Origin of the sequence: Collinsella sp. AF02-46-1 (assembly GCF_003465825.1) — a bacterium.
In the GTDB taxonomy this organism is placed as follows: domain Bacteria; phylum Actinomycetota; class Coriobacteriia; order Coriobacteriales; family Coriobacteriaceae; genus Collinsella.
The window spans coordinates 1-115,343 of sequence record NZ_QSBV01000005.1 but is presented as its reverse complement, the minus strand read 5'-3'; the positions used below and the strand labels follow the sequence as shown (position 1 = coordinate 115,343).

86 protein-coding genes, 2 tRNA genes and 1 pseudogene (1 of these 89 running past the window's edge) are annotated in these 115,343 nt (G+C 61.1%); 24 read left to right on the top strand and 65 right to left on the bottom strand.

Features of this window, described 5'->3' with window-relative positions; genetic code table 11:
* On the top strand, positions 1–470 hold the 3' end of the coding sequence (locus tag DWV20_RS03375; protein ID WP_118256392.1) for a hypothetical protein. The gene continues 1,312 nt to the left of window position 1, outside the view; only the last 470 of its 1,782 coding nucleotides appear in the window; its start codon lies beyond the left edge, outside the window; its stop codon occupies positions 468–470.
* Between the two features lie 306 nt (positions 471–776).
* On the opposite strand, the gene queA is transcribed toward DWV20_RS03375, so the two are convergent.
* The 3 genes from queA to DWV20_RS03360 all read right to left on the bottom strand — a co-directional run bounded on the left by queA (position 777) and on the right by DWV20_RS03360 (position 3,211).
* Entirely contained in the window at positions 777–1,988 is a 1,212-nt protein-coding gene (gene queA / locus DWV20_RS03370) for a tRNA preQ1(34) S-adenosylmethionine ribosyltransferase-isomerase QueA (RefSeq protein ID WP_118256391.1), read from the bottom strand.
* 70 nt (positions 1,989–2,058) lie between these two features.
* Positions 2,059–2,634: an epoxyqueuosine reductase QueH gene (locus tag DWV20_RS03365; RefSeq protein WP_118256390.1), complete on the bottom strand. Its 576-nt coding sequence runs from the start codon at positions 2,632–2,634 to the stop codon at positions 2,059–2,061.
* Between the two features lie 10 nt (positions 2,635–2,644).
* Complete coding sequence (locus tag DWV20_RS03360; protein WP_118256389.1) at positions 2,645–3,211, bottom strand: DUF3267 domain-containing protein; 567 nt, start codon at positions 3,209–3,211, stop codon at positions 2,645–2,647.
* Between the two features lie 132 nt (positions 3,212–3,343).
* Here DWV20_RS03360 and DWV20_RS03355 point away from each other — a divergent pair, with 132 nt between their 5' ends.
* Together DWV20_RS03355 and DWV20_RS03350 are read left to right on the top strand one after the other, a co-directional pair.
* Complete coding sequence (locus tag DWV20_RS03355; RefSeq protein WP_117758768.1) at positions 3,344–5,494, top strand: methionine--tRNA ligase; 2,151 nt, start codon at positions 3,344–3,346, stop codon at positions 5,492–5,494.
* A gap of 36 nt (positions 5,495–5,530) precedes the next feature.
* Positions 5,531–6,634 carry an RsmB/NOP family class I SAM-dependent RNA methyltransferase gene (locus DWV20_RS03350; protein WP_118256388.1) on the top strand — a complete coding sequence of 368 codons (1,104 nt, stop codon included), beginning with the start codon at positions 5,531–5,533 and terminating at the stop codon, positions 6,632–6,634.
* Positions 6,635–6,658: 24 nt separating this feature from the next.
* Here the strand turns inward: DWV20_RS03350 and DWV20_RS09885 are convergent, their stop codons facing one another.
* Positions 6,659–6,829 (bottom strand): hypothetical protein, encoded by a 171-nt coding sequence (locus DWV20_RS09885; protein ID WP_158557554.1) that lies wholly within the window; start codon positions 6,827–6,829, stop codon positions 6,659–6,661.
* Between the two features lie 190 nt (positions 6,830–7,019).
* On the opposite strand from DWV20_RS09885, the gene DWV20_RS03345 reads away from it, so the two are divergent.
* Positions 7,020–8,111: a hypothetical protein gene (locus DWV20_RS03345; RefSeq protein WP_117758766.1), complete on the top strand. Its 1,092-nt coding sequence runs from the start codon at positions 7,020–7,022 to the stop codon at positions 8,109–8,111.
* Positions 8,112–8,193: 82 nt separating this feature from the next.
* On the opposite strand, the gene DWV20_RS03340 is transcribed toward DWV20_RS03345, so the two are convergent.
* Positions 8,194–9,084 (bottom strand): DegV family protein, encoded by an 891-nt coding sequence (locus DWV20_RS03340; RefSeq protein WP_117758765.1) that lies wholly within the window; start codon positions 9,082–9,084, stop codon positions 8,194–8,196.
* A 319-nt stretch (positions 9,085–9,403) separates the two neighbouring features.
* Between DWV20_RS03340 and DWV20_RS03335 the strand changes: the two genes are divergently transcribed.
* The 3 genes from DWV20_RS03335 to DWV20_RS03325 all read left to right on the top strand — a co-directional run bounded on the left by DWV20_RS03335 (position 9,404) and on the right by DWV20_RS03325 (position 12,420).
* Positions 9,404–11,320 carry a fructose-1,6-bisphosphatase gene (locus tag DWV20_RS03335; RefSeq protein ID WP_117758764.1) on the top strand — a complete coding sequence of 639 codons (1,917 nt, stop codon included), beginning with the start codon at positions 9,404–9,406 and terminating at the stop codon, positions 11,318–11,320.
* Positions 11,321–11,398: 78 nt separating this feature from the next.
* Complete coding sequence (locus DWV20_RS03330) at positions 11,399–11,794, top strand: GtrA family protein (RefSeq protein ID WP_117758763.1); 396 nt, start codon at positions 11,399–11,401, stop codon at positions 11,792–11,794.
* A gap of 218 nt (positions 11,795–12,012) precedes the next feature.
* The gene (locus DWV20_RS03325; protein WP_022095123.1) at positions 12,013–12,420 is read left to right on the top strand and encodes a GtrA family protein; all 408 of its coding nucleotides are present in this window, start codon (positions 12,013–12,015) and stop codon (positions 12,418–12,420) included.
* Between the two features lie 159 nt (positions 12,421–12,579).
* Here the strand turns inward: DWV20_RS03325 and DWV20_RS03320 are convergent, their stop codons facing one another.
* From DWV20_RS03320 to DWV20_RS03290, 7 genes are all read right to left on the bottom strand, one after another.
* Positions 12,580–13,464: a DUF4430 domain-containing protein gene (locus DWV20_RS03320; protein WP_233508891.1), complete on the bottom strand. Its 885-nt coding sequence runs from the start codon at positions 13,462–13,464 to the stop codon at positions 12,580–12,582.
* Positions 13,465–13,473: 9 nt separating this feature from the next.
* Positions 13,474–17,256, bottom strand: a complete 3,783-nt coding sequence (locus tag DWV20_RS03315; protein ID WP_158566302.1) for a DUF4430 domain-containing protein — start codon at positions 17,254–17,256, stop codon at positions 13,474–13,476.
* Positions 17,257–17,687: 431 nt separating this feature from the next.
* Positions 17,688–19,451 carry an AarF/ABC1/UbiB kinase family protein gene (locus DWV20_RS03310; protein ID WP_118256386.1) on the bottom strand — a complete coding sequence of 588 codons (1,764 nt, stop codon included), beginning with the start codon at positions 19,449–19,451 and terminating at the stop codon, positions 17,688–17,690.
* Between the two features lie 8 nt (positions 19,452–19,459).
* Positions 19,460–19,876: a hypothetical protein gene (locus tag DWV20_RS03305; RefSeq protein WP_118256385.1), complete on the bottom strand. Its 417-nt coding sequence runs from the start codon at positions 19,874–19,876 to the stop codon at positions 19,460–19,462.
* Positions 19,877–20,024: 148 nt separating this feature from the next.
* Positions 20,025–21,548, bottom strand: a complete 1,524-nt coding sequence (locus tag DWV20_RS03300) for a C69 family dipeptidase (RefSeq protein WP_118256384.1) — start codon at positions 21,546–21,548, stop codon at positions 20,025–20,027.
* Between the two features lie 101 nt (positions 21,549–21,649).
* Positions 21,650–22,504 (bottom strand): bifunctional 5,10-methylenetetrahydrofolate dehydrogenase/5,10-methenyltetrahydrofolate cyclohydrolase, encoded by an 855-nt coding sequence (locus tag DWV20_RS03295; protein WP_118256383.1) that lies wholly within the window; start codon positions 22,502–22,504, stop codon positions 21,650–21,652.
* 2 nt (positions 22,505–22,506) lie between these two features.
* Positions 22,507–23,139 (bottom strand): cyclodeaminase/cyclohydrolase family protein, encoded by a 633-nt coding sequence (locus DWV20_RS03290; RefSeq protein WP_158566300.1) that lies wholly within the window; start codon positions 23,137–23,139, stop codon positions 22,507–22,509.
* Positions 23,140–23,601: 462 nt separating this feature from the next.
* Here DWV20_RS03290 and DWV20_RS03285 point away from each other — a divergent pair, with 462 nt between their 5' ends.
* Positions 23,602–24,195, top strand: coding sequence for a hypothetical protein (locus DWV20_RS03285; protein WP_118256381.1), 594 nt, complete (start codon positions 23,602–23,604; stop codon positions 24,193–24,195).
* Positions 24,196–24,502: 307 nt separating this feature from the next.
* A complete protein-coding gene (locus DWV20_RS03280; protein ID WP_118256380.1) occupies positions 24,503–26,986 on the top strand; it encodes a phosphatidylinositol-specific phospholipase C in 2,484 nt (827 codons plus the stop codon).
* 94 nt (positions 26,987–27,080) lie between these two features.
* Here the strand turns inward: DWV20_RS03280 and DWV20_RS03275 are convergent, their stop codons facing one another.
* Positions 27,081–27,350: a hypothetical protein gene (locus tag DWV20_RS03275; protein ID WP_118226338.1), complete on the bottom strand. Its 270-nt coding sequence runs from the start codon at positions 27,348–27,350 to the stop codon at positions 27,081–27,083.
* Positions 27,351–27,518: 168 nt separating this feature from the next.
* On the opposite strand from DWV20_RS03275, the gene DWV20_RS03270 reads away from it, so the two are divergent.
* The 3 genes from DWV20_RS03270 to DWV20_RS03260 all read left to right on the top strand — a co-directional run bounded on the left by DWV20_RS03270 (position 27,519) and on the right by DWV20_RS03260 (position 29,674).
* On the top strand, positions 27,519–28,568 hold the full coding sequence (locus DWV20_RS03270; RefSeq protein WP_118256379.1) for a YhcG family protein: 1,050 nt from the start codon (positions 27,519–27,521) through the stop codon (positions 28,566–28,568).
* A 63-nt stretch (positions 28,569–28,631) separates the two neighbouring features.
* Positions 28,632–29,420 carry an ADP-ribosylglycohydrolase family protein gene (locus DWV20_RS03265; protein WP_118256378.1) on the top strand — a complete coding sequence of 263 codons (789 nt, stop codon included), beginning with the start codon at positions 28,632–28,634 and terminating at the stop codon, positions 29,418–29,420.
* Positions 29,421–29,452: 32 nt separating this feature from the next.
* Entirely contained in the window at positions 29,453–29,674 is a 222-nt protein-coding gene (locus tag DWV20_RS03260) for a hypothetical protein (RefSeq protein WP_118256377.1), read from the top strand.
* Between the two features lie 508 nt (positions 29,675–30,182).
* On the opposite strand, the gene DWV20_RS10185 is transcribed toward DWV20_RS03260, so the two are convergent.
* The 3 genes from DWV20_RS10185 to DWV20_RS03245 all read right to left on the bottom strand — a co-directional run bounded on the left by DWV20_RS10185 (position 30,183) and on the right by DWV20_RS03245 (position 32,105).
* A complete protein-coding gene (locus tag DWV20_RS10185) occupies positions 30,183–30,353 on the bottom strand; it encodes an SHOCT domain-containing protein (protein WP_117764911.1) in 171 nt (56 codons plus the stop codon).
* Positions 30,280–30,651, bottom strand: coding sequence for a DUF1499 domain-containing protein (locus DWV20_RS03250; protein WP_118256376.1), 372 nt, complete (start codon positions 30,649–30,651; stop codon positions 30,280–30,282). Before DWV20_RS03250 ends, DWV20_RS10185 begins: the two co-directional genes overlap by 74 nt.
* A 116-nt stretch (positions 30,652–30,767) precedes the next feature.
* Complete coding sequence (locus DWV20_RS03245) at positions 30,768–32,105, bottom strand: hypothetical protein (RefSeq protein WP_118256375.1); 1,338 nt, start codon at positions 32,103–32,105, stop codon at positions 30,768–30,770.
* A gap of 262 nt (positions 32,106–32,367) precedes the next feature.
* Here DWV20_RS03245 and DWV20_RS03240 point away from each other — a divergent pair, with 262 nt between their 5' ends.
* Positions 32,368–33,549, top strand: coding sequence for a cation diffusion facilitator family transporter (locus DWV20_RS03240; protein WP_118256374.1), 1,182 nt, complete (start codon positions 32,368–32,370; stop codon positions 33,547–33,549).
* Positions 33,550–33,659: 110 nt separating this feature from the next.
* On the opposite strand, the gene DWV20_RS03235 is transcribed toward DWV20_RS03240, so the two are convergent.
* The 12 genes from DWV20_RS03235 to DWV20_RS03180 all read right to left on the bottom strand — a co-directional run bounded on the left by DWV20_RS03235 (position 33,660) and on the right by DWV20_RS03180 (position 56,590).
* Positions 33,660–34,646, bottom strand: a complete 987-nt coding sequence (locus DWV20_RS03235) for a hypothetical protein (protein WP_118256373.1) — start codon at positions 34,644–34,646, stop codon at positions 33,660–33,662.
* Between the two features lie 180 nt (positions 34,647–34,826).
* Positions 34,827–36,494 (bottom strand): formate--tetrahydrofolate ligase, encoded by a 1,668-nt coding sequence (locus DWV20_RS03230; protein ID WP_118256372.1) that lies wholly within the window; start codon positions 36,492–36,494, stop codon positions 34,827–34,829.
* A 146-nt stretch (positions 36,495–36,640) separates the two neighbouring features.
* Positions 36,641–37,708 (bottom strand): Holliday junction branch migration DNA helicase RuvB, encoded by a 1,068-nt coding sequence (ruvB, locus tag DWV20_RS03225; protein WP_118256371.1) that lies wholly within the window; start codon positions 37,706–37,708, stop codon positions 36,641–36,643.
* A complete protein-coding gene (gene ruvA / locus DWV20_RS03220; RefSeq protein WP_118256370.1) occupies positions 37,708–38,328 on the bottom strand; it encodes a Holliday junction branch migration protein RuvA in 621 nt (206 codons plus the stop codon). The genes ruvB and ruvA overlap by 1 nt, the downstream gene beginning before the upstream one ends.
* Complete coding sequence (gene ruvC / locus DWV20_RS03215; RefSeq protein WP_035137351.1) at positions 38,328–38,849, bottom strand: crossover junction endodeoxyribonuclease RuvC; 522 nt, start codon at positions 38,847–38,849, stop codon at positions 38,328–38,330. The genes ruvA and ruvC overlap by 1 nt, the downstream gene beginning before the upstream one ends.
* Before the next feature lie 164 nt (positions 38,850–39,013).
* Positions 39,014–40,999 (bottom strand): hypothetical protein, encoded by a 1,986-nt coding sequence (locus DWV20_RS03210; RefSeq protein WP_118256369.1) that lies wholly within the window; start codon positions 40,997–40,999, stop codon positions 39,014–39,016.
* Positions 41,000–41,116: 117 nt separating this feature from the next.
* The gene (locus tag DWV20_RS03205; protein ID WP_118256368.1) at positions 41,117–41,479 is read right to left on the bottom strand and encodes a desulfoferrodoxin family protein; all 363 of its coding nucleotides are present in this window, start codon (positions 41,477–41,479) and stop codon (positions 41,117–41,119) included.
* Between the two features lie 165 nt (positions 41,480–41,644).
* Positions 41,645–45,118 (bottom strand): SNF2-related protein, encoded by a 3,474-nt coding sequence (locus DWV20_RS03200; protein ID WP_158566298.1) that lies wholly within the window; start codon positions 45,116–45,118, stop codon positions 41,645–41,647.
* Between the two features lie 134 nt (positions 45,119–45,252).
* On the bottom strand, positions 45,253–49,056 hold the full coding sequence (dnaE, locus tag DWV20_RS03195) for a DNA polymerase III subunit alpha (protein ID WP_118256366.1): 3,804 nt from the start codon (positions 49,054–49,056) through the stop codon (positions 45,253–45,255).
* Between the two features lie 178 nt (positions 49,057–49,234).
* Positions 49,235–52,861, bottom strand: a complete 3,627-nt coding sequence (locus DWV20_RS03190; protein WP_118256365.1) for a UvrD-helicase domain-containing protein — start codon at positions 52,859–52,861, stop codon at positions 49,235–49,237.
* 3 nt (positions 52,862–52,864) lie between these two features.
* The gene (locus tag DWV20_RS03185; RefSeq protein ID WP_118256364.1) at positions 52,865–56,071 is read right to left on the bottom strand and encodes a PD-(D/E)XK nuclease family protein; all 3,207 of its coding nucleotides are present in this window, start codon (positions 56,069–56,071) and stop codon (positions 52,865–52,867) included.
* Positions 56,072–56,290: 219 nt separating this feature from the next.
* A complete protein-coding gene (locus tag DWV20_RS03180) occupies positions 56,291–56,590 on the bottom strand; it encodes a YerC/YecD family TrpR-related protein (RefSeq protein WP_022094855.1) in 300 nt (99 codons plus the stop codon).
* A gap of 322 nt (positions 56,591–56,912) precedes the next feature.
* Here DWV20_RS03180 and DWV20_RS03175 point away from each other — a divergent pair, with 322 nt between their 5' ends.
* The gene (locus DWV20_RS03175; protein ID WP_118256363.1) at positions 56,913–57,278 is read left to right on the top strand and encodes a phage holin family protein; all 366 of its coding nucleotides are present in this window, start codon (positions 56,913–56,915) and stop codon (positions 57,276–57,278) included.
* A 137-nt stretch (positions 57,279–57,415) separates the two neighbouring features.
* On the opposite strand, the gene DWV20_RS03170 is transcribed toward DWV20_RS03175, so the two are convergent.
* The gene (locus DWV20_RS03170) at positions 57,416–57,844 is read right to left on the bottom strand and encodes an Rrf2 family transcriptional regulator (RefSeq protein ID WP_117583966.1); all 429 of its coding nucleotides are present in this window, start codon (positions 57,842–57,844) and stop codon (positions 57,416–57,418) included.
* 253 nt (positions 57,845–58,097) lie between these two features.
* Between DWV20_RS03170 and cysK the strand changes: the two genes are divergently transcribed.
* A complete protein-coding gene (gene cysK, locus DWV20_RS03165; protein WP_118256362.1) occupies positions 58,098–59,036 on the top strand; it encodes a cysteine synthase A in 939 nt (312 codons plus the stop codon).
* On the top strand, positions 58,925–60,316 hold the full coding sequence (gene mnmA, locus DWV20_RS03160; RefSeq protein WP_255413315.1) for a tRNA 2-thiouridine(34) synthase MnmA: 1,392 nt from the start codon (positions 58,925–58,927) through the stop codon (positions 60,314–60,316). The genes cysK and mnmA overlap by 112 nt, the downstream gene beginning before the upstream one ends.
* 8 nt (positions 60,317–60,324) lie before the next feature.
* Here mnmA and DWV20_RS03155 read toward each other — a convergent pair whose 3' ends face one another.
* The 3 genes and pseudogenes from DWV20_RS03155 to fucO all read right to left on the bottom strand — a co-directional run bounded on the left by DWV20_RS03155 (position 60,325) and on the right by fucO (position 64,650).
* Complete coding sequence (locus tag DWV20_RS03155) at positions 60,325–61,698, bottom strand: DNA-binding protein (protein ID WP_147346306.1); 1,374 nt, start codon at positions 61,696–61,698, stop codon at positions 60,325–60,327.
* 138 nt (positions 61,699–61,836) lie between these two features.
* On the bottom strand, positions 61,837–62,880 hold the full coding sequence (locus tag DWV20_RS03150; protein ID WP_118256359.1) for a M42 family metallopeptidase: 1,044 nt from the start codon (positions 62,878–62,880) through the stop codon (positions 61,837–61,839).
* Positions 62,881–63,484: 604 nt separating this feature from the next.
* Positions 63,485–64,650: pseudogene (gene fucO / locus DWV20_RS03145) on the bottom strand (lactaldehyde reductase).
* 415 nt (positions 64,651–65,065) lie between these two features.
* Between fucO and DWV20_RS03140 the strand changes: the two are divergent.
* Positions 65,066–65,602, top strand: a complete 537-nt coding sequence (locus DWV20_RS03140) for a hypothetical protein (RefSeq protein ID WP_117757906.1) — start codon at positions 65,066–65,068, stop codon at positions 65,600–65,602.
* Positions 65,603–65,681: 79 nt separating this feature from the next.
* Here DWV20_RS03140 and DWV20_RS03135 read toward each other — a convergent pair whose 3' ends face one another.
* On the bottom strand, positions 65,682–66,401 hold the full coding sequence (locus DWV20_RS03135; protein WP_118094498.1) for a YoaK family protein: 720 nt from the start codon (positions 66,399–66,401) through the stop codon (positions 65,682–65,684).
* A gap of 256 nt (positions 66,402–66,657) precedes the next feature.
* Here DWV20_RS03135 and DWV20_RS03130 point away from each other — a divergent pair, with 256 nt between their 5' ends.
* Entirely contained in the window at positions 66,658–68,790 is a 2,133-nt protein-coding gene (locus DWV20_RS03130) for a YgiQ family radical SAM protein (RefSeq protein ID WP_233539764.1), read from the top strand.
* Here the strand turns inward: DWV20_RS03130 and DWV20_RS03125 are convergent.
* From DWV20_RS03125 to DWV20_RS03070, 12 genes are all read right to left on the bottom strand, one after another.
* Entirely contained in the window at positions 68,787–69,698 is a 912-nt protein-coding gene (locus tag DWV20_RS03125; protein WP_158566296.1) for a CPBP family intramembrane glutamic endopeptidase, read from the bottom strand. The genes DWV20_RS03130 and DWV20_RS03125 overlap by 4 nt on opposite strands.
* Positions 69,699–69,748: 50 nt before the next feature.
* Positions 69,749–69,970, bottom strand: coding sequence for a hypothetical protein (locus tag DWV20_RS03120; RefSeq protein ID WP_117757910.1), 222 nt, complete (start codon positions 69,968–69,970; stop codon positions 69,749–69,751).
* Between the two features lie 215 nt (positions 69,971–70,185).
* Positions 70,186–71,562 carry an ATP-binding cassette domain-containing protein gene (locus tag DWV20_RS03115; RefSeq protein ID WP_147346305.1) on the bottom strand — a complete coding sequence of 459 codons (1,377 nt, stop codon included), beginning with the start codon at positions 71,560–71,562 and terminating at the stop codon, positions 70,186–70,188.
* A 3-nt stretch (positions 71,563–71,565) separates the two neighbouring features.
* Positions 71,566–72,624 (bottom strand): ABC transporter substrate-binding protein, encoded by a 1,059-nt coding sequence (locus DWV20_RS03110; RefSeq protein WP_117855796.1) that lies wholly within the window; start codon positions 72,622–72,624, stop codon positions 71,566–71,568.
* Between the two features lie 2 nt (positions 72,625–72,626).
* The gene (locus DWV20_RS03105; protein ID WP_233539763.1) at positions 72,627–74,438 is read right to left on the bottom strand and encodes a [FeFe] hydrogenase, group A; all 1,812 of its coding nucleotides are present in this window, start codon (positions 74,436–74,438) and stop codon (positions 72,627–72,629) included.
* Positions 74,432–76,264 carry an NAD(P)-binding protein gene (locus DWV20_RS03100; protein ID WP_118256355.1) on the bottom strand — a complete coding sequence of 611 codons (1,833 nt, stop codon included), beginning with the start codon at positions 76,262–76,264 and terminating at the stop codon, positions 74,432–74,434. The genes DWV20_RS03105 and DWV20_RS03100 overlap by 7 nt, the downstream gene beginning before the upstream one ends.
* A gap of 256 nt (positions 76,265–76,520) precedes the next feature.
* Positions 76,521–77,903: a 6-phospho-alpha-glucosidase gene (locus DWV20_RS03095; RefSeq protein WP_118256354.1), complete on the bottom strand. Its 1,383-nt coding sequence runs from the start codon at positions 77,901–77,903 to the stop codon at positions 76,521–76,523.
* Between the two features lie 3 nt (positions 77,904–77,906).
* Positions 77,907–79,523, bottom strand: a complete 1,617-nt coding sequence (locus DWV20_RS03090) for a PTS transporter subunit EIIC (RefSeq protein WP_118256353.1) — start codon at positions 79,521–79,523, stop codon at positions 77,907–77,909.
* A 99-nt stretch (positions 79,524–79,622) separates the two neighbouring features.
* Positions 79,623–80,477 (bottom strand): PRD domain-containing protein, encoded by an 855-nt coding sequence (locus DWV20_RS03085; RefSeq protein WP_233539762.1) that lies wholly within the window; start codon positions 80,475–80,477, stop codon positions 79,623–79,625.
* Between the two features lie 18 nt (positions 80,478–80,495).
* Complete coding sequence (locus tag DWV20_RS03080) at positions 80,496–81,008, bottom strand: PTS glucose transporter subunit IIA (protein WP_158563755.1); 513 nt, start codon at positions 81,006–81,008, stop codon at positions 80,496–80,498.
* Positions 81,009–81,288: 280 nt separating this feature from the next.
* A complete protein-coding gene (locus tag DWV20_RS03075; RefSeq protein ID WP_118094491.1) occupies positions 81,289–82,050 on the bottom strand; it encodes a 4Fe-4S dicluster domain-containing protein in 762 nt (253 codons plus the stop codon).
* A gap of 627 nt (positions 82,051–82,677) precedes the next feature.
* Entirely contained in the window at positions 82,678–84,948 is a 2,271-nt protein-coding gene (locus DWV20_RS03070) for a DEAD/DEAH box helicase (protein ID WP_199581774.1), read from the bottom strand.
* Between the two features lie 551 nt (positions 84,949–85,499).
* Between DWV20_RS03070 and DWV20_RS03065 the strand changes: the two genes are divergently transcribed.
* From DWV20_RS03065 to DWV20_RS03050, 4 genes are all read left to right on the top strand, one after another.
* On the top strand, positions 85,500–87,842 hold the full coding sequence (locus DWV20_RS03065; protein ID WP_117759898.1) for a cation-translocating P-type ATPase: 2,343 nt from the start codon (positions 85,500–85,502) through the stop codon (positions 87,840–87,842).
* 147 nt (positions 87,843–87,989) lie between these two features.
* Entirely contained in the window at positions 87,990–88,211 is a 222-nt protein-coding gene (locus DWV20_RS03060; RefSeq protein ID WP_006235338.1) for a heavy-metal-associated domain-containing protein, read from the top strand.
* Between the two features lie 38 nt (positions 88,212–88,249).
* On the top strand, positions 88,250–88,522 hold the full coding sequence (locus DWV20_RS03055) for a metal-sensing transcriptional repressor (protein ID WP_006235337.1): 273 nt from the start codon (positions 88,250–88,252) through the stop codon (positions 88,520–88,522).
* Between the two features lie 146 nt (positions 88,523–88,668).
* A complete protein-coding gene (locus DWV20_RS03050) occupies positions 88,669–89,142 on the top strand; it encodes a hypothetical protein (protein ID WP_117759490.1) in 474 nt (157 codons plus the stop codon).
* A 133-nt stretch (positions 89,143–89,275) separates the two neighbouring features.
* Here the strand turns inward: DWV20_RS03050 and DWV20_RS03045 are convergent, their stop codons facing one another.
* The 5 genes from DWV20_RS03045 to gltB form a co-directional block, all read right to left on the bottom strand.
* Complete coding sequence (locus DWV20_RS03045) at positions 89,276–90,646, bottom strand: amidohydrolase family protein (RefSeq protein WP_233508922.1); 1,371 nt, start codon at positions 90,644–90,646, stop codon at positions 89,276–89,278.
* A gap of 408 nt (positions 90,647–91,054) precedes the next feature.
* Complete coding sequence (locus DWV20_RS03040; protein WP_147336390.1) at positions 91,055–92,131, bottom strand: hypothetical protein; 1,077 nt, start codon at positions 92,129–92,131, stop codon at positions 91,055–91,057.
* A 197-nt stretch (positions 92,132–92,328) separates the two neighbouring features.
* Entirely contained in the window at positions 92,329–93,036 is a 708-nt protein-coding gene (locus DWV20_RS03035; RefSeq protein WP_117843055.1) for a hypothetical protein, read from the bottom strand.
* Between the two features lie 424 nt (positions 93,037–93,460).
* Complete coding sequence (locus tag DWV20_RS03030; RefSeq protein WP_118256352.1) at positions 93,461–94,942, bottom strand: glutamate synthase subunit beta; 1,482 nt, start codon at positions 94,940–94,942, stop codon at positions 93,461–93,463.
* Between the two features lie 5 nt (positions 94,943–94,947).
* Entirely contained in the window at positions 94,948–99,645 is a 4,698-nt protein-coding gene (gene gltB, locus DWV20_RS03025; protein WP_118236887.1) for a glutamate synthase large subunit, read from the bottom strand.
* 326 nt (positions 99,646–99,971) lie between these two features.
* On the opposite strand from gltB, the gene DWV20_RS03020 reads away from it, so the two are divergent.
* Positions 99,972–101,228 (top strand): Nramp family divalent metal transporter, encoded by a 1,257-nt coding sequence (locus DWV20_RS03020; RefSeq protein ID WP_118256351.1) that lies wholly within the window; start codon positions 99,972–99,974, stop codon positions 101,226–101,228.
* 307 nt (positions 101,229–101,535) lie between these two features.
* On the opposite strand, the gene DWV20_RS03015 is transcribed toward DWV20_RS03020, so the two are convergent.
* From DWV20_RS03015 to DWV20_RS02990, 6 genes are all read right to left on the bottom strand, one after another.
* A complete protein-coding gene (locus DWV20_RS03015; protein ID WP_055251878.1) occupies positions 101,536–101,679 on the bottom strand; it encodes a rubredoxin-like domain-containing protein in 144 nt (47 codons plus the stop codon).
* 89 nt (positions 101,680–101,768) lie between these two features.
* Entirely contained in the window at positions 101,769–102,272 is a 504-nt protein-coding gene (locus tag DWV20_RS03010; RefSeq protein ID WP_055251877.1) for a flavin reductase family protein, read from the bottom strand.
* Between the two features lie 208 nt (positions 102,273–102,480).
* Complete coding sequence (gene smpB, locus DWV20_RS03005) at positions 102,481–102,951, bottom strand: SsrA-binding protein SmpB (protein ID WP_006235325.1); 471 nt, start codon at positions 102,949–102,951, stop codon at positions 102,481–102,483.
* Entirely contained in the window at positions 102,941–103,858 is a 918-nt protein-coding gene (locus tag DWV20_RS03000; RefSeq protein WP_118256350.1) for a hypothetical protein, read from the bottom strand. Before DWV20_RS03000 ends, smpB begins: the two co-directional genes overlap by 11 nt.
* A gap of 97 nt (positions 103,859–103,955) precedes the next feature.
* A tRNA-Glu gene (locus DWV20_RS02995) sits at positions 103,956–104,032 on the bottom strand.
* Between the two features lie 17 nt (positions 104,033–104,049).
* Positions 104,050–104,123 (bottom strand) — tRNA-Gln (locus DWV20_RS02990).
* A gap of 266 nt (positions 104,124–104,389) precedes the next feature.
* Here DWV20_RS02990 and DWV20_RS02985 point away from each other — a divergent pair.
* Positions 104,390–104,800: a hypothetical protein gene (locus DWV20_RS02985; protein WP_118256349.1), complete on the top strand. Its 411-nt coding sequence runs from the start codon at positions 104,390–104,392 to the stop codon at positions 104,798–104,800.
* A gap of 72 nt (positions 104,801–104,872) precedes the next feature.
* Here DWV20_RS02985 and DWV20_RS02980 read toward each other — a convergent pair whose 3' ends face one another.
* From DWV20_RS02980 to ftsE, 9 genes are all read right to left on the bottom strand, one after another.
* Positions 104,873–105,232, bottom strand: a complete 360-nt coding sequence (locus DWV20_RS02980) for an arsenate reductase family protein (protein WP_117583016.1) — start codon at positions 105,230–105,232, stop codon at positions 104,873–104,875.
* Between the two features lie 92 nt (positions 105,233–105,324).
* Positions 105,325–106,377, bottom strand: coding sequence for a MupG family TIM beta-alpha barrel fold protein (locus DWV20_RS02975; RefSeq protein WP_118256348.1), 1,053 nt, complete (start codon positions 106,375–106,377; stop codon positions 105,325–105,327).
* Between the two features lie 117 nt (positions 106,378–106,494).
* Entirely contained in the window at positions 106,495–107,925 is a 1,431-nt protein-coding gene (locus DWV20_RS02970) for a PTS transporter subunit EIIC (protein WP_118256347.1), read from the bottom strand.
* A gap of 57 nt (positions 107,926–107,982) precedes the next feature.
* Complete coding sequence (gene murQ, locus DWV20_RS02965) at positions 107,983–108,906, bottom strand: N-acetylmuramic acid 6-phosphate etherase (RefSeq protein ID WP_118256346.1); 924 nt, start codon at positions 108,904–108,906, stop codon at positions 107,983–107,985.
* A 10-nt stretch (positions 108,907–108,916) separates the two neighbouring features.
* Complete coding sequence (locus tag DWV20_RS02960) at positions 108,917–109,768, bottom strand: MurR/RpiR family transcriptional regulator (RefSeq protein ID WP_118256345.1); 852 nt, start codon at positions 109,766–109,768, stop codon at positions 108,917–108,919.
* 245 nt (positions 109,769–110,013) lie between these two features.
* Complete coding sequence (locus tag DWV20_RS02955) at positions 110,014–110,619, bottom strand: recombinase family protein (protein ID WP_117629497.1); 606 nt, start codon at positions 110,617–110,619, stop codon at positions 110,014–110,016.
* 177 nt (positions 110,620–110,796) lie between these two features.
* Positions 110,797–112,932, bottom strand: a complete 2,136-nt coding sequence (locus tag DWV20_RS02950) for a ribonuclease R family protein (protein WP_118256344.1) — start codon at positions 112,930–112,932, stop codon at positions 110,797–110,799.
* 135 nt (positions 112,933–113,067) lie between these two features.
* Complete coding sequence (gene ftsX / locus DWV20_RS02945) at positions 113,068–113,988, bottom strand: permease-like cell division protein FtsX (RefSeq protein WP_089572231.1); 921 nt, start codon at positions 113,986–113,988, stop codon at positions 113,068–113,070.
* Positions 113,975–115,195, bottom strand: a complete 1,221-nt coding sequence (ftsE, locus tag DWV20_RS02940) for a cell division ATP-binding protein FtsE (protein WP_117583023.1) — start codon at positions 115,193–115,195, stop codon at positions 113,975–113,977. The genes ftsX and ftsE overlap by 14 nt, the downstream gene beginning before the upstream one ends.
* Between the last annotated feature and the right edge of the window lie 148 nt (positions 115,196–115,343).

Here is a 115,343-nt window from a genome sequence, read left to right as displayed (position 1 = left end):
AGCAGGCCGTCGAGCAGGCTCAAGCCCCTATCGCCGACGCAAAACGCGCGCACCAAGCCGTGACGACCGAAGCCGATGCCGCGCGCGACGAGCTGCAGACGGCGAAGACCGCCGCCGCGACTCGTCAGCGCGAACTGCGCGAGAAGATCGCTGCCGAGGACAAGGCACGCCGCGACCAGGAGCAGACCATCGCCAACGCCCAAACAGATGCCGCACATGCGCAGTCGATCATCGAACAGGCGACCGAGGTGCACGACCACCCAGAGATCACTGAGTCGCTTGCAGGATCCTTGGCCCGAGACAAAGTCGAACACACCGAGACCGAGCGAGAAGTCGCCCAGCTCGAGGCCACCGAGGACGCGGTGCGCGAGCGTACCCGCGACTCACGCATCAAATTCACCGGCGCCATCGTCTGCATCGTTGCCGTAGTTCTCGTGATCATCTTGATCTGGCTGTTCGCGAGCAAGTAACCACTCCCCAACGATTACAAGGACTGTCCCCAGGTGCCGGCACATAAGGAACGTCCCCAAGTGCCAACAAAGGCGACGCCGATGTTTTGGCGCGGACAGCGAAAACCCGCTAGAGCGGCATCCTCTTGACAACCAAAGAAATGCCGGTGTTTTGGCAACGACAGCGAGCGGGTCGCATTTGAGACAAGGTGACGTGAAACGAAAGGGCGCTGACCTTCTGGTCGCGCCCTTGAAGTTGAACGTCAGATTGTCCAAATGCGGCCCGCGCAGCGTCGGCCGGTTACGGCGTTTGGAAAACGCCGTAACCTACAAAATGAGCATCGCGTCGCCAAAGCTGAAGAAGCGGTAGCGCTCCTCGATGGCGGCGGCGTAGGCATCCATGATCTGGTCGCGGGTGGCAAGCGCGCTCACGAGCATCATGAGCGTAGAGCGCGGCACGTGGAAGTTCGTGATCAGCGCGTCGACCACGTGATAGGTCGAGCCAGGCATGAGGTAGAGCTGCGTCGTCGCGTTCTCGCGCACCACGATGTCACCGCGGCCGAGCGTGTCGGCGCCGTCCTCACGGCCTTCAAAATAACGCGCTGTCACGGCCGGATCGGACACCGGGGCATCCGTGTCAAAGGCGCTCTCGAGCGAGCGCACTGCAGTGGTGCCGACGGCGATCACGCGATGCCCCTCGGCCTTAGCCTTATGCACGGCGTCGACAACCTCCTGCGACACGTGGTAGCGCTCGGTGTGCATCACATGCTGCGTGGGATCGTCCTCCTCCACCAAACGGAAGGTATCGATGCCCACCTCGAGCTCGACGGCGGCAAACTTCGCGCCCTTGGCCTCGATAGCCGCCATGAGCTCGGGCGTAAAGTGCAGACCCGCCGTGGGAGCGGCAGCCGAGTGCTCCTCCTTCATGGCATAGACGGTCTGGTACTTCTCGGGATCGCCTTCGTAATCGGTAATGTAGGGCGGCAGCGGCACGTGACCGGCGGCGTGAATGGCCTCGTCGAGCGTGCGCGGCTCGCCGGCGGCATTGCAACCGGCCGGCTCAAAGCGCACCAGACGGCCGCCGCGGCTATCGGTGACAAAGTCGACGACCTCGGCCGTCAGCACCACGGGCGCGCCCTCGGGCGCATGGGCGCCACCGGCGCGATACTCAATCTGAGCACCGGGCTTCAGGCGCTTACCCGGCTTGACCAGGCACTCCCAAACGTGGCCCAGCGGGTCAACGTCCTCGCGGCGCTTGAGTAGCAGCGTCTCGACCACGCCGCCCGAGCCTGCCTTGCGACCGATCAGGCGGGCCGGCATCACGCGTGTCTTGTTGATGACGAGCACATCGCCCGGCTCGATATAGTCGATGATGTCGCGGAAGATGCGGTGCTCGACGGTGCCGCCATGCTCCAGCGGCGTTCCTGCCTGGGAGCCTTTGCGATCCACCACCAGCAGGCGGCAGGAGTCACGCGGCTCGGCAGGAGCCTGGGCAATCAGTTCCTCAGGAAGGTTATAGTCAAAATCATCGGTACGCATAGACACGTCGGATTCTCCTTATATAGCTAAAGTCCGCTCTACATCCTAGCAGGCTAACGTCCCAAATGAACTACTTTTTGGCGGCTTTACGCTCATCGCGGATGCGGGCGCGGTCCATGGCCGCCTCGACGGCCGAGAAGCGGCAACCACAGTAGTTCTGCCGATACATGCCAAGCTCGCGCGAACGACGCGTGGCCTCGGGGTAATACGGGCGAAAATCGCGAATGACCGGGGTGAGCCCATGTGCCGCTGCCAAGCGCTCAAGCGCGTCATTACAGGTATCGAACAGCTGATACGGCGAGACGGCGAGCGTCGTGCCCACAAACTCAAACCCGTGCTCCTGGGCCACGCGGCACGCCTCGGCCAGACGCAGGGCATAGCACGCGCGACAGCGACGGGGCCGATCGGCACCCAGCGGGGCCACGCCGGCCTCCCAGCGCTCGCGATCCTCGCTTGCCTCAATGAGCTCGATGCCGCCGTCGGCACACCACCGGCGCAGCTCGTCCAAGCGGCGCTGCCATTCATCGCGCGGTTGAATATTGGGGTTGGTCCAGCAAATCGTGGGCTCAAACCCCTCCTCGCGCAGCAGGCGAACCGGCTCAAGCGAGCATGGTGCACAGCACGCATGCAGCAACAACGGCCTCATCAACATCTCCTCACCCAAAAAAGCGCACGCCAAAGGACGTATCCTCGCAGGCGACAATGCGGCGGTCGCGCAGGATGGTCCGCACGTAATACCAATCGCCCACGCAGCCCGACAAGTGCAGACCAGCCGCCAGGTAGCACAGCAGCGGATAGCCCGAGAACGCAAACCCCAGGGCAAACGCCACCGTCAAAACAACCGTGGGCGCCAGGCAAATGGCCATGTACCGCCGACGCGAATACACAACGCCCTCGGCGCAGGCATAGATCATCGCCGTCTCACGATTCGCGCCAAAGGTCACATGCGCGCCCGCAGGCGCCAGCAGCTTAAAAAACACCGCATGCACCAGCTCGTGCACGGCAAACGACGCTGCAGAAACCGCAGCCACACCGACCATCCAGCCCACGACGGTGGTCCAGCCGCCCGCCTCAGCCGCATCCAAGTCCGCAGGCCCGCCCAGCAGCATAAACATCGGCACCAGGCACACGGCAAACACCGCGATCACGGCCATCCCCCACACGAAGCAAGCGTGTAGAAAATCCTCGTCCTCAAACGCATGTATGTTGGAAATCTCATTCATAGCATCTTAGGATAGCGCCCCTGCCACGTACCCGTCCGCATGTGCGATAATGTCGAACGATATGCACGAATTGACCACCGCATCGCCAGGCCTTGCGCCCGGCCGCGCTCTTACCATATGCGAAGGAGTCCCATGGCATCCAAATACTCCATGAACGACCGTCCCAGCTGGCCTCGCCGCGCCATCGTTACCGCCGGCGAGCCCTACGGCAACAAGGGCCTTCACTTTGGCCACGTTGGCGGCGTCTTTGTCCCGGCCGACTTCTTCGCCCGCTTCCTGCGCGACCGCCTGGGCCGCGAGAACGTCATCTTCACCTCGGGCACCGACTGCTACGGCTCGCCCATCATGGAGAGCTACCGCAAGCTCAAGGAGAACGAGGGCTACGACAAGTCCATCGGCGAGTATGTCGAGTCCAATCACTCCCGCCAGGCCGCGACCCTCAACAACTACAACATCAGCTGCGACATCTACGGCGGCTCGGGCCTTGAGCCGGCGGCCCAGATCCACAACGAGGTGACTGCCGAGATTATCGAGCGCCTGCACGAGCAGGGCACCATCTCCAAGCGCTCCACGCTGCAGTTCTACGATGCCAAGGCCGGCACGTTCCTCAACGGCCGCCAGGTCATCGGCCGCTGCCCCATCCAGGGCTGCAAGTCCGAGAAGGCTTATGCCGACGAGTGCGATCTGGGCCACCAGTTTGAGCCCGAGGAGCTCATCGCGCCCAAGAGCCAGCTCACCGGCGAGGTGCCCGAGCTGCGCCCGGTCGACAATCTCTACTTTGACCTGCCGGCCTACCTCGACTTTATGAAGACCTACACCGCCAAGCTCGCCCAGAACCCGCAGGTTCGCTCCGTGGTCTCCAAGACCATGGAGGAGTGGCTGCTGCCGGCTCAGCTCTACATCCAGAACAAGTTCCGCGAGGCCTTCGATGCCGTCGAGGACCAGCTCCCCGAGCACACCGTGCTGGAGCCCGAGGGCAACAAGAGCAGCTTTACCGTCACCTTCCCCAGCTGGAAGGAGCGCGACGACGCCCACGCGGTGCTCGCCAACGGTGGCGTGCGCTTCCGCAGCGGCAAGGCACTCGTGCCCTTCCGCATCACCGGCAACATCGACTGGGGCGTTCCGGTGCCCGAGGTCGATGGCGTCTCCGACGTCACCTGCTGGTGCTGGCCCGAGAGCCTGTGGGCGCCCATCAGCTATACGCGTACCGTGCTCGCGCGCGATGCCAAGGCCGCCGGCGTGACCGAGGGCGTCGCCGCCCAGGATGCCGCCCTCATGGGCGAGCCCGCCGCCGACTCCACGCAGGTGCCCGCACCCACCTACCAGCACAGCTCGCTCGACTGGCGCGACTGGTGGTGCTCTGACGACGCTCAGATTTACCAGTTCATCGGTCAGGACAACATCTATTTCTACTGCATCGCGCAGACCGCCATGTGGGAGGCCCTGGGCTGGGACCTCACGCAGAGCACCGTCAGCGCCTGCTACCACCTGCTCTACATGGGCAAAAAGGCCAGCTCGTCCTCGCAGACGCCTCCCCCGCCGGCAGACGACCTGCTCAACCACTACACCTGCGAGCAGATGCGCGCGCACTGGCTGTCGCTCGGCCTATCCGAAAAGCCGGTGAGCTTTAGCCCCAAGGCATACGACACGCGTGTGACCGGCAAGGACAAGGACGGCAACGAGGTACGCGCCTGCGACGACAAGCGCGTTATCGACCCGGCCCTTAAGGAGAGCGCGCTGCTGACCGGCGTGTTCAACCGTCTGGCCCGCAGCTGCTTCTACGGCGTCGCCGTCAAGGAAGGCGACGAGAGCCCCTACCGCAACGGCTGCATCCCCGCCGGTGCCGCTTCTGACACCGTGGTCGAAGCCGCCCAGCAGGCAGCCCTCGCCTTTGAGCAGGCCATGTACAAGTTCGAGACGCACCGCGCGCTTGCCGTGTGCGACGACTACCTGCGCGCCGCCAACAAGCGCTGGAGCGACGCTTCCAAGGCCGCCAACAAGCTCGAAGGCAAGCCAGCAAACGCCGCGATGACGCAGGCCCTCGTCGACGCCTTTACCGAGCTGCGCGTGGCGACCGTCCTGATGCACGGTATTGTGCCGGCCGGCTGCGAGCTCATCTGCGAGTACTTTGACTTCGACCCGGTCGCTTTCTTTAGCTGGGATAACATCTTTGCCTCCACGGATGAGTTTGTGGAGAGCCTGGGCGAGAAGCCCGGCGAGCACCGCGTAAAGCCGCTGCCCCCGCGCTTCGACTTCTTTAGCAAGCACGAGAGCCAGTACTAAACACTCGACATGTAATGGAATGGGAAGGAAAGACGGATGTCCAAGCCGCGTCGTCGTAAGCAGAAAAAGCAGGTCAAGGCCGAGCTCAAGCTCAGGCAGTTTGCCGCCACCGAGCTTTCCGACCAGCTTGCCGCCCTTCCTTGCGCCGCCGACCTGCCGCGCTTTATGGTCGACACGGTCGCCGGCGCCTATGCGCCCGCCGATGCCGAGCTCATGATCGAGGGCTTCGGCGCCGCGGCCACACGCCCGGTCACGCTGCGCGCTAACACGCTCAAGGCAACCGCCGAGGACATCGCTGCGGCGCTCGATGCCGCCGGCATCGCCCACAACCCCGTCACCTGGTACCCAGACGCCTTCGTCCTGCCCGAGGCACAGGTTTCCGACCTGTGGGACCTCGACATCTACCGCGACGGCAAGATCTACTTGCAAAGTCTGTCGTCCATGATGCCGCCGTTGGTCCTGGGCGCCCAGGCAGGCGAGGACATCCTGGACATGTGCGCAGCCCCTGGCGGCAAGACGACGCAGATCGCCGCCCTCACGCAGGGGCAGGCGCACCTTACCGCCTGCGAGATGAGCATTCCCCGCGCCGAGAAGCTCGAAGCCAACCTCCACCGCCAAGGCGCAAAAAACGTGCCCGTCATGCGCACCGACGCACGCGAGCTCGACGAGTTCTTCCGCTTTGACCGCATCCTGCTCGACGCTCCCTGCACCGGCACGGGCACCGTCATCAGCGGCAACGAGAAAAGCCTGCGCGGCCTGACCGAGCAGTTGCTCGGCAAGTGCGCCCGCTCGCAGCGAGCACTTCTGGACCGCGCCATGGGAGCCCTCAAACCGGGCGGCACGCTCGTCTATTCGACTTGTTCGATCTTGCCGCAGGAAAACGAGGACGCCCTGCAAGAGGCCCTCGACAAGCATATGGACTGCGAGCTCATTCCCCTCGACGGCACGCCGAGCGAAAGCGAAGCGCGTCGCGCCCAGGATGCCGGTGAAGAGCCGCGCATCGAGTCCAACGCTCTCACCGAGGCAATCGCCGCGGGTCAGGTATCGGCCATCGCCAACGGCCTGCCCGGCACGCTCACCATTCCGCCCAGCCGCGAATTTGAAGGCTTCTACATTGCCCTGATCCGAAAACGCAGCTAGCGCACGGATCCAAAACTCAACAAGCTATCTCCGTGCGCGTTTGCCCTGCTGGTCGCGATGCTGTTTAAGCATCGCGCGCTCCTTGCGTTCGGCCCTTTTGCCTTTAATGGCCGTAACCACAAAGTAGATGACCGCGGCGGCTACGATTGCGCCCACGCATAGGCCAATCGAGCCCAACATTGCCGAAAATTCCATACCGCGTCACCTCTCTTTTAAACGGGACTTTCAAGATAGCACCTCGATCCCCGCCACCACAGCTCCTTCACGTTCGCCGCCCTTCGGTCTAACGGAGGACGCGGCGGGGAAAAATCAACTCGTCAAACGATTTAGCATTCGCAATTCCGGCTGCATCGCGCCGGCCGTCATCACATAGAATCGAGCTTCCATGGATACCCTCAACGATCTAAATGAGCGCGTCGACGCCTTCGTCGGCACCAGCTCCTTCGACACGCCTGCCGCGGCAAGCGACCAAGCCCCCATCGATGTGCCCGCCGAGGTTCACGAGGACATCGTCGCCTCGGTCGATTTCTCCGAGGTCGAGCTCGCAGACGAGTTCACCGAGCCCCAGGTAGCCGTGACCCCCAACGGACTGCTCCCCATGGAGCCGCTGCCCATCGACGGGCGTTTGCGCAAGGCGGCCCTTCGCATGCCTGACGAGATTGAGGAGGCCAGCGGCTTCACGCTCTTTGGCCGCCGCATCAAGTCGCTCATTTACACCACCGATGTCGCGGTTATCCGCAACTCCAACGCCGATGCCGTCTTTGCGGTCTACCCTTTCACGCCGCAGCCCGCCATTACGCAAGCGCTGCTGACCGTCGCCGAGTGCCCGGTCTTTGTAGGTGTGGGCGGTGGCACCACCACTGGTAAGCGCTCCGTGCAGATGGCAGCCGTCTCCGAGATGCAGGGCGCGGCGGGATGCGTGGTCAACTCCCCCGCCACCGCCGAGATGGTCGAGCACATCACCAACATCGCCGACATCCCCGTCATCGCTACGGTCGTTCGCTGCGACGACGATGTCCACGCCAAGGTGCGCGCTGGAGCCAAGATTCTCAACATCGCCGCCGGCAAGAACACGCCCCAGGTCCTACGCGAGCTGCGCAAGCACTATCCCAACCTGCCGCTCATCGCGCCGGGCGGCAAGACGCCAGAGAGCATCCGTGAAACCATCGCCGCCGGCGCCAACGCCATCATCTGGACGCCGCCTTCGGCCCAGCAGCTACAGACCGACATGATGCAGCGTTATCGCAAGATGAAGGAAGACGCCACACCTGTCATCTCGCACGACGATGTGCCCATTATCGACCAGGTCTCCGCCGCCGAGGTCAGCCAGGTCGAGAACATGAATCCCGACGTGCCGATTCCCGACGAAGTCATCGAGCGCGTCGCTTCGATCCACGAGCGCGTCGAGGAGCATCGCGCCAACCGCGGCCTCAAGCCGTCACTGCACGGCTTCTTCTTCCGCGGAAAGAAACGCTAACCCCCAACAGCAAGGCCCGCCCCACAAACGTGAGGCGGGCCGTTTTCGTTTGAGCAATCATGCAGCGATGTGATGGGGCAAACTAATCCACGCGCTTGTCGCCCATAAAGAAGAGCGCCACCGTACCAGGTCCGGTATGCGAGCCAATCAGAGTACCGATGTTATTGATCTCAATCTTGCCTTTAAGCTGCGGAATCTGTTCCTCGATCAGCGCCGCAACTGCTTCGGCATCCTCGCGGCACGCCGAGTGCGACATGATGCACTTACCCGAATAATCCGCACCGTCCTGCACGTGTGCCATCATGGTCTTAGCCATCTCGGAAATCGCGCGCTTCTTAGTGCGAATCTTCTCACGTGGCGACAGCCCACCTTCGCAATCGACCGTCATAAGCGGGCAAATCTTAAGCGCCGTGCCGATGATCGCGCTCGCAGCCGAAATGCGACCGCCGCGCAGGTAGCTCGACAGATCGGTCGAGAAGAACCAGTGGTGTAGGTTGAGCTTGTGCTCCTCAACCCAGGCAGCCGTCTCGTCGAGCGAAGCACCGCTATCGCGCACGTCGGCGGCATATTCCAGCAACAGGCCAAAGCCCGAAGACGCCGCCAGCGAATCGATGACGCGCACCTTGCCGCCCTGGGGATAGCGGTCCGCGAGCATCTGCGCCGCAACGCAGGCCGATCCATACGTGCCCGAAATACCCGACGACAAGGTCAGGTGCAGCACGTCTTTACCCCCGGCAACGAACGGTTCCCAAAACTCCTCGTACTCACCCACGCTCACCTGAGACGTCTTGGGCATGGCGCCCGCGGCAATCTGGGCAAAAAACTCGTCCGGCGCAATCGACTGATACAGATCGTCCGTATAGACAACATCGTCGATCTCGTAATGAAAACACACGACAGGGATATTGCGCGATTCAAAGAACTCGCGGGTTCGATCGGCGGCGGATTCACAGGTCAGGACAAAATCACTCATATGAGGCTCCTTACTCATTGCTGCGCAAATTATCGCACAGCAAATGTGAATACGGTACAAATGTCCACTATTTACCAAATTGAACCAAAGGTAGTGAACATCTTTACCGTCATCATCTCTATCGATCCCGGAGGCATGCGCCTGCAAAACGACCCCGCGTCTCCATTCAACCGCCATATCCACCTCGACTAAATCGATTTACCAAACCGTTCGGCCAACAATTCGACCTCCCATCTCCAATCGAAACAAAAGCGGCGCATACTGATAAACGTTTGACGCTGTTTTTATCAGTTTTAGCAACCACATCGGAAGGTGCCTCATGGTCGCATTCGATCGCAATCCGCAAGACTTCAAGTATCTGCGCCTGCTATCGAGACAGTTCCCTACCGAGCAATCCGCATTCACCGAGATCATCAACCTCTCGGCCATCCTCAACCTGCCCAAGGGCACCGAGCATTTTATGAGCGATGTGCATGGCGAGTACGAAGCCTTTATGCACATCCTCAACAACTGCTCGGGCGTCGTGCGCGAACATGTCGACGAAATCTTTGGCGACACGCTCTCCTTTGACGAAAAGGGCGAGCTGTGCACGCTCATCTACTATCCGCGCGAGAAGATCGATCTTGTCCGCAGCCGGCGTGAGGACTCGCCCACCTGGTACAAGACCATGCTCGACCGACTCATTGTGGTCGCCCGCTCGCTTTCGAGCCGCTATACCCGCTCCAAAGTGCGTAAGGCCATCCCGCGCGATTACGCCTACATCATCGACGAGTTGCTGCACACGCATCCGGATGAGAACAACTACCGCGTGCGTTATCACGAGCGCATTATCGAATCCATCTTGGAGACCGCCAGCGCCGACGACTTTATCGAGTCGCTCGCCTCACTCATCAAGCGCCTCGCCGTCGACCACCTGCACCTGGTGGGCGACATCTTCGACCGCGGTGGCGGCGCGGCCAAGATTATGGACCGCCTGCTTACCTATCATTCGCTCGACATTCAGTGGGGCAACCACGACCTGCTGTGGATGGGCGCCGCTGCCGGCGAGCCCGCCTGCATCGCCACGGTGCTGCGCAACAACCTGCGCTACGACAACTATGAGATTCTTGAGAACGACTATGGCATCTCGCTGCGCGAGCTTGTCGCCTTCGCCGACGCCACCTATACCGCCGGCGAGTCCATCAGCCCGCTCATCAAAGCCATTAACGTCCTGCTTTTTAAGCTCGAGGGCCAGATTATCCAGCGCCACCCCGAGTTCGACATGGCAGATCGCCTGCTGCTCGACAAGATCGATCACGACGCCAGCACGGTCACGCTTGCCGACGGCAGCGTATGGCCGCTCACGACCAACGACTTCCCCACCGTCGATCCGGCGGACCCCTACACGCTCATGCCCGAGGAGCAGCACATCATCGACAAGCTCGTGTCCGAGTTTGTCACCGCCGATCACCTGCATCGCCACATCGATTTCCTCTATACCCACGGCTCCCTGTATAAGGTCGCCAACGGCAACCTGCTCTTCCACGGCTGCGCGCCGCTCAACGAAGACGGCACCTTTAGCAGCATGAACTGCCTGGGCACCTGGCACGCCGGCCGCGATTATTTTGATTTCTGCGACCATATCGCCCGCCGCGCGTGGCGCGTTGGCGACCGCGATGCCCTCGACTGGATGTGGTACCTGTGGATCGGCTTTAACTCACCCGCCAGCGGACGCGTGGTGCGCACGTTCGAGCGCGCCTACCTCGCCGACAAGAGCACGTGGGTCGAGCCGATGGACCCGTACTATACGCTCACCACATCCTCGTCCGTTTGCGACGACATCATGCGCGAGTTTGGCGTCGCCCCCATGGCTTGCTCGCCGACGGGCCACATCATCAACGGCCATACGCCCGTTAAAACCACCAAGGGTGAGCAGCCCATCCGCGCCGAGGGCAAACTGCTGGTCATCGATGGCGGCTTCTGCCGCGCTTACCATCCCAAGACGGGTATCGCCGGCTATACGCTCATCTCGAGCTCGCGCGGCTGCCGCCTCAAGTCGCACCGGGCCTTTACGACGGTTGCCGAGGCACTCACGCGCAACGTGGACATCGAAAGCGAGACCAACCGTTTTGACCAAGCAGACCGTCGCCGCATGGTGAGCGACACCGATTCCGGAGCCAAGATCCGCAGCCAGATCCAAGACCTGCGCCAGCTGCTCGATGCATATAGAAACGGTGCTATCGAGGAGCGCGCCTAGCACCACCCGTGGGGATTGGCTAAACTTGCTGAGTTTGTCATCCCCGCGGCGCCCCGGCGCCACCATAAGGCAGGTACCATGCAAAAGCTCCTTGCGCAGATCATGAAATTTGGCGTCGTCGGTGTCATTGCCACGGTTATCGACTTTGGCATTATGAATCTGCTCCACTACGGTCTGGGCCTCAACATCCTAATCGCCAATACCAGCGGCTTTATCGTCTCACTCATCTTTAACTACCTCGCAAGCATGAAGTACGTGTTTGCGCACAAGGAAGGCATGAGCCGCCGCCGCGAGTTCATTATCTTTGTCGTGCTGTCCGTGATCGGCCTGGCACTCAACGACGGCATCGTGTTGACACTCAACGCCGGCCTGGGGCTCGAGGCCAATATCGCCAAGATTTGCGCCACCGCGCTTGTCATGGTCTACAACTTTGTGACCCGAAAGATCTTCCTGGAAGGCGATGAGACCAAGTAACTCGCAACCTTACAGCTTTACAATGCCCACGGATGACGCGCGTCGTGCGCTGTGTTGTTCGTGGGCATTGCTCGTTTACGGGCAAATTTTCAACGTTTGCGGATTAGCACTTGATAATTTGGCGAGTTCGTATAGTTCTTGGCAAAGACCTTACGTTTCCCTTGCAAAAGCTCTAAAGTATCCTCTGCTCGATTCATCAACGCATTGGATGTGATTACGTGCGCAAGGCACTGGCACAACCTCATACTAAGCAGTTCCTCAAGTTCGCTGTCGTGGGCCTTATCTCCTTTGGCATCGACTGGGGTATGCTCATTGCGCTCGTCGAGCTGTTCCACCTCGACTTTTTGATGAGCACCACGGTCTCGTTCATCACGTCCGTCGTGGTCAACTACTGGCTCAGCATGAAGTACGTGTTCGACCATCGCGAGGGCATGAGCCGCAAGCGCGAGTTCACGATCTTCACCATCCTGTCGGTGATCGGCCTGGGCCTCAACGACCTGTACATGTTTGTGGGCGTCACGTTTTTGAGCATCGGCTACCAGGCCATGAAAGCGATCGCTACGTTCCTCGTCACCTGGTACAACTACTTCAGCCGCCGCTTCTTCCTCGAGGGCGCACGGTCGTAGTCGATTCACTATTTGCTTGAATGTATAACCGGTTGGAATTCCCGTTCCAACCGGTTTTTTGTTTGCCGAGAGACCCGGCGACCCAGTCCTCTACGCATGAAAAACGGGTGGCCCGGATGCTTATCCGAACCGCCCGTTTGGTGCGATATGTCGAGGCCTCTAGCCTGTAACGTAATACCAGACCACGTTGTCGCCGTTGGAGAGAACGTAGTTGCTGCACGCCGTCATGGGCGTTGTGCCGTTGACGGAGTACATCCAGCCACTCGTGCCGCCGTACTGTTTCTCGGCCAAACCACCAATCGCGGAGACATACGTGCCGTACGACGAGCCACGTGCGTTGACAGAAAGGCCCAGCGCGTACAGGGCATCGTAGACGGTAGCGCCTTCGTTAAAGGTAAAGGTGCCACCAGAGGACACAGGATTGCCCACGGCGCTCGATGTAACCGAAACCGTCACTGTTACGTAGCTGGACTCCTGCGAGCCGCTCTGGCCGCCCGAGGGAGCGCTTCCGCCATTAGAGCTGGAGGCTCCATCAGACGACTGGCCGCCGCCCGAAGAAGCACCGCCAGACACATTGGAAGTATCGCCGGTTCCCGTATTCTGGGCAGCGGATTTATCTCCAGACTTCTTGCCGTCCTGACCATCGGACTTCTTGCTATCCGAGCTTTTATCCGATTCCTTGTTTGAAGACTCGGAATCGTCCTTGGACTCATCCTTTGCGTCATTCGATGACTTGGAATCCTTGGAACTGGCCTCGCCCGAAGTCGTAGTCGAGCCAGACGCCTTGGTGTCCTTGGTGACGACGCTCTCCCCCGTCACGGTCTGAATGATCCAGTCGATGGACCAGGCACCGCTTGTGGAAGGATGGACGAAGCCCAGCGAGACGACGATCAGAATGGTGCACGCGGCAGCCAGAACGCCAAGGAGCGCCTTGCGACGAGGGGCGGACGCCGCCGAAGCGGCGCCCTTTTGCTTTGCATCGTCGAACTGAATGAACGAGGAATCTGGTTGCTTGGGATCAGCGTCCTTGGATTTATTGGACACAGCCCTCACCTACCGACGTTTGGTGAACACGAACACGCCGACGATGGCGAGACCGATGACGCCGGCGGCAACGCCAACAATGGCGAGCGGGTTGATGCCAGTCTCCTGCTCGGAAGCGCTAGAGGACTTCTTAGCAGCGGTCGTGGAAACAGCACCCGTATCGGACTTGGAATCGGACTTCTTGTCGGACTTGCTGTCCTTCTTGCCAGACTTCTTGTCAGACTTCTTCTCGTCCTTCTTATCGGACTTATCGGAGTCTTTCTTGTCGGACTTGTTGTCCTTGGTCTCGGTCTTGGTCGACACCGTCGTCTTGGTCACCGGCTTCTTGCCCGGGGCAATAGCGCCGCCCTTCGAGCCGGAGCCAGAACCCGCGCCAGCGCCAGCACCGGAACCGTTGCCAGCGCCGCCGTTGCCACCATTAGTGCCAGAACCGCCATTACCGCCAGGGTTAACAGCATTCTTGGTCCACTTGGCATACAGCGTCAGATCGGCCGTCACCGGCGTGCTAAAGTCATACGCCTGCGTGCAAGCCTCATCGGTATACCAGCCAGCGAAGGTGTAGCCATCGCGCGTCGGATCGGCCGGCTTGACCAACTTGCCGTCGGCCGTAGCAACAAACTTAGTGTCGCAAGCAGACCCGCCGTTGGAATTAAAGGCGACCGTCCAAGACTCAACAGCCCCGAGTTTGAACAGCGTGCCCGAGTCATTGATGTAGTACAGGTTGCCAGATGCATCGGCAATGACCGGAGAGTCACAGTACTGGTAATGGCCAGCCGCATCATAAATCTGCGTCGCCTCTGCATCGCCGAGCGTATAGCGATACACGCCACCACCAGCAGAGTAGTTGACGTAATCCTTGCTATCCGCGCTGTTAACGGTGAAGTACACATAGGTCTTGCCGCCCTGAACACTCACCAGCGGAGTAGCAGCAATACCGTTGAGGCCAGCCGGCAGCGCCTTGCCGTCGGCAGCAGCGACCATCGTGGTCTTACCCGTCTTCAGGTTATAGAGAACCAGAGCAGAGCCAGTACCCGTCTGTCCGCCGACAATCAGATTGTCACCAGACACCGCAGGGGCGCTCAGATTATTCGTAAGGCCCAGATCAACCGTCTTCTGTTCACTCAACACGCCCGTCGCCGAAAGCAAAATCACATGGAGCTTTCCATCGTGCGTCATCTGATAAAAGGTCGAACCATTGGACGGATCGGCAATGCAATCGGCATTTGCGACAGCGCCGAGCTTCATGGTCGAAACGACATCGCCCGTCGTCTTATCAATGCACTTAAGCGTACCCGCGCTCGTAGGAACGATGGCATACTTATCCGTCAAAGCCGCACCAGTCCAGTAATAGCCCTCGGCAGGGTCGATGTTCTGCCAAGAAACTTCGCCCGTGGCAATCTTAATGCGCGCAAAGGAGCCGTTGCCGTAGGTCGCGTTGTAATTCTCGTCATACGAAATATCGACCGAGCCTACATAGACGTACTCGCCGTCCGAAACGACGGTGCAGGAGCTCTGCGTCAAGTCCGTCAAACCAGGCGTCAGCCACTTGCAGATCAGCTTGTCTGCAGTAATCGCCTGGACCGCACCGCCGTTGAGCGGAACGATGATAAGGCCATTGGTATAGATCGGACGAGAGGTATAGCTCACCTTGGAGGCAAGCGGCGCAGAGGCAACCTTTTTGCCCGTGGACGAATCGATCTTAATGAGCTCGTTCTCGGTCGCGATGTACACAAAGCCGTTGGCGATGACAGGTTCGCTGCAGTTGGCATACTGCTGACCAGACTCGGCCTTCCAATCGAAGGCCCACTTAAGACCGGCAGCCTGCGCAGGCGTCTTGGCATCCGTTACGGTCGAACCGTTGCCACTGTTGCCGTAGCCGGCCCACTCGGCATCCCAATCAGGAGCCGTCGCGCTCGGGTCCACGACAATCTTGTCGGGGTCGGGCATGGGCGAATTATCGGTGGTGTAGGCAAACGTAACCTTGTCGCCGCTCTTGAGCGTGACCTGGTTGGCGCAGAGAGATGTGAGCTCTCCGTTGATATACAGATGCCAATATCTATTGGTCGCACCATCCCAGCCATACGGCTTGTGATCGAACGGCGAAGTAATGGAATTAAGGAGCCAGTACTCACCACTCTGGGAGCCGTTATACGCAACGCTCTTGGCCTTCAGAAATGCCTCAATAAGGTTCTGGGCCGTGGAGCCTTCGGGCAAAGAAACATTGCTTGCCGAGCCCCAGCGAGTATTGTTGCCGTTGACATCGGGACCGATAACATCGACAGACCCAAGAACCCGGCCAGGAAGGGCATCGCTGTCGCCAGCATACATAAAGGTGACGGCGTCACCCTCTTGGAGCTCGTAGGCACCAGCGCCAACGTTCTTGAACTCGCCATTTACGTAGAAGCGCCAATAGCTATTGGTTGCAGCATCCCCGACATAGGGCTTACCGTCGACGTCGAACGGCGAATAAATGCCGTTGAGGAACCAGCCCCAAGACGATTCGCTAGAATCGAGCCTAAGACCAGTCTGCTCCAGCAAATCCTTGGCAGTAGAGCCCGCCTTGAGACCCGTCTGGCCCGTCGAGGCCCACACCTGCTGTTTGCCGTCCTTGTCCTTGCCAAGCACCTGAACGGAAGCATGGACGGAATCAGAGGGCAACTGGTCGCCCCAGCCACCGTAGAACCACGTAACGGTATCGCCGGCATGAATGGTGACATTGTCCGCCGTGTAGTCGCTCGACTTGCCGTTGATGAACAGCTGCCAAGAGGTCGAATAATCGAGCGGCGTACCCAGCTCAACGCCGTTGTACTTAAGGCTCAGAATGAAGGAGCCCGCAACAACGGCGTCAATATCATTCGCCTCGAGCGCGACCTTCGTAAGGTCAAGTGCGTTCGAGCCGGACGTCACCACATACTGCGCGTTATCGACCCAAGTCTGAGTCTTGCCCTGGGCATCGCGACCAATGACGGTCACATTTGCGGCAACCTGGTCCTTAACGACAGGGGACGAGCTACCAGCCGTATAGGCAAACTCAATCTTCTGCCCCTGGGTGAGCTTGACGCCGCTCGCGCCAACCGAGGAAGACGCGCCGTCGACAAACAGCTGCCAGTAGGCATAAGTCGCCGGATCGAAGGCAAGCGTGCGGCCATCGCTCGGGGACGTAATGCTTTCGAGGTAGAAACCGTATGCCGTGTTCGGATCGTATTTCGCCTTGAAGCCCACCTTCTGCTGCAGCTTAACGAAGGCGTCCGCAGCCGTCGAGCCCTCGTCGAGCTTAAGCTGCGTAGGTGCCACCCAGGTCTGAGCCTTGCCGTCGGCATCGGTGCCGATAATCGAGAACGAGACCTCGACTTGCTTCTTGGCGACATCGCCAGTTTCTGTCGGGCTCTCCGTCTGAACGGCAGCCGCGGCGGCAGATCCTGCTTGGCCAGTGGGCGCCGTCGAAGACTGCTCGCTCGTGGCAGGGCTCTCCCCCGTCGCCGAGCCTTCGTCGCCAGTTGCTGCCTCTGTTGTGGCGGCACTAGCCGCAGGCACGCCCTCGGAATCCGAAACCTCGGTGCCGCTCTGCTCAGTGGTACCGCCCGCAAGCGCTGCGTCCTCGCCCGGCGTCGCAGCCTGAGCCACGGCCTCGGCAATGCCCTCGGCGCCCTCGGCCCACAGCTGAGCCGGCGTGGTGCCAAAGGCCATCGCGAAGGCCAGGAATGCCACCAGGCCGCGCTTGGCTACGCCGCGTGCAATCGCGCCACGGCGATGCAGCGAGGCGCGCTCGCGCTCGTCCTCAAACATATCCATTTGTCCCCCATTGTCTGTACTTGGAGCATTGCCCAGCGGCTGCCCCACGTCATCGCGCATGTTACGCTCGAGTTCCCCCATCGGGGTCCCCCTTCCCTCCAGAGCCCTATGCACACCGGCGGCATACGCCGCAGCCGCATGCAAGATGGGAGGCGATCCGACTTAACCTTAACGGCTCAGGCGCGTCGTCCGATCTGCGACGCGAACATCCCGAGCCAAGAGGAATTACGGTTACTGGTACAGCCGGGGACTTGCACCCCGATTCTCCCAAACGCGCAGGAAAACCGCGCGTTCGTGCGTCTCCGCACCACCATCTAGGCCATCGATTATTATCGTCAAAATGGTATCACGCAAAAGGGCCCCGCACACAGGCGAAGCCCAAGGTAAAAGCTATTGTTTGCGATAGGAAAAAGCGGTGACGGTCGCAGCCTCTAGTGTTTGCCGCCGTGGCTGTTGAGCCAGATATTGCGGCCCAGCATAAGCGCCAGCACCAGCGCGCTCACGTAGCCCATAAAGCCAATGACCGGGATACCAAACACAACCGGCTCGATGCGTGCGTAGTACACCACCGACGAACCGATAAACAGGCCGGCGATAACGATAGCCATCGACATGCGGTCGATAATTCCGCCCAGCTGTCGCAGTGCCTTATCGCTGCTCATGATCTGCGTGTTCACCTTAAGCTGGCCGCGCGTAAGCATGCGCGAAGCCAGCCCCAGGTACTCAGCCGCCTCGAGTGAGCCCTTCGCCGCGCGATAGCTGCTCGCGGCAAGATCGCGCCCCATATCGCGCACACGCGCATAGGTGCTTTTCTCGTTTTTAATGTGCGTTTGGATGATCTGGATCATGTTGACGTTGGGCATGTACTCGGTCAGCAAACCCTCGAGCGTCACCATGCCGCGCGCGAACATCGTCACCACGCTCGGCAGCTCAACATCGTTTTTGCGCGCCAGGTTTAACAGCGAGGTCAAAAACTCGCCGATATCAAGATCCTTCAGGTCAAGGCCCGCAAAGTCAGCCACGATAAAGTCAAGGTCGGACAAAAACGCTGAATGATCGAGCTCGGCCGAATCGCCACGCGTCACGGCGAAGCGCATGAGCGAATCCTTGAGCTTGGGAACGTCACCCTCGGCCACGGCGAAAATCATGTCCTTTACGATACCGCGATCGTGACTCGACATGCGTCCGACCATGCCCAAGTCGATAAAGTAAACGATACCGTCCTTGAGAATGATGTTTCCCGCATGCGGGTCGGCATGGAAAAAGCCGTCGTCGAGCACCTGCGTCGAGTAGTCCTCGACGATCGCGGCACCGATCTTTTCCAAGTCATAGCCCTCGGCCACCAAGCGTTCAGGATCGGCGATCGAAATGCCGTCGACGTAATCCATGACCACCACGTGCTCGGTGCATAGGTCCAGATAGGATTTAGGGCACGTCACGCCATGAACGCTCTTATGGAACTCGTAGAAGTCGTTGAGGTTTTTGGCCTCGGCCAAAAAGTTGGTCTCCTCGCGAAACGAGGTCCACAACTCCTCGACTACGCCGTGCAGGTCAACGAATTGATCGGTGTTGACGAACTTGGAAACGATACGCACCACCGAGCGGATGATATCGATGTCCTGTGCCATAACCTGCTGCGCACCGGGGCGCTGCACCTTGACGGCCACGTCCTCGCCCGTCACCAGACGAGCGCGGTGCACCTGCGCGAGCGATGCGCTACCAAGCGGATTGGGGTCGATCGCATCGAACATCTCCCCCAGGCGCAGGCCGTATTCTTCTTCCAGACAACTGAGTACGACCTCGTACGGCACCGGCTCCACGTCGGAGCGCAGACGACGCAGCTCGTCGCAAAAGCGTTGCGGCAGAATCTCGGACCGGTTGGCCAGAATCTGCCCCATCTTGACGAACATGGGGCCGAGTTCCTCGAGCAGGCGGCGCAAACGAACCGGCGTGAGGTTATCCCACACGCGGTACTTTTTGACCAGACGAACAATCTGCCCGATGCGTTCGCGACGACCCGCCGGCGTGAGCTGGTATTCCTCGTCCGGCGCCATCGCGTCGGGCTCCTCGGGCACCATATCGACAGCACGCGGCTTCTTGCGAGCGCCCGAGACGGCGGCATCGACCTCATCGACAACCGCCGCCTCGTCACCCAGAGGATCTTGATTGTTGTAATCGGTGGTGGAATCTGCCATCTGCGCTGCTACTCGGCCTCTTCGGTGTCCCCTGCATCGTCGGGCTCAACGGACTCAACGGGCACCGAAGTCACGTTGTCCTCGACCGAATCGACGATATCGCGCACATGGGCCAAAAAGGCCGTGCGCTCGGGGGCGGTCATAACGCGGACGCGGGCCAGGATGAGCTCGTCGAGCACGCGCTGCGCCGCAGTCTCGCCCTGCATGCCCAGGCGCTCGGTCAGGTCGGAGATGGTGCCACCCGCCTGCTCGAACATGTCGGACACGCTGCGGGCGATATCGGGAGTGCCGGCATCCTTGCGCACCTGCTCGCCCTTGGTATTGAGGTCGTCGAGGACCTTCTTGCCGCCCTCAACGGCAACGGCGGCGGCGCCGAAGCCCACGTTGATGGCACCGTTAACAAGCTGATCGAGTTTCATAACCATGGTTGGCTCCAATCATGAACAACTGCATTGGCCTTCTTGTACCCAAGATTGGGTGAACGACACAAAATCGTTTTATCGCCGGGATAGAAATCGAGCGGGGCAAAGCCTTCGACGGCGTTTGCCCCGCTCACTCGTTGCAAGGTTGTCTTTACCTTACGTTATCGTTCATCGCGAAGGAGTTCTTCATGGCACAGCTCGTGGTGTAGAGCACCTTGCCCAACAGAGCATCGGTCTCCACGCGCACGAGCTCGGCAAAGGCCTCGTTGGCGCGGGCGAGCTCGGCGGGCACCTCGGCCTCGGGCAGTGTGGCTACGGCAGCGTCAACGTCGTGAATCTGCTTGTGACCCATGCCGCCGACCTTCTCCTGATAATCCTCGACTGCACGACCGCACTCATGGAAGCGAACATCGGCCAAGGCACCGATCAGGCGATTTGCCCAATAGAAATTCTCGGACGTCACGCGAGCCTGCGTGTCGGCATAGTACTCGGGCATGGTCTCGACATTGGCGTACAGCGGCACGAGCGCGTTAAACGAGTTGGAGCCAAACGCCATCCACTGCACGGCGCGATACGCCGGCTGCGCATGGGGGCGCAGCTGCAGCACGGCGAGCTGGCTGTTGCGGTTGATGCCGATGGGACGATAGGCACCGCGCGTGGCGGGCGTGCCCTTGCTGCCGTAGCAGTCGTACTCCGTGCCCTGGTAGTGGCTCGAAAGCACGTACTTGATGTCCTCGATGGTCACCTTGCGCTCGGGCACGCGGCTCCAGGGGATGTCATCGCTCTCGGGCGTGTAGTCGGCCTCGGGACCGTCCCACACATCGCTGGGGTTGAGACAGCGCTGCATGTACCAGGCGCGCGGCGTGTTGTAGACGTGGTCGCTGTCGCTGTGCGAGCCAAAGGCCTCGCGCGGGTTGAAGACCGTCGCCGGACCGTCGCCCTTAACGCCCAACGTCAGGTCCAGATGCCACTCGGCCATCCAGGAGCGCAAGTCGGCGGAGCACATGTGGTCGACCTGGGCGCCCTCGGCGTCGTCCAGGTCAAAGCTATCGATACCCAGCTGGTTGGGCATGGTCACATAGGCGTCATCGGGCACGCGCTTGGCGATCCAATGGTGGCCGCCGATGGTCTCGAGCCACCAGATCTCGTCAACGTCGCTAAAGGCGATGCCGTTGTTCTCGTAGGTACCGTAGCGCTCGAGCAGGTCGCCCAGGATACGCACGCCGTCGCGGGCAGACTTGGCGTACGGCAGCACCAGGGTCACCATATCCTCCTCGCCCAGGCCACCGGGCTGCGCCGGCACATAGCCGTCCTCGCCCTCGTTGCCCTTGGCGGGCACATAGTCCACGAGCGGATCGGCGCCGCGGACGCGCTCGTTGGTGGTGAGCGTCTCGGTTGCGGACATGCCAACATTGAGCTCGTTGAAACCGGCCTCGGCCCAAATACCATGACCAGGAACAACGTCGGGGACGCTTGTGTAACGTATGGGATTGTCGGGCAGCTCAACGGTCAGGTGGCTCAGGACACTCGTGTAGACACGCGGCTGCTCGTCGGGGTGCACCACGCGCATGCGTTTGGGCTCAAACACCCCGTTGGACGAATCCTCGTTGCGGGCAACCAGCGTCGACCCGTCGTAGCTCGCGTTCTTACCAACCAAAATCGTTGTGCACGGCATGCGCATCCTCCTTGAGCGAAGAAATCAAACGGCAACAGTGTATCGCTTCGGCGAAAAAAGGGCGAAACAGCCGCCCCGGCAACCCCTGTGGGCAAAAATGCCTATTTCGATGCGCGCTCCGCCGCCTCGATCACGTGCTTGGCGAGAATCGCCGTGGTCACAGCCCCCACGCCGCCCGGCACAGGGGTAATTGCGCCAACGATCGGCTCCGCAGCATCAAAATCGACATCGCCGACCAGCTTGCCGGCGGCCTCGTCCCAGTTAATGCCCACATCGATGATCGTCTGGCCATCGCGAACCGCATCCGCGCCAATCGTGCGCGCACGTCCAACGGCCGCAACCACGATATCAGCCGCACGACACTCGGCAGCCAAGTCGCGCGTATGCGTATGGCACGTCGTCACCGTGGCATTGCGAGCCGTAAGCATGGCGGCAACGGGACGGCCAATCACCAGCGACCGACCGACGACCGCGACCTTGGCCCCATCCAGCTCAACGCCGTAATGGTCCAGCAGCGCCAGCACGGCCTCGGCCGTGCAAGGGGCAAAGCCCTCGCCGCGACCCGAAAGCGTGGTAAGCAGCGAGGCCGGCGTCATGGAGTCAACATCTTTGGCGGGATCGAGCGCCGCGGCAACTGCATCCTCGTAAAGCCCAGCGGGCAACGGGCGAAACATCAGGCAGCCGTGAACAGCAGGGTCGGCATTGATGTCCTTAATAGCCGCCAGCAGCTCATCCTGTGAAACATCGGCGGGAAGCAAAACGCGGCGAGCCTCAATGCCAATCTTCTCGCAGCGCTTGAGGGCGCCGCGCTCGTAGGACAGGTCGTCCTCGCGCTCGCCCACACGAACGATGGCCAGTGTCGGCACGATGCCCTGTTCGCGCAGGGCGGCGCAACGAGCGGCAAGTTCCTCGGTCAAAGCGCGGGCAACGGGAGCACCCTTGAGCAGTTCGGCCATGGCTATCCCCTCTTCCTTGCGGCGTCGGCAGCACGGCGCGCCAGCGCATCGGCGCGCGGCAGCCACGTATCCAGCAGCTCATCGCACGCCGCCTCGAGTTCCTCAGCGCGCGCCCGATCTTTCATAGATGTGGTGTTGGCAAAGAGCGTCAGGCTCGCTCCCTGCATGGCGGCGCGGCAGAACACGGCACCGCACGCCACATCGGACAGCAGCTGGCGCGAGCCCTTGTCTGCCATGTCCTCGAGCAGCGCCAGCGCGCGTCCACAGGCATCCATGATCCGATACGGCGGCATGGCCGCCACGCGCAACGCGTCCTGAATCGCGGTCGCTCGAGCCGGATCGTCACGCGGAATACCGTACGCCGCGGACACCTGCCCGTACGCACGAACGTCCTCGGCAACCAGGCCCACTAGCTCCTGCGCCAACTCGTCTGCCTGGGCAAATGCACGCGTCAGATCGTCCGCTCGATCGCTAAGCGCGGGATTGGTTGCCCCGTAGCGTGCGACCATCCCGCACAGCGAGGCGCCCAGCGCGCCCACAAAGGCGCTCGCGCTACCGCCGCCGGGAACCGGCTCGCGCGCGGCCAGCGCCTCGGCAAACCCACGGCAGGTCTTGTCCATCATCTCTTGGCTCATACGCATGCACCTTCAAGTCATATAGATCAGTCGGGCGGCAACCGCCGACCAACCGCATCAAACACGTAATGATGCTTAGTCTAGCCCATAAGCACATGAGCGTCAGCACACCTGGCCATCGCGGATTTCTATGGCGAACGATAGGCGTCGGCGCAGCAAGCATGGGACATATGGCCTAGCTTTCGAGACTTCCGGACGTCACAAACTGGGGCATATCTATAAACAAGGAACCTGTTGGGGCAACGCCTCCGCGTACACGCGCCCCATTAAAACAACGGGCACCTCATCCCGGGGAGAGCCGGCAGCACCGGCCCTCCCCTCTTTTGCGCCCGCGCATATTGCCACTTAACGGCGCAAATCCGGCACCCAGAATGGGACACATGGCCCACCCTAGCGAGCCGTCCGCGCGTACAGTAAAGGCAGGTAATCCATGGGCGGTTACAGATCGAGGAGGACACGACCATGAAAAAGAAGGCCTTTGCGATTCTCACCCTCTGCATCAGTCTCTTTGCCGCGGTTACCCTGGTGGGCTGCGGCGGCAGCGGCGGCGCTACCGGCAGTGGCGGTGGCGGCGGAGCAGAAAAGCCAGCCGTGGATATGAGGACCGACTTCATTTGGTTTAAGGTCGAGGTCCCCGAGGGCGTCGAGATCACCGACGTCGCAGGCGACACCGCCGACAGGGCCCAGTTTAAGTTCACCGAGAGCGAGCACGCCAGCGACCGCTTCATCCCCGTCTTCGACCCTGACAAGAACGCCGACGAGCTGTTCGACTATGAGGCAAAGTGGAAGACCGACTTTGAGTGGACCGAGAATGACCCCGTCAAGTACAACGGCAAGACTTGGCGTAACGCTTCCTACACGCACACTGGCGGCGTAACGACCGAGTATTTCACCGACGTTGACGGCGGCAGCGTGTACGTGCGCATCGACAACGTCGAAGAGCACAAGGACGCCGTCGAGACCATGATGAAGTCCCTGGAGTTTGCCGACGACATCGCCGAGGCCAAGACCGAAGCCATGGACGTCAAGCTCGAGGATATCGAGATCAAGCGCTAAGCGACTCGCGAGCGCAGCGGGAAAAACGAGCGCAGCGCAAACAAGCGACGGTACCCCAGCGCTTCGTACTAAGGGAGGGCCGGTAAACCGGCCCTCCCTTTCTTATGCCGGCAACTGACGAACGCGAAGATGCCGGGCGGCAAAACCGCCCCCCCAGCGCGGTAACGGCACAACATGAACAAGCACCCCAGCACGTCCGCTCGCCGATTTATAGCGCCGCGCAGACAATTGAGCCGACACCTTTAAACATCCGGGCAGTAAAGTGACCAAAATAAGTGCATAACCGCACCCTGCGAATGGAGGAGTTATGACCGAACACCACGCCATCAGTCGCCGAGCATTTACGCTGGGCCTAGGACTTGCGGCATTGTCGCCGCTTGCAAGCCTGCCCGAAACCGCGGGATTGGGCCTTCCCGTGCGCGCGGCATTTGCAGAAGACGCACCCACAAAGGCGGCCACCCTCGACAAGTTCGTCATTCGCCTTCGTCCCGCAGGCTATTTTCGCACCGCGAGCGTCAACGAAGACGGCAACGTCATCGGCAACGTCTGCCACCTGTTTAATGACGGCACGTCCAGCAAGCTCATCCTTGAGAACGTAACGACCAAGAATGACGATACAAACTGGTATGCTATCCGCACCTTGCTCAATTTCGAAGAGCACAGGAAGACGGGCTACAGCATTTGGTCGGTCGATGGCGACTCGGACAAAGATGGAAAGGTCATCCACGTATGGAGTGGCGAGCATGACGGCAAGGCCAGTCGCTCTTTTGCGTTCAAGCGTCAATCAAACGGTACCTATATCATCCGAGACCGCACGGTCGAGAAAGAAACCGAGAAAAAAGACATTAAGTACCTGGCCATAGAAAAGGACGGCAAAGACCAGGACAACAATAAGATCTGCCATAAGAGTAAGAGCATTCCGTGGGAGCTCGAGCTTGTCGGCTACAGCATGGACAAGACCAATGCCACAGTTAGCAGCATCGACTGGACCACGTATAGCAGCTACGTCGATGGGCCATGTTGGATGAAATACGTCGACGACAACAAGTTCCTCGACGAGCTGAGCATCCCGGGTACGCATGATTCGGGCAGCTGCAGCGTCGACAACGACACCGAGCCCCAAACCTCGCTTGCAAAGTGCCAGCAGGATTACATCCCCACGCAGTTGCTCGAAGGCGTTCGCTACTTTGATATTCGACTCGGAAAGGGTGAGAACCCCGGCATCGACCACGGAGATTGCTACCTGCTCAAAAAAGACGGGAACTTTATGCATCTCTCCGATGTCATCGGGTACTTCAATACGTTTTTGAGCGAAAACCCGAAAGAAGCGCTCATCATGCTCGTGTCGCGGGGCAACGACGAGGCTACCGACGAAAGCCTCACGACGGCTTTTGCCAATGTTATGGACAAGAACCCCAATCTGTTCTACACATCGAGCCGCATCCCCACGCTGGGCGAGGTGCGCGGGAAAATCGTCTTGCTGCGTCGATTTAGGCTCGCCGGCAGCAGCGTAAGCGGCCACACGTGGGGCCTCGACCTCACCGAATGGGACGACAAAATCGCAGCGCACACCGACAGCGCCTCTATGTGTCTCGTTCGAGACGAGCGGGGCTTTGAAGCCGTGGGGAAAACGAGTGACGAAAAGCCCTATTGCACCAAGGTATATGCCCAGGACCATTACGAATGCACCGGAACCGACAAGATCAGCTGGGTCGATATGGCCCTGCAGGAGACGGCTAAGCTCACCCGCAACGAGGTAGATGTCGAGGACGATAACGGGGCCAAGGAGCAAGTCCTGGAGCGCTGCTGGTCTATCAACTACACCAGCTGCACGAATCACAAGCAAGGAAGCAACCCATTTACCGCAGCGCGAGTAGTCAACGAGCATCTGTACAAGAGCCCGTACATCAACCCCAGCGACAACGAGGAAACAAAGTCAGATTACCTCAAGCACATTGGCATCATCGCATCCGACTTTGTTGATGCGGCGCTGGCCCGGAGCATCTACCAGCGCAATTACGATTACGATACACAGCACAAGCAGACAGCTTCGTACTACCTCCCGACCCGCATGCGCATGACATACGGCGACTCGCTGAGCGATGCCTCGCTCCAGGATGGCAAGACCGTTGGCGAGGGCCATTTCCGCCTTGTCGACAGCAGCAACGTACTCAACGTAGCAGCCTCGGGACATGCGTTTGCCATCGAATATGTGGATGTCGACGCCCTGGGCAACGAGACCGTTACGGGGCTGCAGGGCCCTGTGCCCATCGATATCGATCCGCGCGTGCTGACGCCTCATTTTGAGGGACTCGAAGGCCTTAAGGCCGGCGAGGACGTGCGCGCCAAGGTCACGGCGCCGCTCGACGGCAAGCTCGAAAACGATGCCTGCACGGCCCAACTCGAGTTTATGCACGATGCAAACGGTGCTCCAGGAACGGTGATGGCCGAGGGCGAGGCATTTGCCGCGGGGACGTATTGGGTGCGTGCGAAAGACCTGTTGGGCGACGCGGCACAGAACTACATGCTCGCCAGCAATGGAGCCGTAAGCTTTACCGTAGCGGCCTCGGGCAGTGCAGGCGGCACCGGCAGCGGCACGGGTTCCAACGCAGACGGCGCTGATAAGAATGGTAAGGGCAACAAGGGTAAGGGCTCGGGCGGAAAACTCGCCGACACGGGCGACGGCTCCGGCATTGCCGCCGGGCTCGCCGCTGCCGCCGTAGCGACGACGGTCGCCGGCGCAGCAATGCTTGCCAGTGACCGCGAAAACGCTGGGGACGACAGCGAATAGACAAGCCTGCCTTTTAGACACATCGACTCAATCGGGGGCGCAGGACACCGTTCTGTGCCCCCGATTTTTACCTTGGCCCGAACGCCGCAATGGGCTACATCACCATGTTCAGCGCGTTAACAAACTCCTGGGCCTTCGCACGACTGCTCAGACTAAAGACGCAAGCGGTTAACAGTCGATTGCGCAGGAAAACGTCGCGACCCTTGATTCTGTTAACGCCCGTGATGTCCTTAAGGTAGACAATCTCGATATGCTTGCCGCCGAAAGTACCCTTCTTGAGCACCTCGATGCGGTTAGGGTAGATCTTGACGTCTTTAAACCTGCCCGAACCTTTGTCCTGGAACAGCAAGGTGTTGTTGTCCATGCGTGTCACTCCCATGGGGTTCGCTAAAACTGCCTCTATGGTCACATTTTAGTCACTTCGGGAATCCTGCACGAAGGCGCTAGGCGGCATTGAAATTCGAGTCCACGCGAGGCTTTAAACTAAATGCAATAAAGATGCATTCCACAAGAGGAAAGTGGGGCGACAGTGATGGGCGAACTGGTAAACCGTGGAGAATCGGCAATCGTGCCAGAAGTTTTTTACAAGCAGGTTTCCTCGATTCTCAACGCCGCTCGCGACAAGGCCTATACCGCCGTTAACTTTGCGATGGTTGAGGCGTATTGGGAGATCGGCAAGAGCATTGTTGATGAGCAGGGCGGAGAGGAGCGCGCCAGGTATGGAGAGGCGCTGCTCAAGGCCCTCGCAATCAGACTTACCAAGAATTTTGGTAAAGGTTTTGAAGCAAGAGAGCTGCGTAAAATGCGTCAGTTCTATCTTGCATTTCCAATTCGGGACTCACTGCGTCCCGAATTGAGTTGGACACATTATCGCAGGTTAATACGCATTCCTGACCCCGAAGCTCGCACCTGGTACATGAACGAATGCGCCGATTCTCGCTGGAGCACGCGTCAGCTCGAGCGCCAGATCAACACCATGTTCCGCGAGCGCCTGCTTGCCAGCAAGGACAAGGAGGCCGTCACCCAGGAAATCCAAAAGAGCGCCCCGGCTCGTCGCCCCGAGGATATCATCCGCGACCCATATGTGCTGGAGTTTTTAGGTTTCTCGGACGATACTGCGTTTCGCGAGAGCGATCTAGAGCAGGCGCTCATCACGCATCTTCAGAAGTTCCTGCTGGAGCTTGGCCGTGGTTTCGCTTTCGAGGCGCGCCAAAAGCGCATCACCTTTGATGGGCGCCATTTCTATATTGACCTTGTGTTTTACAACTATCTGATGCGCTGCTTCGTGCTCATCGACCTTAAGACCGATGACCTTACGCATCAGGACCTGGGCCAGATGCAAATGTACGTGAACTACTACACGCGCGAGCTCATGAACGAAGGCGACAATCCGCCTATAGGCATCGTGCTCTGCGCGGACAAAAGCGACTCGATTGTCGAGTACACGCTGCCCGAAGACAACGACCAAGTGTTTGCCGCCAAATACTTGCCGTATCTTCCAAGCAAGGAAGAGCTGGCGCGCGAGCTGAGTGCCGAGTACCGCGCCATCAACGAAGCGACTAATGGCGAAGCGCAAGGGTAGCAGCACGTTGCGACCGATACCCCCGACGGCGTTTCATATCCCCCGACATAAGAGGAGCGCTCCATGACAGACAGACCGAAAACGACACTGCGCGACTGCATCTATGGGCTTGCCGTCGGCGACGCGCTGGGCGTTCCCTACGAGTTCAGGCCCCGCGGCACGTTCGAATGCACCGACATGATCGGCTACGGCACGCATGGGCAGCCCGCCGGCACCTGGAGCGACGACACATCTATGACGCTTGCTACCTGCGACTCGATTAGGGAGCTCGGGCATATCGACACCGCAGACATGCGCGACAAGTTCGTAAGCTGGATTGCCCGTGGCGAGTATACGATCGACGGCGTTTTCGATTATGGCGGCACGACCGCCCGCGCCCTGCACACCGGCAAAGGAGGCTCCGGCGAGCGCGACAACGGCAACGGCTCGCTCATGCGCATCGCGCCCCTGGCGTTCACCGATGCAACAGACGAAGAGATCAGCGAGGTCTCCGCGATTACGCACGCCCACAGAACGTCAACAGATGCATGCATCATATTTGTCGAGCTGATGAGGGATGTGATGAACGATGCGCTCCCCTCGTGGGCGCTCCACCTGAAAGGCGTGCCTGAGCACGAAATCGGGTCAGGTGGCTTCGTGCGCGACACCCTTAAGGCAGCCGTCTGGTGCTTCGTCAACACCAACAGCTACGAAGATTGCGTGCTTGCCGCCGTCAACCTAGGCGACGACACCGACACCACCGCAGCCGTCGCAGGCGCCCTCGCCGGCACGGCATACGGCATCGAGGCCATCCCGCAGGAGTGGGTCGATACCCTGCGCGGAAAAGAGCTGATTGAGAGCTGCTTGTTTTAGGGCGCCATTCAAGAAATAAGGTAGGAGGCATCGTGGAGAGGGAGATCGCGAATATCGATGAGTTCAAAATGGACGAAAACGAGACCCCGATACTCCCAACGGGACTGAGGGAGGAAGAAAACCTCTATGTCCTCCCCGACGGGCGTCACCTCCCCTGCGGGGTCTACCGGACCGAAGATGGCGGCTCGCTCATTTATGAGCCATCCGAACTAAGCTTCTTCGGGCAGATGCTTGCCCAATTCAAAGAGAACTAGAGGCTTGATTGCCCGTTAGATCGACACTGCTCAAAACCAGGGGGCAGGCTATCCTCCACCGCGGCCCGTGAGGTAGAATTATGTCTGCCGCGGAATCCGCCTGCGGGCAACGCTCTAATCTCTGATTGGGGTGAAGCCTATGAACTTGTTTCTTGAAATCCTGCGCCTCTCGATGTATGTAACCGGCATCGTCCGGAACCTCTACTCGATCTGGCGGGAATATAAGCAGTAACGGATAGCGAAGGGAGTCATGCAAAGGGCCGGTTGCACCCGGCCCTTTAGACGATAATACCTGCGTTGCCCGCGCTTCCAAAGTTGACCGACTGAGGAGCGGGTTCCGCGGCATCCCTTATTTTACCCAGTGGCAAGGCTCTTTTACAGCCGTTCCACCGTTTATTTACATCTGCCAATCAAGACGAGACTACTACGCACCTTTATTACACACGATGTTTTCAGCCTGGTATAAACAAGTTCAATAATAGAATGCAAATCCAACCATCATGTCTGATTACGAAAGGATTTTTGCCTTTTCTGCAGCAAACTCTTCCTCGGTAAGTACTCCACTCTCACGCAGTGCTGCAAGCCTCTCAAGCCTTGCAACTACATCAACCACTATCCGCCAGCGTCTCAATAGTCTGTGAAACCTGCGGATACCGCTCGAGCTCCTTCGATAGGGCATCGACTATCTCGGCAATATTCTTTGCATTTTTGCCCCCGTTTAATACGTTTGCCCTGACCTTAGATGACGACTTGACAGTAACGCCAGATCCGCCTTCAACTGGAACAACCGAAATACTGATATTTTCGCCCCAAGACCAAAGGCTCATACCAATCTCAGCTGCAATTGTTCTTGTTGTGGGCGATGCACTATCAACTTTTACTTTAGGCAGCTTTTCCATAGCTGTCTTCAAGGCATTAAACGTGTCGTCAGGAGAATACGGTACCTGAAGCTGAAGCTGCTGATCCGCAAAACCCATAATCTGGCCTCCGCTTCTTACAAGATTAAGGCTATCGGCAATGGTAGCACGTTCCCAGCAGTCTTAAATTCGTCTCATGACCTTGCGATGCAGCCCGACGCCCCGGCACCACTCCCCTACTTACCAAAAATCGCAGCGAGCAATCCCTTGCGTTTGGGCTTCTCCTCTCGGTAGGAACCCTTGACGGCGGCTGCAACCTGGCGCGGCTGCTCGCCGCCTCCACGGCGCACGATCTGGTATAGGAAGGGCGATTTAACGTATTTGACCTCGATGGGCGTGGCGTGCACGGTGCTTTCGCTCGACAGCATCACGTTGGGATTGAGCGGCGCCACCACATGCGTCTCACGCTTGTCGCTAAACACTACCGCGGCCGCACGACCCGTCTGGCCGTTTACGGCAATGCGCACCTGCTCGCCATCGCGGCTGTCCGACGCGGGACGATCGACAAAGTAGACCGGCACCATCACCAGACCGTCCTTGTGCTTGCGGGCCTTGTGCGCCCAGGCGCGGATGCTCTTTTTATTGAGCCCCAGCACCGCCTCGGCATCGTTGCCTGCAATGTCGAGCGCCAGCTTATCAATAACCACCTGTTCCTTGGTGGACGCATCGACGGAGACAACGCAGAAGTCGCCCTCCTGCATGGCGGGATCGAACGGCCCAACCTTGCCAAAGTCCCACGGCTCCAAAATGCCCATAAGACGAACGTCCAGGTAGTTTGCCCGCGGATACGCCCAATCGAGCACCTCGTAGTACACCAAGGTCTCCTTGCTCAGCCCCTTGCCCGGGAAGGACGCCATCATGCGCAAGTCCGCGAGCGCCATGGGAAAGTAGAAGAGCATCATGTCATTTTGAATCGCGTCTTCCACGTCGTGCCCGGCAAAGACGTCGGGGTACTGGCGCACCAGCTGCAGTGCGTTGGCACGCGCCTGCTGCGGAGTGATCTCGCAGGGAATACCCTGCTCGGGTACATACTCCGCACCAACGCCCATGGTCAGGCGCTTGCTAAAGGTACCGGGCTTGAGCAGGTCGGCAACGCCGATCTTATTGCCGCAGGACGGGCACTCAAACACGCGCTGGGTCGATGACCCCTCAAAGGATGCGCCGCAGAAGGGGCACGGGATGCTCACGTGCGTCGCCTCTTGAAACTCCTGCGCCGTGCCGCGGTCCTCCCACAGCAGATGCTCCAGAACCGACTGATTGCGCCAGTGCGCATTAAAGAAATACCAGTCCGGATCCTCTGGGCGCTCGAGCTGTGACACGTGAGTGAGCTTAAGCAGCCCATCGACAACCGTCAACGGCGTATGACGAATGCCCAGGGCGCTCTTGGGCTCCCCCGCATCGGCCTGCCACGGAACGACCGTGCCGCAATAGGCGCACTCAAAGCTGCGTTTAGCCTGGTGTGAGTACATAGGGCCGCCGCAGTTTTGGCATTTAATGGCAAATATCTCGTCCATGGATACGTCCTCCTTTGCACAGGGGCTGTCGACATTAAGTATGTCGGGCAGGTAAGCACATGCCCATACCCATGTGGCCCAAAATGGAGCACCCGGTCGGACGGGAAGGCGCAGTGAACTCGAAGGCGCGCGGGCAGTCGTCCCCCTCCGCCTCGCACCCGTTAGCGCGGGCAGACCATTGCTGCATTTTCTGAGCACCGGTGCACGGTGCGCCCATGCGAGCTACACTATCCCCTTAAACATGATTGTGAGGACGATCGTTATGCTATTTGTAAATCGGCTGGTACGTACGCTTGTTCCCGGCAGCGAAAGCGAGCCGGTCGATACCTCCTGCCGCACCAACGCGGGTTTTGCCGCAAGCCTCATCTGCATCGGCCTCAACATCACCCTGTGCTTGGCCAAGGGCGTCGCGGGCCTGCTCGCCGGCTCTGTCTCGCTCATCGCCGACGCCTTCAACAATCTCTCCGACGCCTCGAGCAACATCGTGAGCCTGCTTGGGTTCCGCCTTGCCAGCCGCCCGGCCGACGAAGGCCACCCCTACGGCCACGGCCGCTACGAGTACCTCGCCGGCTTGTTTGTCGCCGTCCTGGTTTGCGCCGTCGGCATCAATCTGATCCTGGAGTCGGTCACCAAGATCATCAAGCCCTCCCCCACCGCTTACACGCTCGTTTCCCTTGCGGCACTGGCTACGTCCATGCTCGTCAAGCTCTGGATGGCCGCGTTCAACCGCACGCTGGGCGTCCGCATCGACTCAGAGACGCTCATTGCCACGGCGCAGGACTCCAAGAATGACGTCATCACCTCGGGCTCGGTTTTGGTGGCGGCGCTTATTTCGCAAGCGACAGGCTTTGACCTCGACGGCTGGGCGGGCCTGGGCGTGGGCATCTTCATTTGCATCAGCGGCATGGGCCTGGTGCGCGACGCCATCAGCCCGCTGTTGGGACAAGCGCCCGACCCCAAGCTCGTCCAGGAAATCCGCGACAGGATTATGTCGTACCCCCAGGTCTTGGGCACACACGACCTCATGGTGCACGACTACGGCCCCGGCCGCCAGTTTGCCAGCGCACACGTGGAAATGCCCGGCGAGGGCGATGCCTTTGAGCACCACGAGATCCTGGACACCATCGAACACGACATCAAACGCCAGATGGGCATTGGCATTACGCTGCACTGCGACCCCATTGCAACAACCGGTGACGACCTGCGCGGCTGGGTCAAGCGCGGCGTAGCGCAAATCGACCCAGCGCTTTCCATCCACGACTTGCATGAGCACGACGGCTTTGTTTCGTTTGACCTGGTGCGTCCCGACGGCTTTGACATATCCGACGAGGAACTGCTGGAGCTCGTCACGCGCATCGTGCACGAGCGCCGGCCCGATGCGTCATGCGTCGTCACGTTTGACTCCGGCTTTAGCTCGCCCGAGCGTCCGGCAGAGCAGCTGTAATCGACAGCAAAACGGGACGCAGGACCGCCGACCAACGCGCCTATGCGCCCGGTCACGCGATCCTGCGTCCCGTTTTTGTTTGCACCGCTAAGGCTCTAGCCGCTCGACCGCTAGTTTCCCTGTGCGCCCGAAATGCCGTTTTGCAGCGCGTTCCAGGCATTGGTAGCCATATCGCCCAGATTCTGAGCAGTATCGCCGAGGTTCTGAGCCGTATCGCCCAGCTCTTGCGCCTTGTCTCCTAACTCCTGCGCCTTGTTGCTCAGGTCCTCCAGCGTGTTGGAGCTCGAATTGTCGGTGCCGCTTTGGCCGTCGGATGAGTTGCCCGAGCTGTTCTTGTGCGTGAGTTGAATTTCGAGGTTACCGTTGTCGTTATAGTAGGCAGAAGTAACAACCCAGTTGGCATCTACAACAGGCGTCGAGCCGTCGTCAGTCAGAATCACAGCATTCGAAAGATCGGCGCCGCGCGACTTGAGGAGCTTCTTGGCGTTGGACCAGTACTGCCCCGGGATATCGCTCAGATCGACGGTGCTAGACGAGGCGGACTCGGTTTGCTCGGCAGTGGTATCGGCCGTTGAACTCCCTCGCCTGTTGAGCATGCCCGACACGATGGCAAACACAATCGAGAGGGCAAAGAAAATCGCCAGCACAATGAGAATCTTCTTGATCACACTCGACGAACGCGACGGCGTCTCTTCCTCGTCCTCGCCATATTGCGGAATCGACTTGGGATACTCGCGATAGGGTTGGCGCGCATACGGATCGCGCGATTCATATCGAGGCTGGGCCTGTGCCGTGCGCGGCATATACGTCGTCTGTTGAGGCTGCGGAATGGGATTTTGCGGCAGGTTGTTATAAGTATCTGTCGCCGCATTGCCATACGGGTCCGGCGTCGCATTGCCATACGGGTCCTGCGGTGCATAATCAAATGGATCCCGCGGTGTATCGCCATAGCCCATAACCTGTGTGGGTTCGGCAGAAGGCTGCGTCGCGGCGGGGTCGGTATAACCGGGGTTGGGAACAACGCGGGTCGCATCGGCGCTATCGTCAGCCTGCGCGGAACCATATCCGCCCATCACGGTCGTCTTGTCCTGGTCCATGCAACGTTTCCTTTCCGTCGCCTGTAAGCATCAAGTTATCCATGCATTCTACCCGCGCAAAAGCCTATGATGGGCAAAGGCCGTCGGTATCTACAAGACATGCGCGTGCCTAAGGATCAAAAAGCCCCGCCGGACCTTGGTGGGCGCGGCGGGGCGGGCAAGCGGCTATAAGCAGCAGGCTTAGAACAGGCCGGTGATGTTGCCGTCGTTGTCGACGTCGATGTTCTCGGCCGCGGGAACCTTGGGCAGGCCCGGCATGGTCAGAACGCTGCCGGTCAGCGCGACCACAAAGTGAGCACCGGCAGAAACCTTGAGCTCGCGCACCGTGATGCGGAAATTCTCGGGAGCGCCCAGGGCCTTGGCGTTGTCGCTAAAGCTGTACTGCGTCTTGGCGACGCATACCGGCAGGTTGCCAAAGCCGTTCTCGCGCAGCTCGGCGAGCTGACGCTTGGCAGCCGGCGTAAAGTCGACACCATCGGCGCGGTAAACCTTGGTGGCGACGGCCTCGAGGGCGTCGGCCACATCGACACCGTCCTCGTAGGCAAACTTGAGCTCGCTCGGCTGCTCAATCAGGCGCATGACCTCATCGGCCAGGTCGAGCGCGCCCTCGCCGCCCTTGGCCCAGACCTCGGAAAGCTTAACGTTGACGCCGAGCTTCTGGCACTCGGACTCGATGAGCGCAAGCTCGGCCTCGGTGTCCGTCGGGAAGCGGTTGATGGCGACCACGCAGGGCAGACCATAGACGCTCTGGATATTGTCAACGTGGCGCAGCAGGTTGGGCATGCCGGCCTTGAGGGCCTCGAGGTTCTCCTCGTTAAGATCGGCCTTGGCAACGCCGCCGTTGTACTTAAGCGCACGGGCGGTGGCGACAATCACGACGGCGCTGGGGCGAACGCCCGTCATGCGGCACTTGATGTCGAGGAACTTCTCGGCACCCAGATCGGCGCCAAAGCCGGCCTCGGTAATGGCGACATCGCCAAAGCGCATGGCCATGCGCGTAGCCATGATGGAGTTGCAGCCGTGAGCGATGTTGGCGAAGGGGCCGCCGTGGACAAACGCGGGCGTGCCCTCGAGTGTCTGAACCAGGTTGGGCTTGAGCGCATCCTTAAGCAGCGCAGCCATGGCGCCCTGAGCCTTGAGGTCGCGGGCGCGGACGGGCTCGCCGGCAAAGCTGTAGCCGACGACGATCTCGCCCAGGCGCTCCTTGAGGTCGTTGATGCTCGTGGACAGGCACAGGATTGCCATGACCTCGGAGGCAACGGTGATATCGAAGCCGTCCTCGCGCGGCACGCCCTGGGCCTTGCCGCCAATGCCGTCGATAACGTGGCGCAGCTGGCGGTCGTTCATGTCGACGACGCGCTTCCAGGTGATGCGCTTAACATCGATACCGAGCTGGTTGCCTTGCTGAATATGGTTGTCGAGCATGGCGGCCAGCAGGTTATTGGCGGCGCCAATAGCATGGAAGTCGCCGGTAAAGTGCAGGTTGATATCCTCCATGGGGATGACCTGGGCCCAACCGCCACCGGCGGCACCGCCCTTCACGCCAAAGACGGGACCGAGCGAAGGCTCACGCAGGGCCACAGCGCTCTTGACGCCGCGACGGCGCAGACCATCGGCCAGACCGATAGTCGTGGTGGTCTTGCCCTCGCCGGCGGGCGTGGGATTGATAGCGGTCACGAGGACGAGCTTGGCCTGGTGATCGGTCGGCTCGTTGAGCAGTGAATAGTCAACCTTAGCCTTGTCGAAGCCATACGGAATCAGGTGCTTTACGTCGACGCCGGCGTTCTTAGCCACCTCGGTAATGGGCAGCGGCGTGACGGAACGTGCGATTTCGATGTCAGTAGGCATGGGCGGTCCTTTCGTTACCGAATGAGAAAAAGACCGTTTCAGCATAGCACGGGCGCGCAATAGTAAAACACCCGTAACCGATGAATGGCGATATGTTTATCCAATGCTCAGCGATAGCTTACAGACCAGCCAAAACAAACCCGCCTCTAAACGGCTGGCTCGATGCCCAAGTGCTCAAAGGTGCGCAAGGTTGCCTGACGGCCCTGGGGCGTGCGAATCATCAAGCCGCACTGCAGCAGGTAGGGCTCATAGACATCCTCGAGCGTACCCGGGTCCTCGCCCACCGCGCTGGCAAGGGTCGTCAAACCCACGGCACGACCAGAGAACGTCTTGGCAAGCGTCTCCAAGATACGAATGTCCATCCAGTCCAGACCAAGCTCATCAATCTCGAAGAACTCGAGTGCCTGACGGCAAATATCAAGCTCAATAGGACCGTTGCCGCGCACCTGCGCGTAGTCGCGCACGCGCTTGAGCAGACGGTTGGCCAAGCGCGGCGTGCCACGCGAGCGCGAGCCGATCTCGAGCGCGCTCGGATGGTCTATCGTCACGCCCAAGATGGTCGCCGAGCGCGTCACGATCTGGGCGAGCTCCTCGACCGTGTAGTAGTCCAGGCGATACGAGATGCCAAAGCGATCGCGCAGCGGGCCGGTTAGCATACCCGAGCGGGTCGTTGCCGCCACCAGCGTAAACTTAGGGATATCCAGGCGAATCGAGCGAGCGGCCGGACCTTTACCGATCACGATATCGAGCGCAAAGTCCTCCATAGCGGGATACAGGACTTCCTCGACCGAGCGGTTAAGACGGTGGATCTCGTCGATAAACAGCACGTCACCCGGCTGCAGGTTGGTGAGGATAGCCGCGAGGTCGCCGGTACGCGCGATGGCCGGACCGCTCGTCGTCTTGATCTGAGCGCCCAGCTCGTTGGCGATAACGGTGGCCAGCGTGGTCTTGCCCAGGCCCGGAGGGCCCGAGAAGATCACGTGGTCGAGCGTCTCGCCACGGCTCTGCGCCGCCTCGATCAGCACGCGAAGGCTCTGCTTGATATGCTCCTGACCGCAGTAGTCGTCCAGGCGCTGGGGACGCAGGGTACGGTCGACATCGAGGTCTTCGGGCGTCAGCTCCGAGCCCACCATACGCTCACCGTGCGCCATGGATGCCGCCGGCGAGCTGCCGGGCGTCGCCCACAGGTCCTGAGAGTCATCGGCTTCCCACATCACGCATCCATTCCGAGTCGCTTAAGCGCCGCGCCGAGCAGATCCTCGACACGCATATCCTGCCCATCATACCCGCTCAGGGCAACCTCGGTCTCCTGCGGGCTAAAGCCCATGGAAAGGAGCGCCGCGCGGGCATCATCGATTGCCGAGGGAGCGGCGGCGGGAACCGGCATCGCAACCTGACCGGGAATTACGTCGACCGGAACAAAGCCCTTGTCCTTGGCAAAGGTACTCTTGAGCTCCAAGATGAGGCGCTGGGCAGTCTTTTTACCCACACCGGGCACCTTGGCCATGCCCCTGTCATCCTCGGCCATTACCAGGGAATACAGCTGTCCCACGGTATAGGTGGAAAGCACGGCAAGCGCCAGGCGCGGGCCGACGCCCGAGACGGAAACGAGTCGATCGAACATCGTGCGCTCGTCCTTGGAGGCAAAGCCAAAGAGCGTCATGGCGTCCTCACGGACCTGCATGCGGGTATAGAGGCGAACCTCACCGCCGGGCGTGGGCAGCGTGGCAGCAGTGCTGCCAGATATGCCAAGCTCAAAGCCTACGCCCGATACATCGACGACGGCCGAGCTCATCGTGGCCTCGACAAGCGTTCCATGGAGCTGGGAGATCATCAGTATCCGGTTCCTCTCTGTTGATAGAACTCGCCGCCGGTAAGCGCCCGGGTGCGGCTTAGGTTAACGTGACAGATGGCGCAGGCCAGGGCATCGGCGGCGTGGTCTGGGTGTGGGTCGTGATCGAGCTGCGTGAGCGTGCGCACCATGTAGGCAACCTGCCGTTTATCTGCAGCGCCCGTGCCCACCACGGCCTGTTTGATCTGCATGGGCGTGTATTCGCCAATCTCGAGCGCGCACTCCGAAAGCGCCACGAGCGCGGCACCGCGGGCATGCGCCGTGGGGATGGCCGAGCGGACGTTAGCGCCAAAGTAGATGCTCTCGATAGCCGCGGTATCGGGACGGTAGCGTTCGACGACGCCCTTGAGGTCGCGGGCGATATGCGACAGGCGCACCGCGAGCGGGCTGCCCGCGCTGGTCTCGATACAACCGTAGGCACGGCAGCGAACCTCGCCACGCCGCTCCTCGATAATCCCCCAGCCCGTATGGGCCAAACCAGGGTCGATACCCAAGATAACCAAGCCGACCTCCCCTCGCCACAAGCACAGCGCAAGGCAAGGCCCCGCGCACTATTCACGAACGTCTGTTCTAGAATAACACAACGGGGCCAAAGTACTTAATGCAAGATTGATTCGGCAGAAGCAATGTGTGCGAGAGAATCCCTCCCGCAATGTTTCCGTCTGCCCTAGTTCTGGCTAAAGAACGGAAACTGTCGGGGATCAACCGGCGGATGCGGCATCGGACCACCCTGGGCCCCGCCCTGCGGTCCGCCCTGGCCGCCCATCATCTTTTCGATGGCGTCCTGGACCTCACCCTCAAACTTTTTCATACCCTCGTGCAGGCGGCGCTGGCCGTCCTCGGAGCGCAGCTCTTCCATCTGCTCGGGCGAAATACCCAACAGCTCGCCCAATATGCCCATCATCTCGCCGCGCATACGGTCACTCGTGTCGTCGTCGGCAAAGCGGCGCACCTCGGCGCGTGCCAGCGAATCAACCGTCATGCGCTCCTTACCGTTTAGCCCCAGATCGGACCACGCAAGCATGTACGGCCAGGCGCGCTCGACAAACGAACGGGCCGAGACGATCGGCACCGTCGGCAGCATGCGACGAGCAGCCTCGCCCTGGCGCACAAGCATCAGCAGCAGTGAGCAGGCCTCGGGCTTGCCGGTGGCCATCGGGATATCGTCAAAGGGACGGTTGCGGTCCACGTGCGACTCAAGCGCACCATCGACCTCGCCCGGCTCAAGCCCGCCCAGCAGCTGCGCCGCGCGATCGAGCATATCAACCGGGCCGGCGAGCGTCGAGAGCGCCTGCGCCAACACGCGATCCATGCAATCCTCCACCGCGTTGAGCGTCACGAGCTCTTGGGGCACCACGGCCGAGGCGCGGTTGCGCACGCGTGCCACAAACTCGAGCGTCGACAGATACACGTCGCCAAAGGGCGCAAAGTCGCCCTGATAGCCGCCGGACAGCGCGGGCGCCGCCAGCGCGTACTCGGTCTTGGAAAGCGGGCTCAGCGCCATAGCGCCCAGCTCGAGCGCCGTATCCTCGAGCATCAGGCCCAGCGCACGCGAACGCAGGCGTTCGGCATCGCCCGCCGACACGTCGCGGTCGAGCACGCGCGCCGCATCCGGCGCATCGCGCTCGACGGTGCGGATGTGCAGGCGCTCGGCGATTGAGCGCACAGCAGAACAACGGGCGGCCTCGGCTTCCTCCTGCGCCGGCGTAAAGATGCGATTGCGCCCCAGCACCAGGCCAATCACATTACGCGGACCCAAGGCATCGACGGCAAGCGCTGCCAACAGGGACGACGGCAAATCGCCCTCGAGCGCCACCACGGCACGCGACGCACCGCGGGCGCGGGCATTGTCGCGCACGGCAAGCACCAGCGCCTGCCACAGCCACTCCTCGGAGCGAAACTGGGGCAGCTCATGGTCCTCCAGGGCATCGAGCATCACGCCGCGCTGAATCTCCTGAACCAGCAGACTCTCTTCAAAACACGGCGCCTGGGCCACCACGCGTCCGCAGTCGTCAAGCACAAACGACCCGCCGGTATACACCGACTCGTCATAGGCGCCGACCGGCGCCATGCAGGCAAACCACACGCTGCGCTTGGATGCGATCTTGCGGTAGGCGCCGCTGCGAACGGCGGCAATGGCGGCGGTCTCGCGGTTGGTCATGTCAAACGCATTAAACTGGAAATAGGCAATGAGGTCGACACCGGTCGGCAGCATCTCGAGCTCGCGATCCAGGTCAAACACCACGGCGATGCGCACGCCGTCCACGTCAAACACCGGCGGTGCCCAACGTGTGTCGTTGTTCTCACCGCGCTGCAGGGCAATACTTGCGCGCGCAGGCACCACGCGACCATCCTTAAGCATCATATAGTCAAGCAGGGGCTGGCCCTCAAACGAAACCGCAGCGGGCACGATGCAGATCATATCGAGCTCTTGGATGCGCTCGGCAACGCCCGTCAGGCCCGTCAGCATATCGTGCTCAAAATCGGCAGCGCCCACCAGGCTGACCGGCATGGCACCCATAAAGAGCGGGGCCGGAACGCACAGCACACGCGTGCCGCGCTCATGGGCCAAGCGAGCCTGGTCCTCGATGCGGCCGCAAATGCCCTCAATATCACCCAGGCGCATATCGATCTGTGCAAGTGCGAGCTTCATGGCCCAGCCCTTTCCGTCGTAAATCGTCGTTGTCGTAGTAAAAGCGCCGGCCGCATAATGCAGCCGGCGCTCGCATGTGCATATGCTAGCTATGATACCCCGAGCGGGGGCGCGCTCCTAGAACGTCGCGGACCACAGCCCATGCAGGTTGCAGTAGGCATAGACGGTACCGGTCTTGGAGCCGCCAGCAAAAAACGTCGTGGGCTTCATGCCGGGCTCGAGGTAATGGACCTCCAGGCGCCCCTCGGCCTCAAGCGCGATCCACTCGATGTAGTGCTCGGGCAGCATGGGGTGCTCCGTCGAACCCACGCGTGCGCGAATGACGTGGCCGTCGCGCTCGATCTCGACAACAGGCACGTGCTTCTCGTGCGCCGCGTCCTCGGTGTTCGCCGTCAGCTCCGTGCAGCCGGCAGGGGTCGCAACGTCGTCGCCAAGGGCAGCAATGAGCTTGCCATTGGAATCCTTAAAGAATTTCGCCATGATGTTCTCCTTTGCTGATGTGCCAATATTCCTGATGCTTCTTATGCCCAAAGGCAGGCAAACCATCCACGGCACGGCAAATGAACACATAACGGGCGAGGCAAGCGGTCGGGCCAGGACGAACCGATGACCTGGCCCGACCTGGCAGCCCCATCCCGCGCGCAGCTAGCGACCATCGCCGCCCAGCAGCGCCAAAACATCTTCGCGGGTAAACAGCGCCGACGAGATGCCGTCGCCGCCGAGCACGCTGTTGACCAGGTCGCGCTTGGACTCCTGCATCTGCATAATGCGTTCCTCGATCGTGTCCTTGGCGATGAGCTTATACACGGTCACGGTATGTTGCTGGCCAATGCGGTGGGCGCGGTCAGTCGCCTGGTCCTGCGCGGCCACGTTCCACCACGGGTCGTAGTGAATGACCACGTCGGCCGCCGTCAGGTTAAGGCCAACGCCGCCCGCCTTGAGCGAAATCAAAAAGACCGGAACCTCGCCCGCTTGGAACTGCGCGACCATCTTGGCGCGGCTCTCCTTGGACGAAGCACCCGTGAGCTTAAGGAAAGCAATGTCCTCCTTGGACAGGCGTTTGCCGATGATATCGAGCATGCCCGTAAACTGGCTGAACAACAGGATGCGATGCCCGCCGTCGAGTGCGCCGTGCACGAGTTCCATGCACGTATCGAGCTTGGCGCTCCCCGCCTTGTAATCCTCGTAGTGTAGACGCGGGTCGCAGCAGATCTGGCGCAGCTTGGTGAGCTCGGCGAGCACCTTGAGCTTGTCTTTCTTAAACTCGGATGCCTCGCGGTGCTGCACCTGCTGGGCGATGCGGTCCTGGTTTGCCAGGTAGAGCTTGCGCTGCTCGCCGGTAAGCTGCGCCATCACCGTATCCTCGATCTTCTCGGGCAGGTCGGCCACCACCTCTTCCTTGACGCGACGCAGCACAAACGGCGACACGAGCGCCTGCAGACGAGCGGCACTATCGCCCTCAGCATGCTCGACGGGACTTTCAAAGCGCTTGGCAAATGAGTCGCGCGTGCCCAGAAGGCCCGGCATCAAAAAGTCGAAGATGCTCCAGAGCTCGGACAGGCGGTTTTCGATGGGCGTGCCCGTCAGGGCAAAGCGCACGCCGGCCGGCAGGCGCTTGGCGGCGCGGGCCACCTGGGTGAGCGGGTTTTTAATGTACTGGGCCTCGTCGAGTACCACGCGGGCAAAGTCCTGCTCGACGTATTCGTCGATGTCGCGGCGCATGAGGTCATACGACGTCACGACCACGTTGTGCTCGGCTGCGCCGGCAATTTGCACGCGACGCTGGGCTTTGGCGCCCACGATGGCGCACACATCAAGCGAGGGGGCAAAGCGCTCCAGCTCGGCGGTCCAGTTGTACACAAGCGACGCGGGGCACACCACGAGCGTGGGCTTGGTATCCCCCGCTTCCACGCGCGCCAGAATGTGCGCGATCATCTGCAGCGTTTTGCCCAGGCCCATATCGTCGGCCAAGATGCCGCCAAGGCCCAGGTGCTCAAGCGAGCCGAGCCACTGGTAGCCGTCGACCTGATAGCCGCGCAGCGTGGCCTTGAGCGAGACGGGTACCGTAAAGTCCATCTTGCCGAGCGTGTCCAGGCGCTCGACGGTGCGGCGGAACGCCGCGTCGCGATCGGCCTCGAGCGCCGGCGTGCGCGCGATCATGCTGTCGACAAACAGGGTGCTCGACGCGGGAAGCGACACGCCGTCGAGCAGGTCGACGGCATCGACGCCCAGGTCCTCGGCAAGACCAAACGCGGCACGCGCTCCCTCGTCCAGGCGCACGATATCCCCGGACGTAAGGCGCGCGAACGTCTGGTGGCGCTTATACGAATCGAGATAGATGGCAAGGTCAGCCGCCGAAAGCCCGCTCGCACCCAGCTCGACGTCGAGCAAGTTGCTCTTGACGGTGGCGCGCACCGAGAGCTTGGGCGCAGGGCGGACCGAAATCTGGCGCAGGCGGTCGCTGAGCATGACCTCGCCCAGCTCGGACAGGGCAGACAAGCCCTCGGTCAGCAAGTGGAACAGGCGGGCGTCATCGCGTTCCTCAAACGCCAGGCCGCCCTCGTAAAAGTCGAAATACAGGGCCGCCGTATCCATAACGCGAAACTCCGCCAGCGTATCGCGGGGCGGAACGCCGGGGCGTTGCTCTTCGAAAGGACTGCCCGGAGCACCAAGACTAAAGAGATCTGCCGACCAATCGCCGTAGGTCGCCGTAATCTTGCAGGTCACAAGACCATCGTCGACGCCAATCGCCATGGCAAAGCTCGGCTCGGGCGCCACGGTATCGAGCGCAGTGGGAGCGGTCAGGTCGGTGTAGTCGCGCAAAATGGGCAGCGCCATGCGGCAGAACTCACCCACCTGGTCGGCGGCGATATGGACCGGCGTGCGGCAGGGCAACAAGTGCGAAAGGAACGGCGCCGCATGTTGGGCAAACGCCGTGTCGGTACGGCGTGCGCGGCGTGTATCGACCAGATAGGCTGCGTCGCCCGCGACAAAGCAGTATGTATCGGCCGGCAGGCGCAAGTCGTAGCTGTCACCAGCCGCCGGCGCGATTTTGGCGGCAAGGAGCGGTGGGCGCTTAGCCGGGACTTCGCCCTCCCCCTGCGGCGACGACTCGACTGCCACCTCGTAGGAACGATGCGTCGTCGTCCCCCGCGACCAAGCAGGCTCAAAGGACATGGTCCTGCCGCGCAGCAGGTCCAGCACGGACACGATGGAATACTCGGATACCGGCAACTGACGCTCGGCGACAAAGCCGCTGCGGGCAAAGTCATACGATGCCGAGCGCGAGCTCGTAATATCGCCTAGGTAGGCGACCGTCATTGCGATAAAGTCGAGCAGCTTTGTCGACACGTCATCGAAAGCCTCGGGCACATGGGCAAACGTAAGCTTCTTGCCATAGGAGAACGTACCGCCGCGCACATAGGCATCGGCCATGCCGTCGATATCCTTAACCACGTAGGACACCGAACCGCAGCGAATGCGAAACTCGAGCGCCCAGTTAAAGCGATCGGCAAACAGCGGATTGTAGTACGGCACCAGCGAGGGCTCCAGCACCGCTTTGGGCGCATCGGGGTCAATGGTGCCGGCGAGCTTGCGGCGCATGGCCGCGAGCTCGTCCATGCGCGCGTCCGAAAGATCGAAAAGCGCCGCCACAAGGCTCGGGCTCGTGGGGACGGGCGCCGGGAAGGGAAAATTGGGGTTGACCGCAGATGCGGTGGGCGCGGGGCGCGTGGGCTGCTTGGACTGTGTGGGCGGTACTGTAAACGTGCGGACCGGTGTGCGCAAGCCCTCGACGGGCTCGGCGCCGCTGGCATCCAGATACGCCAGCGCCGTGGCGATGGCGTGCTTGCACATGCCGGAATAGCGGAAGGAGGCGGGGCAATCGCAGTCGTAGTCGATAACCTCGTGCTCGTCCATGTCGAGCGCCACGTGCGTCTTGTACAGGTCGCCGCGCGAGCCGCGCACCGAGCCCTCGATGTTCACGTTTTTGGAGAAGCGCGAGCCGGAGTCCTCAAACGACAGCACGGCGCCGTTGAGCATGAGCGAGCGCCCCTTCATAAAGGTACTGCTGAGCGCCGCCTCCTTACGAAGCGCCTGCACAAACGTCCCCTGCGCCATCACTTCCTCCAATCTCGCATGCCAAATGATTTTTCTGGGACGGGGATGAAAAATCATTCCCGTCCCAAAAAGACTGGTCTTCCGCCACACGTCACCCAAAATGATTTTTTAATCCCCGTCCCAGAAAAATCATTTTAGATCACCGTCACGCGGCCTTGGGTACCCACGATGGCCTTGGCCTCTGCCAGCAGCGGAATCGAGCGTGCGTTGACCTTGGCCGGCACCTCGGCACGCAGTACGCGCCCGTCCACCTGCTCGATAAAGATCTCCACGCGGTCGCCGCCCGGGTTGGCGGTAAGCACCGTGGCAAGACGCGCCATATTGCCCTGGCTAAAGCGGCTGTTGGGCACCATGACCTCAAACACCTTGGGCTTGTTGTTCTCCTCGTTAAGCTCAAGCGGCACGATCTCCTGCGCGATGATCTGGTCGCCGCGGTCCGAACGCTCGAGCTTGCCCTTAATGCGCACAAACGCGTCGGACAGCTGCGCGCCGGTCTCGGGATCGACCTCGCCGTACAGGTACCCCTCGGCCTCCTTGTAGGTCTTGGGGAACACCACGACCGTGGCCTCGCCTTCCATGTCCTCGAGCTGCACGATGCCCATGGGATCACCGTTTTTGGTCACGCGCTTGGACACGCTCGAGACCATGCCGGCCCACCACAGTGCCTTACCCTCGGGAATCTCCTGGTTAATGGTACCGCCCGTGGGGTTTTGTACCTCGTAGCCAGTGTCGATCTGCGAGAACGAGAAGTCGCGTGCCTTGGCTAGTGCATACTCAAACGGGCGCAGCGGGTGGTCCGAGACATAGATGCCCAGAACCTCCTTCTCCTGGCTCAGCTTAAGGTGGCGGTCCCACTCCTGGCCATCCGGGTCGGGCACGCTCACCTCAAAGCCCGAGCCCTCAACGTCGCCAAACATATCGAAGAACGACGTCTGGCCGCTCGCACGATCCTTCTGGCGCTTCACCGCGGCATCGATGATGTTCTCGGGGTTGTTCTTATCCACAAAGTGCATCATCTGGCGGCGCGGATAGCCCGTGGAGTCGAAGGCGCCTGCCTTGATGAGCGATTCGATCACGCGGCGGTTGGCCTGGCTGGAGTCCACGCGCTCGACAAAGTCGTGCAGCGTCTTAAACGGACCGCCCGCCTCGCGCTCGGCGATAATCGCCTGCGCCACGCCAGTGCCCACGCCGCGGATGCCGGCCAGACCAAAGCGCACGCCCTCCTTGGTAGCCGTGAACTCGGTACCCGACTCGTTGACATCTGGCGACAGCACGGGAATGCCGTCGTGACGGCACGCCGAGACGTAGTGAACGATCTTGTCGGTCTTGCCCGTATAGGACGTCAGAACGGCCGCCATGTACTCGTGCGGATAGTGCGCCTTGAGCCACGCCGTCTGCATAACCAGGATGGCGTAGCCGGCGGAGTGCGACTTGTTAAAGGCGTAAGATGCAAACTCGAGAACATCGTCCCAAATCTTCTGGGCGACCTCGCGCGTGTAGTTGTTCTTGATAGCGCCGTTCATCCAGTGGTCGTAGGTGGTCTCGTCCGAGCCATCCTCCCAGTGCAGCACCGTCGAGGTGAGCAGCTTGATCTTTTTCTTAGCCACGGGCTTACGGATACGCGAGTCCGATTCGCCCTTGGAAAAGCCGCACATCTCGACGGAGATGAGCATAACCTGCTCCTGGTAGACCATAGTGCCGTAGGTTTCGCCCAGGATGTCGTCCAGGCGGTCGTCGTAGGAGACCGCCGGCTCCTTGCCGTTCATACGGTTGATGTAGGACGAGACCATGCCGGCGCCCAGCGGGCCCGGGCGGTACAGAGCGATCAATGCTACGACGTGCTTGTACTCGGTGGGCTTCATGTTCTTGATCGTGGCCGTCATGCCGGCGGACTCGACCTGGAAGACGCCGGCGGTGTGGCCGGAGCCCATGAGCTTAAAGATCTCGGGGTCGTCAAAGGGAATCTCTTCCTCTTTGATGTCGATGCCGAAGTTCTTTTTGATGTTTGCCTTGGCCTTGGAAATAACCGTCAGCGTGCGCAGGCCCAAGAAGTCCATCTTGAGCAGGCCCATGTCGGCGACGGTATGGCCCTCGTACTGGGTAATCTCGACGCCGCCCTTAGTATCGAGCTTGGTGGGCACGTGCTCGTTGACGGGGTCGCGGCAGATCAGAACGGCGCACGCGTGCACGCCCTCGCCACGGGTGAGGCCCTCGATCGAGAGCGCCGTGTCGATGATGCGGCGGGCGTCGTCGTCCTTTTTATAGGCCTCGGCAAAGTCGGGGTTAAACAGATCCTCTTTGCCGGGTTGCTTTTCGAGCACCTGCTTGAGCTTGACCTTGGGGTCGCTCGAGACCATCTTGGATAGGCGCTGGCCCATGTAGACCGGGTAGTCCAGAACGCGCGCGGCATCGTTGATGGCCTGCTTGGCCTTGATGGTCGAGTAGGTGATAACGTGGGTGACCTTCTCGGGGCCGTAGAGCTGGCGAACGTGCTCCACGACCTCGAGGCGCCGCTCATCGTCGAAGTCCATATCGATATCGGGCATCTCGGTACGCTGCGGGGACAGGAACCTCTCGAACATCAGGCCGTTCTCGAGCGGGTCGAACGCGGTGATGTTCATGGCGTAGGCGACGATAGCGCCGGCGGCCGAGCCACGGCCGGGGCCGACGCCGATGCCGTTGTCCTTGGCCCATTGCACGTACTCGGCAACGATCAAAAAGTAGGCGGCAAAGCCCTTGTCGCAAATGACCTTGTATTCGTACTCAAAGCGCTCTTTGATGTTGACGCCACCGATCTCGCGCGTAGCCCAGTCGTCGCCGTAATGCTGGCGCAGGCCCTTCTCGCACTCGCGGCGGAACTGGCTCTCGTGCGTCTCGCCGGGATCGAGCAACGGGAAGCGCGGCAGGATGATGGAGTCCCAGTCCAGTTCCACGTAGCACTTGTCGGCGATCTCGAGCGTGTTGTCGCAGGCCTCGGGGCAATACGGGAACATCGCCCGCATCTCCTCCTCGGTCTTCATGTAAAACTCCGAGCCGGTCATGCGCATGCGGTTGGGGTCGTCGACCTTGGCGTTCATACCGATGCACATGATGACGTCCTGCACGGGCGCGTCCTCGCGGCGCAGGTAATGGAAGTCGTTGGTGGCGATGACCTTGACGCCCACCTGCTTGGCAATGTCGATGAGCGTGCGGTCCATCTGCTCATCGGTCAGGCCGTTGTCGGTGGTGATGCCGTGTTCCTGGATCTCGATGTAAAAGTCGCCGGGGTCGAAGGTGTCACGGAAGGTCTCGGCCCACTTGATGGCGCCTTCCATGTCACCGCGGTCGATGTACTTGGGGATGATGCCCGCGATGCAGGCGCTCGTGCAGATCATGCCCTTGGCATGGCGGCGCAGGTTGTCGAGCGTTACGCGCGGCTTGTAGTAAAAGCCCTGCACGGCGGCCTCGGAGACCGTCTGCATCAGGTTGACGTAGCCTTCCTGGTCCTTGGCCAGGAGGATCATGTGGTAGAGCTCGGGCTTGTGGTCGCGGGCAAGGGTCTCGTCCGGCGTAAAGTAGACCTCGCAGCCAAAGATGGGTTTGATGACCAGCGGCGGCTTGAGCTCGTCGATATTGCCTTTCTCGTCCCACATGGCCATGTCTTTGACGTACTGGGCATGCTCGCGCGGGTTTGCCTCGGGGTCGGGCTCCACCAGCTCGTCGCGGCGGTCCTTTTCCAAGAAGGCCTTGTCGTGGCTCCAGGTTTTGTACTCGGGCGTGTTGTGGTTGACGGCGTCGCAGGCCAGCGCCAAGTCGGGCACGCCATACATGTAGCCGTGGTCGGTAATGGCCACGGCGGGCATGCCAAGCTCAACGGCACGGTTGACCATATCCTGGATACGGGTTGCGCCGTCGAGCATGGAGAAAACAGTGTGATTGTGCAGATGGACGAATGCCATGTAATGAGCTCCGATGCGGGTTCGTGATCTTAGGGTTACGATTCTACCGCACGGCGCGGACGGCACCCGAACCTAGCCCAAACCCACACGGCTCCTCTTGCAGTTGCGGTGAAATGCGGACTGTTTGGCGGCTTTTTTGGCCAAAACATTCCGTATTCCACCGCAAGTTATCTGAGGGCTAGAGATTGTAGGTGACCACTTGAGGTTCGGCGGGATTGACGAAGATGGTTGGATTCGCCTGCTCCACGCGAACGAACTTGACGGTCACGACCTCAAAGCCCGCCTTGTGCAGAACATCCGAATAGACGCGCGCCTGCAGGGCGTGCTTCTCGAGCAGCTGGTCGGGTGTCTCATCCGGCGTGCCACCCGTCTTGTAGTCGATGACCAGCGCGCGTGACGGATCGGCCGGGTCGGTCGCCAAAGCGTCGATGGCGCCCTCGGCATATGCACCGTAGCGAGCGATGTCCTCGTCCTCGCAGCCCAGCGAAAAGAACGGCACCTCGGCGCGAACGCACGGCCACGCGAGCAGGTCGGCACGAACAGCCGACTTGAGCCAGCGGTCCAGGGCAACGTCGAAGCGCTCGCGCTGCTCCGGCGTCAGGCGCCACAGACGCGCCAGCGCTTCGGCGCGCGCGGTGGGCAGCTCATCGGCACCCATCTCGATGAGCCACTGGCAGGCGGCGTGGAAGGCCGAACCCAAGGCCATGGGATTGCCGGCAGGCTCGACAGCAGCCACGTCTGCATCGGCCATTTCCGAGCCGTCCGACTCTGCATCATCGCCGGACTCGTCCATGGGCACACGCGCCTCGGCGGCACGGTCTTCCGTCTCGGCATGGAGCGCCGCGGCGATTGACGAGTAGCTATACGAGTCACGCGCCGGAAACGGACAGATGCCCATGCGCACGCCCACTGCCTGGGGATACACAAGCTCAAACGAATCGGGCTTGGAGTCGGCAGGACCGGGCACAGTTGAGTGCGCAGCATTATCAGCAACATCGACATCGCCGCGAACAAGCCTACCCTCGGCATCCAGCGAAGCGTTAGCCTCAAACGCCTGCTCACCAAAGGTAAAGTCCGCCAGCGAGATGAGCTCGTAATCGCCCGGCTTGGAGTTGTCGAACACCAAACGGTCGCCATCGAGCTGCGGCATGTCCAGGCTGTCAGTCGGCAGGATGCGGCGCAGCACGTCGTAGGTCAGATCGGCCTCGACGTCGAAGGTCGGCGCACACAGCTTGCCGCGGCTCACACCGGCATCCATCGCCAAGATCACCAGCTCGCCCGCTCGCGTCATGGCAACGTAGAGCAAGCGGGCCCGTTCCTCGAGCGAAAGCCGCAGGTCGTCGTTACGCAGGCGGGCAAATGCCTCGGCGGGAGAGCCCGTCGCACAGACGTCCTCCATGAGCTCCGGCGGGAGCCACAGCGACGTACCCTTGCCCTTAAACGCATGCTCAAACTGTTTTTTGACGTCATCGCCCTTCACAAAGGTACCGTCGGCGAGCTTAACGCCGTCGAAGCGTGCCGGCAGTGCCACGACCTGCGCTCCGCCCTCGACGCGACCCATCTGTGCCGCACCGGACGATTTGCGCACGCCAAAACACTCGGCAACCGCCACGACCGGATACTCCAGGCCCTTGGACGCATGCACGGTCATGATGCGCACCGCGCCGTCGCCCTCCTCGTTGAGGGCGCCCGGGGCCTCCTTGCCCGCCAAGAAGCGGTCGAAGGCGAGCGCGATGGAGCGCGGAGAATTGCCGAGCTCGGCCTCTGCCTCGGCCACGGCGTCGAGCGCCTTGAGCACGTTGGCGGCAATGGCCTTGCCCTCGGGGCCGCGCTGCGCCAGACGCACGAACCAGCCGGAGGCATTGACCACATCGCGCGCGATGGCGGCGAACGAATCGCGGCCCACGCGACGAAGCGCATACCGCAGCACCTCGCGGGCGCGCGTCACGAGCGGCAGGTTCTGCAATCCCGGCACATCGGAATCGCTCATGATGCCCACATCGATATTACGGCGCGACGTCTCGCCCGTCTGCTCGTCGAGTTTGGTCGCCAGCGCCAGGAACTCCTGGGCGCCGAGTGCAAACATCGGCGAGGCCAACAACGGCATGAGACCCTGCGCCGTATCGGCCGGATTGGCAAGCGCGCACACCAGGGCGCGCACCGTTTGGACCTCGGCAGCCTGGGCAAAGACCGAACCTCCCGCGATAACGCAGTCGAGTCCCTGGTCGCGGAAAGCCTGGGCGTAGACGTCGGCATTAGTCATACGGCCCAGCAACAACACCATGCTGCCCTGGGGCTGGCCCGCTTTAACGAGCGCTTGGAACCGCTCCGCAATCGCACGAGCTTTCGCCTGCGTTCGCTCCTGCGTGTTGCCACCGACAACGAACAGCGCCTGGCGGCGCGAAGCCTTTGCCTTGAGCTTGTCCTTGCGTTTGTCGCTCGGTTCAAGATCCAAGAACCCCTGCATCAAACCACCGGTGTCGCCGTCAAAGACGCGCGCCACATAGCGCAGTACCTCGTCGTGACTGCGGAAGTTGCGCACGAGCTTAACGAGCTCGCCGGCGGGGGCATCGGATGCGAAAGCCGTCACGGGCGCCGTCGTCGATCCCACCTTGCGCTCCTGGCGGCGAAACACCTCAACCTCGGCGCCACGGAAGCGGTAGATCGACTGCTGTGCATCGCCCACGGTGCACAGCGCACGCTCACCCGTGCCCGTCAGATAGCGAATCAAATCGACCTGCATCTGATCGGTATCCTGGAACTCGTCGATCATGACCATCTTAAAGCGGCCCTCGTAGGCGGCTCGGATGGCGGGATGATCGCGCAGCGCCTCGTATGCCATGCGCAACAGATCGTTATTGTCGAGCGCGGACTGGTCGGCCTTGAGCGCACGGTACTCCGCCTCTACGGCACGGGCAAGCCCCACCAGCGCATCGAGCGCCGGGCCGCCGCAGGCAAGCACGATATTGATAAACGCATCGGCGGCCTCGGCCTTGAGTAGCTCCACCTGCTCCTTAGGAAACGCCTTGCTCGCCCGAGGCATGCTGCACGACATCATGAGTCGCGCCGCATCCTCCATGGTTTTGCCGCTCGCCTCAAACGCGTCGATGGCGTCGAGTGCCACCTGCGCTTTCTCGGTCGTGGCCTTGCTTGCGCCCAGCGCCGCACGATAGGCATCGGCAAGCGCCGAGGTGTCGGCCTGGCCACGCGCAACGCGCACATCGTCCATGCCGCCCGGAAGCTGGCTCGAGAGCTCCAGCAGGTCGCGCACCAGGCCTTTGATGGTGGTACCGGCGCCAAACGTCCCGCCCTCGCCCGCCATGGGATACCAGGCGTAGAGGGCCTTAAGCGAAGCGGCGAGCTCGGGCGCGGCATCGGGCGCCGTCGCGCGCCCCAGCACATGCTCAACAGCCTGATCCATAAGCTCGTCGGTATCGGTGAGCACCGTGAACTCGGGATCGATGCCCAGCTCCAGCGCATGCGCGCGCAGGATACGCGAGCACATGCCGTGGATGGTCGAGATCCAAGCGTCGTCGACCGTCAGGGCCTCTTCGTCCATACCCTCGTCGATAAGCGCACGGCGCACACGGTCGCGAATCTCGGCCGCGGCGTCTTTGGTAAAGGTAATGGCGAGCACCTGGTCCAGATGCTCGACAAACGGACCGGATTCGGGCGAGAGCGCGTAGACAATGCGGCGCGTGAGGGTAAAGGTCTTGCCCGAGCCGGCACCCGCCGAGACAAACAGCGGGCGGTCGAGCGTTTTGACGACTTGCAGCTGTTGCGGCATCAAAGTCGAAAGATCCATGGTCTACACGTCCCTCCTTACAAACGTTCCTTCGTGGTTATACGAGCAGCGCGCATGCGCGGCCTGCGCCGACGTCGGATCGACAGCGGCGACGTCGCCCGCCTCGAGCTCGCGCAGGCGCTCGGCAATGCCGGTCTCCACGCGGTCGAGCAGCGCATCGAAGTCCATGTTGCCGCCCTCGCCCGGAAAGCCCTTCTTGAGGCCCGGGATGCGACCGTCGCCGCGCTCTTCCTCGAGCAGCTCGGCACTCGCCGCGCCGCGCAGCGCGGGCTTGCCACCCTTGGTCGAAAAATAGAGCGCAGCACGGGTATCTAGGCCCAGCGCCCGACGCATGGCCTGGGCGTAGATGAATGTCTGGGTATGGGGCGGCAGCCAGCGCGGGTCGTCGATGGGGGCCTCGCCCGACTCCTCGTCGCGCACCGTAGGATCGGCGAGCTTAAACTCCTCGACACCCGAACGATGCTTGTAGTCGATTACCACGGCGCGATTCTCGGCATCCACATCCACGCGGTCGATGCGCCCACCGAGCGGCCAACCGGCATACTCGACCTTAAGCTCATTAAAGGCGAACTCAAGGTAGCGCGGGGCAAAGGGGGCAAGCGCCTCGGACTCGTAGGCAAGCACGCCGTCCAGCTGCGGCAAGATCTCGGCCACTTGGCGCTCCTCCACTGGAGAGAGCGGCACCAGCGGGCCCTCGGTACCGCGCTTGCCGGCGTGCTCGGCCAAGGTCTCGTCAAAGACCTCGCGCAGCAGCTCCTGTGCGCGCGGCAGGTTCTCGGGCGTCACGCGCTCCATGCCCTCTTGGGGCAGACGGGCATGCAGATGTTCCAGCACGTCGTGGACGAAGTTGCCCTTCTCCATGTTGCCAAAATCCGCGTCGATAGACTGGGGCTTGACGCGATATGAGACAAACCAGCACAGCGGGCAGGTGGAATAAGCCTCGATCTGCGAGGCGGACGTCAGACGCGGCACGAGCGGCGCGCCCTCGCCCTCGCCATCGCGACGGCGCAGGACCAGATATGGAACGGCCTCGGCGCTCAGATGCTGAGGGGCTTCACAGGTCACGCGCTCGCGCTTGAGACCTTCGCCTGCTGCGGGATCGAAGTCCCTTACGATATCGCCCTCGCCCACGCAATTCGCCTTGTCGGCGCCTGCGGCCTTGTCGTCGTCAGTGGCCTTAGCGTCGTCAGCTGCCTTGTCGTCGTCAGTGGCCTTAGCGTCGTCAGCTGCCTTGTCGGCGTCTGCGGCCTTAGCAGCTTCAGCGGCCTCGGCATGCGCCCGCAACTCGGTCCACGCGGCAGCCGGATAGCACTCACGCGCCTGGCGATCGTGCGTCACGCGCGCAAGCGCAACCGGGCCGCGTGCCGCCTGCATCGCGTGGCCAAAGCGCACGCGCAGCAAGGCCGCGGGCTCAAGCGTCACGCCCTCGCGACCAAGGCTCGCCGTCAGCGTGGCCAGCGGACCCTCCTCATGTGAGAGCGGATAGCTGTCCAGATCGACATCGGCAAACAGCACGGCATCGTAGGTGCCGGGGCGCAGGGCCGCCGCATCGGCAAGCGAAGCAAAACGAACCTGAGCACGCGGCGCGCGGTCAACCTCGTAGGTCTCGTAATCGTAGGCGGTGCTACGCTTGTCCACCTTGGTGCGAACGCCATCGAGCACGGGCACGGTCGCGGCCTGCGACACGTCGAGCGCGCGGGCGCCGTTCATAAGGATGTCGATGACATGGCGCAGCAGGGCCACCTCCGCCTGGCGACGGGCTTGGCCATCCAAGCTGCCCAGCGAGCGATCGGGCAACGCCTCGGCAACGGCAAGCATGGCCTTGAGCGCCGTCACGGGCTTGTCACGCCACAGCGCCTGGAACACGTCCGAGACCACACACGGCACGTTCTTAAACCAGTTTTCGTCACTCGCCGCCTTGCGTGCGCCCCTCACCTGGCCTTGGACGCTCTGCAGCAGGCTCTTAACGCCCGCGGTAGTCTTGCTGCGCGAGAGACGCATATTCTTATCGAAGGTTCGAGCATTGGCGGCATCAGCACCCGAAAGCGGACTGTAAATCCAGTCGGTAAGCTCCGGCGCGGGCCACCACTCGGTCTTTGACGCTATGCCCTCATCGGCGGCCTTCATGCGCTCGATCAGGCCGGCAAGTGCCGCAAACTGCCTGCCCGCAATGGACTGGGAAAACGCCGTGAACTCATTTGTCTCGGCGGCGATATGACGAGCCGCCAGACGAGAGGCGAGCTCACCGAACAGCTGGGGTGCCCGGGCAGAAACGACGAGCACGCGCACGGGGTCGACGGGCGTTGCGGTAGCTTTATCGGCCTTGGACTCCTTGTGCGCTTTCACCAACTTTTCGATGGCGTCCGCATAGACATGAGCACGGGCATGGGGGCCGGCGACCTCAATGAAGGTAGGCTGAGCGGCGGTCCCGCAAGCGGCATCAGACGCGACGGCGTCCTCCCCCAGCGGCGCGACCTCAAACAGCACACCGCGGGCATCAAATGCCGTGGCAAGCTCCTCGCGCATCGCCGACTGCTCGCGGGCAAGCAACACGACGACTTCTCCCCCATTGTTCGCCACGGCAGACAGCAGCTCGAGCAGACCGTGCGTAAACGACGTGATACCGCGCACGCATACGGCGCGGGTGCACGCCGGCAGGCTATCGGCCAGGGCACCGGCCATAATGTCAGCCGCCTCGCAGGGCTCGACCATATCTCGACGGTCCAAACCGCCCGCATAGGTGCGCAAAAGCTCGAACACACGAGCCTCGGCATCGCTTTTTGGCTCCGGCTGGCAATTGTCGCCACGGCATCGCTCGGCACCCGTCCCCGCCACACCAGGCAGCACATCGCGGGCCATGCGCGCAAGCATGCGCACCGTGCCCTGGCTGCGCGAAAGCGGCTGCAGGTCGGCATCGCCGAGACGCGTGACCATGTCCGAGAACAGCATCTGGCGCTGCAGGTTGTCGACGAAACCGCGCCCGTCGCCCAAAAGCTCCCAAAGCGAGCGAAGCCACGATGTAGGCGTCTTGTAGTCGATACCCAGCGAAACGCCGGCTTCCGCCGCATCATGACGACACAGGTCGAGCTCGGCAAACGTAGGTGCCAGCAACACGGCACGCCCGCGGCGGGCAATAAGGTCGGCAAGCAGCGCCGACTCGGCACCGCTCAAATCCGTGCCGGCATTGGTGGTATAGATTCGAACAGGCATGGTCCTCCACTCAAACCGTTCGCAATAATCAATGCATCCATCCTACCCGCCCGAGCGGACAGATTTGCCCCACGCCAACAGATTTGATCCCTTGAGGACGGAGGAAAACGGATCATCGAGGGGGTCAGTCTAACCCGGTGATCCGTTTTCCTCCGTCCCCAAGGGATCAAAAAACCGCCCCCGGAGGAGCGGTTTTGCACAATTCGTTTTTGGCGCGGCCTACTCGCCATCCTCCAGCTTAATGAGGATCTTGCGGTAGCCACCGTACTCGCCGTTGAGCGCCTTGGACACACGGCTCACCGTGGTGGACGAAGCGCCGGTACGCGCCTGAACCTCGACATAGGGCTCGCCCTCGTCCAGGTAACGCGCGACCTGCAAACGCTGCGATAGATCGCAAATCTCGCGCGGCGTGCAGATATCGGTCAAAAACGCTTGGATATCCTTCTCGTCGTCCAAAAGGCTAAATGCGTGGACCAGCTGCTTGACATCAGGCTTGTCAAACATGTTCTCGATATTCATCGATCACCGCCAAACCCGCCAAAAGGCATCGAAGTTGATACTGACATCGGGCATCGTTCGCCCGTTCTATGCAATAGGGCAACGCCTGTGGCTTTTGCCCGTAGCAGTTTAGCACACCACCAAACTAAAGCGACAAGACTCTCTGCCAGCGGCACATTTTCTAGGACGAACGCCGTTTTGAAACCGAATGCGCACGCAAGCTCCACGAATATCTGAGACAATGGGCGGCCGAACAGGGCCGAGCCCGCGCATCCATCCGAGTTGCAAAGGTATGTGCCCCTCACGCCCCTCACCACGCCATGCGCAAGAAAGGATTCCCACCATGCGCTTTTTGCTCAACTGGCTTTTGACCTCAATCGCCATCGCGATCGCAACGTTTCTCGTCCCCGGCATTCAGCCCTTCGGCATGGCCGACGCCTGGGTCTGCTTTGCCTTCGTGGGACTGTTCCTCAACATCGTCGACTCGCTCGTCAAGCCGTTCCTGACGGTCATCTCGCTGCCGCTCACTATTATCACGCTTGGTATTTTTCAGCTCGTAGTCAACAGCTTTATGCTCGAGCTGGCCAGCTACCTGTCGGTCAATCTGCTGGGCGCGGGTATCTCCATTGCCGGCTTTGGATCGGCCTTTATGGGCAGCATCCTGGTATCCATCATGCGCAGCATTCTCGACAGCATCGCCAGGAACTAAAGCGACCGGATACGGACCGCCACAACACGCCAAAACGAAGGCCGTCCATCGCAACGATGGGCGGCCTTGTCATTTGCCAAGCCTCAGAGGGCAAGAAAATCGACCATTTCTACCCCGTCCCCAAATGGCAGGTGCGGCTAGATGACGTAGTCGTAGCCCTCGTTGGGGGCGACGAGCGTATCGAGCGTCACGCCGTCGAGGTAGTCGTTAATGAGCTTGTCCAGGTTCTTCCACACGTCGAGCGTGGGGCACTCGTCCGAACGCGAGCAGCCCTTGCAGTCGCCGTCCAGGCATGCGACCGGTGCCAGGCTGCCTTCGGTCAGGCGCAAGATCTCACCCACCGTGTACTGCTCGGGCGGGCGCGTGAGCACATAGCCGCCGCCTTTGCCGCGCATGCCCGAGAGCATATTGGCGCGGACGAGCGTGGCCAAAATGTTCTCCAGATATTTCTCCGAAATCCCCTGCCGCGCGGCAATCTCTTTGAGGGGAATGCGGCCTGCCGCCTGGTGCTCGGCCAGGTCGACCATAACGCGCAGGGCATATCTGCCCTTTGTGGAAACCAACATATATATAGCTGCCTTTCGGTCTTTTAATTCGTAGAAATTCTAGCCGAAAAATTGGTTTTGAAAATACCTATTCCCGTCAAGATGGTTAATCGACTCGTAATAATCTTCTATTTCCTATTGCATTACTAGGCTTTAGTGCCTACTATGCTTGCCAACAGCAAAACGAACAACCCATAAGGTTTGTGGGTTTCGCTGCTACCCACGCCGTAAAACCACACGGTATCCAGTCATTTGAACACTTTGGAGGTTCACCATGAGCAATGTTTACACGTCCATTGATCAGCTTATCGGCCACACTCCGCTTCTGGAGCTCACTCACTTTGAGGCCGATGAGGACCTCAAGGCCCGCGTGCTCGTCAAGCTGGAATACTTCAACCCCGCCGGCTCCGTCAAAGACCGCGTCGCCAAGAACATGATCGACGAGGCCGAGAAGGCCGGCAAGCTCGTGCGCGGCGGCGACTACACCATCATCGAGCCCACGAGCGGCAACACCGGCGTCGGCATCGCCTCGGTGGCGGCCGCCCGCGGCTACAAGGTGATCATCACCATGCCCGAGACCATGTCCGTCGAGCGCCGCAAGCTTATGCAGGCATATGGCGCACAGCTCGTGCTCACCGACGGCTCCAAGGGCATGAAGGGCGCCATCGCCAAGGCCGAGGAGCTGCAGAAGGAGACCCCCAACAGCATTATCGCCGGCCAGTTTGTGAACCCCGCCAACCCCGCCATCCACAAGGCCACGACCGGCCCCGAAATCTGGGATGACACCGACGGCAAGGTCGACATCTTCGTCGCCGGCGTCGGCACCGGCGGTACCGTGACCGGCGTGGGCGAGTTCCTCAAGGAGCAGAACCCCGAGATTCAGGTCGTCGCCGTCGAGCCCGCCACCTCCCCGGTGCTCTCCAAGGGTCAGGCCGGCCCGCACAAGATCCAGGGTATCGGCGCCGGCTTTGTGCCCGACGTCCTCGACACCCGGGTCTACGACGAGATCATCCCCGTCGAGAACGACGACGCCTTTGCCACCGGCCGCGCCGTGGGCCACAAGGAGGGCGTGCTCGTGGGCATTTCGTCCGGTGCCGCCGTGTGGGCCGCGCTGCAGCTGGCCAAGCGCCCCGAGAACGAGGGCAAGACCATCGTGGCCCTGCTTGCCGACACCGGCGAGCGCTACCTGTCCACGGCGCTGTTCCAGGACTAGGGCCCGTCGCCCATAGGTTGAGCCCAGGACGAACCGGTCTCCCCTCTCCCGGCAGTCTGAGCCCATCCCATCAGGGCGCCCCACGAGTCGTCCGAACTTGCTACAATGTCTGCGGCGCGGAACCAGCCTCCCGCGCCGCTTTTCTTTTTTGGCCACATGCCACCAAGGAGAACCTCCCCATGCACAACAAGCGCGTACTCGTCGCCATGAGCGGCGGCGTCGATTCCAGCGTGACCGCGTACCTGCTCAAGCGCCAAGGCTACGAATGCGTCGGTGCCACCATGCGCCTCACCTGTCCCGCGCCCGACCCCATCACGGGCATGAGTAAGGTCGACCGCGACATCGCCGATGCAAAGGCCGTCGCCGAGCGCCTGGGGATACCCCACCATGTGCTCGACCTGCAGCAGACCTTCGACCGCAATGTTATCGAGCGCTTCGTGACCGCCTACCAGGAGGGGTTGACGCCCAACCCATGCATCATCTGCAACCGCCATATTAAGTTTGGCGCGTTGCTCGATGCGGCACTCGATATGGGCTGCGACTACATCGCCACAGGTCACTACGCCAAAACAAGCCAGGCATCCGACGGCACCTGGCAGCTGCACCGCGGCGAGGACCCTAAGAAGGACCAGAGTTACTTTTTGTATTCGCTCACGCAAGAGCGTCTGGCACGCACGATCTTTCCGCTGGCAGGCTTGGACAAAGAGCGCGACGTGCGCCGCATTGCCGCCGAACAGGGCTTCATAAACGCCAAGAAGGCCGAGAGCGAGGATATCTGCTTTATCGCGGACGGCGACTACGCGGGCTATATCGAGCGCCGCTGCGGACATGCCGCCGAGCCGGGCGATATTGTGTGGCGCGACGGCAGCGTGGTCGGACGCCATAACGGCGCGCTGCGCTATACCATCGGCCAGCGCAAGGGCTTGGGCGTCGCGATGGCGCATCCCGTGTACGTAACGGGCGTCGATGCCGCCAACAACATTGTGCATCTGGGCGAGGCCGAGGACCTGACCGCCGCTGCCCTCACGGCCAACGACTGGATCTGGAGCGCCCCCGCCGACCGCATGGAGGCAGAGCTCGATGCCGGCGGCATTCGCGTGGGCGCCAAGTACCGCTACCGTCAGAAAGACCAGGCGGCGACCCTTACACGTGGCGCCGACGGGCAAATGCTGTTGACCTTTGACGAGCCGCAGCGAGCCATTGCCCCCGGCCAAGCCGTCGTCGTCTACCGCGGCGACGTCGTCTTGGGCGGCGGCACCGTTACGGCAGCCATCAGGTAGCCGCGGGATTATCGCCGCACGTGTCGAAGTACCTCAACAGCGGCACTAACCTCGATTACGCGACGTTCGAGGCCGCGGCGAATGGTCTCGAGTCGACCCTCCGCCGTCGCCCATTCGCTCTGCGAAAGAATCTCGATTGCCTCATCAACAAATCCGTTGAGCCGCGATGAATCGAACCAATCGAGCGAATCCGCAAGCGCCAGCTGGACGGAAGGGTCGGGCCCAAACGGCTTAGCGGAAAACCCAAACTCCCCAGCTGCGAGCACGGCAGTTGGTACGTTGTACCACAGGCAGTTGCCGCTATCGAACAGCGGAGCAGGCCTTATCTCCAGGGTGTCGACATTGCGGATGATGCCGAAGTTTCGCCAATGGCGGTCGCTGTTGGCCAAAAGGGCATCGCAGACAATCATCTGCGACATAGACCTTCTCACAGCGGCCTCATCGACACCATGCTTGCCGAGGTAGCAACAGTATCGATCGTATGTCGAGTTTCCCCGCTGGCTACCAAGTGCGCCCTTAACGTAAACAGCCGGAACATATTCCTCGCGGCCGTCAAGAAAGTCGTCGCACAGGCACACGGGGCCATCGAACATGCGCTCAAGCGTGTAAGGAACAAACTCGCCCTCCAACAGCAAGCGACGATGCAGAGCCGTTGCAACCGCCTCGTTAAAGGGCCGTTGGTCGTCCATGCCGCACCCCTTGACCAGGACGCGAACACCGTTGCGAATCATCCACGATTTAGGAAGCTCGCCCTCGGATGTGTTGTCGGGATTTTTAAGACCGATGCCCTCCAGCCAACCCGAACGCCCCTCGGGCGCTGATCGCTCAAAATCATTCTCGAAGTAATTGAGGTTTCGCCATTCGAGCCCGTCGCATTCTGCCGGCCGCAGCCAATAGCAATCCGAAAGCGAGAGGCCCAGGCACTGAACCGGCACCTCAACGCCGTTGACAATCCCCAGCTCGCGGTAGCGTGAGATAAGCCCAGGGCGAACATCGGGCACCGACCGATGGCTCCACCACACGTTGAGCTCCCGTTTATTCACCGTAGGAGAAGAACTCGAGCACGTGCCAAACGGCATCCTCTGCGCATCGAGGACCTCGGCGATTTCGAAGGGAAACTCGCGCGTCGGATCAAATGAGACATGCGCGACCTCATGGTCGGCCGACATCAACGTGAACTTGCGTCCCACATCGGCTGCAGGACGGCGCCCTCGTTTGCGGACCTTTTGATAGGCGATCGCAGAATTGTACTCGACCATCTTCCGTCCGCCCACGATATCGCACGCGAGCGTTCCCGATGCGGCAAGTTGCGATATGCGGGCTTTCGTAACGCCCAACAGGCGGGCGGCATCACCCATAGATAAGTACTCAGATGTATTCATATGCCGCATCACCTCGTTAAGTAATTTACATGCTTAGTTAATAGATTACATACATCATAATACTAAACATCCTAAAGCGAAAAAAGGCCCGAGAAATCGGGCCTTAGCGATTGGTTAGCCGAGTCGCAAGCTGTCCCCCTAGCGCTGAACGTAGGCGCGGACGAGCTCGTAGGTGTTGCGCACGCCGTCCATGTGGCTGCGCTCGTAGTTGTGGCTCGCGTACACACCGGGGCCGATCAGGCCGTGACGGATGTCGTAGCCGGCCGAGAGCGTGGCCTCAACGTCCGAGCCGTAATGCGGGTACACGTCGATGGCGTAATCAAGCTCGAGCTCGCGCGCGATATTGGACAGCGTGGTCACCAGATCGTAGTTGTAGGGGCCACCTGAATCCTTGGCGCAGATCGACACCATGCGCTCGGTGCAGCCCAGGTCGTCGCCCACGCAGCCCATGTCAACGCTAATCATCTCGCGCGTGTCGGCCGGCACGAAGGCGCCGCCGTGGCCGACCTCCTCGTACACGGTAAAGAGCAGTGACACCTTGCGCGAGAGCATCACCTCGCCGTCAGCAACGGCGCGGGCTAGACCCAGCAGAATCGACGCCGATAGTTTGTCATCCAGGAAGCGGCTCTTAATGTAGCCGCTCTCCGTCACCGTGGTACGCGGGTCCATAGCGATGATGTCGCCCGTCTGAATACCCAGCTCGAGCACATCGTCCTTGCTGTCAACGTTCTCGTCGAGCAGAATCTCCATGTTCTTCTCGATGGCCTTGACCGGCTCATCGGCCACATGCGCTGAAGGCTCGGTATTGAGGACCACGCCCGTGTAGACATTGCCGTCGCGTGTGTAAACGGTGCAGTTCTCGCCATCGGCCGTAGACCACTGGTGCCCACCAAGCGTCGTGGGACGCAGGCGACCATTGTCCTTAATGGAGCGCACCATGGCGCCCAGGGTATCGACATGGCTGGCCAACACCAGCGGCTCACCCTCGCCGCCAAGCTCAACCAGCACGTTGCCCTTATTGGAACGCTCGGGGCCAAAGCCCATATCGCGCAACGTTTCCATTAGATAATCAGTCGCCGCACGGGTATAGCCCGTAGGCGAAGCAATAGAAGTCAGCGTCTTAAGCTGTCCCGCGATATAGGAGAGCGTCTCCTCTAGAGAAGCATCGATATTGGAACCCATATGCATCCTTCCAAATAAAACTAAGACCGAATCCCGATTTTAACCGTTCTACACGTGCAATGCCCTAGAAGCCGAGCCACCTCCAGACGTCCTCGCGCCGATTTTGCGCACGCGCACGGTTTAAAATCCGAATTGTGCATAAAGCTTTTCGATTTCTGCATAAATATAGGGCATCTTTTTGCTTCGTCTCAGGGTACCCTACCTTGGACCGTGCAAAAAACGGAGTATTCTGCACCGCGGCCCCCAACGGCCCCATCACAAACGACAAAACGACGCAGCTACAGCAAGGTTGCAGGTCGTCGCAAAGCAGAAACTGCAGCGACAACCCCTCCGGTCATCGATAGTCCGTCCGCAATGGCTGTCGATGGGCGCCTGCGGACCACTACGGCCCATTCACAACGCTATGCATTTTTCAGAGTCTGCTGAATACTCCCAAAAATGCACGCTGGGAAGTGCACCACCTATCCGCAGCGGGCGGTATGCCTTGGCTTTACCCATCTCGGGGCATCGACGCGGCACAAAAAGCCCCGCCGCGCGTAGCGCGGCGGGGCCAGCGGCAAGTCAAAAGACTATATGCCTACGGGCGAAGGACCACCAAACGAGACTAGGCAGCCGGGCAGATCTTCTTGAAGAGCTCGATGACATCGTCGAGCGTCGCCTCGCGCGGGTTACCCGGGAAGCAGGCGTCGGCCATAGCGTCCTTGGCCAGAACCTCGATCTCGTCAGCATTCATGGCCTCGCAGACGTGCGGGATGTTCACGTCGGCAGAGAGCTGCTTGACGGCGGCGATGGCGGCATCGGCGGCCTCGTCGGTGCTCATGCCCGTGGTGTCAACGCCCATGGCGACGGCGACCTTGGCCAGGCGCTCGGTGCAAACCGGCTTGTTGAACTCCATGGCGATCGGCAGCAGCATGGCGCAGGCGACACCGTGCGGGGTATCGTAGTGAGCGGACAGGGTGTGAGCCATGGCGTGGTCGATGCCCAGGCCGACATTGGAGAAGCCCATGCCGGCGACATACTGGCCAAGAGCCATGCCCTCGCGGCCAGAGCCGGGCTGACCGGACTTGGCCTCGGCAACGGAGTCGCGCAGGTTCTCGCTGATCAGCTTAATAGCCTCAAAGTGGAACATGTCGGAGAGCTCCCAAGCGCCCTTGGTGGTGTAGCCCTCGATGGCGTGGGTCAGAGCGTCCATGCCAGTGGAAGCGGTCAGGCCGGCGGGCATGGAAGCCATCATGTCGGGGTCGACGACGGCGACCTCGGGGGCGTCGTTAGTGTCGACGCACACGAACTTGCGGACCTTCTCGGGGTCGGTGATGACGTAGTTGATGGTCACCTCGGCAGCGGTACCGGCGGTCGTCGGCACAGCGATGGTGAACACGGCGTGGTTCTTAGTGGGAGCAACGCCCTCGAGGCTGCGGACATCGGCGACTCAGGGTTGTTGATGATGATGCCGATAGCCTTGGCGGTGTCCATGGAGGAGCCACCACCAATGGTCACGATAGCGTCAGCCTCGGCGGCCTTGAAGGCCTCGACGCCGTCCTTGACGTTCTGGATGGTGGGGTTGGGCTTAATCTCGGAGTAGAGGCTCCAAGCGATGCCGGCGGCGTCGAGCTCGTCGGTCACCTTAGCGGTAACGCCAAACTTGACCAGATCGGGGTCGGAGCAGACGAAGATCTTCTTGTAGCCACGACGCTGGAGCTCGCCGGGGATCTCCTTGATGGCGCCGGAACCATGGTAAGAAATGGTGTTGAGAACGAAACGATTAGCCATTGATAGCCTCCTATCGTGCGCGGGGCACCCGTTACGCCCCGCACTATAAGTCCCATCCTAACGCTTTTGAAACAAAAAACACGTGAGAACGTCAAATAGTTTAAAGCGCTTCAACATACTAACGGGGCCTTAGCCCTTCCCTCCCGACAGCAGCGAAGGCTAGATTATAGGAGCAATCGCCCAAAGAATACGACCAACTCAGTCTATAAATTGTTTCTGTTTTAGCAATATATGTTTGACAATACGTTTATAAAAGGATACTTTATAGTAAATAAAATGCATGCAGCAAATAGCGTCATTCATTTTGTTAGAAATTGCCCATGCGGTTATTGCAGCTGCATGTACCGCAACGTACAGCGCAATTCTCCGCACGAAGTAGAAGACGGTTCCAATTCGATCGAGGCGATGACGCGTGATGGCTACTGGTCCTAAATCGAGCAAGACGGCTACAAACGAATATCGAATCTCAATTGAAGGTAATCCTTATCCGCATACTCTGGCTCTCATCAACCCAGCGGGAGACAACCTCAACATCAAAAGACATGGGTTCACGGGTCCACTAGGACAGCTATCGAGTCTTAAATATACCGTTTATGACGATGCGAATGAAAAACTCTTCACTGTCGTCGACGGTGGCTTTAGCAACATGCCCAGGGTTGCGCTCATCATCGAACACAAGGAAGTTGCGGTGTTCGATTATGGTCTAAACAGACTTGAGATGAAGTGCGTAACGAACATACCGAATTACGCAATAAAAGGTAACTTCCTATTTGGAGATTACGATATATTCAGCCAACAGGAAGTGAAGCTATCTTCAGTTATCGTCCTTCAATGTGATAAACAATCGTGCTTTAGCATACAGGTTTTGGATAAAGCCGAATTAGCCGCCGCAATTGGAATACCTACAGCCATTGCCCTTCTTAGGGCTCGGATTGAAGAGCATCTCGAATAAATCGCAAAAAGCAGTTCGTAACAACATTCAGGAGCTAGATAGTTTTTCTGGCTCCTGAATGTTGTTACGAACATGCACCTTAGCGCTTAAGACTCGTGGTCTGCCAGTCAGCTACGATGCGGGCCCATTTCCTGTGCAAGTCGCGTTCGCGATCGATAAACATGATGGCAAACGCGATAAACAGCAGCATGCTCGCCACCGCAATGGCGTGCAGCCCCATGCGCTCGATGCACCAGTTGCCCAGCACGGCGCCAAACACAAAGGTGAAGATCACGCCAAAGTACAGCAGGCCGTTTTCCAAAAAGCCGCGCTTGTGGGTGATGATGTAATCGTCCACGTTTTGCAGTGCGTTGCGCAAGTTGCCGATGCACATGGTCGTGGCGATGCCGTGACCGTGGATCTTGCGGAAGCTCTCGACCTGCATGCCGCAGGCAAACGAAGTGAAGCAGTTGGCGAGCAGGTTGAAATCGCCACCGGGAATAAAACTCACGCCCAGCAAGATGACGGCTTCAAAGAACACCGTCACCTGGCGCCAGTGAATCACACTGCCAAACCGCTCGTGAACCAGGTCGGCAAGCATAATGCCCACGGCAAACGACACCACGGGGAAGAAATAGCGTCCCGCCAGCGCCCAGTTGCCCTCCGAGATGCTTACACCCACGAGCAGGATGTTGCCCGTCTGAGCGTTTGCGAAAACATGGTCGCGCCCTATGTACGAATAGACGTCCATAAAGCCACCGGCGAGCGCCAAGATGATGCCCAGCTCAATAGACTCCGATATCTGTTTGGCACGCTGCATCGTCGTGCATCCTCCTTGTTGACGACCCTCTCGTGCGTTGGCGGAAACATAGCCGCCGTTCATACTGTAACCCATTGACAACATGGCGCGCCCACGAGACGGGTCTCCCAATGCGCAGATACACAGTCTGGAAACAAACCGTGAGCGCGGCGCCACACCCGATGCCCGACGCCTCGTGTACTCCACCAGTCTTTTTAGCCCCGTCCCAAAAAGACTGGTTACAATTACGTGCAGCATACAAACACCGGGAGGGATCGTGGCAAAAAAGCCTCAGCACGCTCAGAATAACCAGCGCAGTCAGCAGGGCAAACAGGGCCAGCAGCAAAAGCGCAGCGGCAAGGCCCAGGGCGGCCACGCCGCTCATACCCCGGCAGCGCCCGCCCGTCCCTGGCGCCCGGGCCGCGATAAGTTCCTCCCCGTCAGCCGCGCCGATATGGACGCGCGCGGTTGGGACCAGTGTGACTTCGTCTACATCTGCGGCGACGCCTACGTGGACCACCCCAGCTTTGGTATGGCCATCATCAGCCGCGTACTCGACGCGCACGGCTACAAAGTGGGCATCATCTGTCAGCCCGACTGGACCGACCCCGCCAGCATCACGGTGCTCGGCGAGCCTCGCCTGGGCTTTCTCGTCAGTGCCGGTAACATGGACTCCATGGTCAACCACTATTCGGTGACCAAGCACCGCCGCCACACCGACGCCTATACCCCCGGTGGCGAGGAGGGGCACCGCCCCAATCGTGCCGTCACGGTCTACGGCAACCTCATCCGCCAGACGTTCAAGGACGCTCCCATCATCATCGGCGGCATCGAGGCAAGCCTGCGCCGCCTGGCCCACTACGACTACTGGCAGGACAAGCTCAAGCGCTCGGTACTGCTCGACTCGGGCGCCGACATCCTCATCTACGGCATGGGCGAGCACGCGATCGTCGAGATCGCTGACGCGCTCGACGCCGGACTGCCCGTCGATCAGATCACCTATATCAACGGCACCGTCTACCGCACCAGCTCGCTCGACGAGGTCTATGACTACGACCTGCTTCCCAGCTGGGACGACCTTGCCGCCGACAAGCTCAACTACGCGCGCAGCTTTAACGTGCAGCAGCAGAATATGGACCCCATCACCGGACATCGCCTGGTAGAGCCCTACCCCAACAGCGTCTATGTGGTACAGAACCCGCCGTCGGCAACACTCACCACCGATGAGATGGACGAGATGGCCGAGCTCCCCTACGCACGCGATTGGCATCCCGACTACGACGCGGCGGGCGGCGTGCCGGCCTTTGCCGAGATCAAGTTTTCCATTAGCTCCAACCGCGGCTGTTTTGGCGAGTGCTCGTTTTGCGCCCTCACCTTCCACCAGGGCCGCGTGCTGCAGATGCGCAGCCACGACTCGATCATGCGCGAGGCCGAGCTGCTCACACACGATCCCGAGTTTAAGGGCTACATCAACGACGTGGGCGGACCGACGGCAAACTTTAGCCGTCCCGCCTGCGACAAGCAGCTCAAGCACGGCGTATGCAAGAACAAGCGCTGTCTGTGGCCGAGCGTATGCAAGAACATGGTGGTCGATGAGAGCGGCTACACGCAGCTGCTGCGCGACCTGCGCCAGCTGCCAGGCGTCAAGAAGGTCTTCGTGCGCAGCGGCATCCGTTTTGACTACACCATGGCCGATACCTCGGACGAGTTTTTGCGCGAGCTTTTGGAACACCATGTCTCGGGCCAGCTGCGCGTAGCACCCGAGCATGTGAGCGACGCCGTGCTCTCCGTAATGGGCAAGCCGAGCCGCGCCGTCTACGACGCGTTCTGTCGCAAATTTGAGCGCTTGAACCGTGAATACGGACTCAAGCAGTACGTGGTTCCGTACCTGATCTCGAGCCACCCCGGCTCGACGATGAAGGAAGCGGTGGAGCTTGCCGAGGCTGTGCGCGACATGGGCTACATGCCCGAGCAGGTACAGGACTTCTACCCCACCCCGTCCACGATGAGCACCTGCATGTACTACACCGGCGTTGACCCGCGCACCATGCAGTCGATCTATGTGGCGCGCGACCCGCACGAGAAGGCTATGCAGCGCGCGCTCATCCAATATCGCAAGCCCGAGAACTACAAGCTCGTGCGCGAGGCACTGGAAAAGGCTGGCCGTCGCGATCTGATCGGCTACACCAAGCATTGCCTGATTCGCCCCGTGCCGCCACGCCCGGGCGAGACCTCTGCCGGCGGCGGGCATGGCACCGGCAAGAAGGGCGGCAAGGCCCACGGTAGCGCCGGCAAGGGCCCCAAGGGCAGCAAGGGGCACGGCGGCATGTCGCGTGCGCAGAACACCGCCGGCCGCAACCGTGCAGCTCAGGGGCGTCAGGGCGCCAACGGAGGCGGACGCCGCAATTAGGGCAGCGGTGCTGTCGCTATGCCCATCTCGCATGCGTGGCGCAGTGAGCGCATCGCCTCCACGAGGATGATGCCGGCGATGGTGACCGTGATTACCACGTCGAACGGCGTGTTCACAAACCAGAGCAACGTCATGAGATACGACCCGGCATTAAAGGCAAAGTGCAGCAGGATCGTGTAGCGGAGCTTCCCGGTCGTCACGAGCACCCAGCCAAAAATGAGGCCGGCAGCGCCCGCATAGCAGCCCTGCACCCAGTTCATGTGCATAAAACCGAAGATCGCCGCCTGCAGCACGACCGCCGCGGCGATACCCCACGTGCTCGGGGCCGCCCAGGGCACCATGGCGCCGTCCTGCGCACCCGCACGACGCCGGCGCTTCCAAAGTGGGCGGCACTGCGGATTAAACGCTCGGAGCGAAAACTCAAAAATGATACCGCGCACCAGCAGCTCCTCGCAAAACGGAGCGCCGAGCACCGTGGTCAGGACGGCCAGATAGCTCGTGTCACCCATGCCCGTCTCCTCGACAAGTTCGCTGTAGTCGGCCGCGGCCTCGGGCAACAGCGACAGCACGGCGTCGGTCACGTAGCCAACGACCACCTGCAGGGCAAGGCCAATCACGATAACGCAGACGATGCGCTTCCACGCCCCACGCGCTCCCCCGCCGAGCGGATGCGCGCTTTGCCGGCGTGCCATAAACGAACGCGGCCACAGATAACGCCACCACAGCAGCGCCATTAAAAACGATGCCATCTGCGCGGCAGCCTGAAGCAATTGAATATCGAGGTCGTCAATCGAAAAGCCCATGAACACCGATGCGACGCCCAGAGCGGAGAACAAAACCACGCTCAGGGCGATATCGGCAGCGACGACGCCAAAACAGGCAAGCGCCCAAATCATCGCATTGAGCATGCCAACCTCCTCCCGACAGCTAGTCATTTAAGAACGTCCCCAACGACTAGTCATTGGGGACGTTCTTCAACGACTAGTTGTTGGGGACAGTCTTTGCCAAAGGCCCCGTTGGGCGAGATGTCGAACGGGAAGGTGCCGCAGCGATTGAACGCGGCGATAAACATGCGGATGGCGTTGGACGGCGTGGTGCCCACGAGCTGGGTTGCCGCCGCGAAGGCCGCCTTTTCCTCGGGCAAGACCTTCGCGACAACCGGGGTCATGTGTTCTGCCATGACGCTTCCTTTTTGAAACGACGGTGGTGCGGATAGATGCGGGCCACGCGGCTGGGCGACGGGCTGTGAAGGCAACCCGATTGGCCCGCATCCGGAGTTTGTTTCTGCGGCGTTGGTATTACTTGGTATTCCTAAGTATTACCCCGCAGATAGAATACCACACCCGACCCCATGGGGACGGAGAAAAACGGATCATTTTGTTGCTAAGTTAGTATTTAGAGCGTGATGATGTCCGAGATATTGAGGGCCCGAGCGTCAGCGGCATCGTGTGTGGCGAGTAGGAGCATGCGACCGTCGAGCAGATCGAGCACGACCTCGGCCGTCGCATCGCGCGCGACGACATCCAGGCCGGTAAAGGGCTCGTCCAGAATCACCGCGCCGCCCGGGCACAGCAGTGCTCGGGCAATCTCGACGCGACGACGCTGCCCACCCGAGAGCTCGGCCACGCGAGCATGCAAATCGACCCCCGGCACCAACAGGCGCAGCAGGGCCGCGGCACCCGAGGCGTCCACGCGCGCGTCGGCGCACACCAGCACGTTTTCCAAAGCCGAAACGTCCTCAACCAAGCGCACGTCCTGAAACACCATGGAGCACGGCGCGCACTCCCCCGCAGCCAGCGCAAGCAACGTCGACTTGCCCACACCCGAGGCGCCCATCACGCAGGCGCGCCCACCGGCGGGCACACGGAGTGTCAGTCCGTCGAGCGCCGGAGCCCAGGGCACCCGCTCGCCCACGGCGAGCGCAAGCTCCGCCGCAGCGCCGCCCCCGGCAGCCCCCGCACGCCCGCGAGCGCCGCGCCCATGCGCCCGCACGGCCACGCGCCACGCCACGGGTCCCGAAACCCGCAGCAGCCACACCAGCACGCGCTCACACGCCCACGAGGCGGCAACGACCAGCACGGTCCACGCCAGCAGATCAGCCGTCTCAATCAAAAGCTTCGCCTGATAGATGCGCTCACCCACGGTGCCCACCGCCATGCCGATGAGCTCGGCTGCCACGCCGGCCTTCCAGCTCATGCCGATCATGGCACGGGCGCACGAAAGCACAAACGGCAGTACCTCGCGCCAGGTATGGGCGCAAAACAGGCGCCAGCCGCGCACGCCATGCAGGCGGAACATCTGCTCCAGCGGCTTATCCACTTGTGCCAAGCCCTCGGCCAGCGAAAAATACACGCCTGGCAGCGCCATCAAAAAAACTGCCGCGATGCTCACGCGCGCCGACCCCAGCCAGATAAGCAACAGGACCACCACGCAGGCGACTGGCGTCGCCTTTACAAACGAAAGCGCCGGCGCCACCAGGTGCGCAAACGCCCGCGACCGTGATGAAATCCCGGCAAGTACGCCACCAAACACCGCGGCAAGCGCCAGCCCGCCCAGTATCCGCGCGCCCGAGCCCGCCAAAATCGCCCAGGCACCGCCATCGCACACCAGACGCAGCAGCGCCAAGGCAACCGCACCCGGCCCCGGCAAAATCAACGGCTGCGCCACCAGCGCCGCCACCAGCATCCACGCGGCAAGCCAAAAGGCGGCGACGGCACCTACTGCCGCCACCGCCTTCATACGCTCTGTCATTTGTCGAGCAAACGCACGCACGGGCTACTCCAAGTAGTAGAAATCGTCAGCCGGAAGTTTACCGCCCACGGCGCTCGCGTCCGCGTCGGACAGCACCTGCAGATACCCGCTAAGTGCCGCCTTCATATCCTTGCCCGCCTGGCAGACAAGCATGCACCCGGGAATCGCCTTCTCGGCGATCTTGGCGTTGTCCACGATGCCGGCATCGACCACGGCCTGCGCCCAGTCTGCCGGCGCCGCATTGACGGCCTTCACGCTCGCCTCATGGCAGCTCAAGAACTCCGCCACGGCCTCGGGATGTTCCTCGGCAAACGCGCGGCGCACCACGGTCACACCCGTCAGCAGGCGCGATCCCGTGTCACCCGCCAGCTCGTCCCACACATCGGTCAGGCTCACCGGCGCCGACAGCTTGCCCTCGCTCTTGGCGATGGCCGCCGTCTTGAACGGCTCCGGCAGCACGCCCACGGCGGACGGGTCGGCAAGCAGGGCCGACAGCACTTCGGTGGGCTCGCTCTTAAACTCGAGCGTCACCTGGCCGGTCAGGCCCGCGCGCTCCAGCAGGTAGTTCATGACGTACTCCGGCGTGGTGCCCTTGCCCGTCATATAGACGGTATGGCCCGCCAGATCGCCAAACGAGGCCACACTCGCATCGCCTGTCACCACATTCAGCACGCCCAGCGTGTTGATGTCGATGACCTGCACCGCGCCCTCGGTCTTGTTGTAGAGCACGCTCGCCACGTTGGCGGGCACCAGGGCAATGTCGATATCGCCCTGAATGACCTTGGGCACAATCTCGTCGGCGGCAGTGTTAATCGCAAAGTCGAACTCATTGTCCGTCTCGCCATCGGCCGCCCGGTCCATAAACTGCACCAGACCGATCGAGGTCGGCCCCTTGAGCGAGGCGACGTGTACCTTGACCGGCTCTGCAGCAGCACCGCCCGCAGCAGACCCGGCAGCCGAGCCCGCGGCGGACCCGGCACCGGCAGCCCCGCCGCCACAGCCCGCAAGCGCAAGCGACAAGGCGCCCGCGGCGAGCACCGAGGCAAACCCCCGGCGCGACATCTCAAAATCAAACGCGCGCATCGCTAGCACGTCCCCTCGTTGGGCATCGTCCATGCTTGATGGTCGGTATGCAGCAGCTCCTCGGCCAGCGGCGAGAACGGCTCGACCAAGAACTCGCGGTAGCACGCTTGGACATCGGGATTCTCGTGCGAGAAGCGAATGTCCGCAGCGGCATCCAGGCCCCACAGCACCTGGCCGCGCTCGGCTGCCAGCTCGCAGCCGTCGTGGATGGGCTGACCGCCGCCACCGACGCAGCCGCCCGGGCACGCCATGACCTCGACGAAGTCATAGCTCGCACGGCCGTCGCGAATCGCATCGAGCAGGCGGGCGGCGTTACCCAGCCCGTGCGCCACGGCGACGCGCACCTTGGTGCCATCGATATCGGCCATGGCTTCCTTCCAACCGTCGAGCCCACGCATCTCGGTAAAGAAGTCGGCATCGGGATTCTTGCCCGTCACCAGGTAATATGCCGAGCGCACGGCGGCCTCCATCACGCCGCCCGTGGCGCCAAAGATCACACCCGCGCCCGTGCCAAAGCCCAGCGGCGTATCGAGCGGCTCCTCGACCAGCGTGCCGACGCTCACGTGGCTTGCGCGGATCATGCGTACCATCTCGCGCACCGTCAGCGCAACGTCCACGTCGGGCGCGCCGTCCTCGCCCACCATGCTCGGCAGCGCGCACTCGGCCTTTTTGGCGGTGCACGGCATCACGGACACCACAAACAGGCGCTCGGGCTCCACGCCCAGAACCTTGGCGTAATAAGTCTTGGCGACAGCGCCAAACATCTGCTGCGGCGACTTGGACGTGGACAGGCTGTCAACAAACTCCGGATAGCGCGCCTTCACAAAGCGCACCCAGCCCGGGCAGCAGCTCGTGAACATGGGCCAGCCGCGGCTGTCGCCCTCGCCCTTGGCGGCCTTACTCAGGCGCTCGAGCAGCTCGGAGCCCTCCTCCATAATGGTGAGGTCGGCCGAGAAATCGGTGTCGAACACGTACTCAAAGCCCACGCGGCGCAATGCGCAGGCCAGGCGCTCAACGGTGGCCTGCTCGCGCGGAATGCCGAGCTCCTCGCCCCAAGCGGTGCGCACGGCTGGCGCGATCTGCACCAGCACGATCTTGTCGGGATCAGCGAGAGCGTCGAACACGGCCTCGGTGTCATCGCGCTCGCGCAGCGCGCCCGTGGGGCAATGCGTGATGCACTGGCCGCATGCGACGCAGTCGGTCTTGCCGATCGGCGCGCGCCCGCGGGTGCCCACGGCGGTGTGCGTGGCGCGGTTGGTCAGGTCCCAAATCCCCAAGCCCTGGACGCTCTCGCACACCTTGATGCAGCGCATGCATTTAATGCACTTGTCGTTGTCGCGGATGATGGGAAAGTCGAAGTCCCAGCCCTCGCGCGCCAGGTGCTGCTCGTACGGCAGATAGAAGATGCCCAGGTCGTTGGCGATGGTCTGCAGGTTGCAGTTACCACTGCGCACGCAGCTCGTACAGCGCGAGTCGTGCTGGGACAGCAGCAGCTGCACGTTGGTGCGACGCGCCTCGCGGGCCTTGGGGCTGTTGGTGTGGACCACCATGCCGTCGAGTACGTAGTTGTTGCAGGCGGCAACCAGCTGGTCGCAGCCCTCAACCTCGACCACGCACACGCGGCAGCCGCCGATCTCGTTCAGATCGCGCTGGTAGCAAAGGGTGGGAATCTGGATGCCGACGGACTTGGCCGCATCTAGGATCGTGGTGCGCTCGGGCACCACGACTTCACAGTTATCGATAATGAGCCTGACCATGTTGTGCGCCCCGTTCTCGGTGTTGTCGCTGACGGTGGTTTTGTTAGGCTCTACCATTCCAGGTTCCTCCCTCCGCGGAACGCGCCAAAGCCAAAGTGGTCGCAACGCAGGCAGCGGCTTGCCTCCTGGCGTGCCTCCTCCTCGGTAAGGCCCTGCTCGACCAGATTCCAATCGTGGATGCGCTCGCCGGCCTCGCGCTCGCCCAGCTCGCAGCGGCCGCACTCGTGCTTACCCTTAAACTGGACGGTCGGCAGTTCGACCTCGAGTTTGATCTTGTGATCAAAGCCCAGGTAGCGGTCGATGTTTGCCGAGGCCACGCGGCCGGCGTTGATAGCGCGGATAACGGTGGCGGGGCCGGTCTGGCAGTCGCCGCCGCTAAAGAGACCATCGAAGTTGGGCACGGCGCCGTCCGAATCGGTGACGACGCAGCCCCACTTGCAGGCAATGCCCATCTCCTCAAACGGCTTGGAATCGATGTCCTGGCCAATCGCCACAAACACGCGCTCGCAGGGGATGACGCGCTCTGGCGTAGCGGCGGCACGCGGGGCCGGACGCCCACGACGGGGCTCGCCGATGATCTGCGGCTGCACGCGCAGGCCACTCACGCGACCTTCCTCGCCCGTCTCGATAGCGAGCGGGGCGGTCAACTCCAGCACCTCGCAGCCCTCGGCCTGGGCGCCGGCGATCTCGGCGTCCTGGGCCGTCATGTCGCAGATGCGGCGGCGGTAGACGATGCTCACCTTCTCGGCACCGCAGCGCACGGCAGAGCGGGCCACGTCCATGGCAACGTTGCCGCCACCGATGACGCACACGCGCTGACCGCTCAGGTCGGGCAGCTCGTCGTCGCCGATGGCGCGCAGCATCTTGACGGCCGACTCAACGCCGGGCGCCTCTTCGCCCGGAAGGCCGAGCTTCTTGTCGTTGTGGGCACCGATGGCCAGGTAGACGGCATCGTACTCGTCACGCAGGCGGGCGAGCTCCTCGCCGCGCACAGAGTGGTCGAGCTCCACGTCGATGCCGGCGCTCAAGATCCAGTCGATCTCGGCCTGCAGGCGCTCGCGCGGCAGACGATAGCTGGGGATGCCGTAGCGCAGCATGCCGCCCAGGTGGTGACGCTGCTCAAAGATGGTCACCTTGTGGCCCATCACGGCCAGGTAGTAGGCGCAGGAGAGGCCGGCCGGGCCGCCGCCGACCACAGCGACACGCTTGCCGGTATTGTCCACGACATGCGGCTTGTAATCGTTGAGGTCGCTGTGCTCAACGGCAAAACGCTTGAGGGCGAGGATGTTCATGGGATCATCGACCATGCCGCGGCGGCAGTGCATCTCGCAGGGATGCTCGCACACCAGGCCGCAAACGAGTGGTAGCGGGTTGTTCTTGCGGATGACCTTGACGGCATCGGCATAGCGGCCGGCCTCGACCAGCGAAATGTACCCGGGAATGTCGACGTGCGCCGGGCAGCCCGAAACACACGGGACGCGGGCCTCGCGGTCAAAGCCACAGGAGTGCTCGCGGATGTGGTGCTCAAAATCGTCGCGGAAGCCACGAATAGCTGTGAGCGCCATGGCGCCGGCTTCGTAACCGATGGCGCAGTCGCTCGAAAGATAGATGGTGCGGGCCGTGCGCTCAATCAAGTTGAGCGTGGACTCGTCGGCGCGGCCCTCGAGCACATCGGCGAGCAGATCGCTCAGCGCGCTCAGGCCCACGCGGCAGGGCGTGCACTTGCCGCAGCTCTGCGTCGAACACAGGTTGACGAGCGCTGCCGTAAACTCGACGGGACACGGGGCGAGCGAACTCACCGCCAGACGGCGTCCGAGCGCATCGTGCAGGTCGTCCATGACGGCCTGAGCGTGGCTGCGTTCCATTACATGCAGTCGAGCCATAAGATCCCCTCTCACATGGCAGCCCGGAGGCGAGGCCGGGCGAAATTGCTACACGCACAACACTGACCTAAAAAGTTGTTAGGTCTCAACGCAGTTCGGCAGGCGGCATGAAATGTCACCCTCAGCGGTGAAATAGAACATTACCGCAGATAAATGCCATATTTGATAAAACGCGTTACCAAACGACAATGCCCCGCCCACGCAATCACGTGGACGGGGCATTGCTCCAGGTATGCTGTCAGCGACCCTGTTGCTTTTACTTAAGCTCGGGCCAGTAACCCTTGTTGGCCTCGATCATGTCGTCGAGGACCTCCTTGGCGACCTTCATCGAAGGCACGGTCTTGTTGAGCGTAAAGGCCTTGAGCGCCTTCTCGTACGAACCCTCGATCGTAGCCTCGACCACGAGCTTCTCGGAGTTCAGCTGCTGCATCATGAGGCCCTGCTGGAACAGCGGGATGTTGTCGCGGCTGATGACCTCGGGGCCGTTCTTGCCAATGTAGGCAGGCAGCTCGACCATGGCGTCGTAGGGCATGTTGGGGATAGCGCCCTTGTTCTCGCAAATGACCAGGAAGCGCTGCTTGGTATCGTTCTTCAGAGCGATAGCCAGATCGGCAATCCAGTCGCCGTGGCTGCCCGCATAGAACGTGCTCTCGTCGATCTCGCCCGTCTTCTCATAGTGGTCGATGCCGTCGAAGAGGTTCTTCTCGCGCGTCTCCTCAACCTCGTTTGCACGGGTGCGCTCGGGGTTGGAATGCTCGACGAACTCCTTCTGCTGCAGGTAGTAGTTCAGGTACGTGTTGGGCAGGTACTCCGGGAAGCACTCCATGATCTCGTACTCGCCCTTCCAGACGTAGTACCAGCTGCCCTTGGTGTGGCGATTCTGCTCGGGGTGCTCGTCGGTGGCTTCCTCGGGCTTCTTGGACATCAGCGAGCTCATGCCCTTGAGGTACGAATCGGGCAGCAGGATCTCATGCTCCTTGATGTACTCGCGCAGCTGCGGGAGCACCTCCTCGCCCTTGTGGCGAATCGAGGTGAACCAACCGAAGTGGTTGAGGCCAAAGTAATCGTACTCGACATCCTTCTTGTCGATATCGAGTGCGGCGCAAACCACGTCGATGATCGCGATCGGCATGTCGCAGATGTTGATGATGCGAGCGTTGGGACGCAGCACGCGGCAGCCCTCGGAGACGATGGCGGCAGGGTTGGAGTAGTTGAGAATCCAGTAATCCTTCTTGGCGTACTTCTCAACGTCATCGATCAGCTCGACCATGGGGAAGATGGTGCGCATGCCGTAGGCAAGGCCGCCGCAACCGCAGGTCTCCTGACCCACGCAGCCGTGACGCAGCGGAATCTTCTCGTCCTGCTCGCGCATGGCGTAGCCGCCCACGCGCATCTGGGCAAACACGAAGCTCGCGTCGGTAAAAGCCGTCTTTTTGTCGGTGGTCACCGTGAGCTTGATGTCCAGGCCAAGGTCCTCGTGCAAAATCCAGTCCACGAGCACGCCGATCTTGCGCTGGCGCTCCTCGTTGATGTCGTACAGACGAATCTCGTCAACGTCGAGCTCGTCCTTGCGCAGGGCGATGGACTTGACGATGCCGGGGGTAAAGGTGGATCCGCCACCACACAGAGTAATGATCATTGTTTACTGCTCCTTCTCAATTGCGTTTTCGACCTTGTCGCGCATCTCGGCAACCTTCATGCCAAAGATGATCTGGATATTGTTGCCGTTGCGGTTGATACCGCTGTTGGGCACGTGGTTGATGAGGTCCTCATTGATGAGGTCCGGGTTCTTAACGTTCACGCGGAGACGCGTAAAGCAGTTCTCGAGCTCCTCGATGTTGTCCTTGCCACCAAGACCTGCGACCAGGTCGGCAATGCCCGCATCGACGCCCTCTGCGGGAGCCGCGGCAACAGCGCCCTGCTTCACCGCGACAGACGCGGCGGCCTCGCCCTCGGCAACGGACTCGGCGAGCTCGGACTCCTCCTCGCGACCAGGCGTGTGGAGGTTGAGCTTCTTAATGAGGAAGGTAAAGAGGAAGAAGTACAGAGCGGCGTTGACGACTCCGAGCACGAGCATCATCGGCCAGTTGGTCTTATCGACACCGAGGACCAGGTTGGAAACCACGATGTTGATGATGCCGCCTGCAGTCGAAGCGGGCACGGAGAGGACCTTGAGCAGGACCAGGAAGATGCCGGAAAGAACCGAGTGAACGACAAAGAGCACGGGAGCGGCAAAGACAAAGAGGAAGTCCATGGGCTCGGTGACACAGGAGAGCACGGCGGTGATGATCAGCGGGATGATAACGGCCTTGGTCTTATCCTTGTTCCCCTTGTAAGCGGTGAAGATAAAGGCGAGACCGATACCGATGTAGGGCCACAGGTTGTTGAAGGTGTAGCTGTTGAAGTAGGTGCTATCGGAGAAGGGTTGGCCCGTCATTGCCATCTCGGCGACACGGATGGGATAGGCGCCGGCGATAACCTGATCACCCAGCGTAAGGGTGCCGCCCACATCGGAGAACTGGAACGGGGTGTAGATGAGGTGGTGCAGACCGGTGGGAACGAGCAGCTTGTTGAGCATGCCGTAGATAAACAGACCAATGTTGCCCGACTCCTTAATGATGCCGGCAACGGAGGAGATGGCACCCTGAACCGGAGGCCAAACGATGCAGAAGCCAGCGCCCATGATCCAGGAGATGATGATCATGATCAGGAACGGGAAGCGAACGCCCGAGAACATCGAAAGGGCAATGGGGAACTGCTTGTTCGAGTACTTGTTGAACACGGCGCCGGTGATGCAACCAAGAATGATGCCGCCAAACACGCCGGTATCGAGCACCTGAATGCCCATAACGGTGCTCTGGCCGGTTCCGGTAAGGCCGAGCATGCCGCTCGCTTCGGCAAGAGAGCCGGTGGCGTTGAGCACGATGTTATTGGCCTGCAGGAACAGGAAGAACGACATCAGGGCGATCAGCGAAGCATGGCCCTTGTTCTTCTTTGCCATGGCGCCGGCGATGCCCACGCAGAACAGAATCGAGAGGTTGTTGATGATAAACATCAGCGACTGATAGACAACGGCGCCCACAAGCTGGAACGGACCGGAGCCCAGCACAGGAATCACGGCGCAGATGGTCTTGTTGGTCAGAATAATGCCCACGATGAGCAGAATGCCGGCAACCGAGAGATACATCATCGGCTGAACGATTGACTTCGCGAACACCTCCAACGGCGCTTTGAAATTGAACTTCTTTTTTGCGGTCATAGCGGTACTCCCCTTCCTTTTCCGCAAATTAAGACAGATGTGCCCTGGACAAGGCCATAAGCCCTGCCTTATATCAATCGATGTGTGGGCACGTTATGCCTAGAGACCAGGTTCTCCAAGCAGGTTAACAATGTGATATGCGAGATAACTCTTCTCGGCATCGGTAACGACAACGTTATAGGCAGACGACAAGTGGGCGGCTATGGCGTCCGCGCACGAGAACGCGCACGGATACTTAGTTTCATCGATTCGGAACAGCGCATCGTCATTGATCTGCCCGGCCGCGGGGTCAAGCGCCCGCTGTGCGAAAAACTGCAGGTGGCGGACGAAACGCTCATAGGGCAACGAGGTGTCGTCGAGGGTCGCAGCGTAACGATCGGAAACAATCGCGAGTACGTCGCGAACAAGCTGGACCGAGATGATGAGACGGTCGGAGCGTTGCGGCATGGTGGCGTTGACGATATGCAGCGTAATAAAACCCTGCTCTTCTTCGCTCATCTGGATGCCCATATACTCCTTGACAATCTGCAGCGCACGGCCCGCAAGCGCATACTCCTTGCGATAGAACTGTTGGATCTCGAGCAGCAACGGATTCTCACAGGAGACGCCCTTGCGCTCGCGCTCCAAAGCAAGGCCGATATGGTCTGCGAGAGCAATGAGGATCTTGTCGTTGATATCAACATTGAGCTCTCGGCGGAGCATCTGAACAATGTCCTCGGCAATCACGAGGTTGACGGTGGGAATGGACTCCAAAAGATGTGCCAAGCGGTCAATCGTACGCGAATCCTGAGAAGTTCCCTCCTGCAACGCGTAGGTCTTTTCGATCGACGCCTCGTCGATGGCATCGCCGGCATGACGACCAAAGCAGAGGCCTCGACCGATGACGATGAGCTCGGAGCCATCGTCCGAAGTGACCATTGCGACGTTGTTGTTAAAAACTCGCTTGATAACCACGGTACCCACCACAAGAATTTACTCGGAAAGCCAGACGACAGGCTCTTTAACAGCAACGGGGCCGGAAGCATGCTCGCGAAGAGTCGAATTCTCCGAGCGCTCGCACACGATAACGAAGACCGTGGGATCGAAGCCGGCGGCGCGGACCGCGTCGAAATCGACCTCGACGAGGGGCTGGCCCGCGTCGACATGGTCACCCTGGGCAACAAGCGCATGGAAGCCCTTGCCCTCAAGTTTAACAGTGTCGATTCCGATATGCAGCATCACCTGAGCAGAGCTGTCGTCAGACATGATGCCCAGCGCGTGCTCAGTCGGAAACAGCGCCGCGACGGTGCCGGAGACGGGAGCGCACACCGTTCCCTCTTGGGGAACCACGGCAACGCCATCGCCCACGGCACGGCTGCTAAAAGCGGGATCATTGGTTTTTTCTAGGTGAACAAGCTCGCCGGAAACAGGAGCGAGGATTTCGAACTCGGAAGTTGCAGTCTTCTGCTCATCCGAACCGCCCATCAGGCGAGAAAAGAAACCCATGGTGGCATGTCCCTTCATAAATATAGCCCAACCAAAATCAAGCGAATGCGTCCATAGAGACACATCCGTTCAAAGACTTTGGTTAGGCCCACGTCCGAGGGACTCGGTAACCTTCCGCATTTCTTTTTACGGGAGCTATTGTAGACAAGCCCAAAGCCAGAATAATCATTATGACCGGTGAGCGGTATTTATTCTTCGATAAACGGTATTTAGGCAGCACTTGGGGACGTTCCTTTTCTGCCGGCACTCGGGGACACTCCTTGCAGCAATTTCGCATGCGTTAGATGAAGAGCTCGCATTCCTTCCGCACGACGCAAACCTTGCTCAGCATCTGGGAAACAGCGGATAGCTCGTTGGGATCAAGCTCGCGAGCGCCTCGCGGGCATACGGCGATGCAGCGCATGCAGGAGATGCACGCCTCGCCAGCTGCTCGTTTGGGGTCACCCTTGTCGATAGCACAAACGGGGCACGCCGCGGCGCATGCACCGCAGGAGACGCAATCCTCTGTTGCCTCAGGTGCCATGCGGTGACCTCTGGCTTGTTTATAAGGACGATTGCCGGGAATAGAGGGCTCGGATGTATCCTCAGCCAACAGCTTTTGCTGAATTTGCTGCGCAAACTCTGCGAGCTGCGCCGCATCCTGCGCATCCGGACGACCGGCAGCAAACTGTCGCGCAATGGAATGTTCTGCAATGGCTGCAACTGCCGCGATTACCCGGAATCCCGCATGCTTCGCAACGTCCTCCAGCTCTACGAGCGTGTCCTCAAACGCGCGGTTTCCGCAGACGCACACCAGAACGGCCCGCGCTCCGTTGCCGTGAACCATGTTCAGTCGGTCGACCGCCACGGCAGGGACTCTGCCGGCATACGCCGGCACGGAGATAACAGCCACGTCGTCCTTCGTCATCGAGACCTCGTGGAAATCCAACCCGCTATCGGTCAGATCGACGGTAACGGTATTATTGTCCAGCGCCCCGGCCACAAGGCCAGACACCTTCCGCGTTCCACCCGTCGGACTAAACACAATTTCGAATACGCTCATCGAGGCACCCTCTCCCTACGCCCGGCAACGCGTCAAGCTGTTTTCACATTCAGACAGAGTATACGGCGCATGAGGGGGAGCTCCCCGTTTTGGTGCGCCAGGCACCCCAATGCACCCACCCTACGCTGTCTGCCTCTTCGTTTTGTATAAATTACGGTACAGATTGTATATATTTACGGGATACCGCCGTGTTCTCCTGAGGTACCTCATCCTGGCCCGTACAAAAAACGGAGTATTCTGCAACGTGACCGCGCCAGCACCGCCGCGGGTGGGCAAAACTGTAGGGCGCCGTATCATTCTAAGTCCCGACATGGCGAGAATGACGCGCCCCCTGCTCCGGAAAACGGCGAAATCTGACTCGGAACGCTCGCTAGGGATATCCGAAGGCCACCGTTGGCGACGTCGAATCATATGCAGACAACTCGAACTGCAGAATACTCCAAAAAATGCACGGCGCACCCCATAGGACCCATTGCTGCATGGCAGGAAACAAGCCCACGGCATCCTCTAGATGCATTCCCGAGGAAATCACATTTGAACTAGCGATCGGATACGGCAAACAAAAGGGCCCCGAACGTAGTTGCTCGGGGCCCTTGGTTCACCTCGCTCTAGCGGGCGATGCGTATGTTATTTGCGCTTGCCGCCGCCGTCGCCGGGGCGACGGGAGCTGCTACCGCGCTTGCCGCCACGGCTGTTGCCATAGCTGCCACGATTATCGCGACCGCCGGCACGGCCGCCGCGGGAGCCGGCCTGGTTGCCGCCACGCCCGCCACGATAGCCGCCACGACGCTCATCGCGGGTGTCGTCGTAGTTGCGCCAGTCATCGCGACGATCGCGGCTGGCACGCGGGTCGCGACGATCGCGCGACTCATTCGAACGACCGGCGCCGCTGCGGCCACCGTTGCCACGAGCGCCCTCGCGACGCTCACCACCGCGGCCGCCCTCGCGGCCTCCGCGCTCGTCAAAGCGCTTGCCGCCGCGGGACTCGCCACCGCGGGTACCACGCTCGTCACGCGAACCACGGCCTTCGCCGCCGCGACGCTCATCACGGCCACCACGCTCGCCATCGCGACCGGAGCGACGACGGTCACCCGAACCGCGCTTGCCACCGCGCGAACCGCGGCCCTCGTCTTCGCGCTCAACACGACGACGACCGCCACGGTCCTCGTCTTCACGACGACGGCGGTGCGCTTCGCCCTGGAACTGCTTGGCACGGCGCTCGGCACGGTTGCCACGCGGGGTCTGCTCGACAGCAGCAGCACCCCCGCGCTCCTCGGCAGCCACCTCGCGAGCCACGCTCTCCACAGCCTCGTCCACGCGAGCCTGAACGCCCTCGCGCACGCGGGTCTTGCCGCCGCGCTTGGGACGGCTCGGACGCTCGCCGTCGCCGCGACGCTCATCGCGACCGCGGTTGGAACGACCGGCAACATCGCCGTAATCGTCGCCGTTGCGCTTGCCGTCGCGACGTGCCTGCTCGAGCTTCTTCTTGCTCTTGGACTTGCCGCGCTTGGTCTTCTTCTTCACCTTAAAGGCCGCAGGGTCGCGCTCGGGATCAACCGCGGGCGGGTTGGGACCCACATGCAGGTCGCCGGCCTCGTAGATGTCGGCGGTCTTGTCCATGAGCTTCTCGATCTCATAGAACTCATCGACGTCCTGCTCGGTCACAAACGTGATGGCCCAGCCCAGCTCACCGGCACGGCCCGTGCGGCCGATGCGGTGGATGTAATCGGTCGGCTCGGCCGGCACGTCAAAGTTCACGACATAGCGCACGTCGCTGATGTCGATGCCGCGGGCAAGCACGTCGGTTGCCACCAGCACGTCGACGGTACCGTCGCGGAAGGCCGAGAGCGCGCGCTCGCGCTGGGCCTGACTACGGTTGCCGTGAATCGCGGCGGCCTTGATGCCCTTACGCTCCAGACGACGGCAGCAGCTGTCGGCGCGGTGCTTGGTACGCATAAAGACGATGGTGCGCTCCGGACCCTCCTTCTTGAGGAACTCGGGCAGCAGGTTGTTCTTGGCCTCGATGGACACCGGGAACACAAACTGGTCGACGGTGTCGGCGGTCGACGTGGCAGGCGCGATCTCCACGCGGGCCGGATCGCTCACCAGGTCGGTGATCTCGCCCACGGCCTCCTCGTCGAGCGTGGCCGAGAACAGCAGCGTCTGGCGCTCGGCCGGCGTCTCGCGCACGATGCGGCGGACGGCGGGCAAAAAGCCCATGTCGAGCATGCGGTCGGCCTCGTCCAGCACCAGCACCTTGACCTCGTCCAGGTGGCAAGCGCCCTGCTCGATCAGATCGACCAGACGGCCCGGCGTGGCGACCAGAATGTCGCAGCCGTACTTGAGCGCCGCGGTCTGCGGCTTGTAGCTCACGCCGCCCACGACGGTCACGGCAACATGGCCGGTGACGTCGGCAATCTTGCTGGCGACCTCGTCGATCTGCTGTGCGAGCTCGCGCGTGGGGGTAATGACGAGCATCACGGGGCCGCGGCCGTTGCCCTCGGGCTTCTTGGCGCCGCGACGGCGGTTGCGGCCGCCGCGCTCGCGCACGGGCTTGGGCGGAGCAATGTGCTCCAGATTGTTCATGGTCGGCAGCAAGAAGGCGGCCGTCTTGCCGGTGCCGGTCTGAGCGGCGGCAAGCAGGTCGCGGCCCTCGATCACCACGGGGATCGAGCCGGCCTGCACGGGCGTGGGCGCCGTGTAGCCCAGGTTCTCGATGGCACGAAGCATCTCGTCCGAAAGTCCCAGCTCGTCAAAGGCGGGCAGGTTCTCGGTCGCGGACTCGACGGCCTGGGCAGCATTGGCCTCGTCGGCAGCATCGAAGGCAGCCTGGGTCATGGCCTCGCGGGTCTCGTCCAGAATCTCGGCGTCCGTGACGTCAGATACAGAATTACGCATATGTTGTTGTTCCTTATCTGCACGCGTTATGGGCACGGCATGCAGCCGCGCGGGGCGTGCTTGGTAGTGCGCTAATACATACAAAACAGGTGCGCACAGAGAGGACGTTGCTCAGCACGCTGGCGATCGCTTTGGCAGCCCTATCACGCGCCGTCCAGACGCAGCGGCCCTAAGCGATGGAGCAGATTCGCCGCCGGTTAGTATACCCGCGCTTCGCATGCCCCCACGTAAACCACAGATGACGGGGCGGGTCTGGGCCGATTGTCTCAATCTGTAACAGTTACGAGACAAAACCGGGTCTACACGTTACAGATTGAGACGAACTCAAACATCGCAAAACATAATCTCGATCTGTAACAGTTAGAGGTCATTTTCCCCGCTAGATGTTACAGATCGAGATGTTTGACATGAGCTGCCAACGATTGAGCAGCCACCCGCATCTGTAGCGAAATGTCATACATTCTCATCTCCACTGGACACCCCCAGGGGGTATGGGTGTATAGTATCGGCAGGTTAACAATTCAAACACTACGCCACAGAAAGGAGAAGCCATGGCTCAAGATAAGTTCGATGTGGGCGGCATGACATGCGCCGCCTGTCAGGCGCACGTGGACCGTGCCGTGAGCAAGCTCGACGGCGTCCAAAGCGTCGCGGTCAACCTACTCGCCGGTTCCATGATGGTCGACTACGACCCCGCGCAGGTCTCCCCCGACGATATCTGCACCGCTGTCGACCGCGCAGGCTACTCGGCCTCGCCCGTCGATGCGGGCACCGGTGCCGCCGGCTCAAACGGCAGCACGCAAGCCAGATCCGGCGCCACCCATATGGAATCGCCCACCAAAAAGCTAGAGGCCACTGCCTCCGCCATGCGCACCCGTCTCATCATCTCAATCATCTTTCTCATTCCGCTGTTCTACATAGGCATGGGACACATGCTCGGCTGGCCGCTGCCCAGCATCTTCACCGACCACATCCACAGCATGACGCTCGCCCTCACCGAGCTTGTCCTGCTCATCCCCATCGTCTACGTCAACGACGCATACTTTATCAACGGCTTCAAATCACTCGTGCACGGCGCGCCCACCATGGACGCTCTCATCGCCGTCGGCGCCACCGCCTCCATCGCTTGGTCGCTCTATGCCATGTTTATCATGGCCGACCAGCTGGCCACAGGTCAGGTGCACGAGGCCATGATGACGGGCATGGACAACCTGTATTTTGAGAGTGCGGGCACGATCCTGTCGCTCGTCACCGTGGGCAAATACCTTGAGACGCGCAGCAAGTCCAAAACCGGCGGCGCCATCGAGGCGCTGATCGACCTGGCGCCCAAGACCGCGACCGTCGTTGCCGACGACGGTACCGAAACCACCGTCGACGTCGACAGCATCCTTCCCGGCCAGGTCCTGCGCGTGCGCCCCGGCGAGTCCATCCCCGTCGATGGCGTGGTGCTCGAGGGCAGCTCGGCCGTGGACGAGAGTGCGCTCACCGGCGAGTCCATCCCCGTGGAAAAGGTCGCCGGCAACACCGTCAACGCCGCCACGGTCAACCGCACCGGATCGTTTACCTTCCGTGCCACGCGCGTGGGCGCCGACACGTCGCTCGCCAAAATCATCCAGCTCGTCGAGGACGCCAACGCCACCAAGGCGCCCATCGCCCGCATGGCCGATAAGGTCGCCGGCGTGTTTGTGCCCGTGGTGTTCGTGATTTCGGCCGTGACCTTTGCGGCGTGGATGGCACTGACCGGCAGCATCAACGAGGCGCTCACCTCCGCCGTGGCCGTGCTGGTGATCAGCTGTCCGTGCGCACTGGGTCTGGCCACGCCCGTCGCCATTATGGTGGGCACCGGCAAGGGCGCCGAGATGGGCATTCTGTTTAAGAGCGCCGAGGCGCTGGAGAATCTGCGCAGCGTGGGCACCGTGGTGCTCGATAAGACGGGCACGGTCACCCGCGGCAAGCCGGCCGTGACCGACATTGTGGTGGCCACGCGCGTTGACGGCTCGCCCGCCATGAGCGAAAAGGCGCTGCTCAAGCTGGCCGCCGCGTTGGAGCGCTCGAGCGAGCACCCGCTGGCCGAGGCGATTATGGCCGAGTGCGAGTCGCGCGGAATCGTCGCGCGCATGGTCGAGGACTTTGCCGCCGTGCCTGGACGAGGCGTTACGGCGCGCGAGGGACAAAACGCCATTGCAGCCGGCAACGTACGCCTGATGGACGAGTTGGGCGTTACCGTGCCCGCGGGTCTTGCCGAGCAATTTGCCGCCGAGGGCAAAACACCGCTGTTCTTTGCCAAGAACGGCGAGCTTATCGGCACCATCGCCGTGGCTGACGAGGTCAAAGAGACGAGCGCCGGGGCCATCGCCGCGCTGCGCAAGCTCGGCGTCGACGTGCGCATGCTCACCGGCGACAACCGCGTGACGGCCGAGGCCATCGCCCGCCGCGTGGGGCTGAGCAGCGAACAGGTCATCGCCGACGTCCTCCCCGCCGACAAGGAACGCCACGTGCGCGAGCTGCAGGATGCGGGCGGCAAGGTCGCCATGGTGGGCGACGGCATCAACGACTCCCCCGCCCTGGCGCGCGCCGACGTGGGCCTTGCGATCGGCACCGGCGCCGACATCGCCAAAGAAGGGGCAGATGTGGTGCTCATGCGCAGCGACCTCATGGATGCTGCGCGCGCCATCGAGCTGTCACGTGCCACAATCCGCAACATCAAGCAGGACCTGTTCTGGGCGCTGTTCTACAACGGCATCGGCATTCCGCTGGCGGCGGGCGTGTTCTTCCCCCTCACCGGTTGGCAGCTCTCGCCGATGTTCGGCGCCGCGGCCATGAGCCTATCGAGTGTCTGCGTCGTAAGCAATGCGCTGCGCCTGAAATCCTTTAAGCCTAAAGTGGCAAAATAGGCTCACCATTAAGTCCATTTAGAACGGGTTTTCCAGGTGCCCGAGATTGACCTGAAAGAGGAGCGACGCGTACTTTGGTACGCGAGCGACGGCTTGAAGGTCAAGGTCGGGTGCTTGGGAAAGCCGACACAACAGAGAGGAATACCAATGCGTTACACGATTAAGACTTCGGGCCTTATGTGCGGTCACTGCGACGCTACTGTCGAGACGGCACTGCTCAACGTGGCCGGCGTGACCGACGCCGACGCCGATCACGAGACCCAGACCGTCCAGGTGGAGTGCGCCGACACCGTGACCGCCGAGCAGCTCGCCGCCGCCGTCGAGGGCGCCGGCGAGAAGTTCCACGCCCTGTCCGTAACCGCCGCGTAACGACCCACGCGTACCCCGACCAGAAACGAGGACCCGCCATGATGGCAGACCATAAATCGGTGACCCGCATGCTCAAGACGGCACGCGGTCAGATCGACGGCATCCTGCGGATGGTCGAGGAGGACCGCTACTGCGTCGATATTTCCACGCAGCTCATGGCAACGCAGGCGCTCATTGCGCGCATCAACGCCGACGTGCTCAAGGCGCATATCGAGGGCTGCGTGACTTCGGCAATCGAATCGGGCGACGAAGACCTCAAAGCCGCCAAGCTCGCCGAGATCGAACGCGTCGTCGACAAGCTCTCCAAGTAATTGGGGCATTGGGGACGGACTGCTTTGCACCTTCTTGGTGCATCGGGGACAGGTATGTTTGCACCACATTGGTGCAGATTGACCTGTCCCCCTTGCTCTAAATCGGGTATAAAGGCGTGCGGCATATCGAATGAAAGGCAATTTGCATGAATGACTTTATGAAGGGCCGCAATGGCGCCGATGAGCTCACCATCGTTATGGGCTTTTCCGGCATCGTCATCGCGATGATCGGATCGATAGCCCGCATCCAGTGGCTCAGCTGGATTGCCATCGCCGTCATCGTGATTGGCGTGCTGCGCGGCCTGTCCAAAAACATCGATGCACGTCGCAAAGAGAACGAGGCCTTTGTCGCCGCGACTGCCAATGTTCCCGGCTTGGGCAAGTTCGTCGCCAGCTTGGGCAGCGGGGCCGCAGCGGCCAGCACCTCACGCGCGGCCGGCACCAGTAAGGAAGACTTTGAGCGTGCCAAGCGAACGGCCAAGAAGATGTGGAAGGGCCGCAAGACCACGGCATATCTCAAGTGCCCCAACTGCGGTCAGATGCTCTCCGTCCCCAAGGGCAAGGGTAAGATCCGCGTCACCTGCCCCAAGTGCCACGCCAAGATGGAAACCCGCTCCTAGCGCCCGCACGCGGGACAAATTAATCAGGTTTGCTTGTCCCAAATCTTAAGTATTTGTTCGATAAAAAAGCCGAGGCCTCGTGTTGAGACCTCGGCTTTTTGCATGCGGCAACGGAGCTGCCCCTTTGTCACATCTACGCCACACCGTCGCGGGCGAGCTCCTCGGCCAGCGCCTCGGCCGGCATGGCCATAATCGCGTCGAGCTCGGCATCCACCTCAGGGATGCACTTCACCTTGAGCTTGCGCACCAGATCACCGCGACACATCACATGCATCGGCTCACGCAGCGCGCACAGGTCATCGAGCGGGTTCTTGCGCGTCACCAGGATATCGGCAGCCTTGCCGCACTCGATCGTGCCGGTCTCGCCGCCCAGCCCCAGCAGCTCGGCATTGACTTGCGTAGCCGTATGCAGCGCAAAGGCGTTGCTCACGCCCACGTACTTGGCAAAATAGGCCACCTCGCGCCACATGTCGTACTGCGTCACGAACGGGCAGCTTGAGTCCGTGCCCAGGCCCACCTTAACGCCAGCTTCCAGTGCGGCACGGGCGCTCTCGATGATGCCCGAACACACAATGTCGCCGTTCTTCTTTTGCGTGTCGGTCGAATGGGTCTTCTCCGGATCGAGCAGCACAAACGGCAGCGCGGGGCTGATAGTGCAGGTAACGCTGGGCGCACGCCCCTCAAGCTGCGTGCCCGCGGCGCCGCGGTACAGTTCCAAGATCTCGGGAGTCATCGGGGCACCGTGCTCGATCGTATCGACGCCGGCCTCAAGCGCGGCCTTCACGCCCTCGGTGCTCTCGACATGAGCCATAACCGGCAGGCCCACCTCGTGCGCAGCCTTGCACGCCGCCGCGGCAACCTCGACCGGCATGCGCAGCACGCCCGGCTCACCTACTTCGGTCGCGTCGAACACGCCGCCCGTCACGAACAGCTTGATGACGTCGGCACCGCGCGCATGCAAGTCACGCACTTGTTCGGCCGCCTCATCGGGGGTATCGGCGACCTGCGCGAACAGCCCCGCACCGTGACCGCCCGGCACCGTGACACCCGTTCCCGGCGCCACCAGACGCGGACCCTGATACTTGCCGGCGTCGATAGCGTTGCGCACGGCAATATCGGCAAACAGCGGGTCACCCGCACCGCGCACCGTGGTCACGCCGCTTGCCAACTGCTGCTGGGCGCTGCCTTTGAGGATGTGGCGGACGATGGCGCGGCCCACGGGATTATCGAGCTTCTTCATAAGTGCGCCCGCATCGCCGGCCGAGACAGGCTTGCCCGAGCCGCACAGATGCGCATGCATATTGATGAGACCGGGCATGAGATACGCACCACCCAGGTCGATAACCTCGGCACCTGCAGGCGCCTGCGCCACAGCACTCGGCCCCATCCAGGTGATGACGCCGCGCTCAACAGTCACGGCCATATCGGGTTGCGGCTCCATATGTTCCGAACCATCCAGAATGGTCGCATTGATAAACAACGTGGAACGATCGGCAGACGCCATATCGAGCTCCTCCCTCACGATTAACTTGAACATTTGTCCATTATCACCTAGTCCCGCTGGATTGCTGCAGACGCATCGGTTAACGGAAGGAAGAGAGGATGTGGGGGACGGAATACGTTGCAATCCCATCCCAGCGGCACTAGGGAAATCTCTCGATCTATAACAGGTAGACCGGGTTTTAGCAGCCAGATGTTACAGATCGAGATCTTTCGGCACCGCGTCCAACCTTTGTCTCGATCTGTAACAGTTGGGTCGAATTTTGGCCGTTAGATGTTACAGATTGAGAACTTTCACCAGGCGCCAACCTTCTGTCTCGATCTGTAACAGCTACGAGGCCAAACGGCCCCTTGTTGTTACAGATCGAGACAAACTCGGCAGAAACAACCACATTCGCGTCAGTTGCACCCCTTAGCACCCATACCACTGACGCTTCCATCCCTCAGCCAAATCGGCCCGCTGCGAAATACCCGCCAGCCTCATCTTTTCAGCCAGCTTCCCCGGGTCTTTGAGTTCATCAAACGTAAACCGAAGCACCTTATGCCCGAGCATTGTCAGATGAGATTCCCGCTGACGCTCTGCCACGAATGGGTCAACCGACTCCCGACCCCCGCCGCTCTGCAAGGTGTACTTCCCCTTTCCGTCGAGCTCGCCGATGACACATGTCCCGTCCTCGAGCCGCCAAAAATAGTCGACGCGAAACACCTGGCTCGGATCGAGCGGGTCGCGAAACTCCACCTGCAGCTCCGGAACCGGAAAGCCGTACGCAATAAAGAATGCTCGGAACCGAGACTCGCCGCCGTTTTCAGACAGCCCGTCCGCATACGACGCAATCACCTGTGCCCTGCGATACCCTCGCCTGCCCTCGCAATCGGCGCGGAGACACTCGCACAGGTCATCGCGCGATACGCCCCTTGCCCTCAATGCAGAATCGGCAATCGCCAACCCGTAGGAGAACGGCGCACGCAGCAAGCAATCCTCCACCGTGCGCCAAAACGACGTCGCCTGCACGCCGTCGACTTGTTCAAGTGCGCCCGCCGCCTGCGGACGCAACAGCCGACATCCTGCACTCAGCGGCACCGAGCAACCTGTCTTAACAAGATATCGTGGCCCAAGCAGATCATTCGGCACCTCCAGACCCCACAAAAGCGCCGCGTCATAGCCCCAAAACGCCCAATCGGGATGAAACTCTGCAAGCCCTTTGATGGTACGCAGCGCTCGCTCCGCCGGCGTCAGTACACCCCAATCATGTTGAAAGCAGAACAAATACGGCTCGGGCTCCGCAATATCATCGGTTCCCACATGACGCCGTAGCCACATGAGCTCGGCATTGTCATGCGTTGCGAGCAGCGCACCTTGCTCGGTCGCCTCCGTGAGTCGCGCGAGCATCCTATTCCGCGCCAACGTGTTGCGAGTCGTATGCTTGTGCTTGAAAACGGTATTAGACACTTCCATCACCACCACATCGGACAAATGAACCATCGTCACCGTTGCCTCCGCCGACAAATGTCTTGATCTGTAACAGTAAACCGTTCTTCAGGCCCCTAAACGTTACAGATTTAGACAAACCAGCGGTGCCCAAGCGTTCGTCTCGATCTGTAACAGATAGGCTGGTTTTTTGTCCCCAAACGTTACAGATCGAGACAAAAAGGCAAAAGGCAAGGCAGGCGACAACCACCCATCCCCTACTCCCACTCCTGCTCGTAGATGTTGAGCGACTTTACGTACCGCCCCTGGACGCCCATGATGTCGCGGACCAGACGCAAGAAGAAGCTGATGCACGAGGTGTCAAAGCCGTCCTGCAGGTCCTCCGGATGCACCGCACCCGGCCCATCGACCGCCGTATCGCTCAGCCGCGCGATGTCATACAGGTAGAGCTGTCCCGCCGTAAGCCAGACATCATCGACGCAGGCGAGGCGCACCGCAATCGCGCCGTCACTCCAGTGCTCCTTCTGCACGATATGCGGATCGTAGACATCAAAGCGATGATCGGTGCGCGTGTCCTTCAGCACGACCATGCCGGACGCAGGATCCTTGTCCAAAATGCCAAAGCGCGAGAAATACTGCGTGTCGCGTACCTGCTCGAGCCGCTTGAGCGAGGCAGGCGAAAGCGATGCCGGCGGCTCGTCAACATATAGCTCGAGCAGCGTTTTGCCATGGCGATAGGGGCGCTCAAACAGCAGCCAATCGGTAAACGCCATGTTGTAGGCCATGATTTCGTTTTGCGAAGGCTCGGTGCAATAGCTGAGCCACGGGTCGACAATGATCTCGAACTGTTCGCGCGCCGGCTCCAGGAATTGAAACTTCCGCAGCATCCAAAAGTGAGCCATGTCGGCAATATCGTTGCCGACGGCTTCAGCCAGCTCTGCTCGGTCAAAAGCGTGGTCAGTCATGGCATCCTCCTCAAACTGATGGACCTCAATTTGAGCTTACAAGGAGGGTGGGCAGCCACGACCAGCGCGGGCAAAATAGGCCTCCGGCTGCAAACCAGATGCTGACCAAACACTTGACGAAAAGCTTGACCGAAAATGCGCGCCGCAACAAAACCGCAGGTAAACATCGACGGCCAACCCGCCCTTTTGAGCCAGATGCCCGCAGCCACCACTTAAACAACAGGTGACCACAGCCCAAGAAGTCGACAAATGAACGCCCGTACGTCGACAAACGAGCAAACTGCTCGCAAATCCGCAAGGAGTGTCCCCGAATGCCGACAGAAAAGGAACGTCCCTAACTGCCGGCACTTAGGGACGTTCCTTTTGTGCCGGCAGTTGGGGACAGCCCTTGCCGATTCGATTGTTGAATATCTCCGTGACTACTTTACAGCTCCAGCGCATCGGCGACTTCAGCAGCGCAGGCCAGGGCGTCGGCCATAGCGTTCACCACGAGCGAGCTGCCGTTGCGAGCGTCGCCGGCAACATACACCGGCGCGGCATCCGCGGCGACGCCGTCGACACGCGCCGCAAGATGCGAGCCCTCGGCAGCCATCACCGGCAGCGGACGGCCAGCGGCGGCAACAGGCACGCCGGCAGCGTCGAACACGCTGTGCTCCGGGCCCGTAAAGCCGCAGGCAATGAGCACCAGCTGGGCCGGCACCTCGTGCTCAGAGCCCACGATGCACTCGGGCTTTCCCGCCGACCAGTCCAGATCGACCACGCGCAGGCCCGCAGCCGCACCCTTCTTGTCCAGCAGCACCTCGAGGGTATCCACGCCCCAGGCACGCATCTCGCCACCCATCGCAGCGATAACCTCTTGCTGGCCGTAGTCGGTCTTCTTAACGTTGGGCCACTGCGGCCAGGGGTTGCTCGCCGCGCGCTTATCGGTCGCAGCCGGCAAGAACTCAAACTGGCGCACGCTGCGCGCGCCCTGACGCACGGCGGTACCCACGCAGTCGTTGCCGGTATCGCCACCGCCAATGACCGCAACGTCCAGGCCGCGTGCATCGATGGCAGGCTCGCCGCCATCGAGCACCGAGACGGTCGAAGCCGTCAGGTAGTCCACCGCGTACACCACGCCGGGCGCGTCAATATTCTCAGCAGCCAGTCCACGCGGAGCACGGGCGCCGGCAGCCACCACGACGGCGTCAAAGTCGTCGAGCCTGGCGGTAACCTTGGGATCGCTCACGTCGGCACTCAGCTCGAACACAATGCCCAGCTCGCGCATGAGCGCCACGCGACGCTCGACCACGGACTTCTCGAGCTTCATGTTGGGAATGCCGTACATGAGCAGGCCGCCGGGGCGGTCGTCGCGCTCAAACACCGTCACGCGGGCGCCGCGACGCGCAAGCTCCCATGCAGCCACCAGACCAGCAGGACCGGAACCCACCACGGCAACCGTGGGTGCGCCCTCCCCCGCCGGCTCAAAGCGGCGCGGGCCACCGTTTGCCCACTCATGGTCGCTGATCGCACGCTCGTTGTCATGGATCGTCGTGGGCTGGCCGTCGACCGAACCCAGGTTGCACGCGGCCTCGCACAGTGCCGGGCACACGCGGCTCGTGAACTCGGGCATGGGCGAGGTGAGCGACAGGCGCTCGGCAGCCTCATCCCAGCGGCCGCGGTACACCAGCTCGTTCCACTCGGGAATCAAGTTGTGCAGCGGGCAGCCGCTCGGGCGCGCCTTGCCAAAGCTCGCGCCCATCTGGCAAAACGCCACGCCGCACATCATGCAGCGGCTCGCCTGGGCGCGACGTGCGTCGTCATCGAGCTCCACATACAGGGGATCAAAATCATGACTGCGCTCCTCCACGGGGCGAAGCTCGTGGGTCACGCGATCGATATCAAGAAAAGCACCGGGCTTACCCATGGCACTTACGCCTCCTTCTTGGTCGAAGCAACAGAGCTGGCGGCGGCGGGCACAGCACCAGCGACACCACCCGCCACATCGAAGCGAGCGACATCCGCGGCGCTCGCGCGACCGGTCACAATGTCAAACGCCAGCTCCTCGGCCTGCGCATGCGTCTTGCCGACGGCCTCGGCGGCGGCGACAATCGCCAGCACGCGCTCATACTCGGTCGGAATGACCTTCACAAAGTGCTTACTCATCGTCTCAAAGCTGTAGAGCAGCTTAATGCCGCGTGGACTCTGTGTCGCGTCCACGTGCTCCTGGATGAGCTCGCGAATCTGCGCCAGCTCGACGGCCGTCGGGGCCTTAAGCTCGACGCTCTCGTGGTTCACGCGGGCGTCGAGCGTGCCGTATTGGTCAAAGACATAGGCCACGCCACCCGTCATACCGGCGGCGAAGTTCTGCCCGACCTCACCCAGGATGAGCGCCAGACCGCCCGTCATGTACTCGCAGCCATGGTTGCCGCAGCCCTCGACCACCACGGTGGCACCGGAGTTGCGTACGCCAAAGCGCTGGCCCGCCAGACCGTTAATGAAGCCGCGGCCGCTCGTAGCGCCAAAGAACGCAACGTTGCCCACAATGATGTTCTCGTCGAACTTGTAGGTCGCATGCGGGTTGGGGCGCACAGACACCTCGCCGCCCGAAAGGCCCTTGCCAAAGTAGTCGTTGGCGTCACCGCACACGTTGAGCGTAATGCCGCGCGGCAGGAAGGCGCCAAAGCTCTGACCGGCCGAACCATCGCAATCGATGGTGATGGAGCCGGCGGGCAGGCCCTCGGGATGAGCCTTGGTCACCGCGTTGCCCAGGATGGTGCCCACGCAGCGGTTGACGTTGGCGATATCGGCGCGGAAACGAATCGGACGCAGGTGCGCACGGGCATCGGCCGTATAGGGCACGAACAACGTGGAGTCGAGCGTCTTGTCGAGCTCGCTGTCGGCAGCCATCTGCGGCAGGAAGTGACGACCGTCGGCACCCGGGATATGGGCACCAAACTCGCAGGTCGCGCTCGCCAGCACGGGCGACAGATCGAGCAGGTTGGCCTTGCGGTTGCCCGGGACCTCGATCTGGCGCAAGCACTCGGGGTGGCCGACCATCTCGTCGACGGTGCGGAAACCCAGGCTCGCCATAACCTCGCGCAGCTGCTCGGCCACAAAGAGCATAAAGTGCTCAACGTGCTCGGGCTTACCGCGGAAGCCGTGACGCAGGCGGCAGTTTTGCGTGGCGATGCCGGCCGGGCAGGTATCCTGCTGACAGTCACGCTGCATGAGGCAACCCATGGAGATGAGCGGCATGGTCGCAAAGCCAAACTCCTCGGCGCCCAGCAAGCAGGCGACGGCGACATCGGTGCCGTCCATGAGCTTGCCGTCGGCCTCGAGCACCACGCGCGAGCGCAGGCCGTTTTGCAGCAGCGTCTGTTGAGCCTCGGCAAGACCGAGCTCCAGCGGCAGACCGGCGTGCCAGATAGAGTCGCGCGCAGCGGCACCCGAGCCGCCGTTGTGGCCGCTGATCAAGATCTTGTCGGCAGCACCCTTGGCCACGCCGGTGGCGATGGTGCCGACGCCCGCCTCACTGACCAGCTTGACCGACACGCGCGCGCCGGGGTTGGCGTTCTTAAGGTCAAAGATCAGCTCTGCCAGGTCCTCGATGGAGTAGATGTCGTGGTGCGGCGGAGGCGAGATCAGGCCGATGCCGGGAGTGGACTGACGGACCTCGGCAATCCAAGGGTAGACCTTCTTGCCGGGCAGGTGGCCGCCCTCGCCGGGCTTGGCGCCCTGGGCCATCTTAATCTGAATCTCAAAGGCGCTGCACAGATAGCGGCTCGTCACGCCAAAGCGCGCACTTGCCACCTGCTTGATCGCGGAGTTCTTGGAGTCGCCGTTGGCCAGCGGGGTCTCGCGACGCGGGTCCTCGCCGCCCTCGCCTGAGTTGGAACGGCCATGCAGACGGTTCATAGCGATAGCCATGCACTCGTGCGCCTCTTTGCTGATGGAGCCGTACGACATGGCGCCGGTGTTAAAGCGGCGGACGATGTTGAGCGCGGGCTCGACCTCGTCGAGTGCCACCGGGGTGCGGCCGCTGGCATCAAAGTCGAGCAAGTCGCGCAGGCGCACGGCACGGCCGGTACGGTGCAGACGGGCGCTGTACTCCTTAAAGGTGTCGTAGCTGTCCTCACGGCAGGCGGTCTGCAGCAGGTAGACGGTCTGGGGGTCGATGAGGTGTTCCTCGCCGCCGAGCGGGCGCCACTTGGTCAGACCCAGCGTAGGCAGCTGATCGGGAGCCGGGCTCTTAAGGATGGCGAGCGCGGCGTCGTAGCGCTCGTTTTGCTCGCGCTCAACGTCCTCGACACCCATACCACCCACACGGCTCACCGTGCCGGCGAAGTACGCGTTGACGAACTCCGGCGTAAAGCCCACGGCCTCGAAGATCTGCGCCGAATGGTAGCTCTGCACTGTGGAGATGCCCATCTTGGACATGATGGAGACGATGCCGGCGGTCGCAGCCTTGTTGTAGTTGGCGATGCCCTGCTCGGCCGTCACGTCCAGGTCGCCGCGTGCCGCCAGATCGCGGATGCACGCATGTGCGTTGTACGGATAGATGCCGCTCGCGGAGTAGCCCACCAGCGCCGCAAAGTCGTGCGGGGACACGGCGTCGCCACACTCCACCACGATGTCGGCAAAAGTACGCACGCCGGCGCGGATCAGGTGGTTGTGCACGCATCCCACGGCGAGCAGTGACGGCACAGGGACCTCGCCCGCCGCAGCACGGTCGCTCAGCACCACGATGTTCACGCCATCGCGGACCGCAGCCTCGACGTCCTCGGCAAGCTGCTTGAGCCCAGCCTGCAGCGCGCCCTCGCCGGCATCGCGGCGGTAGACGGCACGGAAGCGGCGGGTCTTAAAGCCCACGCGGTCGATGGCGCAGATGCGGTCAAACTCCTCCTCGCTCAGCAGCGGACGCTCCAGGCGCACCAGCTGGCAGGCCGTACGGGAATCCTCAAGCAGGTTGCCGTGGTTGCCCAGGTAGAGCGTGGTCGAAGTTACCATATGCTCACGCAGGGCATCGATCGGAGGATTCGTGACCTGAGCGAACAGCTGATAGAAGTAGTCAAAGAACGAGCGCGTCTTCTTGGACAGGCAGGCCAGCGGTGCGTCGATGCCCATCGAGGCGAGTGGGGCCTTGCCCTGCTGGGCCATAGGACGCACGACCTCGTCGACGTCATCCCAGTGGTAGCCGAGCTTGGCCATACGCACGGCGGCGGGCACCTCGGCGTCCTCGGCGGGCGCGGGCGCGGCGGACTCATCGAGCGCGTCGACGGCCAGCGTCTCCTCGGCAATCCAGTCGTGGTAGGGCTTCTCCTTGGCATAGCGGGCGCGCAGCTCGTCGTTGTAGATGACGCGGCCGCGGGCAAAATCGACCTCGAGCATCTGGCCCGGTCCCAGGCAGCCGCTCGTCAGGATGTTCTCGGGGCGCACCTCGATGGTGCCCACTTCGCTTGCCAGCATAAAGCGGCCATCGCGCGTCACGTAGTAGCGGGCGGGGCGCAAGCCGTTGCGGTCGAGGGCGGCGCCCAGCGTGCGACCGTCGGTAAAGGCGATGGCCGCCGGGCCGTCCCAGGGCTCCATGAGCATGGACTGGTAGGCGTCGTAGGCGCGGCGCTCCTCGCTCAGACTGTCGTTGTGGTCCCACGGCTCAGGTAGCAGCATGGACGCAGCGCGCGTAAGCGGGCGACCGTTCATAACCAAAAACTCAAGCACGTTGTCCAAAATCGCCGAGTCGGAACCCTCGCGGTTGATGATGGGCATCACGCGCTCAAGATCGTGCTGCAGCACGGGGCTGTACAGGTTGGGCTCGCGGGCGCGAATCCAGTTGACGTTGCCCTTGAGGGTGTTGATCTCGCCGTTGTGGATGATAAAACGGTTGGGGTGCGCACGCTCCCAGCTGGGCGTGGTGTTGGTGGAGTAGCGCGAGTGGACGAGCGCAACGGCCGTCTTGACAGCGGCGTCGTTGAGATCGATGAAGAAGCGGCGCATCTGCGTGGCGACGAGCATGCCCTTGTACACGATAGTGCGCGAGCTCATGGAGCAGACGTAGAAGATCTTGTCGCGCAGGGCAAACTCGGCGTCGGCCTTCTTCTCGATAGTGCGACGGCACACGTACAGGCGGCGCTCGAAGGCGTCACCCGCCGGCGTATCGTCGGGGCGGCCCAGAAAGGCTTGCAGAATGGTGGGCATGCAGGCGCGTGCCGTCTCGCCCAGGTCGTGCGGGTCGACGGGCACCTCGCGCCAAAAGAGCAGCGGCACGCCGGCCTCGGCGCAGCCCTCCTCAAACACGCGACGGGCATCCTCTACGCCCTTGTCGTCCTGCGGAAAGAACAGCATGGCCACGCCATAGTCGCCCTCTGCCGGCAGAATCTGGCCGCACTTTTGAGCCTCTTTGCGAAAAAAGTGATGCGGAACCTGGAACAGGATACCGGCACCGTCGCCGGTGTTCTTCTCGAGTCCCGTGCCGCCGCGGTGCTCCAAGTTGACCAGAATGGACAGCGCGTCGTCCAGAATCTGGTGATGGCGCTCACCGTTGATATCGGCAAGTGCGCCGATGCCACATGCATCGTGGTCGAATTCGGGGCGATAAAGGCCCTGCTGTTGAGCGGAATCTGCCTGCATCGCGATCCTCCCCTAGAAATATGACAGTCAGTTGAATAGGCATACTAGGAGCATCGCCGGTCCGCTGTGTTTCCCACCCGTTTCGAAACAATCGCGTAACGCACGCGGGACATCTACGTCTTGCCATCAAACGCGTACATCAGCCTCCAAACATGTCAAAAAACGACATCTTTGGAGGCTGACGTACACCTTTTGGAGCAGAACAGCATGTCCCCAATGCACCAACCAATCCCCGCTGGACCAATATTTTGTTAGTCTTGGTTAACTTTTTAGCCTAAAACGGGTATCCTTTGCGGCGTCAAGCAAACGGCACGCAGGAGCGCACCATGATCAACCATCTCAAACATCATTTTGGCTCCCGACGCACTGGTGGTCACGGAGGCCTAGACATTGCGCGGCATATCGGCCCTGGGCTGCTCGTGACCGTCGGCTTTATCGATCCGGGCAACTGGGCCTCCAATATGGCCGCGGGCTCGCAGTTTGGCTACGCGCTGCTGTGGATCGTCACGCTGTCCACGATTATGCTCATTGTGCTGCAGCACAACGCGGCACACCTGGGTATCGCCACGGGCGCCTGTCTTGCCGAGGCCACGACACGTTACCTCCCCCACTTCGTTGGGCGCACGGTACTCGCCAGTGCCTATCTCGCGACCATCGCCACCGCCATGGCCGAAGTCCTGGGCGGTGCGATCGCGCTCCAGATGCTCTTTGGGCTGCCCGTGCGCGCGGGCTGCGTCATCGTGGCGGCAGTATCGATGGCGATGCTCATGACGAGCTCCTACAAGCGCGCCGAGCGATGGATTATCGCCTTCGTAGGCGTGGTAGGACTCTCGTTTTTGGCCGAGCTTGCACTGGTCAAGGTCGACTGGCCGCAGGCCGCCGCAAGCTGGATCACACCCAGTATGCCCAGCGGCTCGGCCGCGATTATCGTGAGTGTCCTGGGCGCGGTCGTTATGCCCCACAACCTCTTCCTGCACTCCGAGGTCATCCAATCCATGCACTTCGAAGGCCAAGGCGAGAAAGTTATCGAAGAGCGTCTACGCTACGAGCTCTTCGACACGCTCTTTTCGATGGGCGTGGGCTGGGCAATCAACTCGGCCATGGTCATCCTGGCCGCAACGACCTTCTTTGCGCACGGCATTGTCGTAGACGACCTCGCCGTCGCAGCGGCCACGCTCTCCCCCATCTTAGGCCCGGCGAGCTCGACCATCTTTGCGGTAGCGCTGCTGTTCGCGGGTCTCTCGAGTAGCGTGACAGCGGGCATGGCGGCGGGCACCATCACCGCGGGCATGTTCGACGAGGAATACGACATCCACGACCGGCACTCATCGATTGGAGTGGCGGTCTGTTTCGTCGGCGCAGTGCCGGCGTGCCTGATCGTCCCGAATCCTTTTGAGGGTCTCATCTGGAGTCAGGCACTGCTGTCGCTTCAGCTGCCGATTACGGTCTTTGTGCTCATACGACTCACCAGTTCGTCCCGCGTCATGGGCAAATACGCCAACTCGCACCCACTTAACGCGTTGCTCGTAGGGATCGGTGCCGTCGTGACGATTCTCGATGTCGTGTTGTTGACAGGGATGTAATGGGACGGGGTACCTACCCAGGCAAACGTCTCAATCTGTAACATCTAGACCCGCTTTTGATATCTAGATGTTACAGATTGAGATCTTCTGCCGGACGGTTTTGGTTTGTCTCGATATGTAACAAGTGGGCCCAATTTCCACCGTTAGATGTTACAGATTGAGACAAAAGGTCGGCCGGACTCACAACAGACAGGATCGGCCAACAGCAACCGTGATCCCTTGGGGGCGGAGGAAAAGGGCCCCGGCCGAGAATTCGACCGAGGCCCTTGGACAGAGCTATGTTCGGCTTTCGCCGTGTGTCTGCGAGCTACTCCTCGACGAGCTCAAACTGATCGGGACCGACGCCACACACCGGGCACACATAATCCTCGGGCAGCTCGGGCGTATCGACCTCAACCTCGTAACCGCAAACGACGCACACGAACTTATACGTCTTCTTCTCCTCAGCCATGATGTTCTCCTCTCAAACGCGACTGGTGATGTACTTCATTTATCAGTATAGATTCTCAATAATATAATGCAAGTATTTTTAAAACATTTCTAGCCTTGATACGAGGACGCCTTCGGAGGCGTCTTGCCCTTCAGGACCTTATGGTAGTAATCGTAGGTGAGCGGCGTCTCGTCACTCAAGCGCTCGGCATCCTCGACCTCGCCGATAAACAGTAGATGCGTGCCAACATCCACAGTGTCGATCAAATGGCAGCTAAACAGGGCCGCCGCGTGCTCGGGCACATAGGGCATGCCCAGAGCCGTCTCGCGGGTCTCGTATTTGGCAAACTTGTCATAATCGCTGCTGGTGCGGAACCCAAAGTTACCGATGTAGAGCATATCGGCGGTCTGATCGATCACGGTCAGCGCGAACGCTTTGGCCGAAGCGATGACGCCCGAGGTGACGTTGTCCTTGTTCACGGCAACCGAAATGCGCGGCGGCATGGACGTCACCTGCACCGCAGTGTTGATGACGCAGCCGGCGCGCAGCCCGTCTGCCGCGGCGCTCACCACGTACAGACCGCTCGGCATGGTAAAGAACGCAGTTTTGTCCATAACAATCACTCCCCTAACGCGGGTTGGAACCTCATGGATGTATGTACCCACAAAAAAGGCGGCGCCCACAACGGACACCACCTTTGAGACATATGTGTCAAAACAGTATAAGCAAGATGAGACCCCCGCAGTTGCGGTGAAATAAGGACTGAATAGCCCCTCAAACAGGCAAAACAGTCCGTATTCCACCGCAACTTATACAGAACGCCTAGCGATTGCGCTCCTTGAGGGCGCGGTCGATCTCGCGCTGGACATCGCGCTTGGCCATATCCTCGCGCTTGTCGTAAAGCTTCTTGCCGCGGCCTAGGCCCAGCAGCAGCTTTACGCGGCCGTCGGTATTAAAGTAGAGCTCCAGCGGCACCAGCGCATAGCCGCGGTTGCGAAGTTTGCCGTCAAGAAAGTCGATCTCCTTGCGGTGCAGCAGCAGACGGCGCCGACGGTCGGGATCGCGATTCCACACGCCACCATGGCTATAAGGGTGGATATGCAGGCCGACGAGCCAGCACTCCCCACCACGAATCAGTGCGAAGGTATCGGTAATCTGGCACGCGCGCTCGCGAATCGACTTGACCTCGGTACCGCTCAGCTCAATACCGCACTCAAACGTCTCATCGATAAAGTACTCGTGATGTGCCGAGCGATTCTTGGAAATGAGCTTGCGCTCGCGCTTACTGGGCATCGCCGGCCTCCTTGGCGCCATCGGCGTTTGAGCCCGCAGCCTCGCGCTTTGCCCTGCGCTCGGCATTAAGCTCGGCATCGCTCTCGCGCACCAGCTTGATAATCGCCGCGCATGCCTCCTCGCCCACCAGGTCGCGGGCACGGACCGTCAGGCGCGTCGCCTCCTGCTTGTCGCCGTCGCTTGCAGCATCGGTCGCGCACATGATCAGGCAGATGGCGATCTCGGCCGAAGGCGAGGTCGGCACGCCCTGCAGGGCGAGCTCACCCATCACATGGTCGTCACTCTCGTCCGCGGCATCCGGATAGGTGGTATGGATCTTGTTGAGCAGGCGCGTCGTATGCGCATCATTGGGCGCCAGGCGCAGCGCCAGACGCGCGCAGCCCACGGCAGCCGAAATGTTCTCGGCCTCGGGCTCCAAGAAGTACTGACCCAAGTTGGTGTAGGCGCGTGCGGCGCACTTACCGTCGCTCGCGCGCTCCAGCACCGAGAACGAGAGCGATGCCCACTCCTGCTTGTCCTCGAGCGCGCGGAACAGCTCGGCCAAGTCCAAGCGATAGTTGCAGTTCATGGGATCCCAACGCACGGCCTGCATCAGGGCATTCCGAGCACTCACATAATCCTGCTGGCGAATGTAGGCATACGCCATGTCGGAATACAGGCGATCAAAGGGCACCTCGACCTGAACCAGCTCGCGCGGATCCTTTTCCACGCGGCGGTAGGCCAGACGCTCAAACTTGCTGTCGAAGCTAAAGTACTGGCGCTTCTCCTCCGTCTTGCATTCAGCGTCGATATACTCCTCGGCAAGCTCCACCAGACGCTCCAGCAGCGGCGTCGCCGTAGCCAGGTCGCCCTGCGCCAGATAGTTCTCGGCATACGTGATGTCTTCCAAGCTGATAGGCAGGTCCATGACAACTCCTCGGTCCGGGCGGCAGACTCAACGCGCGCCTTAAATATCGGTCAATACACAAAACCCGGGTCTCTTACGAGGCCCGGGCGTTCAATTTTGGTAGCCCGTACCAGATTCGAACTGGTGATCTCCGCCTTGAGAGGGCGGCGTCCTAAACCGCTAGACGAACGGGCCATATGTAGCAAATGCAATGGCTGGGATGGAGGGAGTCGAACCCCCATTGACGGAACCAGAATCCGCTGTCCTGCCATTAGACGACATCCCAATGACTGCATCGCTGCGCTCGGCTGTGCCTTTGCGCAAGAAAGAAATATACGGGAAGTTCGGCCGTGACGCAAGCCCCAATTATGACTTTTTTGAAATTCAGTCAAATACGGCCAACACGTGAAGGACCTGTGAAGTCGACCGCTGCACACGAAGGACAAAACGCCGCGAGCGGTAGCCGTCAACCGTTGGCAGATTCTACCGCGAAAACGATAGCACCAGGCAACACAATCGAAGTATCAATGATCACGTAGATATCGAGGCGCCATGGACGAAGAGCTTGATTACCTATGGGAGACCCTGGGCCTCGAGATCACTGCTGACCTTTGGCCCGAACGGGACAAAATCCATCCCACTCTGCGCCCCGCCATCACGGTGATGCAGGCAAAATACCGCCGTGCATCCTTTTTGATCATGCGGATGTCATGGCACGCGGGACTCCCCGACCTTAAGCGAATCCAGTCAAGCCTCGTCGAGCTGTCCGGTATGCCGACTGTCATATCCGAGGCGCACCTGGAGCAGCGACAGCGCGAGCGACTGCAACAGCAGCGGATTCCCTTTATCTGCCCCGGTGTTCAGGCATATCTGCCCTTTATGGACGAGGAGTACTGGAGCGGCAAGCCCAACAAGCACGTAAAGGTCTACGATCCGCACGAATGGGCACAGCTCGAGGATTGAGCCGAGCGAGCCCGCCGATGGAAAACACGTCCCACCCTGAGCACTCAAAACGGGTCGCACTTTCCGCAGCCGCTACAGCAGCGCCTCGGTCCAAGCTGCTTCCCTAAAGCCGGGAATCGCAAAGTCGTCGCCCACCAACAGCGGACGCTTGACCAGCATGCCGTCGGTCGCCAGCAGCTCGTAGCACTCCCGATCCGTCATGCCCGCATCTAGACGCGCCTTCAGGCCCAGCTCTCGATATTTCATGCCCGACGAATTAAAGAAGCGCCGCACCGGCAGTCCCGAACGAGCAATCCAGGTCGCAAGCTCATCAGCCGTGGGATTGTCCAAAACGATATCGCGGTCGATATACTCTACCCCGTGTTCGTCCAGCCATGCCTTGGCCTTCTTACAGGTCGAGCACTTGGGATATTCAACAAACAGTACGGTCATGGGAATCCTCCGAATATAGATCGGCCAACGCAGGCACACGCCACACGAGGCGCCTTCGTATGATGGGCCAATTGTAGCCCACGGGTCACACGCTAAACGAACCGTACCCCGAATCCGCGTTTGATGAACGGCAGCAGCTCCATTGCCTCGGGCGTGATATGGCCCGCAACGTTCATGCGCTCGTCACCGGGAAGATCGACCCGCGCAATCTCAAGCTCGCCTTCGTAGCGCCCATATCCGCTATTGCTCACAGCGATCGACCCCGCCTTTCGCGGCAGGCCGGCTCCGGCATCCGTCGGCACGGAATCCGGCTTATGCGTCGTACGTGACTCCTGAGACCTAAAGATGAGGACACTCGAGTCGGGCCGGTCGTGATGAATCTGCCCACGTACATAGGCATAACCAGACTCAAGCTCGCATTGCAGGTCCACGTATCCGGCGGAAACTTGAGCAAACTGCGCCCAGCCCGCATCGGAAAGATCGGGGTCGCCGACCAACACAATGTCGCAATCGGCGCCATGTGCGAGCTCAAGCATGTTGAGGGCAACCTTTGACGCGCGACCGCGCTGTGCCTCGACCGTCGGCAGTCCCTCGAATACCGGCCCGCGAACGTTGGCATCACCCGGCACAAAAGCCATGATTTCGAATCCAAGCGCCGCAAGACGAAGATTCACCCGAGCAATGTCCTCCAGAGCTAAACCGGTATAAGGCTTGGGGTAAAAATTGTGACAGGCGGCAAAACGAGTCACATCGGCACCGGCCTCACGCCACGATGCGATTTCATCAGAACTCACCGTCGATGCATTGACCACAATGCGAAATACACCGGACAGCTCCGCGACCCGCCGGGCGCTAAAGCCATAGTCCAAACGAAGGTATTCCAACCCCAGATCGCGCAGGTCCTCGATGCGCTCAAGCCCGAGCAAATCGCACGTGCGCGGCCCCACATCGGCAATGAGCGCAATGCCGCGGGCGGAAAGCAGCGACAGCACATGACGGACCTTATCGGTATACGCCGCTCCCCCATCCTCGGGAATATGCAGTGAGGTGAACGCGTAGCGCGCACCCGCCGCGGCACCACGCTCAATCGTCCGCTCAATATCCTGCAGAGGGCTGGAAAGATAAATCGAAATACCCGTTTTCACGCTACAACGCTCCTTTAAAAAAGGCCGGCGGAGCAGTTAGCCCCGCCGGCACAACCATAGCATCAAGAAATCTGCCGCGCGCCGCGAACCCCGAGCAACACGGCTCGCGATATCAAACTACTCGCCAAAGAACTCATTGATCTTCTGCTCGTCGACGCCAAAGAACCACGTCAGGACAAAGCCGGCGGCATAGGCAAGCAGCATAGCGGCAACGTAGCCGAGCTGCTGGCCAGGAACGACGATCAGCAGGCCAAACAGACCGGAAACGCCCTGAGAAACCGTGCCGATGTGAAGCAGCGCCGCGAGCGCGCCGCCAAATCCGGCACCCAGGCAGGCCGTTACAAACGGACGAACGAGCGGCAGCGTAACGGCATACATCAGAGGCTCGCCCACACCCAGGATGCCAACGGGAATGGACTCTGCGACGTACTTCTTGAGCTTGGCGTTCTTGGTCTTAAAGTACAGCGCCAAACCGGCACCGACCTGGCCGCCGCCAGCCATCATAAGGATGGGGAGCAAGTAATTGATGCCCTTGGTAGCGCCGTCGGGATCGTTGAGCATAGCGTGGATCGGCGTGAGCGCCTGATGCAGGCCGACGGAAACCAGCGGCAAGAAGCCTGCCGACAGGATATAGCCGCCCAGGACGCCCAGCTTCTCGAAGATAAAGGTCAAAACGCTAAAGATGGCAGTCGTCAGCCATGCGCCAACCGGCTGGATGACGAGCATCAGAGCAAAGGCGCCGATGATGAGCACCAGCAGCGGGGACAAGAACGTGTCGAGTGCGTTGGGCATAACCTTGCGAATCTGACGCTCCATCCAGGCAAAAAATGCGCCAGCGATAAGAGCCGCGATCATGCCGCCCGCTGCGGGGTTGTACTGCGCATTGGTGAGCGGCAGCAGAATGGCAGTGGCAGGATCAGCCGCACCAGGCGCAAGCAGGGGCATAGCACTGTTGGCGATACACATCATGCCGGCGATGCCGCCCAGCGCAGCGGAGCCACCAAACTCACGTGCCGCGTTATAGCCCACCAAGATGGGCAGATAGGCAAACAAGGCCCAGCCCATGGAACGAATGCCCTGGTACCACCACTCGCCTGCAAGCGCGCCTGCCGTCGAGACGTTAATGACGTTGCAGATACCGTTGATGAGACCAGCCGCAATGATGCCGGGAAGCAGGGCGACGAAGACATTGGAAATCTTCTTGAGGAAGGCCTGAACCGGCTTAGACTCGTATTTGGCCTTCTGCGCGGCCTTGTTTGTGGCCGCAGCGTCAACCACGCTCTCGTCGGCAACGCCTTTCGCAAGGCCGGTGAGCTTGGAGCACTCCTCGAGCACCTTATTCACCTTGCCCGGACCCAGCACGATCTGCATCGTGTCGTCCTCGACCAGGCCCATCACGCCGTCGAGTGCCTTAATGCCCTCCGTGTCGACGTTGCCCGTGTCTTTGACGGTCACGCGCAGGCGCGTCATGCACGCCGCGTTTGCGAGCACGTTGTCTTTACCGCCCAAAAGGTCCAGCAGCTTTTGAGCCAGCTCTTTGTTCGTCATAACTCCTCCTTGTATTGGGTATCTCGTCTGGATGTCATATCAGCTCACGCCGCACACCTATTGGGCATCGGCATTGCTCTTCTCATGGCCACTCACCGCAGCACGGACATGGCCTCGCGCTCGCTCAAGAGCTACCGCAGCCTGCTCGGCATCGCAGTCCAGCAGTACCGAGACAATAGCGGTTTTTACGTGGCCGCCGGCATCTGCAAGCGCCTGAATAGCGCGCTCGCGCGTGCAGCCGGTCGCCTCCATCACGATGTTCTGGCCGCGCACCACCAACTTCTCGTTCGTCTGCTGCACATCGACCATCAGGTTTTGGTATACCTTGCCGATCTTGACCATGGCACCGGTCGAAATCATGTTGAGAATGAGCTTTTGAACCGTTCCCGCCTTGAGCCTCGTTGAGCCGGTCAGCACCTCGGGACCTGGCACGGGCTCAATGGCAAGATCTGCGCTCTCCCCGATCTTCGACCCTTGGTTGCAGGCAATTGCAATGGTCTTGCACCCAGTTGCCTTGGCGTACATAAGGCCGCCCACCACATAGGGAGTACGACCGCTTGCCGCCAGGCCAACGACAAGATCCTTCTCCGAGAGTCCACGCTCCCGCAGGTCGCTCGCGCCAAGCTCCTCGCTGTCTTCGGCACCTTCGACAGCCTTGATAAACGCCGTCTCGCCTCCGGCAATGAGCCCGACAATCAGATCGGGTGACACGCCAAACGTGGGCGGACACTCCGAAGCGTCGAGTACACCCAGACGACCGCTGGTGCCTGCGCCCATGTAAAAGACGCGCCCGCCGCGCTCGAGTGCCTCAGCAGCCCAGTCGATTGCTGTGGCAACCTGGGGCAACACCTTCGTGACCGACTGGACGGCACGAAGATCCTCATCATTCATCGTCGTGACGATTTGCAGCGATGTCATCGTATCGAGGTCCATTGAACTTTGATTACGCTGTTCGGTCGTGAATTTTGTTAAATCGAGCATTTCATTCACCTCATCTTTCCTGTTTCTCGATGTAGTTTTGCTTAATGACATGCGTCGCCCGTTCGTAGTCGCTGGCAACGTAAGCAGCGTACAGGGCATCGACAACCATAAGCTGGGCCATACGCGAAGCCATGGCACCGCTGCGGACCAAGGGTTCACTCGCAGCGACGCCGAGCACGGCATCGGCCACGGTGGCAAGCTTGGATGATCCATCTACTTTGGTAACGGCCACAACGGGACAGTTGTGACGTTGGGCCTCGGCGGTGCAGTCCAGCACCTCTTGCGTCAAGCCCGAGTAGCTAAAGGCGATTGCCATATCGCCCTCATGCATGTTCTTGGCACACAAGAGCTGATCATGCCAGTCGTCGTACAGATGGCACTCTTTGTCGACACGCATGAGCTTTTGTGCCAGATCGTGCGCGACCAAACGAGAGGCACCGATACCGAACAGATTGACTGCGCGTGCCCGCTTAAGATAGGCCGCGCATCGCTCCAAGACGGTGTAATCGAGCGTTCGCGCCGTCGCTTCGATCGTGCGCACGTTGCTTTTCATCACCTTCCCCACGATACGTTCGACGCTGTCATCCATGGAGATGTCCTCGAGGGCAACGTCTTTCTTGTCACCCAAGAGCGCCAGCTCGGCAATCAGTTCGCGCTGGAACTCCTTGTAGCCCGCAAAACCCAAGCGCTTGCAAAAGCGCAAAATGCTCGAGGGCGAGGAGAACGTGGCATCGGCAAGACCGCGGACGGACAGCCCGACCACCTCGTGCGGATGAGCGCTTACATATTCGATGACATTGCGTTCCGCCGGGCTCGCGCTGAGCTCACGCTCGCGAAGCCGCAAAAGCAATCCGTTTGCCATCTCAAACACCTCCCTTGAGAAGAATTAAAGACCAACGAACGATTCGTACCGGATATAAACAGCTTTTACGGTACATTGTGCCGCATCGTGGCGCACAAAGGGCGAGCGTTCTACCGCTCGCCCCTCAAATCCGACCGCTCGGAAATACGCGCGACACAAAATATTTCAACGAGGTCGCATTATCGGTAACAGGGCTGTTACCGATACCGCCTCGCGTGGGCGCCAATCGGACGTGCCGCAAACCTCTACCCCGCCTCGCGCATCCAGCGATCGAACGTCCCCACGCACACGCCCAGGCACTTTGCTGCCTGGCTGCGGGTAATATCGCCTGCCTCATAGCTATCGCGTACCAGCTCAAACTGAGGAGGGCACGGCTTGCGAGGTCGACCGAAACGGACCCCTCGCGCCCGCGCCGCTGCAATCCCCTCCGCTTGGCGCCGATGAATATTCTCGCGCTCCACCTGCGCCACGTAGCTCAGCAGTTGTAGCACAATATCGGCAATCAGGGTATTGGTCACATCCGGCGCGCCGCTGGCCCTGGCGCGCGTGTCAAGCAATGGCATGTCCAACACCACAATGGCAACCCCGAGCTCCTTGGTAATGCGTCGCCATTCCTCAAGAATCTCGGAGTAATTACGGCCAAGCCGGTCGATAGAAAGCACCACCAGCACGTCCCCGTCTCCCAGGATGTGCAGCAGCTCGCGATAGCGCGGGCGATCGAAGTCCTTGCCGCTCGCATGGTCGGCATAAATATTCGCCGAGCCCACGCCATAGGCGCCCAGCGCATCCAGCTGCCGATTCAGATTCTGATCGCGCGAACTCACCCGCGCATAACCATACACCGTCGCCATCTCATCCCCGCTTTCTTGTAAACCTGCCAAAAAGGGACAGGTTTATTTTGGTAGGTTTTACCTCTCGAATAGCAGGTAAGCGGGCGGCCGAGCGGACGGCAAGGTAGCTATGATCCAAATGCGGAGGGCGGCCCCGAAAGACCGCCCTCCGCTCTCCCGCCATGAGTCGAGATTTGGCTAATGGATAAGCTTAAAGTCCAAGTGCCCACGCGTGGTATTGACGCGCGAAACCTCGATAATCACGCGCTGGCCCAGTTCATAGCGAGTCCCCGTGTCGGCGCCCGTCAGCGTAAGCGCATCCTCGTCGAACTCGAACCACTCGTTGCCCAGACTCTTGATCGAAACCAAGCCTTCGACTTGCGTCAGGTCCAAGCGCACAAAGAGGCCCATGCTGCTGACCCATGAGACCGTTCCGGCATAGCGCTCGCCCAGGCGATCCTCATAGTACTGGGCAATCTTGATCTTTTGCGTCGCATGGCTAGCGGCATCTGCCGCGCGCTCGGCATCGCTGCATGCGCGGCAGATCTGCGGCAGAATGCGCGGCAGCGACTCGCGCCCCTTGCCGATCAGCCGCGGTGTACGGACCAGGGCGTCCTTGCCGCCGAGCTGCTCATAGGCCAACTGCAGTTTGAGCACGCGGTGCACCACCAGATCGGGGTAGCGACGGATGGGACTCGTAAAGTGACAGTAGCACGGCGCGGCGAGCGCAAAGTGGCCCTCGTTGCGCGGCTTGTACAGTGCGCGCTGCATGCTGCGCAGAAGCAGCGTGTTGACGAGCGGTGCGTTGGCCGTACCGGCGGCAGCATCAACTGCAGCCTGTAGCTCATCGGGACTCCCCAGGGCGATACCGGCAGCACGGCGATCGTCGATGATGCCCAGCTGCGCCAGCGCAACGGCGGCACCGTGCAGGCTATCGGGGCTCGGATCCTCATGCACGCGATAGCAGGCCTCGATATCACGGTCTGCCAGCCACTCTGCAACGCACTCGTTGGCGAGTAGCATGGCTTCCTCGATAAGCGACGTGGCACACGAACGCTCGCGCGCCACAATCTGCACGGGTACTCCGTCCTCATCCAATAGAGCGCGAATCTCGGCCGTGTCAAAATCGACTGAGCCGCGGGCACGACGAATACGACGGCGAAGTTCGGCGAGTTCGTTGGCGGCGACAAGAAAATCGCCGAGGTCGACGTTATAGCCGCGAGCAGTTTCCTCGCACGCAAGACCGCGCTCAAGCGCCTCCTCGCGCGAGGCCTCAGCAGCCGCAACATCCTCGGCCGCACCCTCCAGCACCCCATACTCCACCGCGCCGGCACGCACCAGCAGCGCCTCGGCGCCGTCATAGTCCATACGCACACGCGAGCGAATCACGCTGGGGTACGGATCGTAATGCCGCACGCGACCCTGCGCATCGAGTTCAATGTCAACGGTAAACGCAAGACGGTCCTCGTCAGGGCGAAGCGAACACAGGTCACAGGACAGGCGTTCGGGCAGCATGGGAAGCACGCGATCGGCCAGATACACCGATGTCGTACGATGGCGAGCCTCAAGATCGATATGCCCGTCCCAAGCCACATAGTGAGAAACGTCAGCGATATGCACACCCAGCTTGTAGCCACCCTCGGGCGTGCGCTCAAGCGAAATGGCATCGTCAAAGTCGCGCGCGTCGACCGGGTCGATCGTGATAACAAAGCGGTCGCGCAGATCGCGGCGGAGCGGGTCCTTAAGCGCCGCGGACACATCGAGCGAAAGCCCCTCGGCCTCGTCCAGCGCGGCCTCGGGATAGCTATCGGTATAGCCGTAACGCGCCATCACGTATTGAACGCCCAAATCGGGCGCGTCATCTCCGCCAATGCGGCGTTCGATCGTCACGGTGCCCGATTCCAGGCGCGTCGGGTAGGTCAAAATGCGCGCGACAACGGCATCACCCGGGTGAACGCCCAGACGATCCGCCGAGGTATCCTCGGGCAGAATGAAGAAGTCGGCCTTCAGGCGCGAATCGAGCGGCTCGATCACACCGAGCGGACCAGCGGTCTGGTACGTACCCACCACGCTTATGGCTGCGCGCTCAACCACGCCTTCGATCACGGCGCGCCGCTCACCGTGCGGGCTGTTCTTAATGCTCACGGCAACGGTATCGCCATCCATGATCTCGCGCTTACCGCGGCCCATGACCTTGTAGTCGCCGTTTTCGGTTACAACGTAGGCGCTATGCTCATGGAGCTGCACGCGCCCGGTCAGGCTCGGACGGCGTTCGCTGCGCACCGGCCCGCGCTTATTGCGAGCTCCACACTTATGCTTGTTATTGCGCCCCATGGCGCCTCCTAACTATCGATTGCGAACTCCAAAGAGTCTACCCAAATGATCCGTTTTCCTGCCGTCCCCTAGGGATCAAAAAACGGGCCGCCCCGCAAGAGACGACCCGTTGGAAGGGATGAATTCCAGGCATGCCTACACGCGCAGGTAGCGGCGCATGGCGATGGCAGAACCAAAGAGACCGATAATCACGCCGACCAGAATCAGCGCAGCATAGGTCACCAGGTAGTACTGCATCGGCAGGGCAAACGACATCCAGCCGATGCTCTCCTGCAAACGCGGAATCATCAGATTGCGCAGCAGCTCCAGAACGCCGATGGAAAGCAGCGAGCCCAAAATGGCCTGCAGTACGCCCTCGGTGATAAACGGGCCGCGAATGAAGCCGTTGCTGGCGCCGACCAGACGCATAATCGCAATCTCACGACGACGCGCCGTGATGGACAGGCGAATCGTGTTGTTGATGAAGATGAATGCGATAAAGGTCAAAAGGCCAACGAGCACCACGGCGGCGATGCGGATGTAGTTGGTCACCTGGAACAGGCGGCTCACTTCCTCCTGGCCGTACAGCACGCTCGCGTTGACGTCGCCGTCATCCGCGATCTTCTGGAAGTCGGCGTTCTTCTTGAGCTTCTGGGCCGTGCTCTCGACCTTGGACGGATCGTCCATCTCAATTGCAAACGAAGCCGGCAGCGGGTTCTGGCCATCGAGCGCGCTCATGGTGGCGTCGGCGTTGCCCGACATCTTGCTCGTATACTCGGCCAGCGCGTCGTCCTTGTCCTTATAGGTCACGGACTTGACGTTATTCCACGTCTTAAGCTCGGCCTCAAAAGCCTGAACATCGGCCTGATCGGCGTCATCGCTAATGAACGCGTTGATGACAACCTGATCCTCGACGGTGCCGATCACGGAGTTCAGCATCGCGGAGCCCATGATGAACAGGCCGATGATAAACAGCGAAAGGAAGATCGTGATGACGGCGCCGAGCGAGGTAGTCCAGTTACGGAAGAAGTGACTGATTGCCTCTTTGAAGGAGTAGCCCACGTTAGTTGGTGCCATAGTTGCCGTAACCTCCCCTCTCCTGGTCGCGGATAACGTGGCCGCCCTCGAGGGCGATCACGCGACGGTGCATGCTATCGACCATCTCGCGGTCGTGCGTGGCGACGATCACGGTGGTGCCGGTGCGGTTAATACGCTCGAGCAGCTTCATGATGCCCAGCGAGATCGCCGGGTCGAGGTTACCCGTGGGCTCGTCGCAGATCAGCAGCGGCGGACGGTTGACCATAGCGCGGGCGACGGCGACGCGCTGCTGCTCGCCACCGGAAAGCTGGTCGGGCAGCGAGTCCATCTGATCGGCCAGACCGACCAGACGCAGCACCTCCGGCACCTGGCTGCGAATGACGCCCTTGGGCTTGCCGATGCACTGCAGGGCAAACGCCACGTTTTCGTAGGCGGTCTTTTGCGGCAGAAGCTTAAAGTCCTGGAACACGGCGCCAATCTGGCGGCGCAGGAACGGAACCTTGCGGTTCTTGATCTTCATGAGGTCCTGACCGGCAACCAAGATGCGGCCGCTCGTCGGCTTGACGTCGCGGTTGAGCGTCGACAGCAGCGTGGTCTTACCCGAGCCGGAATGACCGACCAGGAAGACGAACTCGCCCGGATAGATCTCGATGTTGATGTCGTCGAGTGCAGGCTTGTTGGGCTGTGCCGGATAGATCTTGGTGACATGCTCCATAAGGATGACGGGCTCGACACCGGCCTGCTTGGCCATCTTCTTGCGGCTGGCTTGCGGATCGATGGGCGCAAACACCGACGTAAAATCGGGGTTGTTGAGCGCGTTATCGAGGCTTGCGACCTCGGCGGCCTGATCGCTCTCGACCACCGGGGCAGCAGGCTGCGTGGGATCGGGAATAGCGGCAAAGAGACCGGACTGCGCAGGCTGAGGAACCGGCGTCGCAGGGGCCATGGGGTCGGGAATGCCGGCCATGGTAGGCTGCGGCGTGGCGGCGCCAGCCTGAGGCTGCTCCACGCGAGCGGTCACGGCCTGAACGGGCTCAAAACCCGCCGTGCCGGAAAGCGCGACATCGCTGGTGGGATTGTAGGCAAAGGGATCGGATGCCGGCTGTGCCTGATCTGCCGGCTGAGCGGGGGCCTGAGCAACAGGCTGGCCCTCTGAATCCGGAGTGGCGAAACGACTGCCCTGGACGCCTGTCTGCGTCTTGGGGGCATCGTCGCCCGCACCGGAGGTACGGAAGTGGTTACCCACTGGTGCTCCTTATCGTCGTGCGTTTAAACTACATGAGCGCTTTGTATTTTAGCAGCATTAGCTTTACTGCACATAAGAAGCATGGCGGGGTTTGGGTCTCACCGGCCGGCCTTGATTATCGACTTTATCCGAACACCTCCCACATTCA

What these genes read in the sequence shown, in the direction of transcription:
- DWV20_RS03050 (WP_117759490.1), top strand. Translation starts at nt 88,669, where the DNA reads ATGAATGACTTTATGAAGGGCCGCAATGGCGCCGATGAGCTCACCATC.
- DWV20_RS03070 (WP_199581774.1), bottom strand. Translation starts at nt 84,948, where the DNA reads ATGCGTAATTCTGTATCTGACGTCACGGACGCCGAGATTCTGGACGAG.
- DWV20_RS03180 (WP_022094855.1), bottom strand. Translation starts at nt 56,590, where the DNA reads ATGAATATCGAGAACATGTTTGACAAGCCTGATGTCAAGCAGCTGGTC.
- smpB (WP_006235325.1), bottom strand. Translation starts at nt 102,951, where the DNA reads ATGCCCAGTAAGCGCGAGCGCAAGCTCATTTCCAAGAATCGCTCGGCA.
- DWV20_RS03090 (WP_118256353.1), bottom strand. Translation starts at nt 79,523, where the DNA reads ATGACCGCAAAAAAGAAGTTCAATTTCAAAGCGCCGTTGGAGGTGTTC.
- DWV20_RS03020 (WP_118256351.1), top strand. Translation starts at nt 99,972, where the DNA reads ATGATCAACCATCTCAAACATCATTTTGGCTCCCGACGCACTGGTGGT.
- DWV20_RS03140 (WP_117757906.1), top strand. Translation starts at nt 65,066, where the DNA reads ATGGCTACTGGTCCTAAATCGAGCAAGACGGCTACAAACGAATATCGA.
- DWV20_RS03335 (WP_117758764.1), top strand. Translation starts at nt 9,404, where the DNA reads ATGGTCGCATTCGATCGCAATCCGCAAGACTTCAAGTATCTGCGCCTG.
- DWV20_RS03080 (WP_158563755.1), bottom strand. Translation starts at nt 81,008, where the DNA reads ATGGGTTTCTTTTCTCGCCTGATGGGCGGTTCGGATGAGCAGAAGACT.
- ftsX (WP_089572231.1), bottom strand. Translation starts at nt 113,988, where the DNA reads ATGGCACCAACTAACGTGGGCTACTCCTTCAAAGAGGCAATCAGTCAC.
- DWV20_RS03280 (WP_118256380.1), top strand. Translation starts at nt 24,503, where the DNA reads ATGACCGAACACCACGCCATCAGTCGCCGAGCATTTACGCTGGGCCTA.
- DWV20_RS02955 (WP_117629497.1), bottom strand. Translation starts at nt 110,619, where the DNA reads ATGGCGACGGTGTATGGTTATGCGCGGGTGAGTTCGCGCGATCAGAAT.
- DWV20_RS03275 (WP_118226338.1), bottom strand. Translation starts at nt 27,350, where the DNA reads ATGGACAACAACACCTTGCTGTTCCAGGACAAAGGTTCGGGCAGGTTT.
- DWV20_RS03310 (WP_118256386.1), bottom strand. Translation starts at nt 19,451, where the DNA reads ATGGCAGATTCCACCACCGATTACAACAATCAAGATCCTCTGGGTGAC.
- DWV20_RS03110 (WP_117855796.1), bottom strand. Translation starts at nt 72,624, where the DNA reads ATGCGCGCGTTTGATTTTGAGATGTCGCGCCGGGGGTTTGCCTCGGTG.
- DWV20_RS03045 (WP_233508922.1), bottom strand. Translation starts at nt 90,646, where the DNA reads ATGGCGTCTGCCGATCGTTCCACGTTGTTTATCAATGCGACCATTCTG.
- DWV20_RS03300 (WP_118256384.1), bottom strand. Translation starts at nt 21,548, where the DNA reads ATGCCGTGCACAACGATTTTGGTTGGTAAGAACGCGAGCTACGACGGG.
- DWV20_RS03265 (WP_118256378.1), top strand. Translation starts at nt 28,632, where the DNA reads ATGACAGACAGACCGAAAACGACACTGCGCGACTGCATCTATGGGCTT.
- DWV20_RS03350 (WP_118256388.1), top strand. Translation starts at nt 5,531, where the DNA reads ATGTCCAAGCCGCGTCGTCGTAAGCAGAAAAAGCAGGTCAAGGCCGAG.
- DWV20_RS03245 (WP_118256375.1), bottom strand. Translation starts at nt 32,105, where the DNA reads ATGGACGAGATATTTGCCATTAAATGCCAAAACTGCGGCGGCCCTATG.
- DWV20_RS03120 (WP_117757910.1), bottom strand. Translation starts at nt 69,970, where the DNA reads ATGGCAGAACACATGACCCCGGTTGTCGCGAAGGTCTTGCCCGAGGAA.
- DWV20_RS03235 (WP_118256373.1), bottom strand. Translation starts at nt 34,646, where the DNA reads ATGGACCAGGACAAGACGACCGTGATGGGCGGATATGGTTCCGCGCAG.
- cysK (WP_118256362.1), top strand. Translation starts at nt 58,098, where the DNA reads ATGAGCAATGTTTACACGTCCATTGATCAGCTTATCGGCCACACTCCG.
- DWV20_RS03095 (WP_118256354.1), bottom strand. Translation starts at nt 77,903, where the DNA reads ATGATCATTACTCTGTGTGGTGGCGGATCCACCTTTACCCCCGGCATC.
- murQ (WP_118256346.1), bottom strand. Translation starts at nt 108,906, where the DNA reads ATGCTCGATTTAACAAAATTCACGACCGAACAGCGTAATCAAAGTTCA.
- DWV20_RS03015 (WP_055251878.1), bottom strand. Translation starts at nt 101,679, where the DNA reads ATGGCTGAGGAGAAGAAGACGTATAAGTTCGTGTGCGTCGTTTGCGGT.
- DWV20_RS03185 (WP_118256364.1), bottom strand. Translation starts at nt 56,071, where the DNA reads ATGCCTGTTCGAATCTATACCACCAATGCCGGCACGGATTTGAGCGGT.
- DWV20_RS03315 (WP_158566302.1), bottom strand. Translation starts at nt 17,256, where the DNA reads ATGGATATGTTTGAGGACGAGCGCGAGCGCGCCTCGCTGCATCGCCGT.
- DWV20_RS03330 (WP_117758763.1), top strand. Translation starts at nt 11,399, where the DNA reads ATGCAAAAGCTCCTTGCGCAGATCATGAAATTTGGCGTCGTCGGTGTC.
- DWV20_RS03285 (WP_118256381.1), top strand. Translation starts at nt 23,602, where the DNA reads ATGAAAAAGAAGGCCTTTGCGATTCTCACCCTCTGCATCAGTCTCTTT.
- gltB (WP_118236887.1), bottom strand. Translation starts at nt 99,645, where the DNA reads ATGCAGGCAGATTCCGCTCAACAGCAGGGCCTTTATCGCCCCGAATTC.
- DWV20_RS03210 (WP_118256369.1), bottom strand. Translation starts at nt 40,999, where the DNA reads ATGAAGCTCGCACTTGCACAGATCGATATGCGCCTGGGTGATATTGAG.
- DWV20_RS03150 (WP_118256359.1), bottom strand. Translation starts at nt 62,880, where the DNA reads ATGGGTTCCAATATCGATGCTTCTCTAGAGGAGACGCTCTCCTATATC.
- DWV20_RS02960 (WP_118256345.1), bottom strand. Translation starts at nt 109,768, where the DNA reads ATGGCAAACGGATTGCTTTTGCGGCTTCGCGAGCGTGAGCTCAGCGCG.
- DWV20_RS09885 (WP_158557554.1), bottom strand. Translation starts at nt 6,829, where the DNA reads ATGGAATTTTCGGCAATGTTGGGCTCGATTGGCCTATGCGTGGGCGCA.
- ruvB (WP_118256371.1), bottom strand. Translation starts at nt 37,708, where the DNA reads ATGTGGGAAGCCGATGACTCTCAGGACCTGTGGGCGACGCCCGGCAGC.
- DWV20_RS03155 (WP_147346306.1), bottom strand. Translation starts at nt 61,698, where the DNA reads ATGAATACATCTGAGTACTTATCTATGGGTGATGCCGCCCGCCTGTTG.
- DWV20_RS03270 (WP_118256379.1), top strand. Translation starts at nt 27,519, where the DNA reads ATGGGCGAACTGGTAAACCGTGGAGAATCGGCAATCGTGCCAGAAGTT.
- DWV20_RS03170 (WP_117583966.1), bottom strand. Translation starts at nt 57,844, where the DNA reads ATGTTGGTTTCCACAAAGGGCAGATATGCCCTGCGCGTTATGGTCGAC.
- DWV20_RS03295 (WP_118256383.1), bottom strand. Translation starts at nt 22,504, where the DNA reads ATGGCCGAACTGCTCAAGGGTGCTCCCGTTGCCCGCGCTTTGACCGAG.
- DWV20_RS03030 (WP_118256352.1), bottom strand. Translation starts at nt 94,942, where the DNA reads ATGGGTAAGCCCGGTGCTTTTCTTGATATCGATCGCGTGACCCACGAG.
- DWV20_RS03290 (WP_158566300.1), bottom strand. Translation starts at nt 23,139, where the DNA reads ATGAGCCAAGAGATGATGGACAAGACCTGCCGTGGGTTTGCCGAGGCG.
- DWV20_RS03190 (WP_118256365.1), bottom strand. Translation starts at nt 52,861, where the DNA reads ATGGATCTTTCGACTTTGATGCCGCAACAGCTGCAAGTCGTCAAAACG.
- DWV20_RS03000 (WP_118256350.1), bottom strand. Translation starts at nt 103,858, where the DNA reads ATGGACCTGCCTATCAGCTTGGAAGACATCACGTATGCCGAGAACTAT.
- DWV20_RS02985 (WP_118256349.1), top strand. Translation starts at nt 104,390, where the DNA reads ATGGACGAAGAGCTTGATTACCTATGGGAGACCCTGGGCCTCGAGATC.
- DWV20_RS03175 (WP_118256363.1), top strand. Translation starts at nt 56,913, where the DNA reads ATGCGCTTTTTGCTCAACTGGCTTTTGACCTCAATCGCCATCGCGATC.
- DWV20_RS03250 (WP_118256376.1), bottom strand. Translation starts at nt 30,651, where the DNA reads ATGGGTTTTGCGGATCAGCAGCTTCAGCTTCAGGTACCGTATTCTCCT.
- queA (WP_118256391.1), bottom strand. Translation starts at nt 1,988, where the DNA reads ATGCGTACCGATGATTTTGACTATAACCTTCCTGAGGAACTGATTGCC.
- DWV20_RS03230 (WP_118256372.1), bottom strand. Translation starts at nt 36,494, where the DNA reads ATGCCTACTGACATCGAAATCGCACGTTCCGTCACGCCGCTGCCCATT.
- DWV20_RS03105 (WP_233539763.1), bottom strand. Translation starts at nt 74,438, where the DNA reads ATGGTAGAGCCTAACAAAACCACCGTCAGCGACAACACCGAGAACGGG.
- DWV20_RS03205 (WP_118256368.1), bottom strand. Translation starts at nt 41,479, where the DNA reads ATGGCGAAATTCTTTAAGGATTCCAATGGCAAGCTCATTGCTGCCCTT.
- dnaE (WP_118256366.1), bottom strand. Translation starts at nt 49,056, where the DNA reads ATGGCATTCGTCCATCTGCACAATCACACTGTTTTCTCCATGCTCGAC.
- DWV20_RS10185 (WP_117764911.1), bottom strand. Translation starts at nt 30,353, where the DNA reads ATGCCCTATCGAAGGAGCTCGAGCGGTATCCGCAGGTTTCACAGACTA.
- DWV20_RS03200 (WP_158566298.1), bottom strand. Translation starts at nt 45,118, where the DNA reads ATGGCGCAGGGGACGTTTGTGCAGGCGCTTCGTAAGGAGGCGGCGCTC.
- DWV20_RS03100 (WP_118256355.1), bottom strand. Translation starts at nt 76,264, where the DNA reads ATGGCTCGACTGCATGTAATGGAACGCAGCCACGCTCAGGCCGTCATG.
- DWV20_RS03355 (WP_117758768.1), top strand. Translation starts at nt 3,344, where the DNA reads ATGGCATCCAAATACTCCATGAACGACCGTCCCAGCTGGCCTCGCCGC.
- DWV20_RS03135 (WP_118094498.1), bottom strand. Translation starts at nt 66,401, where the DNA reads ATGCAGCGTGCCAAACAGATATCGGAGTCTATTGAGCTGGGCATCATC.
- DWV20_RS03060 (WP_006235338.1), top strand. Translation starts at nt 87,990, where the DNA reads ATGCGTTACACGATTAAGACTTCGGGCCTTATGTGCGGTCACTGCGAC.
- DWV20_RS03035 (WP_117843055.1), bottom strand. Translation starts at nt 93,036, where the DNA reads ATGACTGACCACGCTTTTGACCGAGCAGAGCTGGCTGAAGCCGTCGGC.
- DWV20_RS03345 (WP_117758766.1), top strand. Translation starts at nt 7,020, where the DNA reads ATGGATACCCTCAACGATCTAAATGAGCGCGTCGACGCCTTCGTCGGC.
- DWV20_RS03065 (WP_117759898.1), top strand. Translation starts at nt 85,500, where the DNA reads ATGGCTCAAGATAAGTTCGATGTGGGCGGCATGACATGCGCCGCCTGT.
- DWV20_RS03125 (WP_158566296.1), bottom strand. Translation starts at nt 69,698, where the DNA reads ATGCTCAATGCGATGATTTGGGCGCTTGCCTGTTTTGGCGTCGTCGCT.
- DWV20_RS03340 (WP_117758765.1), bottom strand. Translation starts at nt 9,084, where the DNA reads ATGAGTGATTTTGTCCTGACCTGTGAATCCGCCGCCGATCGAACCCGC.
- DWV20_RS03305 (WP_118256385.1), bottom strand. Translation starts at nt 19,876, where the DNA reads ATGGTTATGAAACTCGATCAGCTTGTTAACGGTGCCATCAACGTGGGC.
- DWV20_RS03360 (WP_118256389.1), bottom strand. Translation starts at nt 3,211, where the DNA reads ATGAATGAGATTTCCAACATACATGCGTTTGAGGACGAGGATTTTCTA.
- DWV20_RS02970 (WP_118256347.1), bottom strand. Translation starts at nt 107,925, where the DNA reads ATGACGAACAAAGAGCTGGCTCAAAAGCTGCTGGACCTTTTGGGCGGT.
- DWV20_RS03240 (WP_118256374.1), top strand. Translation starts at nt 32,368, where the DNA reads ATGCTATTTGTAAATCGGCTGGTACGTACGCTTGTTCCCGGCAGCGAA.
- DWV20_RS03055 (WP_006235337.1), top strand. Translation starts at nt 88,250, where the DNA reads ATGATGGCAGACCATAAATCGGTGACCCGCATGCTCAAGACGGCACGC.
- DWV20_RS02980 (WP_117583016.1), bottom strand. Translation starts at nt 105,232, where the DNA reads ATGACCGTACTGTTTGTTGAATATCCCAAGTGCTCGACCTGTAAGAAG.
- DWV20_RS03365 (WP_118256390.1), bottom strand. Translation starts at nt 2,634, where the DNA reads ATGAGGCCGTTGTTGCTGCATGCGTGCTGTGCACCATGCTCGCTTGAG.
- DWV20_RS02950 (WP_118256344.1), bottom strand. Translation starts at nt 112,932, where the DNA reads ATGGGGCGCAATAACAAGCATAAGTGTGGAGCTCGCAATAAGCGCGGG.
- DWV20_RS03075 (WP_118094491.1), bottom strand. Translation starts at nt 82,050, where the DNA reads ATGAGCGTATTCGAAATTGTGTTTAGTCCGACGGGTGGAACGCGGAAG.
- DWV20_RS03010 (WP_055251877.1), bottom strand. Translation starts at nt 102,272, where the DNA reads ATGGACAAAACTGCGTTCTTTACCATGCCGAGCGGTCTGTACGTGGTG.
- ruvA (WP_118256370.1), bottom strand. Translation starts at nt 38,328, where the DNA reads ATGATCTCCCAGCTCCATGGAACGCTTGTCGAGGCCACGATGAGCTCG.